The organism is Actinoplanes missouriensis 431 (genome assembly GCF_000284295.1).
Taxonomy (GTDB): domain Bacteria; phylum Actinomycetota; class Actinomycetes; order Mycobacteriales; family Micromonosporaceae; genus Actinoplanes; species Actinoplanes missouriensis.
Genome location: NC_017093.1, coordinates 6,935,327 through 7,050,669 on the forward strand (window position 1 = coordinate 6,935,327; position 115,343 = coordinate 7,050,669).

A 115,343-nucleotide genomic window follows, 5' to 3' on the forward strand; every position below is an offset into this window, starting at 1 on the left:
ACGCGATGGCGGCGGGCGTCGAGCCGGTCGACCACGCGGTGCTGGCGCGGGTCGTCCCGCTCCCCGAGGACCAGCTTCTCGAGGCGATCCGGGCGGCCGTGGCGCATCGCTTCGTCTCCAGCGACGGCGACGGCTACCGCCTGCGGCACCGCCTGGTCGCCGAGGTGCTGGAGCACGAGGTGCTGCCGGCCGAGGCCACCGCCCTGCACCGGCGGTACGCCGAGGCGCTGGAGCCGGAGACCGGCGAGCCCGACCACGCGCGCCTGGCACACCACTGGCAGCGTGCCGGCGTACCGGAACGGGCTCTTCCTCCGGTGGTCGCCGCCGCGCGGTCGGCGGAGGCCCTCTACGGCTTCGCCGAGGCGCATCGCTACTGGAGCATCGCGCTGCAGCTGGTCGCCGAGGACGACGCCGAGCGCACCGCGCTGCTCGGCAACGCGGCGGAGTCGGCGCACCAGTGCGGCGAGCACCTGCTCGCGCTCTCCCGGCTGGAGGAGCTGGCCGGCCGCAAGGACGCCCCCGGCCTGGGCGAACTCCACCTGCGCCGGGCCCGTTACCTGGCCGCGGCGGGCCGTTTCGCGCACGCCGAGAGTGAGTACGAACTGGCCCTCGGCGCCCCGGACTGCACCCCGCAGCTGCGCGCCTCGGCCGCCGCGTTCCTGGCCGAGCTGCTGGTCCAGCTCGCGCGCTACGCCGACGCTCACGAGCGCGCCCGGGAGGCCCTGGAGCTCGCCGCGGTCAACGGCACCACCGCCGATCTGGTACGCGCCAGCGCCGCGCTCGGCTTCAGCGCCGCGTTCCGGGAGGACCCGGACGCCGGGCTCGCGGTGATCCGGCACGCCGTGGAGATCGCCGAGCGCTCCGGCCACCCGGACGACCTGGGCGTGGCCTATCTGCACCTGGCCGAGCTGCTCACCGGCCCGCTGAACTCGATCGAGGAAGGCGTGCTGGTGGCCCGCCGCGGCGCCGAGCGGCTCTCCACGCTCGGCGGCGGCCGCACCCACCAGAGCCGGCTGCTCGCCATCGCCGCGAACGGCCTGTTCCGGATCGGTCAGTGGACCGAGGCGGACGCGGTCCTGGAGGCCGCCATGCGGCACCGGCCGTCCGGTGCCGAGGCGGTGGAACTGCTGCTGGCCCGCTGCCGGCTGCTGGTCGGCTTCGGCGACCTCGACGACGCGAGCCGCGACCTGGACGCGGCCGCCATCCTGCTGGCCGGCGGCGGCGCGCGGCACGTGCTGCCGATGCTGACTTTGCGGGCCGGCCTGGCGATGTGGCTCGGTGAGCACGCCGATGCCCGGACCGCGGTGCAGCGCGGCATCACCGAGACCCGCTCCGACGACCTGGTGCTGCTCGGCGTCCTGGTCTGGCACGGTCTGCGGGCCGAGGCCGAGGCACACGCCGCCGGCAAACCCGTCGACCACAGCGCGGTCCGCCGCCTGCTGATGGTGCGCGATCGGATGGCCTCCAACGCGGACAGCGCCGGACCGGCGGCTCGCGCGATCATCGACGCTTACCTGGACCTCTGCGCCGCCGAGCTGAGCCGGATCGAGGGGCGGCACGATCCCGCGCCGTGGGCCCGGGCGGCCGCCATCTGGGACCGGCGCCAGCAGCCGTACCCCGCGGCCTACGCCCGGCTGCGGCACGCCGAGGCCTCCCTGCAGCGCAAGGTCCGCCGGGCCGCCGCCATCTCCGGGCTCCGCGAGGCGTACGCCACGGCGACCGCGATGGGCGCCCGCCCGTTCGCCGCCGAGATCGTCGGGATCGCCCACCGGTTCCGGGTGACGCTCGCCGACGACATGCCGACCGTGCCGATGGCGCTGCCCGACCAGCCGGTCGACGAGCTCGCGACGCTGACCGGGCGGGAGCGGGAGGTGCTCGCCGCGGTGGCCGAGGGCCTCACCAACCGCGAGATCGGCGAGCGCCTCTTCATCAGCGAGCGCACCGTGGGCGTCCATCTGGGACACATCTTCGACAAACTGCAGGTGCGCACCCGAGTCCAGGCGAGTCGCGTCTATCTTACGGCGGCCTGACCAGGCTGCGAACCATTTTCAACGTGGCGACGCTGTTGGCCCGCGCCGGCTCAGCGGGCAGGGCCACATCGAAAAAAGTTCGATCGTTACCTCGCCGTGACATACGTACGCAGAATACGTCGTTCTACCGATCCCCCGCCTCCGGCCCGATGGAAAGCTGGGCGGCACGGGGGAGCACCACCCGGCGGCCGGTGCCGCCGGGTGGTGCTGGGGGCCCTCCGCAGTTCTGTTTCACCCGTGGAGGATCCGACATGACCCAAGCCATCTGGGGCCCCGTCCAGCAGCAGATGTCCGGCCTGCTCAAGGAGCACCCCGACGACGTGCCAGGAGTCGTCGACCAGCTGACAAAACTGCAGGACGTGCTCTGTCAGGTGCCGCCGCTGCTGCACAGCAATCCGCTGGCGGACTTCAACCAGCTTTACCTGACCATCACCGAGAACGTGCTGGAGCGGCTCTACGCCGGCAAGTTCAAGGACCCGGCGTTCCTGTCCCGGCTGGACGTGGAGTTCGCGGCGCGCTACTTCGACGCGTTGCGCTACTGGACCGACGGGAGCCCGGCATGCCCGGGCGTGTGGGCCGGACTGTTCGGCCGCATCCCCGGCCCGGACGCCCGCCCGCTGCCGTCCGCCGTCGCGGGGGTCAACGCGCACATCAACTTCGACCTGCCGTTCGCGCTCGTCACCACGTTCGACCACCTGGGCACCGACCCGATCGACGGCAGCGACCAGCACCACGACTACCTCCAGGTCAACGACATCTTCAACGACGAGATCCCGGGCCTGCGCCGGGGTTACCTCGATCGCTGGCAGCTGCTCATCGACACGATGAACGGCGATCTCGACGACTGGTGGCAGGGCGAGATGGTGGAGTACACCCGCAACGTCGCCTGGCGCAACGCGCAGAAGATCTGGTCGATCCGGCACGACATGATCGCGCTGGACAAGCACCGCCGCCGCCTGGACGACACCGCCACCGGGCTCGGCAAGTTGCTGCTCTCCCCGTTCGCGGGTTTCCTGCAGTAATCCCGCCGGTGGTCTGCACTGATCCCGTCGTTCGCTGAGCGGAGCCGGCTTCCGGGGGCGGCGCCGGCTTCGCTCAGCGGACGACGATCAGGCGGGCCGCGACCTTCGCACCGTCGCGTGCCCCGCCCACCGCGACCCGCACGCCCGGGCGCACCACATCGCGCTCCGCCTTCTCGTGGTTCTGCACCACCCGCAGCGGATCGCCGTAGGCCCAGGTCAGCGTGAACCCGTCGGCCGACTTCACGGTGAAACCGGCGTCGTCGGCAGCGGTCACATCGCCGCGCTGCACCACGATCGTCCGCACCCCGTCACGGCCCTGCACCACCACCTCACCGTGCAGCGTGTTCTGGCGCAGGAGTCTGCGGACCGCGCGCGGCCGGACCTTCTCCTCCCCGCCGTCACGGGCTTCGCCCTCCTCGGCGAATCCGGCGGCCTCCAGCGCTACCAGCTCGAAGTCCTCGCCGCCGGCGGCCGCCGACGCGACAGGGGATTCCGGCGGGGCCTCGGGCGCGGCGCCGGCCTGCCCGCATCCGGCCAGGGCGAGAACAGAGCAGAGGATCACAAGCTTTCCGGTACGAGTCATGACCCGATTCTGGGGAGCCACGGCTCGGTGGATGTCAGCCCGATGTTCGAGCCGGGTAAGGATCCGCCGAGCTCCACCGTGAACATCGCGCCGCCCTCCGGGGCGTGACCGGCGGTGATGCGCCCGCCCAGCCGGCCGACCAGCCGCGCTGCCAGGGACAGGCCGAGCCCGCTGCCCACGGCGCGCACACCGCGGTAACGCCGGTTCAGCTCCCCGCGCTGGAACGCCACCGCCAGATCGTCGTCGGTGAGCCCCGGACCGCCGTCGCGCACCTCGACCAGGCCGCCGCCGTCGCCGCGCGGCCGGACCGCCAGGACCAGCGGCGCGCCGGGCGGCAGCACCCGGATCGCGTTCTCGCAGAGCCCGTCGATCACCTGGCGGATCCGGCCCGGATCGGTGTCCACCACGACCGGCGCGTCCGGCAGCTCGACGACCAGCCGCGGGCCGCCGACGTGACCCGACCCCTCCACGCCGGCCGGCGCCGGCGGTGGTCCACCCGGCTGCGGACTCCCTCGCTCGGCCTGGTCGCGGCCGCCGCAGCGGGTCCGCCACGCCTGGCCGGCCTCGCGGACCAGCTCGGTGAGGTCCACCGCGGCGACGTCGAGCGGCAGGTCGGCCGCCTCCAGCCGGGCCAGCACCAGCAGGTCGGAGATCAGCCGGTCCAGCCGGTCCGCCTCGGCGAGCATCGTGCTGCCCGCCTCCGCCGCGTCGTCCGCCTCGATCACCCGGTCGGCGAGCGCCTCCGCGTACCCCCGGATCGTCGCCAGCGGGGTACGGAGCTCGTGCGAGACCGAGAGCAGGAACTCGCGCTCCCGCCCCTCACTGGTCCGCAACGCCTCGGCCAGCTGATTTATCGCGTCGGCGAGCCGGGCCGCCTCGGCCGGGCCGCGCCGGGAGATCCGGATCGTCCGGTCACCGGCCGCCAGGCGCCCCGCCGCTGACGCCGCCCGCTCGATCGGCCGGGTGACGAACCGGGCCAGCAGCGCACCGGCGATCACGCCGCCGAGCAGCCCGGCGAGCAGCGCCACCCAGACGCTGCCGAAGACCCGTGCGGCGGTGCCGGTCGACGCCCGCTGCACCAGAACCACCCCGGCGTCCCGGCCGGTGAGAGGGCGGCCCGCCACGAACGAGGGCCGGCCGTTCACCCGGGCGCGGACGTCCACCAGCGAACCCTCCGCCACCGCCGTCACCACCCGCGCGGGCAGCCCGGCGCGATCCGGGACACCCCGGCGGATCAGGTAGATGTCGATGTCGTCCTGCCGCAGCCGGTCGGCGATCCGTCCCCGTGCGGCCGGCCGCTCGTCGGCCAGCACCTCCTCGGCGAGCGTCGTCTTGGCCATCAGCTCGGCGCGGCTCTGCAGGTTCACCGAGCGGACCGCCACCGGGACCGCCACCAGCGACGTGACGATCACGGCGACCACCGCGGTGGCGGCGGTGACCAGCACGGCGCGGCCGGTGAGCGTACGGAAGAAAGCGGTGACGTCACGCATCGGCGGTGTATCCCACGCCGCGGACCGTCCGGATCAGATGCGCCGCGGCGCCCAGCTTGCCGCGCACCTGGGCCACGTGCACGTCCACGGTGCGGGTCCCGGCCGCGGAGGCGTAACCCCAGACGGCGGCGAGCAGTTCCTCCCGCGTGAAGACCCGGCCCGGGCGGCCCAGCAGGTGCGCGAGCAGGTCGAACTCGGTCGCCGTCAGGGTGAGCGGCTGTCCGTCCACGGCGACGGCCCGCCGGCCGGGGTCGAGGGTGAGCGGGCCGAGAACCCGTACCTGATCGGTCTCTGCGGAAACGGCCGCGCGCCGCAGCAGCGCCTTGACCCGGGTCACCAGCTCGCGGGGGCTGAAGGGCTTGGTCACGTAGTCGTCGCCGCCCAGCTCCAGGCCGAGGATCCGGTCGACCTCGTCGTCGCGCGCGGTGAGGAAGACGATCGGCGTCCAGTCGCCGCCGGCGCGCAGGCGGCGGCAGATCTCGGTGCCGTCCAGACCGGGCAGTGCGATGTCGAGGACACAGGCGACCGGCCGGAGCCGGCGGGCCGCGGCGAGCCCGGCCGTGCCGTCGTGCTCGACCTGCACGCCGAAGCCCTCCCTGCGGAGGTAGAGCCGGACCAGGTCGGCGATCGGCCGCTCGTCCTCGACGACGAGGACGAGGCCTTTGCTCGGCGGGCCGGTCACGGTGTTCATCATCGCGCCCCGTCGCGCCGGGGCGGTGCCCGCCGTGTACGAGGAAGGTAAAGGGTGTGCCTTGATCGAGGTAAATGCCGGGAGTGCCCGGATGCTGCCCTCGGCTGATCGTTGATGATCCGTCGGCGGTTTGTCGGGAACGCTCCCAGAATCCGGAAAGCGCTCTCCGAGGCATGCTATAAAGGCGGGCGGGTGCGCCGAAGGCCCATGCCGGACACGGTGTCCCGCGGAGTGTGGCCGGCGTGCGCTTCGATGGAAGCGGCGCTGAATTGTGAACGCGCACCGGGCTTGTCGCCCCTGAGCCGGGCGAGGCGTCGCACACGGGGGGATGCCTCGCCCACCCATCGTCGCCCCCGGCGATGCCGTTCCCCTCCCGCCGTCGCCTCCGCCTCGCGTTGCCGGTCGTCGGCCGGAGCGCAGAATCACCGTCGGGACGGGCGTTGGGCGTACCCCTGAGGGTTTGGGGAAATCGGGGTATGGATGGGGGATGGCCTATGTCAATCCGGCGGGGGAGTTCACCCGCGACCAGCGTTACATCGCCACCCGGATCACCGCGGACGCGCGCGACGGGTTCCCGGTCGAGCCGGGACGCTATCGGCTGGTGGTGAGCCGGGCGTGCCCGTGGGCGAACCGGGCGATCATCGTGCGGCGGCTGCTCGGGCTCGAGGACGTGCTCTCGATGGGCGTCGCCGGGCCGACGCACGACGAGCGGAGCTGGACGTTCGACCTCGATCCGGGCGGGCGGGACCCGGTGCTCGGCATCGAGCGGCTGCAGGAGGCGTTCCTGGCGCGGTACCCGGACTACGACAAGGGGATCACGGTCCCGGCGATCGTGGACGTGCCGACCGGCAAGGTGGTGACGAACGACTTCGCGCAGATCACCCTCGACCTGTCGCTGGAGTGGTCGGCGTATCACCGGCCGGGCGCGCCACAGCTCTACCCGGAGGCCCTGCGGGCGGAGATCGACGAGGTCAACGACGTGGTGTTCGCCGACGTGAACAACGGCGTCTACCGGGCCGGGTTCGCCGGGTCGCAGGAGGCCTACGAGAAGGCGTACCGCAGGCTCTTCGACCGGCTGGACTGGTTGTCGGAACGGCTCGCCGGTCAGCGGTACCTGGTCGGCGACACGATCACCGAGGCGGACGTCCGGCTGTTCACGACGCTGGCCCGGTTCGACGCGGTCTACCACGGGCACTTCAAGTGCAACCGGTCGAAGCTGTCCGAGATGCCGGTGCTCTGGGCGTACGCGCGGGACCTTTTCCAGACGCCGGGATTCGGGGACACGATCGACTTCGTACACATCAAGCGGCACTACTACGAGGTGCACCGCGACATCAATCCGACCGGGATCGTTCCGGCCGGACCGGATCTCGGCAACTGGCGGGAGCCGCACGGGCGGGAGGCGCTGGGCGGGAGGCCGTTCGGGGACGGCACTCCCCCGCCGCCGCCCCGCCAGGACGAGGTCGTCCCGGCCGGGCACACCGCCTGACCTCAGCTTGTCTGTCAACCGGGTCGGCGGGGCTTGGTGCCCGAAACCCCGCCGCACCGGGAGCCGGTTGCATGGTTGTGCAGGCTGAGGCGGGACGGAAGCCCGCACCAGACCCCGATATGGTTCGTGTTCCACGGTGCGACCTTGTGGATCCGCAGCGCCGAGAAGAACCGGAAAGTGCGCGGATCTGCCGCCTTCCGCGCACCGGCTCGATGTCCGTCGCAGCCGATGGTGGCCATGTCCGCTGGCGTCCTGCCATGCCGAATTCAGTGCATTTTCCGTGGAGGCCCGCGCTGGTCGTTTCGCCGATTTTCACATAGCCGAACAGGGCGACTTCGGGTGGTCATCGGGAAGGCGCAGGAACCCCATTTCCAGAGTCCTTTAGCCCGTGGTTCCGGTGGCCTGGAATGCGGGCCCTTCGCCTTTCGCCTTCCGTCCTGGGCAGAGTTTCGAGCTGCATCCTCCACACCCTCGGCCGCGGCAGGCGAAGGGCCCGGCACGAGCGCTTCACCTTTCCCCGCATCGCGCCGATCCGCCTCGGTCACGACTGCATCGTCCGGGGTGGCGCTGGGCTCACTCGCGCTGTCGAGTGGTGCTTCACCATCGGGTTGTGCGGCCCCGCACGAAGGCTGGGCGGGAACCGCGGCGCGCTCCTCGGCTTCTCGTAACTGGCGCAGGCGCCGGGCGTAGCGTTGAGCGAGACCCCACGAACGGTGCCGCTCATGCTCCCGCCGAAACTCCTCCGCAGCCGGAGAATAATTGCGGCGCAGCGTCCGATCCCGAAGATGCCGGGAGGGAAACAAGGAAAGCTGCGCCATCACCCAATAATCCGCGCCCCGCGGCCAATCAACGAACAGTCCCGCCCGAATTTCACATCGCAGAATGTTCGCCAATCAGCTTGATGATCCGCCGATAAAACATCCACGAAACCGCCGACATCCCCGTCGACAGGTCGGCGTAGCGTTTTCTTCTGCCGCCGACAGCGCCCGCCAGGCGGAGCGAGGCCACTATTCAGCGACCCGGGTCAAGCTCACGGCGCTGCGGCCGGCACTCGCTGCAGTCGTCGCTGACGACCCGGTGGGCCGCTCCGCCGTGGGCCGGTGTGGGTTGAAGGTCAACCGGCAGGCTCAGTGCATGTCCGCGTTCGTCACGACGCGGCGCGGGAAACCGGTCCGGGCGGCGCGCAGCATCGCCCGGCCGATCGCGTCGGTGGTGGTGATGTGGCCGGGGGCGAGCCTGCGGAGCATCGGCACGAGCGGGGCGGTCAGGGCGTACGCCGTGTTGTACCAGCCGGTCTTCGAACGGGCGCCGTGCGTGGGCTGGATGAAACCGGGACGGAACGCGTACCCGTTCGGGAAGATGCTCATGATCTCGTTCTCGGAGCGTCCCTTGACGCGGGCCCACATGATCCGGCTGTTCGCGTCGGTGCCGCTGCCGGAGACGTAGATGAAGGTCAACTGCGGATTCAACCCCGCGAGGGTACGGGCGGCGGCCACCGGATAGTCGTAAGAAACCCGGGTGTAGGCGGCCTCGTCCATGCCCAGTGACGACACGCCGAGACAGTAGAAGCAGGCGTCGTACCCGGACAGCTGCCCGGCGATCGGCGACAGATCGGCGAAATCGGCGAGCGTCACCTCGGACAGTTTCGGGTGGCTCACGCCGGTCGGCGTGCGGGTCACCGCCAGCACCCCGGTCACGTCCGGCGCGAGCAGCGACTCCCGCAGGACGCCCTGACCGACCATCCCGGTCGCCCCGAAAACAATCACCCGCATGCCTGCTCCTCCGGCCGGGAAAACGTCGTACCCCCGGCCTAGGGTCTCATCGTGGAAGTCGAACGTTGGTCAACCGCCCAGGTCGAGGCTCTCGCACCCGACCCCGGTTCGCTGCGGAACGCGCGCGGCGTCACCGGCCGGTTCACCACGTCCGGCCGGCTCGGCGACGTGCTGTGGGGGCTCTGCCGGGGCTATGAGGTGGCCGTCGATCTGTCCGGTCCGGCCTACCGATGCTCCTGCCCCAGCCGCAAGATCCCGTGCAAGCACGCGCTGGCACTGCTGCTGCGCTGGGCGGAGTCCGGCATCGCCGAGGGGGAGGCACCGGATTTCGCCCGCACGTGGCAGGCCGCGCGCTCCCGTCCGAAAGGGAACGGCACGCCCGACCCGGTTGCGGCGGCCCGGCGGGCGGCGGAGCGTGCCGAGCGGGTGGCCGGCGGCATGGCCGAGCTGCGCCGCTGGCTCGACGACCAGGTCGAGCAGGGTCTGTCCGGGTTCGCGCGGTCCGGCCGGCAGGCGGCCGAGTCGATGGCGGCCCGGCTGGTCGACGCTCAGGCGCCGGGCGCGGCGGGCATGCTGCGCCGTCTCTCCGGCGCCGCCGGTGCCGGGCCGCACTGGGCCGACCGGGTGCTCGGTGAGCTAGGACTGCTGCGACTGCTCGCCGACGGGCATGCCCGGCTCGGCGAGCTCGATCCGGCACTGGCCGCGACGGTCCGCTCCCGGATCGGTTTCCCCACCGCGACCGAGGAGGTGCTGGCCGGCCCGCGCGTCACCGACCGCTGGCAGGTCCTCGGCCGGGTCGAGGTCGACGACGGCGCGCTCACCACCCGCCGCACCTGGCTGCACGGTGCCGGCACCGACCGGTTCGCGCTGGTCCTGGCGTTCTCGGCGGCCGGTCAGCCACTCCCGGCCGACCTGCTCCCGGGCTCCGAGTTCCGCGGCGACCTCTGCTTCTACCCCGGCTCGGCGCCGCTGCGCGCGCTCGTCGCCGAGCGTCTCTCGGCCGCCGAGCCGTTCGGCTCGCCGCAGGGCGCCGGGTCCATCCGGGCGGCTCTCTCCCGCTGGTCGTCGCTGCTGTCCACAGAGCCATTCCGGTACGACGGACCGATGCTTCTCGCCGGCGTCCGGCCCGGTGACGGTTTCCTGGTCGACGAGGAGGGCTCGGCCCTGCCGCTCGCGCCGGGGCACCGCGAGCCGTGGTGGCTGCTCGCCGCGGCGGGCGGCCGACCCGCCACGGTCGCCGCGGAGTGGTCGCCGGCCGGATTGCGGCCGCTCGCCGCCTGGGCCGACGGTGAGTTCGTGCCGGCCGGGCCGCCGGTCCCCGATCCGAGCCTGCGCCGGGAGCCGGAGTTGCCGGCCGAGCTGCTGGCGGCGGCGCTGGTCGGGACGGCGCGGCGCCCGTGGGCGGGCGGCGCGGTGGCGGCGGGGTCGTCGAGCGTCACGATCGGGCCCCCGGGTTCTTCATCGGGTGCGCCGCCGGGCGCGGGCGCGCCGCCGGGCGCGGGCGCGCCGCCGGGCGCGGGCGCGCCGCCGGGCGCGGGCGCGCCGCCGGGCGCGGGCGCGTCCGCGGGCGCGCCGCCGGGGGTTTCGCCGGCTGACGTGTCGGAGGCGGCAGGCGCTTCGGCCGGTGCGGGAGGCGTGACCGGCGCGGGGGCGCTGCTGGAGGCGGTGGCTGTGGCGCTGGTGTGCCGGCGGGCCGGGGTCGAGCCGGAGCGTGGTCGTGTCCCGGCGCCGGCGGCGCCCGCGGAGGCCGCCTCGCCGTTGCCGGTCGCCGCCTCGGCCCGGCTGGCACGCATTCTCGCCGGTGGCGCCCCCGGTGGCGGCCACCTGCAGCAGGAGTTGCTGGCGCAGTGGCTGGCCGCGGCGGCGGCGCGGGGCGGGTTCGTGCGGCCGGCGCTGCTGCCCGCGCTGCTCGATGCCGGGCGGCGCGACACGACGGTCCGGCCGGCGCTGGCCCGGGTCGCGGGGGCGCGCGGCGCGTGGCTGGCCGGGCAGCGCACCGACTGGCGCTGGCTGCTGGACGAGGTGATCCCGAGCCGTGCCGACCTGGCCGCGCTGGGGATCTGGCCGGGAGATCCCGACGGCGTGCGGGCCGGGTCCGGAGGCGGCGGTCAGCGCGGATCCGGAAACGGGCGGGCCGGGTCTGATCAGGGGATTTGGGAGACCGGGTCCGGCAGCGTGCGACTCGGGCTGCTGGTGGCGCTGCGCCGGGCCGACCCCGACCGGGCGCGGGAGCTGGTCGTGAGCACCTGGGAGCAGGAGTCCTCGGAGGACCGCGCGCGGTTCCTGGGCGCCTTCGGCGCCGGGCTGTCGCTGCGGGACGAGCCACTGCTGGAGCGGGCGCTGGACGATCGGCGCAAGGAGGTCCGGGAGGCGGCGCTCGACCTGCTCCGGGTGCTTCCCGGCGCGGCGCTCGGGCGGCGGATGGCCGGGCGGGCGCATGCGGCGGTCCGGTTCGACGGGCGGCGGCTCTCCGTCGAGCCGCCCGCCGAGCTGGACCAGGGGCTGCGCCGCGACGGGGTGAGCGCGACCCAGGTCCGGGGCGTCGGCGCCGGCGCCTGGCTGCTGGAGGAGGTGGTGGCCGGCACGCCGCTCGCCACCTGGACCGGGCTCGACCCGGACGAGTGGGTGCGGGTGGCCCGCGGGCACGACTGGGCCACTCCCCTGCTGCACGGCTGGGCGAAAGCCGCGATCGTCCAGCACGACTCCGCCTGGGCTGTCGCGCTGCTCGGGGCGGCGGCCGGGGCGCTACGCGAGTCGGTGCGCTGGGACCTGCATCTGGTGCTGCCGCCGGACCATCTGGCCCGGCTCGCCGCCGAGGCGCTGCGCACCGACGACGGCGCCGCCCACCGGCTGCTCACGCTGCATCCGGGACCGTGGCCGGACCGTCTGGCGGTGGTCGTCCTGGAGACGGTGGCGGCGCGAGCGCGTACCGATCGGCACACCTGGCAGCTCGGCGAGCTGTGCCGGACCGCGGCGCTCGCCATGCCCCCGGGGTACGCGGATCTCGCCGGTCGCCTCGCCACCGAGCTGGACCAGTCCCTCGATCCGTCGCGGGTGCGGCCGGTGGCCGACCTGGCCCGCACCCTCAATTTCCGCAACGAGATGCTTCAGGAGCTTCAATGAACCATTTTCAACCTGACATCGGGCCGGAGCAGCCGGGCCGTCCTCCTGCGCCGGCACCTACGGCCCCTCGACACGTTGAAAAAAGTTCAGTGACTGCTCTGCGACCGCACGCCGAGGACCAGTACGCCGACGAACTGGCCCTGCTCGCCGGCACCGACGAGCGGCACCGGCCGCCGGGCTGGAGGCTCTCCCCGCACGCCGTGGTCACCTATCTGCTCGGGGACGGCGCGAAGATCACCCCGAAGTACGTCGGGCCCCGCCGCCTGATCGAGGTGGCCGTCGCGACGCTCGCCACCGACCGGGCGCTGCTGCTGCTCGGCGTGCCGGGTACCGCGAAGACCTGGGTCTCCGAGCATCTGGCGGCGGCGATCTCCGGCGATTCCACGCTGCTGGTGCAGGGCACGGCCGGCACGGCCGAGGAGTCCATCCGGTACGGGTGGAACTACGCCCGCCTGCTCGCCGACGGTCCCACCGACGCGGCGCTGGTGCCGAGCCCGATCATGCGGGCCATGCGGAGCGGCTCGATCGCCCGGCTGGAGGAGCTCACCCGGGTTCCGTCCGACGTGCAGGACGCGCTGATCACCATTCTGTCCGAGAAGACGCTGCCGGTCCCGGAGCTGAACACCGAGGTGCAGGCGGAGCGCGGCTTCAACCTGATCGCCACGGCGAACGACCGGGACCGGGGTGTCAACGAGCTCTCCAGCGCGCTGCGGCGGCGGTTCAACACGGTCGTGCTGCCGATGCCGGCCAGCGCCGACGACGAGGTGGAGATCGTCGCCCGGCGGGTGGCGCAGCTGGGTCGCTCGCTCGAGCTGCCCGAGGTGCCGGAGGCGCTGGAGGAGATCCGCCGGGTGGTCACCATCTTCCGCGAGTTGCGCAGCGGGACGACCGAGGACGGGCGCACCAGGCTGAAATCGCCGACCGGCACGCTCTCCACGGCGGAGGCGATCTCGGTGATCACGAGCGGGATGGCGCTCGCCGCCCACTTCGGCGACGGAACGCTGCACCCGTCCGACGTGGCGTCCGGCATCGTCGGCGCAGTGGTCAAGGACCCGGCCTCGGACGGCGTGGTCTGGCGGGAGTACCTGGAGACCGTGGTCCGCGAGCGCGACGGCTGGCGGGACTTCTACCGGGCCGCCCGCGATGCCTGAACGGCTCTACGGCATCCGCCATCACGGCCCGGGTTCGGCCCGTGCCGTGGTGCGCGAGCTCGACCGGCAGCCGCCGGACGTGTTGCTGATCGAGGGCCCGCCGGAGGCCGACGACCTGGTGCGCTGGGCCGCCGACGACGGTCTGCAGCCCCCGGTGGCCCTCCTCGGATACTCCGTGGACGACCCCGCCCGGGCGGCGTTCTGGCCGTTCGCGGTCTTCTCCCCGGAGTGGCAGGCGATCCGATGGGCGGTGCGGCGCGGCGTTCCGGTGCGTTTCTTCGACCTTCCGTACGCGTACACACCGGACCTCGATCGTGAGAAGCGTGCCCGGCGGCCGGTCGATCCGATCGGTGAGCTGGCGGCCGCCGCCGGTTACGACGATCCGGAACGCTGGTGGGAGGACGTGGTCGAGCATCGCGGCGTGCCGGTCTTCGCAGCGATCGAGGAGGCGATGACCGCGATCCGGGAGACCGCCGAGGACGACCCCTCGGATCTGCTCCGGGAGGCCCACATGCGGTCGGTGCTGCGGGCGGAGCGCCGCCGGCACGACGACATCGCCGTGGTGTGCGGCGCGTGGCACGTGCCGGCGCTGGCCCGCAAGGTCCCGGTCAAGGACGACACCGCGCTGCTCAAGGGCAGGCGTAAGGCGAAGGTGGCGTTCACCTGGGTGCCGTGGACCTACGGGCGGCTGGCCTCCTGGTCGGGGTACGGCGCCGGGGTGCGCTCGCCCGGCTGGTACCACCACCTGTTCGCCCACTCCTCCGACGTGGTGCCGCGCTGGCTCGTCGACGCCGCCGGGGTGCTGCGCGCCGAGGGGGTTCCGACGTCGTCGGCGCATGTCATCGAGGCGACCCGGCTCGCCGAGGCACTCGCCACCCTGCGCGGGCGGCCGCTCGCCGGTCTGGCCGAGGTCACCGAGGCGGCGGAGGCGGTGATGTGCGACGGCGAGCCGTTGCGCACCGAGCTGATCGCCCGCCGCCTGGTCGTCGGCGAGCGGCTCGGCGCGGTGCCGGACGCGATGCCTGCCGTCCCGCTCGCGCGGGACCTGGCCGCCGAGCAGAAATCGGTGCGCCTGCGGCCGGAGCCCACCGAGCGCGCCCTCGACCTGGACCTGCGGCGCGAGATCGACCTGCGGCGCAGCCGGCTGCTGCACCGGCTGCGGACCCTGGACCTGCCGTGGGGTGAGCGCACGCCGAACCGGCGGGGCACCGGCACGTTCCGCGAGGAGTGGCGGATCTGCTGGCAGCCCGAGTTCGCGGTCCGGCTCGTCGAGGGGAGCATGTGGGGCACCACTGTCGCCTCGGCGGCGACCGCACGGGTCACCCGGCGGGCCGATGCCGCCACCACACTGGCCGAGGTCACCGAGCTGGTGGAGATCTGCCTGCTGGCGGATCTCGGTGACGCGTACCCCCGGGTGCTCGCCGCCCTGGACACCCGGGCCGCGCTCGACGCCGACGTGCACCATCTGATGGCGGCGCTGCCGGCGCTGGCCCGCACCTCCCGGTACGGGGATGTCCGCCGTACCGACGTCTCCGGTCTGTCAGCCGTCACCGCGGGACTGCTCGGACGCATCTGCGCCGGGTTGCCGGCGGCCGCGGGCTCGCTCTCCGACGACGCGGCGGAGCAGCTGCGCGACGGCATGGACGGCGTGCACCAGGCGGTCGCGCTGCTCGGCGACGACGCGTTGCGGGAGCTGTGGCTCACCACGATCGCGGCGCTCGCGGCCCGGCCCGGTCTGCACGGCCTGCCGGCCGGACGGCTCACCCGGCTGCTGCTCGACGCCGGGCGGCTGGACGGCGCCGAGGTGCGGCGGCGGCTGCGGCTGCCGCTGACCGCGGGCGGGTCACCGGCGTCCGCGGCGGCCTGGGTGGAGGGCTTCCTGGCCGGCGGCGGGTTGCTGCTGGTGCACGACGAGGCACTGCTGTCGCTGGTGGACGAGTGGCTGGCGGACATCCCGGCGGAGTCGTTCGAGGACGTGCTGCCGTTGCTGCGGCGGACGTTCGGCGGGTTCGACGCCGGGGAGCGGCAGGCGATCGGCGAGCGGGTGGCGCGCGGCACCGGCGGTGGAGGTGGCGGCGGGCCGGCCGCCAAGACCGTCGCGGCGATCGACCGGGAGCGGGCAGCCATGGTGCTGCCGACACTGTCCGCGCTGCTGGGACGACAGTTGGAGGTGCGATGACTGACGAACGGCAGCGGCGGTGGCGGCTTGTGCTCGGCGGGGCGGCCGATGAGTCGCTCGGCGCGGCCGCCGCCGGCAGGGACGGCGCGATGGACGCGGCGATGGCGGCGCTCTACGACACCGCCGAAGCCGGCTCGTCCGGGCAGCAGCGCTCGGGCGGGCTGGGCAGCTCGGCGCCGAAAGTGGCGCGCTGGCTCGGCGACATCCGGGAGTACTTCCCGAGCACCGTCGTCCAGGTCATGCAGGCCGACGCGATCGAGCGGCTCGACCTGACCCGGCTGCTGCTGGAACCGGAGATGCTCGCCGCCGTCGAACCCGACGTGCACCTGGTCGGCACGCTGCTCTCGCTGAACCGGGTGATGCCGGACGCGACGAAGGAGGCGGCGCGACAGGTCGTGCGTACCGTGGTCGAGCAGTTGGAACGCCGGATCGCCCAGCGCACCCGGTCGGCGGTGTCCGGCGCGCTCAACCGGGCGGCCCGGATCGCCCGTCCCCGGCACGCCGACATCGACTGGGACCGGACCATCCGCGCCAATCTCAAGCACTACCAGCCCGATCACGGCACGCTGATCCCGGAGCGCCTGATCGGGTACGGGCGGCGGACCACCGCGGTGCAGCGGGACGTCGTGCTCTGCGTCGACCAGTCCGGCTCGATGGCGTCGTCGGTGGTGTTCGCCGGGGTGTTCGCGGCGGTGCTGGCGTCGATGCGGTCGCTGCGGACGTCGCTTGTCGTCTTCGACACCGCGGTGGTGGACCTGACCGAGCAGCTCAGTGACCCGGTGGAGGTGCTGTTCGGCACCCAGCTGGGCGGCGGGACGGACATCAACCGGGCCCTGGCGTACTCCCAGCAGCTGATCACCCGGCCGCGGGACAGCATCCTCGTGCTGATCAGCGACCTCTACGAGGGTGGCGTGCGGGAGGAGATGCTGCGCCGGGTCGCCGAGATGACGGCGGCGGGTGTTCAGGTCGTGGTGCTGCTCGCGCTCTCCGACGAGGGCGCGCCGTCCTACGACCACGAGAACGCGGCGGCCCTCGCCGCCCTGGGGGTGCCGGCGTTCGCGTGCACTCCCGACGTCTTCCCGGAACTGATGGCGGCCGCGATCGAACAGCGGGACCTGATGGCGTTCGCTGCCGCGAAGTAACTACCGTAGGGGGCATGACTGCTTACTTGAGCAACCCGTCGATCTGGCAGGAGAGCTGGGACCGGCAGCAGGAGGCGTTCCTGCCGGACCGCGAGCACCGATTCGAGGCCATGCTGGACGCCGTCGCCGCGGTCAGCGACGTCTCCGGGACCGGCGGCGCCGCCCCGCGGCTGCTCGACCTGGCCGGCGGGACCGGGTCGATCAGCCTGCGCGCCCTCGCCCGCTTCCCGCTCGCCCGGGTCACCGTGCTCGACCAGGATCCGGTGCTGCTCACCATCGCCGCATCGTCGCTGCGCGACCGGGCCACCATCGTGGACGCCGACCTGAGCGACCCGGAGTGGCGGTCGAAGCTGCCCCACGACGCCGTGCGCGACGGCTTCGACGCGGTGCTGACCGCGACCGCGCTGCACTGGCTGCCGGCCGAGCGGGTGGGCGCACTCTACGCGGAGATCCGCGAGGTGCTGCGGCCGGGCGGGGTCTTCGCGAACGCCGACCACATGCCCGAGGAGGGCCTGCCGGAGCTGTCGGTCAAGCTGCGCGATCACGCGCGGGCGCAGCGCGAGGCACGGTACGCGTCCGGAGCGTCCACCTCGTGGCCCGACTGGTGGGCCCGCGCCGCAGCCGACGAGCAGCTCGCGCCGAAGGCCGTCGAGCGGGAGCGGATCTACCCGGCCCGGGAGCACGGCGAGGAGTGGACGCCGCCCGCGTCGTGGCACGTCGAGGCGCTGCTGGCGGGCGGGTTCCGCGAGGCCGGCGTGATCTGGCGAGGCGGCACCGACGCGGCCGTGGCCGGCCTGCGGTAGCACCTGCCGAAAGTCGGCGCCCCGCCAAAGCCCGAAGCCGGCGTCCCACGAAAACGCGAGAGCCGGCGCCCCACCGAAGCGCGAAAGCCGGCGCCCCACCAAAGCCCGAAGCCGGTGCCCCACGAAAACGCGAAAGCCGGCGCCCCGCCGTCGGGCGCCGGCTCGCGGCGGGTCAGTCGGTCCAGCGGAGGAAGCGGTCGAACAACTCCGAGGCCGGGGACTGGGGCATGTCGCGGGCCGCCTCCTCGATGTAGTCCCACATCAGGACGGCGAGTTCGACGCGGCCGTTCTCGCGGGTCAGCCTGTCGCGGGCCGGCGGGCAGGGCCAGGGAAGGCCGCAGGACTCGCACTTCCAGGACGGCTGGGCGGGCGCATGCTCCGCCTCGCCCCCGGTCATGGACATGACCGGCCGCAAACCAGGTGATCAGGCAAGAGCCCCTCCTCCGGCAGACCCGGGCACGAGGGAGCGTCCAGGTCCGCCGCCATCGCACCCGTGGTTCACACACCTTGCGGGGCGAGCCGGTACGGGGTCAACCACCGTCGCCGCCACTCCCCCTTCAGGGGACCCCTCACCAGGGCCGGACCAGCCCGGGCTGACCACGATCCGACAGCCACCCCTCGGTCCTGGGGGATTCGTCAAACTTCGTACGTTATATGGCTGTATTTGGGAGCATGGGGGTTCGCTTATCAACGGGAGGTGGACGACATGGCCGGCGAGGACGAGAAGGAACCGGTGACCAGCGGTCTGTACGCCTCAGCGGTGGCCGACACCCCGGAACGCCGGAACCGCCGGCGCAAGCAGGCGATCGTGGGGATCGCCGGGGCGACCGCGGTACTGGCCGGCGCGGGTTTCCTGGTGCTCCAGCTGAACAGCTCGGAGCAGCCGAGCCTCCCCGAGCCCGCGGCACTGGCGCCGCTGACCGGCTCGGCCCAGGCCTCCGCTCCCACCGGGAACGAGGCCGGCGACGCCGAACCCGGCCGGACCGGCGAAGCGGAGCCGAGCGAGACCCGTACCCCGGCGAAATCCACCAAGCCGGCGGATGCCGTCGAGATCAGCCCCACGCCCTCCCCGTCGCCGAGCGCGGCGGAGGCGGACGCCTCCGCCGCGTCGGAAGACCGGCTCCGAGCGGCCACCGTGACCGCGGGACCGGTGTCCGAGCGCACCGAACTGCTGGAGAACGGCACGATCCGCATCGTCTCCGCGCCGCGCGACCTGACCGGCGAGCGGGATCTCCAGCTGGCCGCCGACCGGGGGAAGCCGGCGGGCCAGGGGGTCAAGTGCACGACCAAGGTACGGATCGCCGGCGGCGTCCCGGAGAGCGCGCGCCCGACCATGCTGCTGTGCTGGCGCACCTCCGAGGAGCGCAGCGTGGTCACGATGGCGGTCGTCCCGTCCGGTGAGCCGCCGACCCGGTCCAGCGTCAAGATCATCGGCAAGGAGTGGGCCAAGCTCGGCTGAGCGTCAGACCGTGACGGTCCCGCTCGTCGCGCCGAGGATGCCCTCGGTCTCCGGAACGACGACGCGGTACTTCTGCTTGACGGTCAGACCGGTGACCTGCGTCTTGGCGGCCTGGGCGACGAAGCTGCTCACGTCGGTCCAGACAGCGCCGACGAGCTGCTGCACCTGCACGTTCTGGCCGGCGAACCCGGTGATCGTCACGGTCATCGAGCCCTTCAGGCCGCGGACGGCGCTCACCGTGGCCTTGACCCGGTAACTCACCGTGGCCGAGGTGGCGGCCGTGTTCGTCGCCGACTCGGCCACCTTGAGCTGCAACTGGAACGCGGCGGTCGCCTTCTGGCTCACCGCGACCGTGCCGGAGGCCGTCGTCACGGTGTCGGTGCAGGCGAATCCGGCGCCGCCCTCGGCGACGCAGACCTGGACCGCCTTCTTCGCGAAGGCCTTGCCGCCGGCCTTCACCGTGAACGTGGTGACGGTGCTCGACCCGTAGCTGACGTCCTTGGAACTGACGTTCGCCGTGATCACCGGAGTGAGGACGACCGGCGCCGGAGTGGTCTTGGTCGGCGTCGGCGCCGGGGCCTTGGTGGTGGGAGCAGTGGTCGGCGCGGTGGTCGGGGCCTGTGTGGTCGGCGCGGTCGTCGGCGCGGTGGTGGTGGACGATCCGGCGGCGGCCAGCGCTGCCGCGGCGTCGATCCGGCCGTACCCGTAGTCGTTGTCGAACCCGGCGGCGCCGAGGTCCACCGCGGACTTCTCCAGCAGCGACTCGATCTGGTCCGGGGTCAGCGACGACCGGTAGCTCTTCAGCAGCGCGGCCGCCGCGGCGACGTGCGGTGACGCCATCGAGGTGCCGCCGAGGTTCGCGTACATGCCGAGCGCGGTCGGGTAGGTGCTGATGATGCCGCTGCCGGGGGCGGCGACGTCCACATAACTACCGGCGTTCGAGTACGACGCGTACCGGTCCCCCGCGTCGGTGGCCGCCACCCCGATCACGCCCTCGTCGGCGGCCGGGTAGGAGGTCGGGCTCCCGGAGGTACGGCTGTTGCCGGCCGCCGCGACGACGGTGACGCCCTTGCTCCGCGCGTACGCGACGGCGTTGCTCACCGCGGTGACCTTGGCGGTCGAGCCGAGCGACATGTTGATCACCTGGGCGCCGTGATCGGCGGCCCAGACGATGCCCTCGGCGGTGTCCGACATGTACCCGCTGCCGCTGGCGTCGAGCACCTTGACCGGCAAAATCTTGACGTCCGGCGCGACCGCCGAGACGCCCACGCCGTTGCCGGTGACCGCCGCGATCGTGCCCGCCACGTGCGTGCCGTGCCCGTTGCCGTCGGTGCTGACTCCCGCCTTGTCGGCGATCGCGTCGTAGCCGCTCAGCGTGTTGGCGGCCAGGTCCGGGTGGGCGGCGTCGACCCCGGAGTCGATCACGGCGACGGTGACGCCGGAACCGGTCGACCGCTGCCAGGCGTTCGCCACGTTCATCTTGGTGAAGTCCCACTGCTGCGACCGGTACGTGTCGCTGCCGCTGGGGATGCCGAGCGCGTGCACCGGCGCGTCCACCTCGACGCCGACCGCGTTCTCCGCCTCCTGCGCCTTCTTCACCAGCTTCACGGCGGCCTTCTTGCTGGTCGCCTCCGTGACGGTGACGACCGGGCGGCCGTCGGAGTCGATCGTCGTGCTGACGACCCGGGCGGGCCGCGTCGGGCTCACGGTGGCCGGCACGATCTGCTCCGGCGCCTCGGTGAGGCCGTAGGTGACCGGCACGAAGTCGCTCGTTCCGGCCGGCAGGGCGACCACGCCCACGGCCGCGAGCGCACCTGCGGCGACGGCTCCGGCGGCGTACCGGCGCAGCTCAACCTTCATACAGTCCTACCTCCCGTGATGGCGACGAGTTCCACCATCGGCGATCAGGAGTTCGAAGGAGTGATCATGAAGGTGCGAGCTGGTTGCGGGCGGCCACGGTGGACCGGAAACTGTCCGGCCCGGCTTGCTGGATTCAGCCCGGTTTGTCCGGTGATTTGAAAGCCTGGAAGTTCGAGATTCGCCCGTCGACGGCGAACTGTACAGCCGAGCTACGAGGGACTTCGAGATGAGCACAGATCACGACCGGCAACCGGACGGACCCCCGACGACCCTGGCCCGATCCCGCTGGAGCCGCCACCGGCTCGCCGTCGGCACCGCGGGGGTAGCGGCGATTCTCGGTGCCGGTGCGTACCTGGTGACCGACCGGATCGTCAATGACGCGGACCGGACCGCCGCGCGGGAGGTACCCGTCACCGTTCTCCCCGGCGGGCCTGCCGAGACACCCGGCACACCGTCGGCCGATCCGGCCACGGCGAGCCCGGAACCGACCGTCAGCGCCACCGAGACCTCCGCGGCGCCGATCCCGTCGGCGGTTGCCGAGGAGATCAAAGAGGCCCGGCGAAAGATGGCTGAGGACGGCGTCGCGGTCCAGCGTCCGATCGTTCCCAAGGTGGTGAAACCCGCCGAGGACGTCAAAGTCACCGAGAAGGGCTCCCTCAAGAAGGGCGGGATCCTCCGAGTGGTGACGGCCCGCGGGGATCTGACCGACCAGCGAGAGCTGCGCTACGTCGCGGGCGGGGTGACCGAGCATCGGGACATCCCGTGCTCACAGACCTTCCGGTTCAGCACCAACCCCACCCCGAAGAAGCGGGACAACCTGCTGATGTGCTGGCGGACCACCGCGGAGAAGAGCGTGCTCGCCATCGTCGTCGACCCCGGCGGCCATCCCTCCCCCGACAAGGCGGTCGACGCCCTGCAGAAGGCATGGCGCCAGATGAGGTGACCGCCGCGGGCCTGCCGTGCGACGGAACACATACGCAAGCGAAGGCATGTAACAAGGCGGCGGCCCGAAGTATGAACTTCGGGCCGCCGCCGTTTGTCGCGGCTACCGGAATCAGAACGGAGCAACGGTGAAGGTGGAGCCGCTGGACACGACCGAGTAGTTGTTCTCGTCGGCGTCCAGAGCGTTGGCGCTGTTGACGACGGTGACCGTGTAGACACCCGGCGGCACCTCGGTCGTAGCACCGATCGTCGGGACGTTGCTGGCACTGACCGCAGTGATCGATTCGTCCAGCTGGAGGGTGCAGATGATCTCCTCGTCGCTGATCGGAAGAACGCTGTTGCAGTAGCTCACCGGAGCGACCGGGTCGCTCGTGGTGTCGGGCAGCGCCTTCGCGTTGCCGGAGACGGCGTCGCCGTCCCAGTCGATCTCGTTCCACGCGTTGGTGGTCAGGAGAACGTAGGCCTTGTCATCGGTCAGTGCACTGGACCCGACATCCTCGAAGTCCAGCGCGGAGAAACCGGCGCCCAGAATGTCGATCATCTGCTCGACATCAGTGGGCGACGAGTTGGGCGTGACGTTGATGCCGTAGTTGAAGGTGTACGGCTTGGTGCTTGTCGTCTGGGTACCGGCGGCCGTGGTCACGCTCAGGTTCACCGCACCCGGCGCGTTCGCGTTGGTGGTGCCGGTGATCGACGTGGAGGTGTGGTCCGTGATGGTGATCTCGGAGGTGCCCAGCTTGGCGCTGAGGGGAGCGCCCTCGGCCGTGGGAATGCCGACCAGTCCGGTGATCGTGATGGAGGAGCCGCCCCGGGCCGGACCGGAGCCGGTGCCGGATGCCGCGGCGCCATTGACCGAGAACTGAGCGCCCGAGACCGTCAGCGCGGGTGCGACCGTGTAGACGGCCGGCGCCGCGATCAGGTTGGCGTCGGTGGCGTTGCTCGCATAGGCACAGAGGTTCCACGGCGTGGTGGCCTCGCCGTTCATGATCGTCACGTTCGCCGGAACCGAGACGACGAGTTTGCTGTTGGTGACCTTCTGAGGCACGATCGCCCACGGCTCGAACCGGGTCGTACCGCCGAGAGCAGCGTTCGCGGGGCGCTTGCCGGGGCAGCCGTTCCGGGTGGCGAGGATGTTCGGGGTCCCGGTGAAGACAGCCTTGTCGGTGGGCACGCTCATCGTGATCGACGTGGCCACTCCGGAGCTGCCGCTGCTTCCCACCAGCGTCGGCGCGGGCAGGTTCGCCTTGTCGTAGGCCGCGAAGAGCTGGTTGCCACGGGCCGCGAGAAGGCTGGTGTTGGCCGTGCTGCCCGCGTAGACGCACACGGCGTACTGGGTTCCGGCCGTCAACGCCGGCACCGTGATGGTCAGCACCGTGGTGGCGGTCGATCCCGTGGTCTTGGCCGTGGTGGCCGTGACGATGCCGTTGGCCACCGTCTGGTACTTGTCAGCACACGTGGTGGCCGGCACGAATTCCGTGTTGTACGCCGCAGCCGTGAAGATGCCGGTGGGCGCAGTGAGCGTGATCTTGTCGGTGGCCACACCCGAGGACGAGCTCAGCGGCCCCATGTTCACCGCGGTGACGGTGCCGGCGAACGTGTCGGTCGTGTACAAGAGGCCGCTTGTGGCATTCGCGTAGATGCAGACCTTGTAACTGCCTGCGGGCAGAGCCGGCGTGGTGACCGTCGCCGCAGCGCCACCACTGCCGGAGACCATGGTGATCAGGCCACCCTCCACGGTGCCCGCCAGCACGGTGTCGTACTGAGCCGGGCAGCTTCCCGCCGCGGGGGCGAAACGGATGCCCTGCGTGCTCGCCAGACCCGTACCGCCGGCGATGGTCAGCGTGGCGCCTCCGGAGATCGGCAACTGCGTCTGGCTGACCGTGAGGGCGGCGGCGTACGCCGGCGACGCGGTCAGCACTGCGGCGGCGGTCACCGCAGTAGCGGCCACGGCAGTGAGCGGCCGTGAGCCGAATCGTGCTAGGGACTTGCGCATGCGAGGTCCTCCTACGGTCGCGATGGACCGCGTCTAGGGATGGGTAGGGCCCGTGCGGCCTGCGCGGCACAGGGCCATCTCGCAAGGCAGCCTAACGCCGGAAATAAGGGATAATCGCTAAAGTGAGGAATATGAGTAGAGCAAGGGTTAAGCCCCTTTTGCCCTCACCGCAGCGCCTCCCCGGCCCGAAGACCAACGGCACTCGTTGACATCCGGCATCTCCGCGCGCTAAGTTGCTCTCAGTTCGAGTAATACTCAGGTTGAGAAATACTTTGCGGAGGCGACGATGGAGGATCAGGAGAGCTTCCTGGCCGGCTACGACCCGCGGAAATACCCGTCGGTCGCGGTCACCGTGGACGTTGTCGCCCTGACGATCCGCACGGGCACGCTCTGCGTGCTGCTCGTCGAGCGCGGCGCTCAGCCGTTCGCCGGGCAGCGGGCGCTCCCCGGCGGTTTCGTCAAGTCCGAGACGCTCGACGACGCGGCGCTGCGGGAGTTCGCCGAGGAGACCGGGCTGACGCCGGGGCGGGGCGAGCTCGACCGGGTGCACCTGGAGCAGCTCAAGACATACGGGAACCCCGGCCGCGACCCCCGGATGCGGGTCGTGTCCGTCGCCTACCTGGCGTTCGCGCCGAGCCTGCCCGAGCCTACGGCGGGCAGCGACGCCGCGCGGGCATACTGGGTGCCGGTCGACGAGGCGAAGGATCTGGCGTTCGACCACGACGACGTGCTCGCCGACGGCCTGGAGCGGGCCCGGTCGAAACTGGAGTACACGCCGCTCGCCACCGCGTTCGTCGCCGAGGAGTTCACCGTCGGCGAGCTGCGCCAGGTCTACGGCTGTGTCTGGGGCGAGGAGCTGCACGCCGGCAACTTCCACCGCAAGGTGCTGTCGGTGCCGGGGTTCGTGGAGAGCACCGGCCGGACCACCTCGCGGGGCGGCGAGCGCGGCGGGCCGAAAGCGAAGCTCTACCGGGCCGGTGACGCGACGCTGCTGCACCCGGCGCTGCTCCGGCCGACCCGCGAGGACCGGGTCCGATGAGCACCCTGGTGGGAGCGGAGAGACGGCGCCGGCAGGCGGAGCACATGGGTCAGCCCAGCTTCGACGACGCGGTCGCCCGGATCATGGCCGCCACGAGCATCGGCGAGCTGGCGCGCGGCGGTCACTCGTACCGTCAATTGGCCAAGATCGTGCACCCGGACGCCGCCGGCGCGCAGCGGCGCGCAACCGCGACGGAGGCCTTCGCCCGGCTCTCGGCGCTCCGGGCACGCGGAGCCGGCAACGGCGGCGCGACGCTCAGGACGAAAACCGCGACATATCGGGTCGGTCCGGTCTTCGCGAGCGGCGACATCGCGGAGATCTACGCGGACGGCGCGCTCCTGCTGAAGATTCCGCGCGACCCGGCGGACAACGATCTGATGGAGGCCGAGGCCGCGGCTCTCCACGATCTTCAGACCCGGGGCGACAAGCGGTTCCGCGCCTACGCACCGGTCCTCACCGACAGTTTCGTCCACGAGGACCAGGCAAAACGCCGCAGGCGGATCAACGTGGTGGAACGGCAGCGCGGCATGCTCCGGCTCGACCAGGCGGGACGGATCACGATCCCGGACGCGATCTGGATCTGGCGGCGGCTGCTGATCGCGATCGGCTGGGCGCATCGGGCCGGGGTGGTGCACGGCGCCGTGCTGGAGAGTCACGTCCTGATCCATCCGGAGCGACGCGGCCTGGTCCTTCTCGACTGGTGCTATGCCGGGCATCGACCGAGAGCGATAGTGAAGGCAAGCGAGGCGGCCTACCCGCCGGAGGTGCTTCACGACAGGACCGCGAGCCCGGCCACCGACATCTACATGGCGACCGGCTTGATGACACGGATCATCGGCCCGGCCAGGATGCCCGAACCGCTGCGGCGGTTCGCCGCAGGCTGCTGCTACGACGCGCCGCGGATGCGGCCCCAGGACGCCTGGGCGCTGCTGGGCGAATTCGACGAGCTGATCCCCGAGCGGTACCGGAACTGAAGGAGTTTGTGATGGGAAGCGGACACTGGTCCACCGACGTTTACACCGCAGCCTCGACCTACCGCGCCGCGACCGGCAAGAGCGCCTTCGACTACAGCGACAGCGGCGCCCGCCGGGTCCACCCGGATCTGGACCCGGACGGCGTCTTCATGCGGGAGTCGCGGGACTCGGAGGAGCACCCGTTCAGCACGCCGATCGCCGTCCTCTTCGACGTGACCGGCTCGATGGGCAACGTGCCACGGGTGCTGCAGACCAAGCTTCCGCAGCTGCTCGGGCTGCTGACCAGGAAAAGTTACGCGATCGACCCGCAAATCATGTTCGGGGCGATCGGCGACGCGACGTGTGACCGGGCGCCGCTGCAGGTCGGACAGTTCGAGTCGGACAACCGGATGGACGAGGACCTCTCCAAGATCTACCTGGAGGGTGGCGGCGGCGGGCAGAAGCACGAGTCCTACGAGCTCGCGCTCTACTTCATGGCCCGGCACACGATCATCGACTCGATGGTCAATCGCGGACGCCGGGGATACCTCTTCATCATCGGCGACGAGATGCCCTACCCGCGGGTCAAGCCGCGTGAGGTGCAGGCCGTGATCGGCGACCGGATCAAGCAGCCGATTGGAATCGAGGAGATCATCGCCGAGCTGCGCCGCCGCTACGAGGTCTACTACATCCTGCCGACCGCGGCCGGCTGGGGTGGCGACTCCGAGGTGCTGACCCGCTGGCGCGAGCTGCTCGGGCAGAACGTGCTGGAGCTCGACGACCTGGACGCGGTCTGCGAGACGATCGCCCTGACCGTGGGTCTCGGCGAGGACGCGATCGACCTGGACGAGGGCATCGCCGACCTCGAGGACGTCGGCTCGGGTGCCGGTGACTCGGTGGGCCGCGCGCTGGCGCCGCTGCAACGCACCGCGGTGGTCCGCAGCGAGCCGTTCGAGATCACCGCCGGTCAGGGCGGGAACCAGCGGCTGTGACCGAGCACATCGCCGTCGTCGATCTCGGTTACGGCGATGCGGGCAAGGGCACCGTCGTCGATGCGCTCTGCGCCGCGTCGCCGCGCCGGGCGGTGCTCCGCTTCAACGGCGGGGCGCAGGCCGCGCACAACGTGATCACCGAGAACGGCCGGCACCACACGTTCGCCCAGTTCGGGTCGGGCACCCTGCGCGGCGTCCCGACCCACCTGACCCGCTTCATGATCGTCGACCCGCTCGCGCTGGCCGGTGAGGCGAAGGCGCTCGGCAACCCGTTCCACCTGCTCACGGTGGATGGCGACGCGCTGCTCGCCACTCCGTGGCATCGCGCCGCGAACCGGCGGCGGGAGGTTGCGCGCGGCGACGCACGGCACGGTTCGTGCGGCATGGGCGTGGGCGAGACGATGGGGTACGCGTTGGCGCACACCGATGCCCCACGGGTCGCCGACGTGCTCTCCCCGGCACGCCTGCGTCGCCGGCTCGCCGCCGTTCAGGACGCGCTCCCCTGCCCGGACATCGCGCTGGACGACGTGATCGACGCCTTCACCGCGTTCGGCGAAGCCGTCCGGATCGTCGGCGGCGACCACACCGCCCGCCTGCTCGACGAGGGCCCGTGCGTCTTCGAGGGGGCCCAGGGCGTCCTTCTCGACGAGTGGCGCGGCTGGCATCCGTACACGACGTGGTCGACGACGACGTTCGACAACGTGGCCGAGCTGTGCGGCTCGTTCCGGCGGCTCGGCGTGGTGCGCGCCTACACCACCCGGCACGGCGCCGGCCCGTTCGTCACCGAGACGCCCGGGCTCGACCTGCCGGAGGCGCACAACGGCGCGGACGCCTGGCAGGGGGCGTTCCGGACCGGCCATTTCGACGCGGTGGCGCACCGGTACGCGGTGGAGGTGGCCGGCGGGGCCGACGCGCTCGCGATCACCCACCTGGACGCGCCGGAGCGCTGCCCGGAGCTCGGCATCTGCACGGCGTACCGGGAGGGCGGCACGATCTGGGACCGGATCGAGCCCGGCCCGCACCGGGACCTGGCCTACCAGGAACGGCTCACCGAGCGCCTCGGCCGCGCCACGCCGGCCGCCACGCACCGGCCGGATAATTGGGTGCGGGAGATATCCGAATTGCTCGGCGCGCCTATTGCCATCGCCTCGCACGGACCCCGTTCCAGCGACAAAAGAATGAGCGTCGCGGTGTGACAGAATCCGTTACCGTGGAGGCGCGGGAGGGAAACATGCGCTGCTCAGAGGCGTAGGCAAGGCTAACCTAAATTGTTTGAGGCATGCCTTACCTAATGTAATGGATCTTTCTGGAAACATCATTGGATAAGTGGAATAGAATCCGTGATCGGGGTTATGGTTCGGTGAGGCCATTGACGATCAGGGGAGTCGAAACCATGACCCAGATGATGAACATGCCGCGCGTGCAGACCTGCACGGTCGCCGAATGCGGCTACAACCATGACGGCTGTACCGCCTTCGCGATCACCATCGGCAGCATGCAGACCGCCGAGTGCGACACCTTCATCGGCTCCGGCGAGAAGGGCGGCATGGGCGTCGCCACCGCCCAGGTCGGCGCCTGCAAGCGTGCCGACTGCACCTACAACGAGAACCTCGAGTGCCGCGCACCGGCGATCACCGTCGGCGCCTCCGCCGACAAGGCCGACTGCCTCACCTACTCGCGCGCCTGAGCTTCCGCCCGGCCCGCCAGGCCCGCCCCCGTCCCGGGAGGCGGGCCTGTTTCGCCGGGCCGGCGCCGTTCCCGTGCCGGCGCCGGCCCTACGGTCAGCGCTGCCAGATGCGCCGGCCCTACGGTCAGCACTGCCAGATGCGCGGGGCCTGCGGCTCGGCCGGGATGACCCCGCCGGCCTCCCTCAGCTTCTGCTCCTCGACCGGGTCGCGCCGGGTCACCGCGGTGCCCACCACGAGGCCGGTGTCCGCGACGTCCTGGGCCAGCGACTCCTGATCATCGCCGGTCGCCGGCAGCTCGGCGTCCTCGCCTGCGCGCACCAGCCGCCCGGTGGACGTGACCATCCAGCCGGAGGCGTTCACCGCGATACCGGGGTCACTGTCGCCCTCGATCTCGGTGAGCTTCCCGGTCCGCAGGTTCCACAGCGCCGCCGAGCCGGACGGCCAGATCCCCCCGGTCACCCAGTCGCCGCTGATCGCGTAACCCTGTCCCGTGCGTCCGGACGGGACGGTCAGCCTGGTGCCCTTGCCGTTGGGGTTCCAGACCCATGCGGTGTCGGCCCCGCCGTCCTTGTAGATCCCGCCGACCAGCGTGCCGTCGTCGCGGATCTCCTGCACGTGGCCGCCCTCCGGCAGCGGCAGCCGCACCGAGGTGGCCGATCCGGCCCGCCACAGCAGCGCGATCGCACCCTTGCCGCCGGTGTTCCCCCGCGGCTCCGCGTTGATCACCACGTCGCCGGCCGCGTTGATCGCCGGTTCCGGGTACGGATGCCACTGCCCCGCCGGCAGCTTCAGCTCGGTGTACCGACCGTTCTCGTACCGGAACACGGTGTCCCGGTTCTTCCTGGTGAGGAGTCCGACGACCACGCCGGACGGGTTCACCGCGGTCGCCTGCACCGAGTCGGCGATCACCGGCAGGGCCTTCGGCACGCCGTCGGACCAGAGCACCGGCCGGAAGTCCTGGCCCTCGGTGCCGTTGCCCACGATGTAGCGGCCGGTCGGGTCGACCGCGTCCGCGGTGATGTTCGTCAGCCCCTTCGGCGCCGCGAGCTCGCCGACCCGGCACGCCGCCGGTGACGCCGGTGCGGGCACGCTGCTGGGCCGCTGCAGCGCCGGCGCCGGCGGCGTCTTCGCCGCGGTCGGCCGCAGCAGGACCGAGGGGACCCCCACCAGCACGCCGACGGCCAGAGCCGCGCCCACCGCCGTCCGGGCGGCGGTGCGGCGCAAGGCCCGCTGACGGGCGATCGGCAGGACCGTCTCGATCCGGACCCGGCTGGGCGGCACGGCGATCGACTCCAGGCCGTCGCGCAGTCGCTGCTCGTCGCTCACGCCGGGTACCTCGCTCCCTCGATGGTCTCCCCGAGAATCGCGCGCAGCGCGGTCAGCCCGCGGGAACATTGACTCTTCACATTGCCGGTGGAGCAGCCGAGGGCCTCCGCGGTCGCCTCCACCGTCAGGTCGCCGAAATACCGCAGGACGATCACGGCCCGCTGGCCCTTCGGCAGGTTCCGGAGCGCGGCCATCAGCGAGTCGCGCTCCTCGAAGCCCGCGCCGGCCACGGCCGGCGCCTCCGGGACCTGACCGCCGAGGAGCACGCGTGACCACGGCCGGCGGCGCTCGTCGAGGAAACGGCGGATCAGGATGCGATGGACGTACCCGTCGAGGTTGTCCGCGCGGACGGCCCGCCGCCAGCCCAGATAGAGCGAGGTGAGGGTGGCCTGGACGATGTCGTCCGCCTGGAACTCGTTCGCACAGAGGAGGTACGCCGTGCGATGCAGGCGGGGCAACTGCCCGCTCACATACTCGACGTATTCCCTTTCCCAATCGGCGCGCATCCCGCTCCCCGCCTCGGCGTCGTCTCCTGTCGCTCTACTGTCGCGCCGGGACCACCGCGGGGTTGCACCACTGTCAGAGATACATGCCGATCCGGGTGGACTGCTGGGGCACCGTGACCGGGCGGGCGCCGGTCTTCAGGGCGTAGAGCTCGGCGAGTGTGGCGCCGTCCGGGGAGATCCCGGTGGACGAGCCCAGCCAGGCGACGGCCTCCGGGTACGGCAACCGGCCCACCTCGATGCTGGCGAGGCACCGCCCCGGCCGGATCACCGCGGGGTGCAGGGTCGCCAGGTCCTCGTTCGTGGTGATCCCGATCAGCGCGTTGCGGCCCTGGCCGAGCATCCCGTCGGTGAGGTTGAGCAGCCGTGACAACGCCTGCCCGGCGCTCGCCTTGGCCTCGCCGCGGATCAGCTCGTCGCAGTCCTCGAGCATCAGCAGCCGCCATTTCGGCTCGTCGTCCTCGCCGCTGCCCAGGGCCACGCTCATCAGGTACGCCGGGTCGGCGAAGAGCCGTTCCGGGTCCAGCACACAGTCCACCTGGCACCAGGACCGCCACTGCTGGGCGAGCGCCCGCAACGCGGTGGTCTTGCCGGTGCCCGGCTCGCCGTGCAGCAGCAGGATCCGGCCGGTGATCGACGAGTGGTCGAGGTCCATCAGCCGTTCCAGGGTCTGCGCGACCGGGCCGGCGTAGTTGCGGCGGATCTGCGTCCACGGCTCGGCGTCGATCTGGCGCTCGCTGCGTCGCGGGCCGTGCGGCCCGAAGTGCCAGAATCCGATCGGGACGGTCCCCGCGTCCGGCGGCGGCTCCTCGACCGCGTTCGCCACGGCCTCGCCGAGCAGTTTCTCGGCGAGCTCGGCGCTCGTCGCGGTGATGGTGACCCGGGCGCGGCGGCTCTGCTTCCAGCGCATCACGTGCAGCGTCCAGCCCTCGCCGACGCTGATCCGGTTGTGGCCGTCCTCCTCGACCGCGTCCCGGAGGACCGTCGCTTCGGGGAGGGCCAAAGCCGCCTCGGGGCGGACGTTGTCCAGGTGAGTGGTCCGGCCGTAGGGCTCACGGCCGGACACGAAGCGATCCAGGGCGATCAGGTCGACGATGTCCACCAGCCGGTCGCCGTCGTCGACCTGCCCGCTCACCGGAAGCTGATGGGGGGAGTCCATCAACCCATGATCCACGCTTCGTCACTCACCGGGAATCCAATTTCTAGGCCGCGGTGAGGACGAAAACGGGGATCAGCCGATCCGTCTTCGTCTGGTACTCGGCGTACGGCGGGTAGGCGGCGACCGCCCGCTCCCACCAGATCTCGCGCTCCTGGCCCTCCAGCTCGCGGGCCGTGTAGTCGCGTTTCACCTCGCCGTCCTGGAGCTCGACGTGCGGGTTCTTGCGGATGTTGTAGACCCAGACCGGGTTCTTCGGGGCGCCGCCGAGCGAGCCGACGACCGCGTACTCACCGTCGTGCTCGACCCGCATCAGCGCGGTCTTGCGCAGTGCTCCGGTCTTCGCGCCGATCGAGCTCAGCACGATGATCGGCATTCCCTGGATGTCATTGGCCTGTTCGCCATTGGTCTCTTCGTACTTCTCGGCCTGCTTGCGCGCCCAGTCGGACGTGCTGGGGAGGTATTCACCAGTCAACGGCATGATCCCGAGTCTATGAAGCGCACCCGAACCGCACCAGCGCGCTGACCGGAGCGCACTCGGCGCCCCGGACCGTGGTGATAGCCCGGCCAAAGGTCGGACCTACTAGCGAAGGCGGGTTCACGTGCGGCTTCTCACCGGCACCCTGGCCATCTCCCTGGCCACCGGCCTCGGCGCGGTCGCATTGCCCGGCATCTCCTACGCGGGCGTGCCGGCGACGGTGAGCGCGGCGCATCCGGCACGGGTCGTGGGCACCAGCGTGGACGCCTTCGGCCGCCCGGTCGTGGCCGTCCACGAGGCCACCGACCGCCGGGAGACCGCCGAACTGCTGGCCGAACTGCCGAACGCGCAGCTCGACGTCCCGGTGCGGGTGGCCGGCTCGGACCCGTACCGGTCCCAGCAGTGGGCGCTGCCGAAGATCAAGGCGACCACCGCATGGACGACGTCGACGGGCGCCGGCGTCACCGTCGCGGTGATCGACACCGGGGTGGACGCGAACCACCCCGACCTCACCGGCAAGGTGCTCCCCGGCTACGACATGATCAACAAGGTGGCCGGCGGGACCACCGACGGCAACGGGCACGGCACCCACGTCGCCGGCATCATCGGCGCGGCCACCGGCAACGGCATCGGGATCTCCGGAGTCGCCCCGGACGCCGCGATCCTGCCGGTGCGGGTCTTCGACGCCAAGGGCGCGGGGTACATGTCCGACGTCGCGGAGAGCATCGTCTGGGCCGCCGACCACGGCGCCGACGTGATCAACATGTCCCTCGGCTCCACCGGGAAGCTCGACGCGCTGGCCGACGCGGTCACCTACGCCCGGGGCAAGGGCGTCACGGTGGTCGCCGCCGCCGGCAACGAGCGGCAGAAGGGCAGCCCGGTCAGCTACCCGGCCGCCTACCCCGGAGTGATCGCGGTCGCCGCGACCACCGCCGCCGACACCTACGCGTCGTTCTCCAACGCCGGCGGCTACGTCGACGTCGCCGCCCCCGGCGACGCCATCGTCAGCACGTACCCCACCGCCCTGGCCGGCGGCGAGTACGTCGCGATGAGCGGCACCTCGATGGCGTCCCCGCACGTCGCCGCGGTGGCCGCCCAGCTGAAGGCGTACCAGCCGGCGCTCGGCCCGGACCAGGTCGAGAAGATCCTCGAGGCCACCGCGGTCGACCTGGGCGCCACCGGGTTCGACACCACCTACGGCAACGGCCGGATCGACGCGGCCGCCGCGCTCGACGCCGCCGGCCAGTTCGTCACCGCGAACGTCAGCACCCGGACCGTCACCTACGGCGCCCGGACCAGCACCACGTTCACCGCCACGTCGGCCGGCCGGCCGCTCGCCGGCACGACCGTCTCGGCGTGCCTCTCAATCGCCGGGGCGGCCTGGTCCTGCACGCCGGTGACCACGAACGCGGCGGGCGCCTACACCCTCACCCGGGCCGCGGACGCCACCTACAAGGCCCGCCTCCTCGTACCCTCGACGACGGACTTCGCCGCGGCCTCGGCCACCGCGAGCTACACGGCGAAGGCCAAGGTCACCGCGGTGCGCAGCACGAAGGGCGCGATCACGGTCAAGGTGACCGGCGCGTCCGGGCAGACCATGACGGTGCAGCGGTACGTCAGCAGGAAGTGGAAGACCGTACGCACGTTCCGCTCGACCGCGACCCGGAAGGTGACCGGCCTGGTCGGCGGCGGAACCTACCGCGTGGTCGTCGCCGGGACCAAACGAGTCGCGGGCGTGACCAGCGGCACGGTGAAAGCATGACCCTTTCCCCTACGTGAATACGGTTTACTTCAGGCCATGGGCATCATCTCCCGCGGCTTCGGCGGGCGGCGGCGTGAGTCGCTGCCCGGCCTGCCGCCCGGCCAGTACCTGACTCACGACTTCCCGGTGCTCTCCGCCGGGCCGACACCGCGCATCCCGCTCGACAGGTGGAAGTTCACGATCACCACCGAGACCGGTGAGAAGCACTCCTGGGACTGGAAGGAGTTCACCGCGCTGCCGGCCGAGGAGTTCACGGTCGACATCCACTGCGTCACCAAGTGGTCCAAGCTCGGCACCACGTGGAAAGGCGTCGCGCTGGACACCCTCTTCGAGGACGTGGAGTCGGCCGCCGACTACACGATGGCGCACAGCTACGGCGGCTACACCACGAACGTGCCGCTCGACGACCTGCTCGAGGGAAAGGCGTGGCTCGTCTACGAGTTCGACGGCGAGCCCCTGCACCCCGAGCACGGCGGGCCGGTCCGCCTGCTCGTGCCGCACCTCTACTTCTGGAAGTCCGCGATATGGGTCAACGGACTCCAGATGATCAATGAGGACGAGCCCGGCTTCTGGGAGGCCGGCGGCTATCACATGTACGGCGACCCGTGGCGTGAGCAGCGCTACCAGGGAGACTGACCGCTGTCATGAAGAACCGGATCAGCTGGCGGGTCGCCACCGTCTCGTCGGCACGCTGGGAGACCGCCTCGGCCCGTACCCTCGTGCTCGACGTGCCGGACTGGCCGGGCCACCTGCCCGGCCAGCACATCGACGTCCGGCTCACCGCCGAGGACGGGTACACCGCGCAACGCAGCTACTCGATCGCCTCCGCCTGGACGCCGGCGCCTTCCGCGACCGGGGCCGGCTCTGCCGGGGCGCCGGGGACCGTCGAGCTGACGATCCAGCGGCTCGACGACGGTGAGGTGTCGCCGTACCTGACCGACGTGGTCGAGCCCGGCGACCAGATCGAGCTGCGCGGCCCGGTGGGCGGCTGGTTCGTCTGGCGCGAGAAGCAGACCGCGCCGGTGCTGCTGATCGCCGGCGGCTCCGGCATCGTGCCGCTGATGGCGATGATCCGGGCCCGCGGCGAGGCACGCGGCCGCCAGCCGTTCCGGCTGATCTATTCGGTGCGCACGCCGGAGGACGCCGCCTACGCCGACGAGCTGCGCTTGCGGGTACGCGAGAATCCCGGCCTGGACGTGCATTTCGTCTACACCCGGAAGGCTCCGGACGGCTGGCCCACCCCGCCGAAACGGATCGACGTCGCGGCGATCAACTCGCACGGCTGGCCACCGGACTTCCAGCCGGACTGCTACGTCTGCGGCCCGACCAGCTTCGTCGAGACCGCCGCCGACATCCTGGTGGCGCTGGGCCACGACCCGAAGCGCATCCGCACCGAGCGCTTCGGAGGCGCCTGATGGAGATCGACGGGAACGCGCTCGCCGGTGACCTGTCCGAGGTCTTCGCCACGGACGCGACGGTCGCCGTCTTCACCTGCGCCGGCTGCGGCCACGCCGGCGCGGTGGCGACCCTGCGGGTGTGGGGGCCGGCGCCGGGAGCGGTCGGCCGCTGCCCCAGCTGCACCGACGTGATCCTGAGGCTGGTCCGCACCCCGTCCCGGCTGATCCTCACTCTGACCGGCGCCACCCGCCTCGAGCTGCCCCTCGACGCCTGAGCGGAAGCCGCGCGGTCCAGGGTTCCGGCCGGGGGCGACGAGGTCCGGGCGGGTGGGTGCTCCCGGCGCACCAGCGCTGAAGTCGGCCGACAGCAGCGGACGGGCGCACCAGCGCTGATGTCAGCTGACTTCCAGTAGGAGGGCTTGCTCCGGAGCAAGCAGCGGACACGGCAAACCGGCCTCGGCCAGCACCCGTCCCGGGAGCGTCACCTCACCCGCTGCCAGCCACGCCGGTGGGGTGTCCTGGACCGTCTTCGGTGGGGGGCCGATCGGGCGGACCGTGTAGAGCCGGTTCGGATCCAGGCCGGGGAAACGGATCGGCGGGGGCAGCGCGGTGCTCGGCGAACCGACCGCGACCAGGGCGTACACCGCCTCGGAGCGGTCCCGGGCCACCACCCCGTGTAGGCGGAACGCCGGGTCGGCGGCGTCGGCGCGGACCACCGTGCCGGTGTGCAGCAGCGGGCGCAGGCGCTTGTGCTCGGCGATCCAGGCGGCGATCAGGGCGCGCTCCGGCGGTGACGCGGTGGTCAGGTTCCACTCGATGCCGGCGCTGCCGAACAGGGCCGTGGCCAGGCGGAAGCCGAGCGCCGAGTGCCGGCCGGTGACATGCGCGGTGGCGTCGCCCAGGTGGCCGCCGAGGTATTCCGGCGGGATCAGGACGCTGGTCCAGCGCTGGATCCGCTGCCGGTCGAGCGGGTCGTTGGTGTCCGAGGTCCAGAACCGGTCGACCAGGTCGAGGATGCCGAGGTCGATCCGGGCGCCGCCGGAGGCGCAGCTCTCGATCTCCACGTGCGGGAACTCGGCGCGCAGCGAGGCGAGGAGCCGGTACAGCGCCCGGGTCTGCCGGTGTGCGGCGCCGGGCGTCAGCAGGTCGCGGTTGTGGTCCCACTTCAGGAACGCGATCGGGTACTCGGTGAGCAGCGCGGCGAGCCGTTCCCGCAGGTGGGCGTAGGCGTCCGGGTTGCCCAGGTCGAGCACGCGCTGCCAGCGCCAGGTCGGCCCGGAAGCGCCGCCGAGGATCCAGGACGGGTGTTCCCGGGCCAGCACGGAGTCCGGGCTGATCATCTCGGGTTCGACCCAGAGGCCGAAGTCCATGCCGGCGGCGTGCACGCGGGAGATCAGAGGGTGCAGGCCATCCGGCCAGACGGCCGGGTCCACGTACCAGTCGCCGAGGGCGCGCTTGTCGTCGCGGCGGCCGGTGAACCAGCCGTCGTCGAGCACGAACCGCTCGACCCCGGCATCGGCTGCCGCGTCGACCAGACGGGAGAGGACCGGCAGGTCGTGGTCGAAGTAGACCGCCTCCCAGGTGTTCAGCACGACCGGCCGGGGCAGGCGCAGCGCGGAACGGGAGCGGATCCACGGGTGCAGCCGGTCGGAGAGCCCGTCGATGCCGGTCTCCGAGTGGACCGCGACGAGCCACGGGGTCTCGTAGGACTCCCCCGGCGCGAGCCGGATCTCGCCGGGGGCGAGCAGTTCGCCGCCCCCGAGGGTGCCGGGGCCGAGCGCCGAGCGTTCCGCGACGAGCCGCTTGTCACCGCTCCACGCCAGGTGGACGGCCCAGAGGCGGCCGCGCCGGAAGCCGAAGCCGGGCTCGCCGGCCATCAGCAGGAACGCGTCGTCGTGTCCGGGACGGCCGTGCCGGCTCTCCCGGCTCCAGACGCCGTGCCGCAGCGGGGCGCGCTGCGGCTGCCGCTCGTGCGCCCACAGCCCGGTGAAGTCGAGCAGCTCGGCGGCGTCGGCGGGGATGGGGAGCGCGATGTCGAGCCCGGCGAGATCGAATGCGGTCGCGCCGCGGTTGACCAGCACGTGCCGCACGCGCAGGACGCCTTCCGCGGACAACTCCAGCTCGGTCGTCAGTTCGAGCGAACCGTCGGCGCTCTCCCCCCGTACCCACGCAATCGGGTCTTGATCGTGGAGCTCGACCAGGCGGAAAGCCGGCGCCGGAACGCCCTGCCGGTGGCCCTCCACGGTCTGCCGGCCACTCCATCCGTCGGCGAGCGACGACCACAGGGACAACCGCAGGGGTACGTCGATCGAGCTGGGCGGGATCGCCGGAACCGACGCGTCGGCGAGCGCGGCGAGTGCCGTCTCGTCGAGGTCGCCCAGGTCCGAACCCCAATGAATGATCGCTGGAACGCCACCGCGGGCGTCCAGCACAAGGCTGGCGCCCGCGGCGCGGAGGTGGAGCACGGTCACTCGGCGACCGGAATCGACTGCGACTTGAGGGTCTCGACGGTCGAGGTCTGCGCCTTCTTCAGCGCGTCGAGCAGGGTGCCGCTGCCGGACACGGCGGCCTTGAAGCCGTCCGAGGTGGTGGTGTAGGTCGAGGTCATCGTCGGTCCCCAGACGAAGTCGGACGCGACCTGGGTGGAGGCCTGCGCGAAGACATCGTAGATCGGCTGGCCGCCGTAGAACTCGACTCCCTGCTTCAGGGCGGGCAGCGACGCCCCGGCCTTGGTCGCCGGGTAGAGCTGCGCCTCCTTGTTGAGCAGGGTCAGCGCCTCCTCGCTGGTGTTCAGCCAGAGAGCGAACTTGGCCGCCTCGTACGGGTGCTTCGAGCCCTTGAAGACCGCGGTGGCCGAGCCGCCCCAGTTACCGGCGACGTTGCCACCGGCGGTCCACTGCGGCATCGGGGCGACCGCCCACTTGCCCGAGGTGTCCGGCGCGCCCGACATGATCGAGTTGGCGCCCCACACCGCGGAGACCCAGGTCCACGCCTTGCTGGTGTTGTACGCGTTGTCCCACTCGGTGGTCCACGGCGGAACCGTCGAGACGAGCTTCTTGTCGAGCAGGCCCTGCCAGTAGTTCGCGACCTTGGTGGTGTTCTCGTCGGCCAGGTTCACGGTCCACTTGGAGCCGTCGTTGCTGAACCAGCGGCCACCCGCCTGCCAGGAGAGGCCGGCGAACTGGTTGATGTCGCTCTGCGAGAAGTTGGTGATGTACCCACCGGCGGCCTTCACCTTCTCGGCCGCCGCGGCGTACTCGTCCCAGGTGGTCGGCACCGGGATGTTGTTCTTCTCGAACAGGTCCTTGCGGTAGAAGAGCGCCATGGGGCCCGCGTCCTGCGGGACGCCGTAGACCGAGTTCTCCTCGCCGAAGGTGACCTGTCCCCAGGTCCAGTCGACGAACTTGTCCTTCGCGGCGGTCACCTCGTCGCAGGCGGCCAGGTTCTCCAGGCCGTCCTGGACGCGGAAGCTGGGCAGCGCGTCGTACTCGATGTGGCCGAGGTCGGGCGCGTTGCCGGCCTTCAGCTGGTTGAAGAAGTTCTGGTAGGTGCCGCCGTTGCCGTTCGGGCCGGTCTGCACCTTGACCTGGATGTTCGGGTTCGCGGCGTTCCAGACCTTCACCACGTTCTCGATACCGGGGATCCAGGTGGTGTAGTTCAGCGTGACCGGGCCGGAGGAGGGAGCGCAGCTCGCCGCGCCGGCCGCACCCGTCGTCTCCTCGTCACCGCCGGAGGAGCAGGCGGTCAGGGCGAGTGCTGAGGTCAGCACGACGCCGAGGGAGCGCATGGGAAAACGCATCATTTTCCTCTTTCTGCGGGGTTTTTTCTTCGGGTGAGAGGGGGGTGTTACTTGATGGCGCCCGAGCCGAGGCCGTTGCGCCAGAACCGCTGGAGGAGCAGGAACGCGATCACCAGCGGGATGATCGAGACGAACGCGCCGGACAGCACCAGCATCCGCAGCTCGGGGATCTGGTTGACCTGCGTGTTCCAGCTGTAGAGGCCGAGGGTGACCGGGAAGAGCCGCTCGTTGCCGAGCATGATCAGCGGCAGCAGGAAGTTGTTCCAGACCGCGACGAAGTGGAACAGGAAGATCGTCACGAGGGCCGGGAACATCAGCTTGGTGGAGACCGTGAAGAACGTCCGCACCTCGCCGGAGCCGTCCAGCCGGGCAGCTTCGAGAAGCTCGTCCGGCACGCTCGCGGTGGCGTAGATCCGGGCCAGATAGACGCCGAACGGGTTCACCAGGCTGGGCAGGAAGACCGACCAGAAGGTGTTCGTCGCGTTGAGCTGGCTGAAGATCAGGAAGAGCGGCAGGGCGAGCGCGGTGAACGGCACCAGAACACCGCTCAGCACCACGTTGAAGATCGCCTCCCGGCCCGGGAAGCGGTACTTCGCGAGGGCGTACCCGCACATCGCGGCGAGGACCGTGCCGAGCAGGGCCGCGCCACCGGTGTAGAGGACGCTGTTCAGCATCCAGCGCAGGAACACGCCGTCGCCGTACGCGAAGAGCTCCTTGAGGTTGTCGACCAGGGCGAAGTCGGCGAACCAGAGCGCGTCGGTGCTGCTGAACTGGGCCCGGCTCTTGGTGGCGGCGACCAGCAGCCACCAGATCGGGATCAGGAAGTAGAGGGTGCAGGCGCCCATCACGATCATGGGTGCGATGCGGTTCGCGTTTTTCACTTCTCGCCTCCGCGCTGGGTCACCTTCAGGAAGGCGAAGGACAGCAGGCACGTGGCGAGCGCCAGCACGACCGAGAACGCCGCCGCCAGGTTGAAGTTCGGGATGGAGGAGGTGGAGTAGACGGTCAGGTTCGGCGTGTACGTGCTGGACACCGCCGAGCTGAACGTCCGGAAGACCGCGGGCTCGGCGAGCAGCTGCAGCGTTCCGATGATCGAGAAGACGGTGGTCAGCACGATCGCCGGCATCACCAGCGGGATCTTGATGGACCACGCGGTACGGAACGCCCCGGCGCCGTCGAGCTTGGCCGCCTCGTACACCTCCTGCGGGATCGCCAGCAGCGAGGAGTAGATGATCAGCATGTTGTAGCCGACGTAGACCCAGGTCACGACGTTCGCCATGGACCAGAGCACGAGGTCCGCGCTCAGCAGGTCGACGGCGCTCGTGACGCTCTGGAACGGCGACAGGTTCGGCGAGTAGAGGAAGCCCCACATGATCGCCGCGACCACGCCCGGCACGGCGTACGGGACGAAGAACGCGAGCCGGAAGAACCGGCGCCCGCGCACCAGACCGGAGTCGAGCAGCAGCGCCAGCACCAGGGCCAGCCCGAGCATGACCGGGACCTGGACGACGCCGAACAGCAGCACCCGGCCGATCGACTCCCAGAACGGGCCGTCGGAGAACACCCGCTGGTACTGATCCAGTCCGCCGAAGACCTCGCGGGCCGGACCGAACGTGCCGGTGCGCTCGACCTTGTAGAGGGACTGCTTGATCGCGTACAGGATCGGCGCGAGGTAGAAGGCCGCGAAGAGCAGGCCGAACGGGAGGATGAAGAAAAGCAGGGCGCCCAGGGGCTTCTTCCTGGTCATGCCGTCACCTCCCGGATAACCGCCGTCTGTCCTGCTCCGACGTTGCTGATCTCGGTGTCGGTCACGAGGTCGTGACCGGTTTCGATCGCCACGGGCTGCGTGCCGTGGTTGATCACGAAGAGATAGGAGCGGCCGTCGCCGGAGCGCCGGACCACCTCGACGTCGCCGTTCGATTCCGGGCCGGCCGCCGTGACGCCGGCGGCGGTCACCGCGTCCCGGACCAGCTCGCGCAGGCCACGCGGGTCGAGCTCGGTCGCGACGTACCAGGCGTTGCCGTTGCGGGTGATCGCCGGGACGCCGGGCATCGGCCCGTCGGTGTAGGTGGCGACGGTCTCCGCCGTGGTGGTGCGCAGGCGCTCGGTCCACGTCGTCCCGGTCGCGCCGTTGGAGAGCCTGACCTGGTGGCCCGGCAGCAGCGGGGCGAACTCCTCGCCGTGAACGCCGAGCACGTCCTTGAACGCCCCCGGATAGCCGCCGAGGCGGATCCGGTCCCGCTCGTCGACGATCCCGGAGAAGAACGTGACGAGGAGGCTCCCGCCGTTCTCGACGTACGCCGCCATCCGCTCCGCGGCCTCGTCGCTCACCATGTAGAGGCACGGCACCACGACCAGCTTGTACTTCTCGAGGTCCGCGCCGGGGGCGACCACGTCGGTGGTGACGCCGAGCTCACGCAGCGCCCGGTGCGCGCGGTGGACCTGGTCGAGATAGGTGACCGCCTGCGACGGGCGGGCCTCGCCCTCCGCCGACCACCAGGACTCCCAGCTGAAGACCAGCGCGACGTCCGACTCGACCTCGGTGCCGGCCACCTCGCCGATCCGGTCCAGGGTCTCGGAGAGCCGCAGCACCTCCCGCCAGGCGACGGTGTCGGTGCCGGCGTGCGGCAGCAGCGCGGAGTGGAACTTCTCGGCGCCCTGCGCGGAGGCCCGCCACTGGAAGAAGCAGAGGGAGTCGGCGCCCCGGGCCACGTGGGTCAGCGAGTTACGGATCATCTCGCCCGGCGCCTTGGTCAGGTTGTGCGGCTGCCAGTTCACCGCGCCGGCCGCCTGCTCCATGAGCATCCACGGCTTGCCGCCGGCCAGGCCACGGGTCAGGTCGGCGGCGAAGGAGAGCTCCGCGACCGGGTCGCCGAGGCGGTGGTCGAGGTAGTGGTCGTTCGCGACGACGTCCATCTCCGGCGCCCAGGACCAGTAGTCGAGGTTGCGGATGTGTGCGGTGACCATGAAGTTCGTGGTCACCTTGATGTCCGAGTGACGGCGCAGGATCTCCGCCTCGGCGCGGTAGTAGCCGAGCAGCTCGTCGGAGCTGAACCGGTGGAAGTCGACGATCTGGGCCGGGTTGCGCAGCGAGAGCGCCAGCCGCGGCGGCTGGATCTCCGACCAGTCGCCGTACCGCTGGCTCCAGAACGACGTGCCCCAGGCCTCGTTCAGCGTCTCGATCTTGCGGTAGCGCTCGCGCAGCCAGCCCCGGAAGGCCTCGGCGCTCGCGTCGCAGTAGCAGAGCGCGTTGTGGCAGCCCAGCTCGTTCGAGACGTGCCAGAGCGCGACGGCGGGGTGGCTGCCGTACCGCTGGGCGACCTGCTCGACCAGGGCGAGCGCCTTCTCCCGGAAGACCGGCGAACTCGGGCACCAGGCCTGGCGGCCGCCGGGGAACCGGATCGTCCCGTCGGCCGCGGCCGGCAGGATCTCCGGGTACAGGGTGCTGAGCCACGGCGGCGGGCTGCTCGTTCCCGTACCCAGATTGACCTGGATCCCGTTCTCGTGCAGCAGGCCGATGACCTCGTCGAGGTCGTCGAAGTGGTACCGGCCGGGGCTCGGCTCCACGTTCGACCAGCCGAAGATGTTGACGGCCACCAGGTCGACGCCGGCCTGACGCATGAGCGCGACATCCTCGCGCCACACGTCGGGCGACCATTGTTCCGGGTTGTAGTCACAGCCGAGGCTGATCCCGGTCTTCCGCTTAAACATAAAACTCCTGGTCACAGGTGTGTGCACGTGCACACATTTCCGGGGACCTAAGTGTCCGTTACGGATGTGTGAACGTGCACACAGTAGGAGTGGCCTGGCACTCAGTCAATAGGCCCGGCGCTACATTGATCGCATGTCCAGGCCTCAGAAGCGCGCCACGGTCCACGACATCGCCGCCGCGGCCGGTGTCTCCCGCGGCACCGTGAGCCGCGTGCTGAACGGCGGATACGTCTCCGCCGAGGCCCGCGCCGCGATCGAGGCGGCCATCCTCGAAGTCGGTTACGTGCCGAACAACGCGGCCCGGACGCTGAAGATGCGCCGCTCGCAGGCCGTCGGCTTCGTCGCTCTGGAGCCGCATTCACTCTTCCTCGACGACCCGAACATCGGCTCGATCATGCTCGGCGCGAACGCCGCGCTCTCCCTCGCCGACCACCAGATGGTCAGCCTGGTGGTGGAGTCCCAGCGCGACACCGAGCGGGTCGCGCGGTACCTCAGCGGAGGTTTCGTCGACGGCGCCATCGTCGTGTCGGCCCGGACCCGGGACCCGATCATCAAGGTAATCGCCGACCTGGGCCTTCCGGCGGCATTCGTCGGTCATCCACCCGAGTTGAGCGACAACATCCCGTTCGTCGGGATAGACAACGTGGGCTCGGCCCAGGCGATCACAGCCCGCCTCGCCGCCAGCGGCCGCCGCCGCATCGGCATGATCGCCGCCGCGCTCGACCGGGACTCCGGCATCGACCGATTGACAGGCTTCAAAACCGCATTGGGTACGGGGTACGACCCCGCCCTGGTCGCCGACGTCCCGCACTACGACTACGGGTCCGGCGCCAAGGGGATGCGCCTGCTGCTCGAACGTGAACCGTCGATCGACGGCGTCTTCGCCGCGTCGGACGCCATCGCGGCCGGGGCCCTGGAAACGCTGCGGGAAGCCGGACGCAGCGTGCCCGGGGACGTCGGGGTCGTCGGGTTCGACGACAGCACGTGGGCGGTGCGGTGCCAGCCGCAGCTGTCCACGGTGCATCAGCCGGCGAAGGAGCTGGGGTCGTACGCGGCGCAGCTGGTGCTGCGGCAGTTGCGGGGGGAGACGCTGGAGCCGGGCGGGCAGATGCTGCCGACGCCGATCGTGTGGCGGGACTCGGCGTGAGGGGTGGCGGGCGCGCGATCCGGCGGGCGCAGGCCCGCCCTCCCTGGGGGCTCCCCCATTGGCCAGTGTGACGCGGACTGACGATCTTCGCGGGCCGGCCTGTGCACAACCCGCACCTGTGGACAGCACGCGGAATCGCCCGCAGGCTGCTAGCCCCGGAAGCTGGACCGCAGCCGGTCGGCAAGTTTCGTCGGGGGCGGAGGCGGCAGCGGGCGCTGCACGGCGGGCCGCTCCGACCGGCCGATCGGACGATCGTAATCGGTCGCCGCGATCGTCTCGATGATCTGCTCCTCGGTGAAGTGCTCGGAGCCGGGAATCGTCTCGACGAAGCCGACGAGCACACCATTGCGCATGACCTGTGCCTGCAAGCCGGCGGCGCCGACCTCCCACTCCGCCTCGCGCCCGTCGGCGAGCACGACCCGGATGCCATAACCGGTGCCACCGGCACGCGGGAGCCGCACATGGGCGAAAACGTTGCGGTCCCGCAAGATCTGGACCAAGCGGCGGGCCCGGTTCTCTTCCATGAACACGACCGTAGCCCGCGGATCTGAAGACACGCTGAAGATCGGCATGATGCCGGTAACGGAATGAACATGTAACATCACCAGCGGCCATAGCCCCAGGTCACATCGATGCATGTTACTACTCTGTAACAGGAATGTCACCGGATTCCTTTTCTCACCTCGGTGACTTACTGTGCGGTAACCGAAGCGCTTCGGGCCCTGAAGTCCCCACGTGGATATCGGAGGCCATCGATGAGAGCGGCTACCGTCCTCGCCAGTCTCGTCACGTCCGCACTGAGCCTCGTCCTGCTCGCCGCGCCCGCCCAGGCAGCGAGCACCGTCGATTACGTCGCCCTCGGCGACTCCTACTCCTCCGGCGTCGGCGCACCCGGTCAATCCGGCACCTGCCTGCGCAGCAACAACAGCTACGCGGCACAGTGGGCCGCCCGGAACTCGCCCGCGTCGTTCCAGTTCCTGGCGTGCGGCGGCGCCGTCACCGACGACATCGTGAACACCCAGGCGCCGGCCATGCGCAGCGGCGCCGACCTGGTCAGCATCACGATCGGCGGCAACGACGCGGGCTTCGCGCCGACCGTCATCACGTGCCTCACGTCGAGCGACTCGACCTGTGCCGCCAAGGTCGAGTCAGGCAAGGCGTACGTGCGGAACACCCTCCCCGGCAAACTCGACGCGGCGTACCGGGCGATCCGGGCGAAGGCTCCGGATGCGCGGGTGGTGGTCCTGTCGTACCCGCTGATCTTCGACACCTCGTCGCTGTTCTGCGAGATGAGCGTCGCGAAACGGCGGTCGCTGAACAGTGGTGCGCAGGCCCTCGACGACATGATCCGGAGCCGGGCCGAGGCGATCGGGTTCGTCTACTCCGAGGTGCGTGACGAGTTCAGCGGTCACGGAGTGTGCTCGTCACGGCCGTACCTCAACGGGCTCACCGTGATCCCGCCGCAGAATTCCTACCACCCCAACACCAACGGCTACACGTACGGCTACCTGCCCGCTCTCACCTCCTCCGCCTCCTGACACCGTCGCCGATCTTGGCGATCCGCCCCAGGTCCGGGTCGTCAAGATCGGCTACTCAGTGGCAACGCGAGGGGAACCCGAGGTGCTGCCGGGCGCCGTCAGCATCTATTGCCATGGCCCGACTGAACATACTGCTCTTCCTCGTCATCGTCGCGCTCAGCGTGGTCGCTCTGATCGACTGCCTGATCACCGACCGGGCGCGGCTGCGGTCGTTCCCGCGCGGCGCCTGGGTCGTGCTGATCCTGCTCTGCCCGGTCGCGGGGGCGATCGCCTGGTTCCACGCGGGCCGGGCAACGTCGCCGCGCGACGAGCACCTGCCCCGGACCGGCGCGGGCAGCGAGGCGGGCGCGTTCGGGCCCGAGGACGACCCGGAGTTCGTCGAGCAGTTGGCCGAGGCCCTCCGCAAGCAGTGACGTTCCCGACCCGCCAGTCCAGTCCCGCAGTCCAGCCGTAGCCCAGCCCTGTGATCATGCCCCGATGACCGGCCTGAACTACGGCTCGCACCAGCCAGCCGTAGCCAGGGCATGTGATCACGACCCGATGACCGGCCTGAACTACGGCTCGCACCAACCAGCCGTAGCGGGCCGCCGGTGGGCTGCGTCTCCCGGTCCCCGGTGCAGCAGACCTTGGAAACGCCGCCGCCGGCTGGCGTTCAGCGCGGACAAAACGGACGCCCGGCAGCACTGTTAACCAGCTGGGCGAGTCGAGCTGGCTCCCAGTGCTCTCTCCAGCCACCCGGACAGCACTGACGACCAGCCGGACCAGCCGGCCCTAGCGCTCCCGGCAAGCGCCGCCCGAACAGCACTGAAAACCAGCCGGACCAGCCGGCTCCTAGTGCTCCCAGCAGCGCCCCAGCCCGCCCCCGGGTTCACCAGCGGAACGGGCGCCCCCGGGATGTGCTCGTGGCGGCCCGCCCGTGACGGGTGTAGCGGTAGGTCATCACCACCGCGTACTGACGCCCCCGCCGCGGCTCGGCCACCAGCGGTCCGCACTCGCGGGTGATCGAGCGGCGGGTGAAGGAGAGGCCGTCGCACGTGCGGGGACCGGCCACGGTGCGGCCGGTCCGGGTGTCCTGCAGGGTCACCTCGATGCGCCCCCGTCCGCCCGCCGGGGCGGTGAGCGCGGCTTGGACCTGGACGTCCCGGCCGAGCTGGTGACAGGGGCGCGGGCTCAGCGGCGCACGGGTCCGCAGGTCGAAGATCAGGTCGGGCGCGCACTGCCACCGTCCCTGGGCTGTTGCTCTGCCTTCGGGCAGGGGCGGCCGCCGGTCGTTCCTGGTCGAGGCGGGACGCGTAGCCCGTACCCGGGAGGGCGTGACCTTGCGGGCAGGCGCGGGCCGGACGGTCTTCGGGTGGGTCGGCGGCGGCGCCGCCGCGACGACCGAGGCGGCCGCGCCGGCCGAGGAGGTCGGGGATGTCGAAGAGGCCGGGGAGGCCGGGGAGGTCGGCGGGCTCAGCCGGGGTGCGGTGATCACGGTGGGCGCCTCAGCGGGGATGCTGCCGGAGCGGCCGGCATGCCAGGCGAGGCCCGAGGCGAGCATGGCGCCGGCGATCACCACGGCGGTCGCGCCGGAACGTGACCAGCGGTGCGAGCGGATGGCGTCCCCCCGGGTCCGGATGGGGAGGGGCAGGCGCGGTCGCAGACGCCCGGGCAGGCCCGAGAGCGCGGAGCGGCGCGGCACCGGCAGCCGGGCCGCGGAGTCGAAGACGATCGACTCGCTCGGGGGCGCGCCGGGCCGGGACAGCGCCGGCGTGTCCGCCAGGTTGCGGGCCAGGAACCCCAGGTCGGTGACGAGGTCGGCGGCGCTCGGGCGCTGGCGTGGCTTGGCCGCCAGGCACATCATGATGATCCGCCAGAGCGGGTCGGGGATGCCGGGACGCCGTTCGGGCCGGCCCTCCGCGTGCAGGCGCATGAGCTCGGGGATGGAGTCGCTGCGGAACGGCGGCTGACCGCTGACCAGCTCGTAGAGGAGCACCCCGAGCGAGTAGACGTCGGTGGCCGGGCTCGGGGTGACGCCGTGGAACGCCTCCGGCGCCATGTAGTGCGGGGTGCCGACGACCGCGTTCGGCGTGGTCATGCTCGGCAGGGTGAGTATCCGGGCGATGCCGAAGTCGGTGAGCCGGGCCTCGGAGGACTCGCTGAGCAGGATGTTGTCCGGCTTCAGGTCGCGGTGGATGATGCCGAGATCGTGCGCCTCGGCGAGGGCGGACGCGACCTGCCCGGCGAGCCGGACCGCCTCGGCGGGTGGCACGGTGCCGCGCTTGTGCAGCAGGTCGCGCAGGTTGCCGCCGGCCACCAGGTCCATCACCAGGCCGAGGGTCTCCCCCACGCTGAACAGGTCACGAACCCGCACCACGTGGCGGTGCCGCAGCATCTGCAGGATGGTGCGCTCCTGAACGAACCGGGTGACCAGCCGCGGCTGCCGCAGCAGGCTCTCGTGCAGCAGTTTGATCGCGACGGGTTCGCCGGTGGCGCGGTCCTCGCCCCGCCAGACGGTGCCGGTGGCGCCCTGCCCGATGGGGCGGACCATGATGTACGAGTTCCCGACACACCGCCCGGCAAGGGGCGTGTCCGAGTCGTCGGGGTCGTTTGTCATTCCGGGCCCTTCCGACGACGACGGCAGTAATGCCCCGGAATGATGCTTTTTGTCCCACCAATCTTGCAACCCGAACGCGGAGATTCGCCCCGAAAGGCCGGTTTAGCGTTACTGCTGCGGAGGCACCTCGTTCTGACGGATGGGCTGGGGACCACACAGTGACCGGATGGCGCCGAGCAGCGTCGAGCGGGTGAACGGCTTCTCCAGCAGCATGCTGTTGTCGTCCAGGTGCAGCTGCGGCCCGAGCGACGCCGCCGAGTACCCGGACATGTAGAGCACCGGCAGATCCGGCTGGTGCGTGCGCAGCGCGCCGGCCAGCTCCGGGCCGGTCATCGTCGGCATCACCACGTCGGTGATCAGCAGGTCCGGGCGTGCTCCCGAGGCGACCTGCGTGACCGCTGTCAGGGCGTCCGTGGCGACCGCGATCTCGTACCCGGCGGGCGCGATCAGCCGCTGCACCAGCTGCGCGACGTCCGGCTGGTCCTCCACGATCAGGACCCGGCCGATCACCGCCTGCTTGGTCCGGCCCTCGCCCGCGGTGGCCGGGCGCTCCTCGGCGGCCGGCAGGTAGATGTGCACGGTGGTGCCCATCCGCGGCTGCGACTCCAGCTCGATGTGCCCGCCCAGGTTGCTCACGATGCCGGCGGTGGTGGCCAGCCCCAGGCCGGCCGCGGTCGGACGGGTGGTGAAGAACGGCTCCAGGGCCCGCTTGCGGACCTCCTCCTCCATGCCGGTGCCGGTGTCCGTGACGACCAGATGCACCAGCTTGCCGGCCGGGGCGCCCTCGGCGGCGAACTGGCCGGGCTCGACCACCTCGTTGGTGGCGGTCACCCGGACCATGCCGCCGTGCAGCATCGCGTCCCGGGCGTTCGCCGCCAGGTTGACCAGCGCCTGCTCCAGCGGGCCGCGCTCGGCCTTCACCGGCCACACGTCCGGGCCGAACGTCAGGTCCAGGCCGATCCGCTCGCCGAGCGTACGGCTGAACAGCGACTGCACGTCGGTGAGCAGGTCCGGGATCGGGATCACCTCGGGCCGGTTGCCCTCGCTGCGGCCGAACGCGAGCAGCTGATGGGTCAGTGTCCGGCCGGTGGCCACCGCGTCCAGGATGTCCTTGGCCAGCTGGTGCGCGGGCGCGTCCTCCTCGGTGCCGGTCAGGATCATGTCGGCGGAGCCGGCCACCACCGTCATCAGGTTGTTGAAGTCGTGCGACAGGCCGCCGATCAGCTGGCCCAGGCTGTCCAGCCGGCGCAGATGGTCGAGCTGCCGCTTGAGGCCACGGGCGTCGATGTGGTCGGTCGTGTCGGTGATCATGCAGAGCACGCCGGCGAACTCGCCGTGGTCGTCGCGGATCGGCATCATGCTGATCCGCACGCTGCGCCGTGAGCCGTCGGCCCGCATCAGCCGGGTGGCGCCGACCGTGGAGCGGCCGGTCTTGCACTCGGCGATCCGGCGGTCCAGCTCCTTCTGCCCGACGTTGTCCAGGAAGCCGCGCAGCGAGACCCCGATCAGCTCGGCGCGGGGCATGCCGAGCACCACGCCGATCGGCTCGTTCGCATAGGTGGCCACGCCGTCCGGGTCGAGCTGCAGCACACCCTCCGGGATCGTCTCGAGGACCCGGTGGTACCGCTCCTCGGCGGCCTTCAGCCGTTCCTGGGCCCGCGCCGCCGAGACGGCGAGACAGAGCTCCCCGGCGATGTCCCGGGCCAGTTCCACCTCGGGTGTGGAGTAGAAGGCGTCCGGGGTGTGCCGGGTCAGGATCAAAAAGCCCGCGTACGTGTTGTCCACGATCACCGGGCACAGCACGGCGGCCGTGATGCTCAGCTCGGGAGCGGCCAGCTCGGCCGCCGAGTCACCGGCGAGCACGATCGGGCGGCGGCTCGCGGCCAGGGTGGTGGAGTACTTGTCGTCGGGCGTCTCCCCGGCCCGGTTCAGGGCACGGGCCAGCGGACCGGACCGCTCGTTGTCGAGGTGGTGGTAGGAGATCTCCTCGTATCGGCCGTCGTCGCGAAGCAGTTGCACGCCCGCGCCGTCACCGATCATGTCGGCGGCGGCGCGGGCGGCCGTGGAACGCACCTCGGCCGGATTGGCCCCGGCTCGGCTGAGAGCCAGGGCGAGGTCGGCGAGCGCGTACCGGAGGGGGTAAGCCATGACACCCATGTGGGTCATGATTCGCGTTTGGCCAGCGTCGCGCGGCCGAAACCACCAAATCTCAGCCGAACAACGCACTCACCGATTCGCCGTTGTGGATGCGCCGCATCGCTTCGGCGAGCGCCGGCGCCACCGACAGGATCGTCAGCTTGTCGGTGCGGTTGTGCATCGGGATCGGCACCGTGTTGGTGCAGACGATCTCCTCGATCTCCTTCTCCGCGGAGAGCCGCTGCACCGCGTCGGCCGCGAAGAGCCCGTGCGTGCAGGCCACCCGCACGCTGCGGACGTTGCGCTCGCGGAGCCTGGCCAGCAGCTCGAAGACCGTGCTGCCCTTGGCGATCTCGTCGTCCAGCACGATCACGTCCCGGTCGGCGACCTCACCGATCACCGAGCTGATCACCACCTTGTCGTCGGCGTACCGCTGCTTCGCGCCGGCCGCCACCTCGATGCCGAGCATCCGGGCGAACGCGGCGGCCTCCTTGGCGTTGCCGAGGTCCGGGGAGACCACCACGGCGTTGTCCAGGTTGTAGCGACGGAAGTGGTCGGCCAGCTCGCGCAGCGCGTGCAGGTGGTCCACCGGGATGTTGAAGAAGCCGTGCACCTGCGGTGAGTGCAGGGTCATCGCGAGGACCCGGTCGGCGCCGGCGGTGGTGAGCAGGTCGGCGACGAGGCGGCCGCCTATCGAGATGCGCGGGGCGTCCTTCTTGTCGCTGCGGGCGTACGCGTAGTGCGGCAGGACCACGGTGATCCGGCCGGCCGACGCGCCCCGGGCGGCGTTGAGCATGAAGAGCAGCTCGGCGAGATGCTCCTGGGTGGGCGGGGAGAGCGGCTGGATCAGGAACACGTCCTTCTCCCGGCAGTTGCCCTGCAGCTGAACCTCGATGCAGTCGTTGGCGAACCGGGAGATCCGGGTCGGCAGCAGCGGCACGTCCAGCTGCTCGCAGATCTCGGCAGCCAGTTCGGGATGGGCGGATCCGGTGAAAACGGCGATGTCACGCACGGGGACACCCTATTCATAACGACGCGCGTTGATTAGTTTGGGCGTCATGAACGGACTGGCCGTAGCCTGCCGCCGAGTGGTGCACATCTACCGCGCCGAAGCCGGCGACGTGGTCGCGCTGGCCGGCGTCGACCTCTCCATCGCGCCGGGCGAGACGCTCGCCCTCGTCGGGCCGTCCGGCTCCGGCAAGTCCACGCTGATCGCGCTGCTGGCCGGGCTGATGCGGCCGTCCGCCGGGCGGATCAACGTGGGCACCTACGACATGGGCAAGCTCTCCGACGGCGAGATCTCCCGGCTGCGGGGAACCGAGATCGGTGTGGTCCTGCAGGGCGCGGCGCGCAACCTCCTGCCGTACGCGTCGCTGCACCGCAACATCTGGCTGGCCCAGCGCCGCGCCGCGCACACCCGCGGCATCCAGCTCGACGACCCGGACCGCATCCTCGATCTGGTCGGTCTGCCCGGACAGGGCCGCCGGCGGCTCGCCGACCTCACCCCGGGCGGGCGTCAGCGGGCCGCGCTCGCGGTCGGCATCGCGGCCGGGCCGGGGTTGCTGCTGGTGGACGAGCCGACCAGCCGCCTCGACACGGCCGGTCGCGACGAGGTGCTGGACGCGCTGGAGACGGTGAACCGGGAGCGGCACACCACGATCGTGGTGGTCACCCACGACAACGAGGTGGGCGCCCGGCTCGGGCGGGCCGTGACGATCCGCGACGGCCGGGTCGGCGCCGAGGGCCGCGACGGCCAGGACTTCGCGGTGGTCGCCGGCGACGGGACCGTTCAGCTGCCGCCGGACGTGCTCGGCTCCTACCCGCCCGGCACGCTCTTCACGGTGCAGAACGTGGACGGTGAGGTCACGCTGATCCCGGGTTCCTGACCCAGGTCGCCGTCCCGTCCGCCAGGTGCAGCTCCCGGTCGCAGGCCGCCGCCGTGTCCGGGTCGTGGGTGGCCAGCACGACCGCCGCGCCCCGGTCCGCCTCGGCGCGCAGCAGGTCGAGCACCTTCTGCCGGTTCGCCGCGTCCAGCTCGCTCGTCACCTCGTCGGCGAGCAGCACCTCGGCCCGCAGCGCCAGGCCCCGGGCGATCGCGGTGCGCTGCTGCTGACCGCCGGAGAGCTCGTCGATCAGCTGCCCGGCCTGGCCGGAGAGCCCGAGCGCCTCCAGCGACTCGGCGGTGCGCCGCCGCGCGTCGGCCGGGGTGCCGCCGGTGGCGATCACCGCGACCGCGATGTTCTCGGCGGCGGTGAGGATCGCGGCGAGCCCGTTCTCCTGCGGGATCAGCACGACACCGCGCGCGACGGCCCGGTCCCGGTCACCGAGCGGCGCGCCGTCCACGCCCACCGTCCCGGTGCGCGGCGCGAGCAGTCCGGCCATCGCGCTGAGCAGGGTGGTCTTGCCCGCGCCGGAGGTCCCGGTGACCGCCAGCAGCTCGCCGGCCCGGGCGGTCACCGTCACCCCCCGCAGCACGGGTTCGCCCCCGCCATAGGCGAACTCCGCCGTCTCCACCGTCAACGTCGTCACGGCAAACCCCTTTCCGGTACGCCCTACTCGGGTCCCTTTTCTGTGCGTTTACGCAGGTCACGCCCGCCTGCCAGGGCGACCGCCACGAACAGCGCGAGCACCGCGGCCGCCACCGCGAGCAGGATCGCCGGCCGGGGCGTGCCCGGGGCCGGCAGATCCGGCGGCGTCAGCCCGGCCAGCGGCAGCGACCAGCCGGTCAGCCACCAGGTCGCCGCCCCGACCAGCAGGCCCACCAGCACCGCGAACCCGACCAGCACCGGATAGGTCCAGAGCGTCGCCCGCCGGACCACCCGGCCCGGCAGACCCTGCGCCCGCAGCGCGGCCAGGTCACCGGCGCGCCGCCCGCGGTCCACCGCGATGGTCAGCACCAGCGCGCCGGCCCCGAGCAGCGCGGCGAGGATTCCGGCGAGCACGTGGAAGGTGAGGGCGAGCGCGGGTCCCTGCCGGTCGAGCCGCTCGCGGACCTGCGCGGCGCTGGTGTCACCGGACGCCACGAGGCCCTCGTCGGCGAGCCGCTGGAGGACGTCCGCGGGCGCATCCGGGCCGAGCCACACCTGCGGCGCCTGCGCCGGCTGCGCATCGACCGCCAGGCGGTCCGCAAGATCAAGATCCATCAGTACGGCGTTCCGCCCCGCCATCGGCACGACCGGCAACCGCGCGATCGCGGCCGCCGGGATCGCGTCGCCGCCGAGGCTGGTGAGCACCCCGGCCGGCGGCCCGGCCCCGGCCACGGCCAGCGGCAGCGGATCGGCGGTGGCCGGCGGCCGGATCCACGCGGTGCCGGACGGCGCGGCCCGGACATTGGCCTTGACGGTCAGGGTGGGACTGTTCGTGACCTGAGCGTTCTGTGCCGCCCACCAGCCACCGAAGCTGATCCCGTTGAGGCCGCGGACCTCGATCGTCCCGGTCGTCTCGGTCGCCCGGCCCAGACCGGAGATGCCGATCCCGTTGACCCAGCAGCCCTTCGCGCAGAACGAGAGGGGTTGCCGGTACCGCGCCGGGCCGTTGCGCAGCACGCCGATCTCCACGACCGTCTCGCCCAGCCCGATCTTGGAGGAGAGCGCGATCGCGAGCCGCAGCCGCCGGTCGGAGGCGACCTCGGTGGTGGTCACCTCCGCCACGATCTCGTCACCGGTGAAGGACGGCCGTTCCGGCGCCGACGGGTGCAGCCGCGCGGCCACCTCGGCGGCGCTCGGCCCGGAATCGGTCCAGTAGGCCACCGCGGGCAGCCGGGCGGAGTCGACCGCCAGTCCGGGGACGCCGGCACTGCCGCCGGTGGGCAGCTCGGCGACGGCCATCGCGAACCGTCCCTCCGGGTCGGCCCGGCGGACCGCGTCGAGCAGCTGGCGGCGCGGCATCCGCTCGAGCGTGATCACCCGGTGCGCCCCGGTGCCGAGCCGCGCCTCCACGTCCCGGACCTGCGCCGCGGTGTCGACCGCGCAGGTCGCGTACCCGGCCACCGCGGCGGACGCGGCGAGCAGCGCGAAGAGCCGGCCGGCCCCGGGACGGCGGGACAGCTGGAGGCCGGCCAGCCCGGCGCCGAGCCGGCCGCGCTGCAGGGCACGCCCGGCGTACCGGCTGACCAGCGGCAGCACGGCCCGCGCGGTGAGCAGGGCCAGGGCCAGCATGAGCAGGGCCGGCGCGAACGAGCCGAGGCCGTCGAGCGAGCCGTCGGCGAGGTAGAGCTGGGCGGCGGCGACCACGGCCAGGACGACCACGACCGCCTCGATCACCGGGATCGGCCGGCGGCCGCCTGTGGTCCGCTGCAGCAGGGCCGAGACCGGGCTGAACAGCGGCCGGCGCTGGGCCAGCAGGGCGGCGGCCAGGGCGGTCCCGGTGGCCGCCGGCGCGTACCGCAGCGAGGAGAGCGCCGGATCGGCGCCGGCGCCCTGGAAGATGCTCGCCGCCACCAGGTTCACCAGCAGCTGGCCCGCCACGCAGCCGGCCAGCGCACCGGCCAGCACCGCGGTGAGGCTCTCCCCGGTCGCCAGCCACCAGCGGGTCCACCAGCGGGCGCCGCGCAGCGCCACCACGGCGATCTCGTCCCGCCGGCCCTCCGCGCCGTGCCCCACGGTCAGATAGATGCTGAAGCAGGCGAGCAGCACGAGCGGAACGGCGAGCACCGGGACCAGCAGCCGCGCCTCGGCCCGGCCGCTCTCGATCCGCTCGAACAGCTGCGGGATGCCGGTGTCCAGGTTGAGGCCGGGCACCGCGTCGGTGACGCTCTCCAGCTCGGCGAGCTCGGCACGGACCGCGTCGAGCCGGTCGATGTGCAGGGTGCCGGGTGCGGCGATCCCGTCGATCGCCTCCAGCGAGGTGGATCGCACGATCGAGTTCAGGCTGGTGTCGGTGGTGAACAGCGGCTCGCCCGGTCCGATGAAGGGACCGCTGATGAAGTAGCCGTGCGTGCCCCAGTAGATCTCCGAGGGATCCGGCACCCGGTACGTTCCGGCCACCGTGAACGTCTTCGGGTCGCCCTCGGGCTGCCAGAACGGCGGCTGGCTCCGGCCGTCCACCCGGGCGGTCCGCAGCACGAACGTGTCACCGGCCCCCACCTTCAGCCGTTTCGCGCTCTGCTCGCCGAGCAGGACGTCGCCCTCGCCGGAGACGCACCGCCCGGTGAGGATCACCAGGTGGTCGCAGACGTCCTGCCGGAAGACCAGCCGGGACGCGTAGGAGTTCGTCGACTCGAGCCCCAGCGTGGGCATCTCCTCGGAGTAGACGAACGAGAAGCCGGTCATCCGGTCCAGCGCGTTGCCCGCGGCGGTGATCCGGACGACCTCGCCGGACTGCGCGGCGACCTGGTAGTCGTTCGCGGCACGGATCACCAGGCGCAGCTCGTCGAGCTCGGCCGTCTCGATCTGGCCCTGGGCGACGGCCCGCTCGACGGCGAGCAGGTAGGCCGGGGCGGCGACCGCGGAGGCGACCGCTATCAGCGCCAGGACGGCGAGGGTGACGGCCTGGCCGCGCCGGGACCAGATCATCGCGAGCAGGACGGAGATCATCGTTTCCTCAGCGTTCTGACCAGCGGCAGCACCGCGAAGAGCCCGGAGAGGCCGAGGACGAGCAGGGCCAGGACTGCGGCGACCACGAGCGCGGCCGAGGTGAGTGGCTCGGGCGGTGGCAGGACCTGCCAGCCGTCGGCGAACGGGGGCAGGGAGCTACCGGCGTACCGGACCGCGAGGACCGCGGCGAGCGCCCCGGTGGCGAGGCCGGCCAGCAGCACGGCGGCGGTGCCGGCGTACCCGGTGGAGACGGCTGTGCGCACCGGCAGGCCCTGCGTCCGCAGCGCCCGCAGCTGCACGCCCAGCGATCGGTTGTCGACGGTGGCCGCCACCGCGACCACGGTGGCCGCCAGCAGCAACGCCGCGAAGCCGCTGAGCAGCGCGAACCGCACCACCGCGGCCGGGCCCTGAGCGCCCAGCCAGGCGGCGCGGCCGGTCACCGTCTGGTCGCCGGCGATCGACACACCGGCCGCGGTCAGGGCGGGGATCAGCCCGGGCGGGGCCGAGGCGGTGAGCCACACCTGGAACTCGCCGCCGGCGTCGGCGTCGGCCGCGAGGCGGCGCACCGCGTCCAGGTCGGTGAGCGCGCCGGACCGGCCCAGCATCGGCAGGCCGGGCGGGGCGCCGGCGATCCGCACCGGCGCGGCCGGGCCGTAGGACTCGAGCATCCGGTCGTCGTAGCGCCAGCCGTCCGGGGCGGCGCCGGCCAGCACGACCGGCAGCGGCATCGGGGTGTCCGCCGCGTACGCCGACGTGCCGATCAGCTTCAGCTCCGTCGCGTTCTCGTCGGGTGTCATCCGCAGGCCGCCGCCGTCCGCCGCGAGGTTCAGGTTCGCGCCGTTCGTGCCGGGCCGCCAGCGCGCGATGTCGCCGAGGATCCCGGCGTCCAGCCCGGACAGCGTGCGCAGGGTGACCGCGGAGCCCTTCGGCGGCGGTTTCGTGCGGCCGGTCCGATCCGGCGGCGTGGTCACTTCCCAGCGCACGATCCGGCAGCCGGCAGCGGTCGCGCAGCCGTCCACCGGCGCGGTCACCGTCTGCTCCCCCGCCCGCAGCGTGCCGAAGCCGACGGTCACCGGCACGCCCGTCACCTCGTCCTGCAGGTGAAGCGTGAGCTGGACCGGCGCGGTCCCGTCCCGGCGGACCCCGGCGCTGAGCCGGTCGCCGGTGATGACCGGCGGCGCCGGGCGGGCCGAGGTGCCGACGGCCTCGCGCAGCGCGGTGACCGGGCCGTACTCCGGGCGCCAGAGGGCCACCGCGGCGAGCCGGTCGCTGTCCACCTCGAGGATCTCGAGGTTGTCGTCGTTGCGGTTGCGCACGACGGCCATCGCCGCCCTTCCCTCCGGGTCGGCGGTGCGGACCGCGTGCAGCAGCGCGGTCCGGTTCGGCGCCTCCACGGTGAGCACCCGGGACGCGCCGAGCTCGGCGGCGCTGCGCTCGGCCCGGGCCACCCGGTCCGCCCGCCACGCCCCGCCCGCCGTGACGAAGAGCGCCACCGCGACCACCACCAGCGCGAACACACGGTCCGCGCCGGGCGAGCGGGAGAACTGCAGCGCGGCCAGACCGAACCGCAGGCGGCCGCCGCGCAGCGCCGCGGCGCCGGACCGGCCGGCCACCCGGCGCAGCAGCCGGGCCAGCAGCAGGCCGAGCGCGAGGGCGATCAGCGCCGGCGCGACCACCGCCAGCCCGTCGGCGGGCCCGCCGCTGCGGGCCTGGTACAGCGCCGCCCCGGCGATCACGATCAGCAGCAGGTCGGCGAGCGCGGACCGCCAGTCGCCGCGGGCCGGCGCGGTCCGGCTGAGCAGCGCCGTGACGGGCCGGCTGAGCATCACGGCCTCGACCGCCGCCAGCACGGCCAGGCTGCCGAGCAGCACGGCGGCCACGGTGATCGCCGACTGGGTGAGCGCGGCCTGCCGGTCCGGCGCGACCTCCACGTCGCCGGCGAGCCAGCGCGCCAACAGGTATCCGGCCGGGATCCCGATCGCCGCGCCGATCAGCAGCGGCACCAGATGCTGGCCCCAGGCCAGCCGCAGGATCCGGAACCGGCCGGCGCCGCGGAGCTTGAGCAGCGCGGTGTCGGCCCGGCGGTCGCGCAGCGTGTACCAGCCGGCCAGGCCGATCGCGAACCAGGTGAGCACCAGCGTCTGCAGGCCCGCCGAGCGCACTCCGCGCAGGATCGTGGCGCGGTCCCGGGCCACCATCTCCAGCAGCGGTTTCGCGTTGGTCTGCAGGCGGAACCGGGTCAGCGTGATCCGGGTGTCCGCGGCGGCCAGCGCGCCGGCCAGGTCGTACCCGCCGTCGCCGCGGATCAGCGAGACGGGGAGCACCGCGTCGTACACCATGGTGGTGTTCCAGAGCTGCCGCGTGGCGAACGTCTCCAGCACCGTGAAGGCCGGGTCGATCTGGGTCTGGGTGCGGAAGATCTCGCCGGCCCAGTACGGCCCGGAGATGTCGGCCAGGGCGTAGAGCGCGACGACCCGCAGCGGCAGCGGCTTGTTCGTGACCGAGCTGGTCAGCGAGATCTGGTCGCCGGTCCGGACGCCGAGCCGCTGCGCCGCCTCGTGGCTGATCGCGACCTCGCCCGCGCGGCTCGGGCACGGGCCCTCGAGGCGCACGTTGGCGCAGAACTCGTCCCGGTACGCCACGGACATGCCCACCGGGGCGGCGGCGATCTTCGCGCTCAGGCTGACCGTGAGGCCGGTGATCGGGTCGCCGAACTCCGGCGGCAGCTGACGCCGGACGTCGCCGGCGAAGCGGGTGAGCGCCTCCTCGGCGAGCCCCTGCGTGTCGGCGCCGGTGCGCACCGAGACGATGCGCTCGACCGCCCGGGACGCGCTGAGGTCGGCCTCGGCCGCCCTGCCCGCGGCGGCGAAGCCGTACCACGGGCCGGCCACGGCGACGGCCGACGCCACGGCGGCCAGCAGCAGAATCGTCAGCACCTGCGCCGTCCGGGCCCGGACGGCGCTGACGACGAGCATGAGCATTGATGCACCCCCGCTTTTCCGGGGGACGTTACACAGCTCACAAACCTACAGCCACCCGCGTTTTCTCAGGAAGACGTAGAGGCCGGCGGCGGAGACCACGATGAGGACGGTGCTGATCACGAAGCCCCACGGCTGCTCGTATCCGGGGTAGGGCAGGTTCTGTCCGAAGTACCCGGTGAGCGCGGTCGGCACCGCGATGATCGCGGCCCAGGCGGCGAGCTTGCGGGTGACCTCGTTGAGCACGTTGCTCTGCTCGGCCAGGTCGGCGTCGAGCAGTTCGTTGATCCGGGTCAGCGAGTGCTCGATCAGCTCGAACGTCTGCTGGGCGTGGTCCTCGACGTCCCGGTAGTACGGCCGGAGCCGCTCCCCGTCAGCCGGGTCGCCGGCTCGCGCGCTCTCCTCGGCCCCGTGCCCGATGTCCGCCTGGACGGCTCGCCGGACCACGTCGGGCATCGGGGCGACCGCGCGGCGCAGCGCGGACAGGGCCTTGCGCAGCGCGAACCCGTAGAGCCGGACCGACCGCGGCGCGCCGCCCTCCTCCAGCAGCGCGTCCTCGGCCTGGTCCATCGCCTCGTCGAGCGTGCGGGCGACCTTCTGCTGGCTGTCCACGACGGTGTCGAGCAGGCCGTACACCAGGAAGTTGACCCCACCGGACGCGCCCAGCTCGATGTCCGCGTCCCACCGGCGCACCAGCACGTCGACGTCACCGGGCGCCTTGTGCACGGTGATCAGCGCCCGTTCCGTGACGAACGCGCTGATCTCCACCTTGTGCGCCGTCCGGTCCTCCAGCCGGACCGCGTAGACGTTCATGAACAGGTGCTTGTCGTACCGCTCCAGCTTGGGACGCTCGTGCTGCTGCAGCGCGTCCTCGACGGCGAGCGGGTGCAGGTGGAACGCGTCGGCGACGGTCTGGAGGGCGGCCTGATCCGGGTTGAGCAGGTCGATCCAGGCGACCGCGTCCGGCGCGGCGCGCAGCCGCTCGCCGGTCTCGGCGACCGGGAAGTCCTCGGCGACGACGTGACCGTGCGCATAGAGCCGAGTTCGGAAGGGGGTTTCGCTCACCGCACCACAGTATGGTGAGCCGTGACCTGGATCGATCAGCTGCTGAGCAGCTTCTACCACGCCAAGTGGCAGGTGACCGCCGATCAGGCCATCTACTGGCGGGAGATCGTCGGCAACGCGTTCGGCCTCGGCTCGGCGCTGTTCGGCCTGCGCCGCAGTTACTGGGCCTGGCCGGTCGGGATCGTCGGCAACCTGCTGCTCTTCACCGTCTTCCTGGGCCAGGCACTCGGCAACGACCAGGGCACCCCGCTGTACGGCCAGGCCGCACGGCAGGTGTTCTTCCTCGCCACCAGCGTGTACGGCTGGTGGGCCTGGCAGCGCAACCGGCGGCGCGACCACGGCACGGCGGTGATCCCGCGCTGGGCCGGGCACCGGCAACGGATGGTTCTCATCCCGGTGGCGCTGGCCGCGGTGGGCGTCTGTTTCGTGGTGTTCCGGGAGATCGGCGCCGGATTCCCGGTGCCGTGGTGGTACTACCTGGCCGACTCGTGGATCTTCGTGGGATCGATCCTGGCCACCTACGCGATGGCCCGCGGCTGGGTGGAGTTCTGGCTCTGCTGGATCGCCGTGGACCTGGTCGGCGTCCCCGAGCTGATCCACTTCGGGTACTACCCGTCGGCGATCCTCTACGCGGTCTACGCGCTCTTCGTGATCTGGGGCTTCGTCGTCTGGCTGCGGATCTCGCGGACCGTGGCGGCGCCGCAGCCGGACGTGCAGCCGGCTGCGGCGCGCCGCTGACCCTCAGACCGTCTCCAGGACCTTCGGCTCCGCGGCGGGCGCGCCGGTCCGGCCGCGGCGCAGCATCCAGAGGCTGACCGGCACCCCGGCCGCGACCAGCACCGCGGCCACCACCAGCGAGAACTGGTAGCCCTCCAGGAACCGGTGCAGCTCGGCGCCCTCGGCCGCGTTCGACCGGTTGGTCAGGATTGCGCCGAGCACCGTCACGCCGAGCAGGCCGAACACCTCACGGGAGACGTTGAGCATGCCGGAGGCGATCCCGGCGCGGCCGGGCGGCAGCGCGTCGACGACCACGGTGCTGAGCGGAATCAGCAGGCCACCGCCGACGCCGTAGAGCGCGAACCAGGGCAGCAGGTCGGCGTAGGAGGTGCCCTCGCCGTACTGCGCGATGCCGGCGATCGCCGCGGCCATCACCGCCAGACCGAAAGCGGTTACCCGGGCGACGCCGAAGCGGGCTTCCAGACGGGGCGCGAGGACCGCTCCGGCAGCCGTGATGATCGCCATCGGGACGAAGGCCGCCCCCGCACCGGTGGGCGAGAAGCCGAGCACGTTCTGCAGGTAGATCGCCATGAAGAAGTAGATGCCGAACACGCCGAACGCCCACAGGCCCATCGCGAGCAGCCCGCCGGTGAACATCCGCGAACGGAAGAAGGACAGCTCCACCATCGAATCGGCGTTGCGGTTCTGCACGATCAGGAACGCCACCGCGGCCGCCGCGGCGACACCGAACGATCCCAGGATCAGCGGTGAGGTCCAGCCCTCGGCGTCACCCTCGATCAACGCGTACGTGAGGGCGAAGAGGGAGAGAGACGATGTGGCCAGCCCCGCCGGGTCCAGGCGCCGCAAGGCGCGGGTGACGTTCGCCTGCCGGTGCCCGGCGGGCACGCTGAGCAGGGTGAGGCCCAGCGTCACCAGGCCGATCGGCAGGTTGATCAGGAAGATCCAGCCCCACGACACGTGCTCGCTGAGCACACCGCCGGTGAACGGCCCGACCGCGAGGGCGAGCGCGCCCACCCCGCCCCAGACGCCGATCGCGGTGCCGCGCTCCTTCGGGTCCGGGAAGAGCTCCTGCAGCAGCGCGAGCGAGGCCGGCGCGAGCAGCGCCGCGCCGACGCCTTGCACGGCACGCGCACCGATGAGCAGGCCCTGACTGTCGGCCAGGCCGGCCGCGACCGAGGCGACTGTGAAGATCACCAGCCCGCCGAGGAACGCGAGCCGGGTGCCGAGCACGTCGGCGATCCGGCCGCCGGCCAGCAGCAGGCCGGCGAAGACCAGGATGTACGAGCTGGTGATCCATTCCAGTCCGGCGATGCTCAGTCCGAGATCGCGCTGAATGCTCGGCAGGGCGACGTTCACGACGTTGTTGTCGAGATACGTCATGAACGTCCCGAGCGCCACCGCTACGAGCGCCCACCATCTTTTCTGCATGTGCCCACTCCCCCTTTGCCACCGTTCATGTACACCGTCCATGTACAACGTACATGTACGTCGTACATGAGACCTGTACGTTGTATGGTTGTCAAGTGACGGGTGATCGACTGACCAAGGCGACGGTGGCCGAGTGCGCCCTGCGCCTGGCCGACGCGGAGGGCGTGGAGGCGGTCACCATCCGCCGGCTCGCCAAGGAGCAGGGCGTCACCCCGATGGCGCTGTACTGGCATTTCAAGAACAAGGACGAGCTGCTGCTCGGGATCGTCGATCACGCGCTCGCCACCGTCCGCGCGGACCCGGCGGCGGGCGACCCGTGGCAGAAACGGCTGCGGACCGTGTTCGAGGCGGTGGTCGCCGTGATGCGCGAGCACCCGTCGCTGCCGACCCTGCTGCACGCGGTCGACAAGACCCAGACCGAGAGCTTCAGCCGGGCCACCAACGACACCCTCGCCCTGTTGTCGGACGCCGGGTTCACCGTCGAAGAGGGCTACTGGATCGCCACCCACCTGCTCAACGCCGCGATGGGCCTGGTCGCCGGCGAGCCGGGCTGGTGCCCGCCGGGCATGGCGTCCGAGGACGCCGCCGAGTGGCGGCGGCAGAAACGGCTCCGGATGTCGCTGCTGCCGGCCGACCGCTTCCCGATGATGATCGAGTACGCCGCCTCGGTCGGCGACGTGCCCGACGTGGACCGGTACTACGCGTTCTGCGTCGATCTGATCATCGCCGGCGTCGAGGCGATGGCCGCCTCACGCTGACCGCTCCCCCTCACCCGGCGGCCGTCCATGGACGGCCGCCTTTTTCGTTCATCTATCTGCATCATCTTCCAAGCGATGAGCAATCTCTTCCAAGATGTGCAAGAACTTGCTAGCTTCCGTTCCAATGTGAACGCGGGATTACGCCCGCCGCTCTCCTGAAACAGCGCCGTCCCCCCGACGTTGGAGGCTCTGCCGTGTCCGAGAATCCCCATCCCCGGTATCGCCGACGATTGCTGGCGGCACTGGCCGCCGTACCCCTGCTGCTGGTGCTCTTCCCGCCCCTGGCGGCACTCGCGGCGAACTCGGTGACCGTCTACTACCAGCCGGCGACCTCGTGGACCGCCGTGAACGTGCACTACGCGCCGGCCGGTAGCTCGTGGACCACGGCGCCCGGTGTCGCGATGACCGCCGACGGCTGCGCCGGGTGGTTCCGCAAGGAGATCAGCCTCGGTGACGCGACCGGGGTGCGGCTGACCTTCAACAACGGGTCCGGGACCTGGGACAACAACGCCGGGAACAACTACCTCGCGGGCACCGGCGTGGTCACCGTCGCGGGTGGCACCGTCGGCTCCGCGGTCCCCTGCGGCACCACCAACACCGCCAAGATCTATTACCGGACCGGATGGGGTACGACGTACCTGCACTGGGCGCCGGCCGGTGGCTCGTGGACGACGGGGCCGGGTGTCGTCATGAACGAGACGGCGTGCACCGGGTGGGCGCTGAAGACCGTCAGCCTGGGCAGTGCGAGTGCCTTGCAAGCTACTTTCACGAACGGTTCGGGGGCCTGGGACAACAACAGCGGGCAGAACTACCGGGTGGGTGCCGGTGTCACCGCGGTCAGCGGAGGTGTGGTGACCGGGAACGCCGCGTCACCGTGCGCGGCGTCGCCCAGCCCTTCGGCCTCTGCTTCGGTTTCGCCCTCTGCTTCCCCCAGCGCGTCGGTTTCGCCGTCGACGTCGGCGTCCCCCAGCCCCACCACTCCCGCGACGATGCTCGGTGGCGATCCCCGCAAGGACAGCATCTACTTCGTGCTGACCGCGCGGTTCTACGACGGCGACGGCAGCAACAACCGCGGTGGCAGCCAGCACACCAAGTCCGGGAACGCGGCCAACAACGACCCGATGTTCCGCGGTGACTTCAAGGGACTCGTCGACAAGCTCGACTACATCAAGGCGCTCGGGTTCTCGGCCGTCTGGATCACGCCCGTGGTGCTGAACCGGTCCGATTATGACTACCACGGCTACCACGGGTGGGACTTCTACGAGGTCGACCCGCGACTGGAGTCGGACGGCGCGTCGTACCAGGATCTGATCGACACGGCGCACGCCAAGGGCCTCAAGATCTATCAGGACGTGGTGTTCAACCACAGCTCCCGGTGGGGCGCGAAGGGCCTGTTCACGCCGACCGTCTACGGGGTCCGGGACAGCCAGTGGAGCTGGTACTACAGCGAGAAGGTGGCCGGCAAGGAGTACAACCCGCTGGAGGAGAACGCCACCGGCAACACGTACAACGGCGACCTGTGGAGCAGCACCGCGCCGGCCGGCAGCACGTGCCCGAACTTCGGCCTGCCGACCGGGGCGAAGAGCAGCGAGGGGTACGCGCTCTACAACTGTCAATGGCCGTCACCGACCGCCAAGATGTTCCCGTCCGATCTCTATCACCAGTGCTGGATCGGTAACTGGGAGGGCGAGGACGCCCGATCGTGCTGGCTGCACGAGGACCTCGCCGACTTCAACACCGAGAACGCGACGGTGCAGAACTACCTGATCGGCGCGTACACGAAGTACATCGACATGGGCGTGGACGGCTTCCGCGTCGACACCGCCGTGCACATCCCGCGGGTCACCTGGAACCGCACGTTCCTGCCGGCCCTGCAAGCACACCTCACCGCGAAGTACGGAGCCGCCAAGGCCAAGGACTTCTACATCTTCGGCGAGGTCGCCGCCTTCGTGAACGACAAGTGGAACCGCGGCTCGGTCAACCATTCCGCGCAGTTCTACACCTGGAAGGAACGCAAGGAGTACGCCACCGACGACGTGACAGCCGCGATCGAGCAATTCAACTACGAGAACAATCTGGGTACGGGTGGACAGCCCACCAGCACGAACGCGTTCCTGTCCGGCAACACGTATCACGCGCCGGACCACAGCCGGTTCTCCGGCATGAACATCATCGACATGCGGATGCACATGAACTTCGGTGATGCGCCGAACGCGTTCTCCAACGGCAAGGATTCCGACGACTCGGTGAACGACGCGACGTACAACACGGTCTACGTTGATTCGCACGACTACGGACCGAACAAGTCGTCAACCCGGTACGCCGGTGGCACGGACGCGTGGGCCGAGAACATGACGCTGATGTGGACGTTCCGCGGCATCCCGACGCTGTACTACGGCTCGGAGATCGAGTTCAAGGCGGGTCAGAAGATCGACTGCGGCCCGTCGTGTCCCCTGGAGACGACCGGTCGCGCCTACTACGGCACACATTTGGCCGGCACCGTCACGGCGAGCGACTTCGGGGTGGTCGGATCGGCGAGTGGAGCAGTCGCCACGACGCTGTCCCAGCCGCTGGTCAAGCATCTGCAGCGGCTCAACCAGATCCGGCGCGCGGTGCCGGCGTTGCAGATGGGTCAGTACTCGACCGAGGGTGTCAGCGGTGGCATGGCGTACAAGCGCCGGTACACGTCGGGAAGCGTGGACAGCTTCGCGTTGATCACGGTGTCCGGCGGGGCGACGTTCAGCGGCATCCCGAACGGCACCTATGTCGACGCGGTCACCGGCGACACGAAGACCGTGACGAACGGATCACTGACGATCAACCTGAATCAGAAGGGGAATCTGCGGGTCTATGTGCTCTCGCAGTCAGGCAACCCGGCGCCGGGCAAGGTAGGCGCCGACACGACGTATCTCCAGTGACGCTCGCATCACGGTGACTCGCGTTGAGTTGACTTGCACCAAGTCAACTCAACGCGAGCGCATCAACAGGCAGCGCATCAACAGGCAGCGCATCAACAGGCAGCGCATCAACAGGCAGCGCATCAACAGGCAGCGCATCAACAGGCAGCGCATCAACAGGCAGCGCATCAACAGGCAATATGTACGCGTCAACACGCAAGCTGAGTTCGTCAACACGTCGGCACCCAGAGCCTCAGCTTCCCGCCACGCTGATCCTCGAAGACACCGCCGTTCGCCTCGATCACCTTGCGCGACGCGACGTTTGTGACGTCGCACATCACCAGCGCCGACGTGATGCCCAGCCCTCGCGCCACGGGCAGCGCCGCCCCCAGCATCGCCGTCGCATGACCACGGCGCCGCGCCGACGACCGCACGTCGTACGAGATGTGGCCGCCCACCTCCAGCAGAACCTCGGTCAGCCGATGCCGGATCGCCACCCGCCCCAGATACTCGTCGTCCCGGATCCACCACAGCGTCGTCGACGGCACGTGACCGGCGGGCCGGGGCGACTCCTCCAGCGACTGCGCACGCAACCACCGGACGTACTCCGCGAAACCCTCCGCCGTCCCCCAGCGCTCCCCGAACTCCCGCAACTCGTCGCCGATCACGGTGCGATCGGCGGGCTCACCTCGTCCTTCGTCGCGGAACTCGGCCATCGCGGCCATAAACGATCGATGCACACGCCCGGTGGGACGACTCAGCTGCGGCACATACCAGGTGTACCGCACCCGACGGGATCACGGCGCGGCGCTGCGTTCGCGCAGCGCCTCCTCGACGGCCTCGCGCACGCGCTCGTCCTCGCGGTCCTTGCGCGTGGCGCGCCGCCGCCGGCCGGTCACGACACCGGCGACGATCAGGGCGACGAGTACGACGAGGAGCGCCGTCAACGTCCACGGCAGCGCCCAGACGTGAGCCGTGGCGGTCACCGGGTCCAGCGACGTCGTCGAGCCGGACGCGTCGGTGAGCAGCGGTGTCAGTTCCGCGGTGGCGGTGAGGACGACGGCCGGCGAGACGTCGCGCAGGGGCACCGTGACGTTCCAGGATTCGCCGGGCAGCAGCTCCGGCGGGGAGTCGACGGTGCCGGCGCCGGTGCGCAGCCAGCCGAACGGACCGGCGATCGAGACCTGCTGGCGGGCGGACTCGACGGCGTTGCCCGTGTTGCGGATCGTGTACGAGACGGTGGCGTCGCCCGTGCCGAACGGGTTCGCCGAACCGGCGTAGTCGATCGTGAAGTCCTCGACGGCCAGGCCGGGCACGAGATCGCCGCCGACCCGGAGCTTGATCTTGATGCCGAGGCGGCGCTCGACGTTGATGGTCTGGTCGGAGGCCTGCGACAGCGAGGTCACGATGCCGCCCACGTAGTCGCCGGGTGTCGCGTTCGCGGGCACGTCCACGCTGAACGGGATCGACGCCTCTTTACCCGCCGGGACCGTGACCGTCGAGGAGCCGGCATGCACCCAGGCGCCGATGGCGACCGACTTCTTGTCGGCGGTGAGCAGGTCGAGCTGCCCTTCGCCGGTGGTGTACCCGTCGGCGGCGTAGACCGCGAGCGTGAGCGGCGCCTTCCCGTGGTTCGCCACCACCAGGGCGTCCGTGGCCGCGGCGCCCGCGTTGACCGCGTAGCTGTAGCTCGACCGGTCGGCGCCGTAGCTGTTGGAGCCGGTCCGGACCGTCCAGGTGACATCCCCCTCGGCGGCGCGGGCAACCGCCGGGGAAACCGCGGCCGCGGCGCCGGCAGGTGCCGGCACGGGACTGAGCACGGCGACGAGAGCGGCGGTGACGGACAGGGCGGCAAGACGCATCGGAGAATCCTTAAAACGAGACGAGCCCCGGCAGGGCGGGCGAACCGCCCTGCCGGGGGACGAATCAGCTGCTCAGCGCAGTGATCGTGAGGGTGGTGCGGTAGTTGCCCTTGGCGACGTCGGCCGGGACCTTCAAGTCCAGGTCGGCGCTGAGCAGGGCGGTGCCACGGGCGTGACCCTGCTCCGCGTAACCGAGGCCCCGCGACTCGGCGAGACCCTTGCCGTCGGTGCCGAAACCGGATTCGACGGCGTTGCCCGCCTTCGCGCCCGCGCCGGCCGCGGCGACGTACGGGGTCCAGCCCAGGTAGGAGCCGGAGAACGTCTTGCCGGCGTCCTTGAAGTCGCCGACGCTTGCCGACAGCGACCACGGGGAGAGCGAGCGCCGGCTGTCCGACACCTTGATCGGGTTGATCGAGCCGGCGGCGGCGAAGTAGTCGCCGTCCTTCTCGACCGCGGTGCCGAGGTCGACCAGGCCGTTGTATCCGTCGATCGTCCAGCCGAACTCACCCGGCTTGGCGTTCGGGACGTTGACCTGGATGTCCTGGTTGTCACCGTGGTACGGGTGGACCGTCACCTTGTCGACGACCGAGCCGACGCCCTTGGTGTCCGCCGAGTTACTGCACGAGTTGCCCAGCTCGACCGAGGCGTTCGGGGCGGCGCAGGTGCCGCTGCGGACGTTCTCCACGACCAGCTTGTCGCTGCGGACCCCGACCTTGATGTACGACCGGACGTGCTCCTGGTTCTGCACGGAGTCGTACCAGTACTCGTTCGGCTTCAGCGGGTCGGGCCCGTTGGTGCCGCTCGCGTCCGGCTTGGTGATGTCGTAGTACTTCGAGCCGGAGGCGGAGTTCGCCGTCACGTAGAGGACGCCGCCGGGACCGGCGAACACGTCCTCGGCGCCGGGCTTCTCGTCCGGGTTCGCCTTCGCGCCGTTCTTGATCAGGTAGCTGCGGGCGTAGACGTGGTCGTGGCCCTGCAGCACCAGGTCCACGCCGAGGTCGGAGAAGGTCTTCGGGAAGTCGTTCCGGCGGACCTTCGCGTCCGAGTCCTTGGCGTGCGCGGCGGCCGTGTAGATCGAGTGGTGGAAGACCAGAACCGTCCACTTGGCGTCGCCGCCGTGCTGCTTCACGACGTCGGTCACGTACTGGACGTGGGCCGCGTCGCCGCCGCCACCCTGCGAGGTGGCGTAGCTGTTGCTGTTCAGGTCGATGAACAGCGTGTCCTTGTAGATGTACCAGTAGTCGCCACCGGAGGTGTTCGACGCCGGGTTGCCGTTGGAGTAGTAGGCGCCGGAGCGGTCCGTGTTCGGGGTGAACAGGTGCTGCTCGTACGCCTTGCCGCCGACGTCGTGGTTGCCGATGGTGGCGGCCCACGGGTACTGGCGCAGCTTGTCGGAGGCCAGGAACGCGTTCCACTGGGCCTCGGTGTTGGCGGTCTCGACCTGGTCGCCGCCGGAGACCAGAATCTCCGCGTTCGGGTTGGCGGCGAGCGACACGTCGAGGGTGTCGGTCCAGCCGGCCTGGTCCTTGGCGAGGTTGCCGGACGCGCCGATCTGCGGGTCGCCGTAGAACAGGAAGTCGTAGTCGCCTTCGAAGTCCTGCGTCTTGAAGGCGTACGCCGCCGACCAGCCGTCCGCCGAGCCCACCCGGTACGAGTACGCGGTGTTCTCCTTGAGCCCGGTGACCGTGGCGTGCCGGTTGTAGCCGCCGCTCGTGGCGATGTTGGCGGCGCCGACGCCGGCGAAGGTCACGGCGGTCGCCGGGAACTCGCCGTTGACGATGTCGGCGGTGGGCGCCAGCTGGACCGACTGGGCGGTGTCGGCCGAGGAGTACCAGCTCACGATGCGCTGGGCCTCGTTGGCGCCGACGCCGAGGACGATGCTGCTCAGTGTGACGGGGTCGGCGGCGAGGGCCGGGGAGGCCAGTCCGCTGCCGAGGGCGACCGCCACGCCGAGGACCGCGGCCGTGGCGCCAGCGGCGGCACGGCGACGGCGGGACAGGTGGGTTCTCATCGGTTTCCGTTTCCTACTTGATGAGAGTGAACGCTTCCCAATGGGAAAGATGGGAGGCGCGGATCAAGCTCGTCCTGCACCGTGAACCACCGGTGAACAAGATCAAGATCGTCGGTGCTCAGGAGCCGAAGATCCGCTGGAAGAACCAGATGAGCCCCATCACAGCCACCCCGGCGCAGATCACATCGGTCACCCATCGCCCGGTTCGCGGCGCCCGCCGGCGCAGTATCGCCAGCACCGGGAAGACCAGCAGGATCAGCCCGATCTGCACGGTCTCGATGCCGACGTTGAAGACCAGCAGCGACCAGAGCAGCGTCCATGACCACGCCTCGTCGATGCCGAGCGCGCCGGCGAACCCCAGGCCGTGCACCAGACCGAAAAGGAACACCACGGCAAGCCTCGTCCACCCCGCGCGGTCGAGACCCAGAGGACCGGCTTGCGCTTCGGTCAATTGCCGAGGGGTACGGGCGAGATGCCATCCCGCCACGACGGCGATGGACAGCGCGATGACCGGTTCCACCACCCGGGCCGGCGCCTCGACCAGCCCGAGGGCCGCGAGCACGAACGTCACCGAGTGCGCCACCGTGAACGCGGTCGCCGCCAGCACGATCTCCCGCAGCCGCCGCGACCCGGCGATCAGCGCGAGCAGGAAGAGGATGTGGTCGATACCGAAGAGCAGGTGCTCGGCGCCGAGCACGAAGAACTCCCCGAACCGCTGCCGCCAGTTCTGCGCCGTGGAGAAGACCGGGTGGCCGGCGTCGAGCGCGGCGCTGCCGTCCCGGCCGTCGATCTCGTACGTGACGATGGTCTTGGTGTCCCGCACGTAGGTCTCCGCGTCCGGGAAGAGCCCGCTGCGGATCTCGTGCTCCCCGGTGTCCTCCCCGCAGGCCCAGTCGAGGTCCAGCGTCGCGTAGGGGACCCCCTCCCGCGTACCCATGCGAAAGGGCCCGGCGGCCGACGGCGCGCACGCCTTCCCGCCCGCCGTGACCGAGAAGCGCTCGGTGACGTAACCCACCGCGGCGGCGGTGTGCGCGTTGAGCGCGGCCCCCTGAGCAGCGGTGTCACCGGCCTCGAAGGCGGCGTTGCCCTCCTGGAAGAGCTGGTCGTCGTCGCGGTAGTCGGCGGCGGAGACGACGAGCAGGTCGTACTCGAGTTCCAGCGCGGTCCGGACGTGACCGCCGTCACCGGCACGGACGTCCGCGTAGACGGTCGAGGAGAACCCGTGGGCGAGCGCGGGGCTCGCGATCGAGAGGGCGGCGCCGCTCAGGAGCAGAACGGCGAGGGTACGGCGTAGTCGCAGTGGCACGGCGGGACACGCTGCACCCGCCGGGTTAACAAGATCAAGATGTGGGGCGAACCGCTGGCGACAACATGATCGCGCCCTTGGCGGTCCGGCGTCCCGCCCGTGTAGGAAAGGACCCGTGTTCCGCCTGCTCGCTGTCTCCCTCACCGCCGCCGCCCTGCTCACCGGCTGTTCCGCTGCCGACGACTGGTCCGAGTCCCGGCCGGTTGCGGCCCCGATCGGCGCCCTCGGGGCGGGTTTCGCCGACCCCGCGTCGCCGCCCGCCCCCGAGGCGACCATCACACCGAGCCCCGGCTCCTGGGACGGCGTCCACCCGCCCGAGGACTACCGCGTCGTGCTGCTGACGCTCGGCGCCGACGCGCCGGCCCGGGCCGTGGCCGACGCGGTGCGCTCGTGGGCCGCCGAGGAGAAGGTGTCGCTGCGCACCGTCGAGGCCGACCCGGCACACCCGGTCGACGGCATCGTGGCGGCCGTCACGATGAAACCGGACCTGGTGATCAGCGCCGGGAACGACCTGGTCGACGCGTTGGCCCTGGTCACGCCGAGCCACCTGGACCAGCAGTTCCTGATCGTCGGGGCGGAGGTCGCCGAGCCGACCGGCAACGTCACCGCGGCCGACTGGACCGGCGCCGGCTTCCGCGGCGAGGGCCTCGGATCCCCGTCCGCGTACGACCCGGCGTCGTTCACCTCCGCGCGGTGCGCCTCGGCGGTCCGCGCTGGAGTGGCCGCCGTGCTGCACCGGCTCACCGGGATCGTGCTCTGGATCAGTTGACCTTCGAGTTGGCGACCGGCGGGTGCTCCGCTTAGCCTCGGATCAGCGGAACAGGAGCACCCACATGACCATGCGATCGGCACTCGAGCCGTTACGGCTGCGACGGGTCTTCGGGTCCTTCCCGACCGGTGTGACAGTCGTCGCCGCGATGGTCGACGGGTCACCCGCCGGTCTCGCGGCGAACTCGTTCGTCTCGGTGTCGCTCGACCCGCCGATGGTGTCGGTCTGCGTGGCGCACACCTCCACCACCTGGCCGGTGCTGCGGCGCGCCCCGCGGCTGGGCGTCAGCGTGCTCGGCGCCCACCAGGAGAACGCCGGACGTCAGCTCAGCGCCCGTGACACCGACCGGTTCGCCGAGCTGGACTGGCACGCCAGTCCCGACGGCGCCATCCTGCTCGACGGCTCCAGCGCCTGGCTGGACTGCAGCGTCGAGCGGGAGATCCCGGCCGGCGACCACGACATCGTGCTGCTGCGCGTGCACGACCTGGACGCCGACGCCGACGTCCCCCCGCTGGTGTTCCACGGAAGCCGGTACCGCCGACTAGATTGATCGCCGTGAGATTCTCTCCGCGATCCACCGCGGGCTGGACGATCGCGGTGTTCGGCGCCCTCGCCGCCGTGCTGGGCGCGGTGGGCCTGATCGCCCCGGAACTGGTCCTGGCCGGGACCGGGTTCCCCGCCGATCCGCCGGACTCCACCCGCGTCTTCGCCACGGCCTCGTCGATGGCGTCGCTCAACATGGGCGTCTACTACCTGGTCGCCGCGGCCACCGAGTGGCGGCCGTTCTTCCGGTTCACCGTCCCGTTCCGGCTGCTCACCCTCACCGTCTTCAGCACGCTGGTGGTGACCGGGGTGGCACCCGGCGCGTTCCTGGGCGTGGCCCTGTGGGAGGGCGCCGGCGCGGCGGCCACCGCCGTGGCCCTCGCCCACGACCGCCGCCGCCCCTGACCCACGACCGCACCCGGCCCGCACCCGGCCCGCACCCGGCGCGCACCCGCACCGGCCCGCACTCGGCCCGCACCCGCACCCGGCCCCGCACCCGGCCCGGGCCTCGGCCGCACAGACAGCGCGGGAGGCCCTCCCACGAACAGCCGAACAAAGCCCCGATAAGTCGGAAATGCGGCGTGGCGGTCGGCGGACGCGGAAGCCGATCGCGTGCGCTGGCCGCCGCGCTGGTGCGGTCGGCGGACGCGAGCCGTCACCACGTGCGCTGACCGCCCTCCGCTGGGCGCACCGGCGCTGCGTGTGACCTCGTCCCTGCGGCACCGGCGCTGCGTGTGACCTCATCCACGCCGCCACCGCTGGCGCCCGGGACGTCTCGGGCCGGGCCCCGCGACCGCGGCGCGGCCGGTCGATGCGACGGTCCACGACGGTCCGCGGCGCTCCACCCAGGCAAGCGAAGCAACACGCCATCGGAACGATCAACCTGAGCTAAGTGACATCGACCGAGGGACAAGCAATCGACGCCCGGCCTTCGACGAAGCCAGACGCGGAACCACCACCGTGATCCTTGAGCGACGCCAAGCCTCACACACCCAAGACGACGCCGCACACCCTGAAAACGGAGGATCGTGGAGCAACACCGGCATGATGAGGGCCGGGCATCCACGGGGGAGAATGCCCGGCCTTCATAGATCAAAGCACATGGCGACGCGGACCGCCACGCGGGACGCCGAGCGGCTTTACCGGTGGGACGGTGACATGGAGAATCGGTCCCCGCCGCTCACGCCGACCGCCCAGGGACAGTCATGCCGTTCGATGGTTTCATCTCCTACAGCCATGCCGCCGACGGACGGCTCGCGCCCGCTGTCCAGCGCGGCCTGCACCGGCTGGCGAAACCCTGGCACCGGCGCCGTGCGCTGTGGATATTCCGGGACCAGACCGGGCTGGCGGTGACGCCCAAGCTGTGGACCTCGATCCAGGAGGCGATCGACGGTTCGAAGCACTTCGTGCTGCTCGCCTCCCCGGAGGCGGCGGGCTCGCCGTGGGTGAACCGGGAGATCGAGCACTGGCTGGCGACCAAGTCAGCGGACCGGATCCTGCCGGTGGTCACCGACGGCGTGTGGGACTGGGACCCGGCGGCCCGGGACTTCACCGCCGGGTCGACGGCGGTGCCGGACGCCCTGCGTGGCGTGTTCGCCGAGGAGCCGCTCTACCTGGACCTGCGGTGGGCTCGTGACGACCTGCACCTGAGCCTGCAGCACATCCGGTTCCGGGACGCGATCGCGCAGCTCGCGGCCCCGATGCACGGGGTGAGCAAGGACGAGCTGGAGGGCGAGGACGTCCGGCAGCACCGGCGGGCCCGGCGGCTGTCGGCGGCCGCCGCGGCCGCCCTGGTGGCGCTGACCCTCGTCACGTCGCTGACCGGGCTGGTCGCGGTGCGCAACGCGGACCGGGCCAGCGCCGCGGCGACCGAGGCTCGCACGCAGCAGCGGGAGGCGTCCGAGCAGCGTGACACCGCCGCGCGCGCCACCGAGGAGTCGCAGCGGCAGCAGCGGAACGCCCGGGCGCAGGAGCAGCGGGCGCAGGCGGCGACCACCGAGACCCGGCGGCAGGAGGCGCTCGCGAGCCGGCAGCAGACCCTGGCCGCCACCGCCGCCGCGGAGGCCGAGCGGCAGCAGGCGCTGGCCGAGGACGCCTCCGCCGAGGTGCGGCTGCAGCAGGCCCTGGCCGAGGAGGCCGCCGCGGAGGCGAAGCGGGAGCAGGCCGACGCCGCGCGGTACCGGCGGGCCGCCGCGCAGGAGAAGGCCGGCGCGGAACGGGAGAGGGCCAACGCCGCACGGCAGCAGAACCTGGCGGAGGACGCCGCTGCCGAGGCCGAGCGGCAGAAGGCCGACGCCGAGCGGCAGGCCGCGAACGCCCGGCGGCAGCGGGAGCTCGCGAACCAGGCGACGGCCCGGGCCCAGGAGCAGGAACGGGTCGCCGAGCACCACCGCGAGCTGGCCCGGCAGGCCGAGGCGGAACGCAAGGAGCAGGAGAAACTGGCACGCGAGGCGGCCGAGGAGGCCCGCCGGCAGCGCGCGGCGGCGGAGGCGCAGCAGCGCCTCATGATCAATCAGCGGCTGCTGGACCGGGCCCGCGCGATGATCGGGGACGACCCGAAGAAGGCCCTCATGCTGGGGGTGGCCGCGCTCCGCCTGAAGGACGACGAGCAGACCCGCGAGCAGCTCGGCCACCTCACGATGGCGACCAACTACGCCGGCGCGATCAGCGACGTGGCCGACGTCGCGGTGATCGGCACGCGGCTGGCCGCCACCTCGGGCGCCGACCGGACGATCTCCCTGTGGGACACCCGTGACCCCGCCAAACCGGTCCGGCTCACCCGGCTGCCGGCGCCGTCCACCGGTGCGGAGATCTCCCTGGAGGCCGGTCCGGGGCAGACCCTCGCGGTTTTCGACGGAGGCCCCGAGGCGACGCTGTGGGACCTTTCCCAACCCTCCGATCCGGTACGGGCGGAGAAGCTCACCGACCCGGCCGGCATCACGGCCGTCACGTTCAGCCCGGACGGTCACACCGTCGCCACCAGCAGCGCGGACCGCAGCACCGTCCTGTGGGACGTCACGGGCGCCGAACCGGCCCGGCTCGCGACGCTTCCGAAGGCGTACCCCCTGGTGTTCGGCCCGGACGGGCGGACGGCCTTGACCAGCGGCGACGCGGTCACCGTCTGGGACCTGACCGACCCGGCCGCCCCCGCGCAGCGCGCCACGATCAGCGTCGGCTGGGGTGACCCGGTGGCCGACGCGAAGATCGCGTTCCACCCGAAGCTCCCGATCGTCGCCGTCCAGGGGCCGTCCGGTTACGTCTACCTCTGGGACCTGATCGATCCGGCGAAGCCGCGGCAGGGCGCCTCCGAGCGCGCGGTGCGCGGCGACACCGACCTGACCACGCTCGGCTTCAGCCCGGACGGGAACATGCTGGCCTTCGGCGACTCCGACGGGCGTACCGCGGTCTGGAGTTTCGACTACGACAACGAGTGGCCGACGATGCTCGCGCAGGTCGCCGACCTGACCGCCCGTGGCGGCCCGGTCCGGGCGATGACCTTCAGCCCGGACTCCCGGACCCTGACCACCGCCGGCGACCGCCGGACGGCCACGATCTGGTACCTCAAGGGCCGGTACGCCCCGGAGCCGATCACCACGATCCCCGGGCCGTTCCCGGCGCGGGTCATGGGACTCGCGTTCGGCCCGGACAACCGCACGCTCGTCGCCGCGAACCGGGACGGGACCGGGACGACCTGGGACCTGACCGATCCGGCCGCCCCGGTCTCGCACGCGGTGACCCTGCGCACCGGCAAGGTAGAGGGGATGACCCTCAGCGAGGACGGCCGCACCCTGGTCGTGGTCGGCGCGGACAACGTGGTGACGGTGCTGGACACCACCCGGCCGGCCGAGCCCGTGCCGCTGTCCGAGTTCGCCGACCCCGGCGCGAGCCCGGCCGACCTCGTCTGGGCGATGGCGCTCAGCGCGGACGGCCGTACCCTTGCCGTCGGTCACGGCAAGGGCAAGATGACCCTGTGGGACCTGACCGACCGGAAACAGCCCGCCAAGCTCACCGAGCTGCCGCTGCGCGACATGCTGTCCTCGATCGCGTTCACGCCGGACGGACGCGCGATGGCCGTCGGTGAGGGGTCCAACGTGTCGATGTGGGACGTCACCGATCGCGCCGCCCCGGTGCGGCTCACCTCGATACCGCTCGCCGACTACATCGGTTACCACGCCAACTCGCTGGAGTTCAGCGCCGACGGGCGCACCATGGCGGCGGCCACCACGGACACCGGGACCGTCGTGCTGTGGGACGTCGCCGACCTCTCCCAGCCGCGCCGGATCGCCACGCTGACCGGCCACGTCGGGTACGCCCTGTCGGCGTCGCTCAGCCCGGACGGACGCACCCTGACCACGGCGGGCATGGACAACTCGGTGATGCTGTGGGACATCAGCGATCCCAGCACCCCGGTCCGGTACGCGATGATCAAGGGCCCGCAGACGCAGACCTTCTACACCGCGCTCAGCCCGGACGGACGAACCGTGGCGGCGGCCGGCCACTACGCGCTGCCGACCAAGAACGTCACGCTCTGGGACGTCACCGTGCCGCGGGAGCTCGCCGCCGACCCGGCCCGCAGCGCCTGCGCCCTCGGCGGCCGCGGCCTCAACGCCGACGAGTGGGCCCGCTACGTGCCGGAACTCCCCTACCGGGCCACCTGTTGAGCAGATCGGGGGCCGATGTGCGTTTCGGTGTCACCGGCCACCGGACGCTCCCGCCGGTCGTCGCCGGCCACGCGGCGGACCACTGGCGCCGGATGCTGCCCTCGGGTGCCGGGCTGCACGGGGTGTCGAGCCTCGCCGACGGCGCCGACCAGCTCTTCGCCGCCTGCGTGCTGGCGGCCGGCGGCACCCTCGAGGCGGTCCTGCCGTGTGCCGACTACGCCTGCTCGCTGCCCGAGGACGGCAGCCGGGCGCGCTTCCACGACCTGCTGCGCGCCTCGGCGACCGTGCTGACGATGCCCTACGCCGAGCCGTCCGACCAGGCATTCCTCGCCGCAGGGCAGGCGCTGGTGGACCGCTGCGACCACCTGTTCGCGGTCTGGGACGGTCTGCCCGCCCGCGGACTGGGCGGGACGGCGGACGTGGTCGCCTACGCCCGGGCCCGCGGGCGGCCGGTGACCGTGCTCTGGATCGACGGCGTGATCCGGGACTGAGGCCGCCCGGCCTTTCTAGCCGACGCTGACCACCGGGGCGGCCGGCACCTCCAGTTCAGCGAAGATCCGCCGGGCCTGGTCGAGGTGCGTCCCGGCGTCCCCGGTGTCGCGCAGCGCCGCCGCCATCCCGTCGTGGGCGCGTGCCTGCTCGTACCGGTCACCGATCTCCTCGGCCAGCGCCAGCGCCTGATCGTGCTGCGCCCGCGCCTCGGCCGCCTCCCCGGCGGCGAGCAGCACCTGCCCGAGGTCGTTGAGCGCCTCCGCCTCGCTGGCCCGGTCCCCGATCCGCCGGAGCAGGACGAGCGCGCGGCGCAGGTGACCGGCGGCCTCGGCGAGGCGACCCCGGCGAGCGTCGATCCCGGCAAGATCGGTGAGCGCGTACGCCTCAGCGGTGCGGTCACCGGCACTCCGGACCGCGGCCAGGCTCTGCTCGAGGCGGCCCGCTGCCCGGTCCGGCGGCGCCGCGCGCTGTGGCAGCCGGGCGAGCAGCGACAGCACGTAGGCCTCGCTGAACCGGTCACCGAGCGTCACGTACAGATCCAGCGCCGACGCGAACCGCTGCGCCGCCTGGGTCTGGTCGCCCAGCCGCGCGTCGACCAGCCCGAGCCGGACCAGCGCGTCGGCCTGGCCGGCGTCGTCACCGAGCCGCTCGTAGACCGTCCAGGCCCGCCGGTAGTGCTCCGCGGCCCGCCGGTAGTCACCCAGCCGCCAGTCGACGCTGCCCAGGTTGCGCAGCACCAGCCCCTCGGCGGCCGGTTCGCCCAGGTCGGTGTAGAGGGCCAGCGCCTGCCGGTAGGTGGCGGCGGCCTCGTGCAGCCGGCCCTGCCGCCGGTGCAGCCGGCCCAGGTTGGAGAGCGCCCGTGCCTGCGCGTCACGGTCACCGAGGGCGCGGGCCGCGGACACCGCGGAGGTGGTGACGGCCGCTGCCTCGGCGACCGGGCCACCGGCGTCGAGGTAGCGGAACAGGGTTTCGGCGAGCGCGACGGTGTGCCGGTAGAAGCCGTGCGCCGCGCCGTACGCGCAGACCGCCGCGAGGTTGGGCCGTTCCACCTCGATCCAGGCGCGGGCCGCGTCCGGGTCGCCGGCCACCGGGACACCGTCCGGGTACAGCGTGGCCATGGCGGCGCTCGCCCCGGAGAGGTAGTGGTCGAACAGCCGGGTGAGGGCGGCGCGCCGGTCCGGTTCGGCGTCGTGCCGGGTGGCGAGTTCGGCGGCGTACGCGCGGAGCAGGTCGTGCATCCCGTACCGGCCGCCCGGCCCGGCCTGGACGAGGCTGGCCCGGGTCAGCACGCCGAGCAGCCGCCGTGCCTCGCCGGTGCGGCCGCCCGTGTCGATCAGCGCGGCCACCGCGTCGACGTGCGCGGTCTCCCCCGGATCCAGGCCGAGCAGCCGGAACGCGCGGGCCGCGTCGGCGGACAGGTTCTGGTAGGACCAGGAGAACACCGCGCGGACCTCGGCGCGCGGATCACCGCCGGCGTCCAGCAGGTCGAGGCGTACCTGATGGTCGCCGAGCTCGGCGACGAGGTCGGCGAGCGGCACGTCGGCCCGCTCGGCGGCCAGCTCGGCCGCGATCCGCAGGGCCAGCGGCAGCCGGGCGCACGCCGCGGCCAGGTCGGCGGCGGCCTGCGGCTCGGTGTCCACCCGGACGCCGATCAGCTTGCGCAGCAGCCCGACCGCGTCCGGCAGCGGGAGCAGGTCCAGGTTGACCCGCTCGGCGCCGTGAACGGCCACCATGCCGGGCAGCGAGTCCCGGCTGGTGATCAGCACCAGGCACGACCCGGTGCCGGGCAGCAGCGGCCGGACCTGCTCCACCGAAGACGCGTTGTCCAGCAGCACCAGCATCCGGCGGCCGGTGATCTCGGACCGGTACCGGCCGGCGCGCTCGTCGGTGCCCGGCGGGATCTCCGGCCCGCGCACGCCGAGCGCGGTGAGGAATCCGGCCAGGGCGTCCGCGACCGTCACCGGCTGCTCCGCGTCGTAGCCGCGCAGGTTCACGTAGAGCTGCCCGTCCGGGAACGCGTGCCGGACGTGGTGCGCCCATCGGACGGCCAGCGCGGACTTGCCGACTCCCGCCGTACCGGAAAGAAGGGCGACGGTCAGCGGCGGCTCGCCGCCGCCGGGTGGCGCGAGCAGGCGGTCCAGCGCGGCCATCTCCCCGGTACGGCCAGTGAACGCCCGCACGTCCGCCGGCAGCTGTGTCGGGACCGTCGTGGCGGCTTGCGGGGTCTCCCCCGCCGCCCGATTCTCCGTCGCCCGATTCTCCGCCGCCCGGCTCTCCCCCGACGGCACTGTGATCGGCTCGTCTCCGGCCGGCGCGAACAGCTCGGGATCGGCGACCAGGATCCGCTCGTGCAACCGGCGCAGCGCGGGGCCAGGATCGCTGCCCAGCTCGTCGGCGAGCCGATGGCGGATCCGGCGGTACTGCTCGTCCGCGTCGGCCTGACGCCCGCACCGGTACAGCGCGAGCATCGCCTGCCCGGCCAGCCGCTCATCCAGCGGATGCTCGGCGACCGCGGCGGTCAGCCCCGGCAGCAGCTCACCGTGCCGGCCCAGCCGCAGCAGCACGTCGGTGCCGTCCAGCTCGGCCGCGAACCGCTCGCCGAGCAGCGTGCGCCGCATGGCGTCCAGCCACGGCGTCTCCAGACCGGCGAACGGATCACCGCGCCACAGGCCCAGGGCCTGCCCGATCAGGTCGGCGGCCACCCGGTCCGGCCGGGTCGCCCGGGCCTCGGTCATCAGCCTGCGGAACCGGTGCAGGTCCACGGACTGCGGATCCGCGGTGAGCAGGTAGCCACCCGGCTCCCGCCGGATCTCCACACCGCCCGCACCCGCGACGGCCCGCCGCAGCCGGGACAGATAGCTGTAGAGCGCGCCGGCGGCCCGCTGCGGCGCACGATCGCCCCACACCCGGTCCATCAGCTGGTCCACCGTCACCGGACGGCCCGCCTCCACCAGCAGCACGCTCAGCACACACCGCTGCCGGGCATGCCCCAGGTCGACCGGCTCCCCGCCGATCCGGGCCTCCACCACGCCGAGCACACCGAACTCCGCCGCCAACTGACCTCCGCACGCCATCGCCTCAACCAGGGGATTCAAGAAGTCCACAAGGACCTGTACGAGTCTCCCACGTTTCACACAAGGTCCAGCAGCGAGCATTGACACCGTTGCAGGGGGCACAGGTCGCTCTCGCCCGGTTACGCACCGCGTTACGGGGGAATCGGGACGCCACAGCCACCACGGCGCGGGCGACCTGCCCTGCGACAAAAAACCACCATTCGCCGGATACGCCGGATATTGTGGCCATGGCAGGGCCTTGAGGCCGCCTCCCGCGAACGGATGGTTCGGTGGGCAGGATCCTGGTGGTGGACGACGAACCGGATCTGCGCTTCCTGCTGCACCGGTTCTTCGAGCGGGCCGGCCACGAGGTCACCGAGGCGGGTGACGGCGCCGATGCGCTGGCCTCGGTGCGGCAGTCGTACCCGGACCTGGTCGTCACCGACATGATGATGCCCGTGATGAGCGGTGTCGAACTCATCCACCATCTGCGGGCGGATCCGGCCACCGCGAAGATCCCGGTCATGGCGGTCAGCGCGGACTGCCACCTGGCGGTCGGCGCCGATGTCGCGCTGGGCAAGCCGTACCAGCGCGCCGCGCTGCTCGAAGCGGCGGAACGCCTGCTCCGGGAAGGACGTGGCACGACATGAAGCGACTGTCCACCGGACTGCCCGACCTGGACCTCGTCCTCGGTGGCGGGCTGTCACCCGGCTCGATGATCGTCGTGGCCGGGCCGCCCGGCGCGGGCAAGACGATCCTGGCGCAGCAGATCTGCTTCGCCAACGCCACGCCGGAGCACCGGGCCGTCTACTACACGACCCTCTCCGAGCCGCACTCCAAGCTCGTCGAGCATCTCAGCGGCTTCCCGTTCTTCGACGCCGCCGCGCTGGGGGCGAGGATCGAGTACGTGCACCTCGGCGACATGCTGCGCGGCGCCGACGAGAACGACCTGCGCCCGTTGGTCGACGAGGTGGTCCGCAAGGCCCTCGACGACGAGCCGGCCGTCGTGGTGATCGACGGGACGAAGATGCTGCGGGACTTCGTCACCGACCATGCGCTGCGGATGGCGATGTACGACCTGACCAGCCGGATCACGCACAGCCGGACGGTGCTGATGCTGCTCGGCGAGTACACCGCCGAGGAGATGCTGACCGGGGTGGAGTTCACCCTCGCCGACGGCATCGTGCACCTGTCGTACCAGTCCCGTGAGCCGGTCGACCGGCGCGGCCTGCGGGTGGTCAAGATGCGCGGCACCGGCCACCTCTCCGGCGCGCACACCGTGCAGATCAGCGGCGAGGGCTTCCGGGTGTTCCCCCGGGTCGAGTCGTTCCTGACCGGCGACGTGCCCGCGGAGGGCGGCCGGGTCCCCTCCGGCGTGCCCGGCCTCGACCCGCTGCTGGACGGCGGGCTGCCGCACGCCGACGCCAGTCTCGTCCTCGGACCCGCCGGCGTGGGCAAGACCATCAGCTGCCTCAACTTCCTCGCCGAGGGCCTGGCCCGGGGCGAGTGCTGCCTCTACATCACCTTCGAGGACACCGAGGACCAACTGGTCGAGATGGCGGCCGGGTTCGGCTGGGACTTCTCGGCCGCGTGCCGCAGCCAGAAACTGATGATCTCCCATGTCCCGGTCGGCGACCTCGACCTCGACGTCCTGGCCGCGGTGATCCGCCACCGCCTCGCCGACTGCTCGACCCGCCGCGTCGTGATCGACAGCCTGGCCGAGATGGCCCACACCGCCCGCGAGACCGAACGGTTCCCCGCCTACCTGCGTAGCCTCGTCGGCGTCGTCCGCAACGCCGGCGCCGCCCTCTGGGTGACCAGCGAGACCCGGACGTTCGGCCCCGTCGACGATCCCCTGGCCGGCCTCATGTACCTGTTCCACAACGTGATCCAGATCCGCTACATCGAGCACCGAGCGGAGATCGGCCGAGCCCTCAACGTCCTGAAGATGCGCAACAGCCGCCATGACAACGCCCTGCACGAATGCCGCATAACGGCTGACGGCGTAACGGTGGGCGACAGATTCACCGAGGTAAGCGGAATGCTCGGCTGGAGCGCCCTCCGAACACGCCCCGAGCCAGAGCCCAACGGCCCGGCCGCCCGCTGAACGAGACGAAACCGCTCGGATCAGAAGCCCTGGCGGTGCTTGCCGGAGGTCATCTCAACTCTGATCCGGACTGTGCGACACGCGCCTGTCAGCCCTGTGCATCCGCCCGCGAGCATGAGGTACAGGCGCCCTGTCCGCGCACTCCGCACACCTGGCGCACCGTCCTAGCGCCGGGAGATCTGCTCACCCTCCGCCACTGCCTCGCGTAACTGCCCGACCAGCTGGCGCAGGCTCTCGTCCAGCTCGACTTGGTCCGCGGTCTGCGCGACGATCTCGGCGCGCACCTCGTCAACGTACGGCTGCCAGGTGTCCCGGGCCCGCCGGGTGAAGTCGGCGACCACCTGCTGCCGCTTCTCGGCCGCTGCCCGGTCCTGGTTGCGCCGTCCGCGATCGGTCCACCAGTCGCCGGCCAGCCCGGTCAAGTAGACGGCCAGCGGCAGCGCCGCCTCTACCGTGCCGACGTGCCGGCCGAGCTTCTGCGCCGCCTTTCCGGACAGCTTCTCGGCGGCCTTCTTCGTCGCCTTCGCGTCTTTCTCGGCGGCGCTGGTGAAGGCTTTCAGCACACCGACCGCCATGCCGCCGATCGTCTCGACATGGCCGGCGAGGCCCGATTCACGAGCCGGGGCCTGCTCCGAATCCAGCGTGGCGACCAGCGACGCGAAGCCGGCCCAGGACGGCTGCGCGCGCTCACGCTCCTTGCTCTTACGGATCGACTGCAGTAGCCGTTGCAGGCGTACGTCGTGCTTGGCGAACCACTCGGCGAGCGCCCGCTCGATCTCGGCCTGCACCGCGTCAGTCCCGGCGCCGGGCTCGAACGAACGCCGCAGCACCTCGTCGACCAACCCTTCGAGGCCGGCTTGGGCGGCACGGTCGAGCGCGTCGAGTTCGCCCTCCCACGCGTCGCGTTTCTCCACGCCACGGGCCGCCACCTGGGCCTGCGTGGCGTACTCGGACAGCTGTTCGCGAAGCTCGGCCAGAGTTTCGTCGAGCGCCCGGATCCAGTACCGATGACCGGCAGCGGCACGCCACTGCGGCAGCGCCGACAGCGACACGGTGGCAAAGGCCTCGGCGAGCGCGTCCATGCCGTCCCAGGGCCGGAACTCGTCCCATGTCTCCGGGCCCAGATCGGTGTCCGGCCCGCCGGTCTGGAACGGGTCCGGCGCCACCACGAAGATTCGCGCCTGCTCGTCGAGGGCGAACATAGCCCGCAGCTCGCCGACCTTGCGCTCGCTCAGCTCGCGGTACTCGGCAAGGTCGTACTCCGGGTTGACCCCCGCCTCGTCGAAGCGGGAGATGACGAACCACATCGTTGCGGCCGGCCAGCCCTGGGTGAAAACCTCCTTCAGCACGTGGTGCTCCGCCGTGGCCAGCTGCGAGGTCATCACCACGACCGCGATGTCGGTGAGCCCGACCGCCGCCAGCGCCCGGCGGGTGTTGTTGCGCGCCCGCAGGTCGGTGGCGCCGGCAGTGAACCCGGGCGTGTCCCGAACCAGGCATCCGCCGATCTCGGCGTCGTTCACCTCGAAGGTCTCGTGCCGGGCGCTGATCGTCAGCCAGCCGGGAACTTCCTGGCCGGCGTCGACGAGCAGCCGGCGCAGCAGCGAACTCTTGCCGGTGTCGTAGGAGCCGAACAGGGTCACCACCGGCCGGTCCAGTCCCGCGAACGCGTCCCAGTCACCGGCGTAGCGCTCGGCCAGGGAGCCGCCGGGCAGCCGACCCAGCCAGTCCCGCACTGCTGCGATGTCGACCTCTGTCACTCGTTTCCCCCTTGTGTGCCGGTCAGGTCGTCCGCCGCCGCGATCAAGGTCGCGACGGTCTCGGCCTGGACGGTCGTCGCGTCGATCCGGTCCTTGGCCGCCGTAGCGCGGTCGAGCTGTTCGTCGAGCATGGTCGCCAGCTGCGCGGTCCACTCCTCGAGATGTCCGGCCGGCCCCTGGCTGAGGATCTGGCCGACCAGCCCGGCGGCTGCCTCGTCGATGTCCCGCAGCGCCGACTCCTGCCGGCGCTGGTGCTCCCCGGCCTTGCGGCTGTCGTTCGCCATCGCCGCGGTGTCCATCACGATGCCCACCGCCCCCAGCACGTATCCGGCCTTGGCGACCTTGAGGCTGCCGTTCACCGCGCCCCACGGTTTGAACTTGACGTCGAAGAACTTGCCGATGGTGTAGACCGCGTCTCGGTTCGCCAGGGCCTTGGTCAGCGTGGCGGCCGCGCCGGTGACCTTGCCGGCGCCAGCGGCCACGCCGTCGTGCCAGGCCTCGGCCGGTCCCTCGAACTCGGTCGCGAGCTCGGGCGACACCGAGAGCCGGGCGGCGGTCATCTCGCGTCCGATCGCCGACACGTGATCGCTGCGCCACTCGTCGAGCTTGACTCCCGCGTCGTCGAGGAACCGCTGCAGGTCGGCCTCCACCGCCGGTGCCTTCCACCAGGACTCGACCAGCTCGGTCAGCGTCCGGCCGGCCTTGTGGTCAAGCCGGGCGACAGCGGACTTCGTCGCGACCACGTGCCGGTTGACCACCCGACGGGCGTCCTCGCGCAGCGAGTTGTCCAGGACCACGGCGTCCTTCATCGCGGCTTGCAACGCGGCGATCACCGGCTCGGACCGGCTCAACTCGTCCACTTCCTCGGCCCGCGTACGCTGCAATTCCCGCTGATGCCGCCGCAGGCCGGTGACCGCGGCATCGAAGGCGGCCGCGGCCGCCGCGGCCGACAGCTGTTCGTCGGAGAGGTCAGCCAGGACACCTGTCAACGCGGCCACGCCGTCCCACAGCCGGTGCTCGTCGAAGTCTGCGGCCGTAGCCTCCGGTTCGTCCCCGGCCAGGCCGAACGGGTCCCCGGACAGGCAGTGCACCCGGTCGGCGCCGACGTCGACGCCACCGGCGGCGAACGCGGCCCGTAGTTCTGCCCGTTTGCGGTCCTGCAGGTTGACGTAGTCGGTCGGCACGGTCAGTGGATCCACCCCCAGCTCGTCGCAGCGATTGACCAGGAACACCGTCCGCTCGCCCTTCGCGGCGACCAGCTGCCGCACGAGCGAGGTATCGCCGACCAGCACGTTGATATGGACCACGACGAACACCAGGGCAGCCTCGACGACCGCCTCGCCCGCGGCGGTGTCGTGCGCGTCGTTACCGCTCTGCAGACCCGGTGTGTCCACCAGGTCGAATCGACCCATCGGATAGCGGGTCGCCGCGGTAGTCGCCGGCACCGCCCGGATGTCGAACACCGCTCGCCCCGGGCCACCGCTGTCCACCACGATCCGGCGCAGGAGCGACGACTTACCGGAGTTGTAGTCGCCGAGCACCGCGAAAGCCGGCCGCTGCGCGGCGACGCGCCACATCGTTCGTACGACGTCGAAAAGCGCCGAGTCGGACCGGGCCGCCGTCTCCAGATCAGCGCGCCAGGCCTCGATGCCCGCCGCAGGCGGGGTGGTGAACGCCGCGACAACGGCTCGCGCCAGTCGGCCACGATCCTGCTCGGCGCGCTCGGCGTACATCTTCGTCGCGTCAGGGTCGATCGGCGCCGCACGCACCTCGACCCCGGACGAGAGCCAGTCCTCGCCGAGCAGCACGCGGGCCACCTCAGTCGGGGTCTCCCCGATCCGGTGCTGCGCCCGCACCAGGACGCCGGTCACCGCTGGCGCCGGATCGATCGCCTCGGCGCAGGCCCGCACGCTGTCGATCAGCCGCTCGGCCCGATCGTGCGCCGCACGTAGCTTGATCGCGGCGCGCAGCGTGTCGCCGACCGTGCTGCCCAGCAGCATCCACGCCGCGGTGCGGCTGTCGCGGACCAGGGTGTCCTCGTAGCCGGTGAAGGTCCGGTCCACCGCGTCGTGGCAGTCGGCAATGGCCTGAGCCACCGCCCTGCGGCCCTCCTCCACCTTCTTGTCGGTCATCCTCTTGCCGAAATGCTGCTGGATCTGCCCGGCGATGCCGACTCCGGCCGCGGTCAGGCCGACCACCCAGCCGATCGGGTTGGAAAAGATGGCCAGCGCCGCCACCGGCACCGCGAGAGCGCCCGCGCCGAGCGCGATACCGGTGCCGCGGACCACCTCACCGGCCACCCCGCTGCCCTCGCTGCCACGGATCCGCGCGGCATGCTGCTGTGCCGTCTCGCCGTCGAGCGGCGCCAGATCAACCTCGACGCCCAGCTGACGCCGCAGGAACGCCTCGCAGTCCGCCCAGACAGCACCCAGCGCGGCGGAGATCTCCTCCTGGTTGTAGGCCGTCTCGGTGAACTTCGCCTCGTCGATCACGATCCGGTCGGCGGACGCCCGGTTGATCAGCTCGTCCACGCTGGTCTTCGCCTGCCGGTGGCACTTCGCCAGGTGCGAGGCGGCCAGGTGCCGGGCGTAACGCTCCAGCGCACCGAGGGCCGGCGAGGTGTACGGCACCCCACGCGCGTGCTCGGAGACTCCGACCAGTTCCGTGCCGAGCACCGGGTCGTACAGCCAGGCGGCACGTTCGGCCTCGTCGGGATAGCCCAGCACGGCGAAGAACGACTCGATCTCCGTTTCGCAGGCACGCGCCTGCTGCTCGACCTCGGCCGCAAGGGCGGTCAGTTCGCCGATCGCTCGCCGGCACCGGGACCGGATGTCCTCGCGCACAGCGGCCAGCCGCAGATCGGCGGCGCCCTCGGCGATCGCGGTCACGATCAGACGCTCCAGCGTGCCGAAGTTCGACCAGCGTTCGAGGTAGTCCGTGCCGAACCGTTCACGTTCGGTACGGAACCCGGCCGGGCTCAGCCCGCGGAACGGTTCGGCGGCCCGGGCGATCAGGGCCCGCCGGCTCTGGATCGCGACGACGGGGGTGCCGGGCAGCCCGATCTGGGCAAGCTGGGTGCGGATGTTGTCGGCGTGCTGGCGTACCTGCTCGGACAGGTTGCGGCGGGCCCGCTCCGGCACCAGAGCCGGATGCCGCCAGTGATCGTTGCGGACGTTGAGCACCGCCACCACCGGCTTGCCGTGATCGCGGATCCAGGCGGCGATCTTCTCGAACTCCAGCGCCTGCTGGTTCTGGGTGTCGAAGCAGAGCAGCACGATGTCGGCGATCGCAACAGCCTTGCGAGCCTTCGCCTCGAGGCTCTCCCGGCTCTCGGTGCGACCCCAGCCGTTGATCCCGGGTACGTCGTACAGCCGGCAGTCGCGCCAGTCGATGAAGTTCACGTCGGTGGTCCAGTCGCTAGCCGCCCACCGGGAGACATGTCCCCCATCTAGGCGGCCGAACGCCGACAGCAGGGTGCTCTTGCCGACACCGCTGCGCCCGAAGAACACGATGTTGAACGCCCCGAGGGATTCGCGCTCCCGATCCAGGTGCGCGCGCAGGCTACCCGGGAACCAGTGAGTGAAGCCGTCGAGTCGGTTGACCGGGTCGGGCCCGGCCTCGGTGCCCGGCCGCCCGTCCGCGAACGCCTCGGTCAGTTTGCCGGTCAGGTCGTCCAGCCGGGTCAGTTCCTCATGTCCCTGCTCGACGGCCGCTCGCACGGCCTCCTCCAGGGACAGCCCCTCTGTCGTCAACCGCATGCTCCCCCGCCCAGGCCACCCACAGTGCTCGTTCATACGCGACGGTCCAAGCCCGGACAAGCCACCGGACGGCCAAGATCGACCCCGACTGCGCCCCGCCGATCATCGGTCCGGGAGCCACGCCGCACAGCCCAGCCAGAAACGCCAAATTCATCGTCATGCCGAAGAAATCGGAAGGCTGGCTCCCCGAGAACACCGGCAAGACGCCCCATCGGGAGCAAGTTGTTTCTTGGCACTCTTCTCCGCATCGGGAAGGTCGCTCAACTCCGCGAGCCTCACTATTCGAGGCAGGGATAATCTTGCCTTGACCGGTGGGTTGCGCCATGCCCCTGGAGCAAGGGGGGAGAAGTATGGATCGGCAGCAACTGGCTGGATTCGTACGGGCGCGGCGCGAGGCGCTGCGGCCGGAAGATGTCGGGCTCCCGCGGGGGCCACGGCGCCGTGCCGGCGGATTGCGGCGCGAGGAGGTGGCGGCGTTGGCGGGCATGTCGGTCGATTACTACAGCAGGATCGAGCAGCCGCGCGGGCCGATGCCGTCCGAGCAGATGCTTTCCGCGCTCGCGCGCGCACTACGCCTGAGCCGGTTCGAGCGAGACCACCTCTTCCAGCTCGGCGGCTTTGCGACGCCGCCACGGGACCACGACAGCGGTGTCAGCCCCACCCTGCGGCGCGTCTTCGAAGGACTCTCGGATGTGCCCGCACTGGTCATGACCAACCTCGGCGAAGTGCTTGTTCAAAACCCGCTGGCGATGGCGCTGATCGGCGATTACACACGGTTCACCGGTCTATCCCGTTACCTTGTCTACCGCTGGTTCACTGACCCGTCCGCCCGCGAGCTGTTCCCGGTCGAGGACCATCCCAAGCGGGGCCGGGTATTCACCGCGGATCTGCGTGTGGAGTATGCCGCCAATCCGGTCGGCACGGCCGGCGAAATCGTTGCGGCATTGCTGGAAGCGAGTTCCGAGTTCGCAGCGATCTGGCGATTGCACGAGGTGGACGTGACTCACTACCTCGAACTCAAGCGTTACCGGCATGCCACGTTGGGCGAGCTGGAAATGTATGCTCATCCGCTACTGGATGTTGATCATGCGCAGTACATGATGGTCTATGCTGCCGTCCCCGGTTCCCCGACTGACGAGAAGCTCAAGCAGTTGGCCGCCACAGTCGAATAGCGACAGAGGGTGAAAGGTTGAGGTCCGGGGAATACCTCCGGGCGGCGATCCTTTCTCGCCTCCGCACGCTGGCGTCGCTGAAGCTGCCGCGATTGCGAGTGCGATGCGGTCTGGTGCCGCGCCACCAGTGTCTCGCCGGCGTGTGCCCGAAACCCAGCCGACCCGGCGCCCTGCTCTCGGAAACCGGCATGCCGCTCCCCGGCACGACGTGGAGCCGAAACGGCTGATCCATGTTCTGCCAGACCATGGATAACGAGAACATTCATCCGCCTCCAGGTTCCCGCCATGCTCGAGCGGTCGAACCGAAGCGGTGGTGAGCGGCATGGATCGGGTCAGTCCGGCTCCGCAGCTCATCTTTGAAAGGAGTCCCGCCATGAAGGCGATGCGTTTCCATGAGTACGGTGCACCTGAGGTCCTGCGCTATGAGGAGGTCGACCAGCCCGTACCCGGTGTCGGTGAGGTCCGGATCCGGGTGGTGGCGACGTCGTTCAACCCGGTCGAGGGCAACATCCGGGCCGGTTTCATGCGAGGGCCGATCCCGGTGGCTCTGCCGCACACCCCCGGCGTCGACATCGCGGGCACGGTCGATGCGCTCGGCGCGGACGTGACCGGCTTCGCGATCGGCGACCCGGTGATCGGTGCCTTGCCCCTGATCAGCCCTGGCGCGGCCGCCGAGTACGTCATCGCCCCGGCGCCCATCCTGACGGCGGCACCCACCAGCGTCCCTCTGGAGGACGTCGCCGGGCTGCCGCTGGTCGGACTCACCGCCTGGCAGGCACTCTTCGATCACGCGAAGCTGACCGCCGGGCAGCGGGTACTGATCAACGGCGCGGGTGGCGTCGTCGGCGGTTACGCGGTCCAGCTGGCCAAGAACGCCGGGGCGTACGTGATCGCCACCGCCGGAGCGCGTAGCGGCGAGCAGGCCGAGGCAGCCGGCGCCGACGAGGTGTACGGCCCCGGCCTGCCCGAGCTGACCGAACCGGTCGACGTCGTCCTCAACTTCGCGCCGGTCGACCCGGAGCAGCTGGCCGCCACGGCGGACCTGGTCCGTGACGGGGGCGTGGTGGTGAACACGACGGTGTGGATGCCGGCGCCGTCCGACGAGGCCCGCGGCGTACGCGGAATCAATCTCTTCTTCCGGCCCGACGGTTCGCAGCTCGCCCGACTGGTGGCGCTGCTCGACTCCGGCGAGCTCCGCCTGGCCCCCGCTCGGCGCGTGCCGCTGGCCGACCTGGCGCATGTCCACACCGAGGTCGCCGCCGCCCCGATCAACGGCAAGATCGTCGTCCTCGCCCCTGCCGCAGCTGTCTGAGGAGGCGAACCCCGATGACCGGCGATGTCGTGCTCCCCGTCCGATCGCCGATTTCGCTCTCACTGTCCCAGCCGGTGAGCGGACATCGTTTCGGACTCGGTCTCCCTATGTAGACGCGCCGGCTACTTAGACTCGCGAGCATGACCCGCGCACCGGCCGAGCACGACGGCCTCGGGCCGGCGACCCGGACCGGATTGTCGCCGGCCCGGCTGGCCACCGGCCTCGGTCTCGGCCTGGTCACACTGATCGGCACCGTGATCGTCCAGATGGGTCAGGTCGGCGGGCGTTACGGCGTCCGGCAACTGGACCTGTGGGGCGCCCTGTTGGTAGTCGTCGCGGTCGTGCTGATCGTCACGCGGCGTGGCAGTGCGCCGCTGCCCTCGCTGGTCGCGGTCCTGCTGCTGGTCAACGGCTATCTACTGCTTCAGTACCCGTACGGTCCGGTGCAGCTCTGCATCGTCGTCGCGATGTACGAGGTGGCCCGCCGCCGCCGGTTCGGCCCGTCGCTGCTGGTTTGCGGCGCGGCAGTGGTGGTGACCTCGGGCACGATCTATGTCCGACTCCTCGGCGATGTGACTCTTCCGTGGTTGCTGGCGCTCGCCTGGGCGGGCTGGCTGGTCGTCCCGTGGCTGCTCGGCGCTCTCGTGCAGACCATCGCGGCCGGGCGGGAACGCACGCGCCGGCTCCTGATCACCCAGGGCGCCATGGAGGAGCGGGCCAAGCTCGCGGCCGATGTGCACGACGTGGCCGGACATGGTTTCGCCTTGATCGCGATGCAGGCCGGTGTCGCGCTGCTCGATTTCGACAGCAAGCCCGCCCAGGCCCGCCGGTCACTCGAGGCGATCCAGGCGACCAGCGGGAAGTCGCTGAGCGAGCTGCGCGGCATGCTGGACACGTTGCAGGACGAGTTCTCCTCGGCTCCGGCGGGTGAGCCGGTGCCGCCGTCCGAGGCGGAGAGGGCCGGGCTCTGCGGGCTGGTCGACCTGGTCACCCAGGTCCGGGCGGGCGGACTGCCCGTACGGCTGAATGTGCGCGGCCTGGACCGGGAGCTGGACGCCGAGACCGACTCGGTGTTGTACCGGGTCGTGCAGGAGTCGCTGACCAATGTGCTCCGGCACGCCGGGCCGACGACCGCCGAGGTGACCGTCGAGCAGGACGAGGAGACTCTGGTGGTCCGGGTGTCCGACCACGGGCGAGGTGGGCCGGTCGAACCGGACGGCTCTGCCCGGGGTCTGGCCGGTATGCGCCGCCGCGTCGCGGCTGTCGGCGGAACCTTGGCTGCCGGCCCGTGTGAGGGCGGTGGGTTCCGGGTGGAGGCCCGGCTGCCGATGGGGAAGGGTGCCGCATGATCAGGGTTGCGCTGGCCGACGACCACGAGCTGGTCCGGATGGGTCTGCGGGCCCTGATCGACCGCGAGGACGACATGACGGTCGTCGGCGAGGCGAGCGGCGGGTTGGAGGCGATCCAGCTGCTCAGACGCGAGGGTGTGGACGTCCTGCTGCTCGACGTCCGGATGCCCGGGATCGACGGGATAGAGACGCTGCGCCGCATCCAGGCCGATCCTGCGATCGCCGGCACCCCGGTCATCGTGGTGACCACGTTCGAGATGGACCGTTACGTGTTCCTCGCCCTTCAGGCGGGTGCGGCCGGGTTCATCCTCAAGGACGCGGTGCCGCACGAGTTGGCGCGCGCCATCCGGGTGGTCTCGGCCGGGGAGGCGATGCTGTCGCCCTCGGTGACCCGTCGGGTGATCTCGCTCTTCGCCCAGCAGACCGCGGTTGACCCCGCGCTGGATCCGAGCCTGGACGAGCTGACGGAGCGCGAGCGGGAGATGGTCGCCTGGGTTGCCACGGGGTTCTCGAACGAGGAGATCGGGGCCGCGCTCTTCGTCAGCCCGGCGACGGTGCGCACCCATGTGAGCCGGGCGATGCTCAAGCTCGGCGCCCGCTCCCGGGCTCAACTCGTCGTGATCGCCGTCCGGGTCGGCTTGACCGTGCCCCGCTGAGCGGGCTCGCCGCAACGGGGCACGGGCGGATCAGGCTGCGCCGCCTGCTCCAGTGGCGTCAAAGAGCGCTCCTCATCAGGTCAGCGACAGCGCGAGGGCGCCGAGCGATGTGACCAGATAGACGGCGCAAGCCACCCTCACCGCTCGGCAGCGCCTCGGCTCCGGCCAGCCCAGCCACCGCGCCGTCTCGGCCACCATCGGCAGTACCAGCACCCCGTGCAGCGTGACGCCGTGCAGCGGCTCCAGGAAGCCGGCGGCCTCGTAGGCCTGCCGGGGGTCGCCCTGTCGCACCAGGACGGTGCCTTTGGCGATCATGACGACTCCGGTTCCCAGCGCGGCGATCAGCAGCGCGAAGCCCACGCGCATAGCGAGCACCAGGTCGCGGCCACCGCGAACCCGGCCCCGCAGCGCCACGAAGGCGAGGACGCCCAGCGTGATGGCGAGAAGCGCGCCCCCGATGGCGAGGCTCATCGCGATCCGCGTGTCGAACGGCGTCTCGGTGTTGAAGTGCGACGGCACCCGCCGCCACGCTTGGATCGAGATGCCGGTGACCTCCACGGCGCAGACGGCGGCGAAGATGCCGAGCACCCAGGCGCGCGTCCGCGGATTCATGATCAGCTTCGAGGAGACCCACGCGACGGTGATCAGGGTGAGGCCGAAGGAGAGCCCGAACGTGGTCGGCTTGCGCCACGAGACCGGACCCTCCCACGGCGAGTCGTCGACCAGGAACACGACGAAGTGTGCGACGCCGGACAGCATGAGAAAACCGCCGAGCGCGTACGCGACCGCCTCCACCCGTGGTCGTCTGCGGCGGACCGGTCCGGCGAGCGACATGGTGTTACGTGTCGTTGGCGTCAAGATTCCCCCCGGGGCTCGGAAGCTTCTCAGCGCGGAAGCGGCGCCTTGCGGTGATCGCGGGTGAGCGCCATGACCGCGCTGACCAGGGCGACGGCCTGACCTGCCCACTGCATGAAGACGCCGATCCAGACGTCGAACCTGCCCGGCTCGCCGAGCCGGCCCCAGACCGAGCCCTCGATCAGGCCGCCGACGGTGACGAACAGCGCCGCGATCAGGCCGGCGACAATCACCCAGCGGTAGCGCGGCAGGGCGAGGACGAGGATGCCGGCCACACCCAGGATGATCGGCCCCGGTGGGATGTCGGGGAATCCAGGAACGCCGACCGAATATTGGATCAGAACGCCGAGACCGGCCACGAGCAGGCTGATACCGAGGGCCGTGCGCAGCGTTGTCGAGGTGCCATTGCGGGCCATGTCGGGGTTCCTTTCGGGGATCGTTCAACCTCCCCCAGCCTGATCGCCACTGGCCCTCATGGCGTCCGCGTGGTGCGGCAACCCGCGTACGTCAATTTGCGTAGCACCGGTTCCGCGACACACCGAAGATCGACGATCTCGGCCTTGAGCTCGAGCGGTGAACGCCCTCCTCCGCCGCCGCGATTAGCCGATGGGACACTCCGATGTCGCCGTCAGTGGGCGCTGGGCCCCGCCATCCACGGGCCGTCGAACATCGCCGGTGTCACCGCGATCCCGGTGATCGCGGTCATCGCGGCGACGGCCCGCTTCGACGGGGGCAGGACGAGGATGCCGGTGCTGCCTCCCTCACCGTCGGGGCCGGGAAAGCCGGCCGCGCTCAGGGCGTCGTCGAAACGGTCCGGCACCCTGCCCCAGCGGCGGAACGTGGCCGGGTCCAGACCGGTGATCAGGGCGGCGCCGGACGCGTACAACAACTCCTCGCGGTGGGGGTTCTTGTAGATGGAGCACGCCATGCCGCCCGCGGCGGACAGGAGGGCCAGCACGTCGAGGTCGGCACCGACCCAGCCCGTCGAGCCGTCGAACTCCAGCACGAGAGTCAGGCCCTCGCCGATCTCGCGGGCGACGAGCAACACCCCGAAGGTGTCCCAGGTCAACCCGGCGGCTTCCGCCAGCGTCGACGCCGACCGGCAGTCCGCCGGATCGACCTCCATGCCGGACAGGGCCTCGAAGACGTCGCCGCGTGTGAGCGTCACACACCAGCCCTCACCGAACATGCCGACAAGGTCGATCGGATCCTTCATCAACAACTCCCCCGCCTTTCGGCTCCGGTGCAGGCACTCAACCCTTCAGCGGCCCGCTGATTTCCCTCGATGCGTCAAGTTCGACGAATGCCAGGGGTATCACCTGTCGGGTGAGCCCCTTTTCGACCTGGTAGCGGTCAGACAGGGAGCATCCAGGAGTGGTCACCCCGAGCCATGACAAAAAGTCCGCCGCTTTAGATCATCGCGGTCGACCTTTTCGCAGGCCCAGGCGTTCTCCGACAGCCCGGACGGCAGCCTGCTCGATCGGTGCGTTGAACTCGATATAACGACGTTGGGGTTGCAGAGCGAGAGAGAGGACGATGCCCGGTTCACCACACATCAGGAAACGGGGGGATCAGGTCCGGGCGTGCGTCGTCGTTGTACCAGATGAGGAAGACGATTACCGCCACAGCGATGAACATGATTACGAAGAACATGAGGCAACCGCCACACGTGGCCCCAAGTCCACCTTCGTTACGTGATGGTTCGGGAAGGCCGTGTTCCTCCCAGTAGCCTGGCATCCGTATCCCCTCAGCCCTCGCGTCGAAGTCCTTCGATTTTCTGTCGTGACTCGACGAAATCCCATCGGAAGCGTTTGCCGAATCGGTAGGCCGGACGAACTTGCCCTCCACACGTCGCTGCGGATGCACCACTCGGCAGCTGCGAAAGGCCCTGATGTGCATCCGGGCGTCGAGCGGCTCAAGCTGTAGCGACGAGCGGAAGCTGAGCACCCTGTGCGGCTTTAGCCAACGGCCCCGCCGTCGTCGCGACGCTACGTAGCACGGCAATCGGCTGGCACCGCCTCAACGGCGCCACCAACATCGCCCGCGCCACACGCCAAGCCAACCGCCGCTCACACGACCTGATCACCGCCGTGACCAGCAGCTGCCCGACAACGCAATGCCCCGGGGGAAAGGCCCCGCCTCCCGCGGGAGACGGGGCCGGGCCGGTCAATCGCTTATACGGATCACCCCGATCACAGGGCTCTTCGTGCCCGAGCGCTGGTTGTCATAGATGACCTTGCCGGACTTCGAGGTGACGACCAGCCGCAGCGAGTCGGTCCGGTCCAGCGGGCGGCCCGAGTCGGTGGCGGTCGCCTCGAAGGTGACCTCGGCGCCGTTCGCCTTGGCCGTTCCGCGCAGCAGAGCCTTGCCGTCGGCCGCGGCGAGGACCGTCAGTGAGCTGCTGCGCAGCTCGAAGCCGGCCGCGGTGTAGCGCAGCTCGCCGGCCGGGGTGCCGGCCTTCTTCGGGTACGCCGCGTGCAGAGCGAACCCGGCGGCCGAGCCGGTGCCGCAGATGCCGCCCAGTATGCAGGAGCCCGCCGGGGATGCCGTCACGCCCGCGCCCACGATGGATGTCGCCGGGTCGTAGACCATGATCTCGATCTCCTGACTGGTGGTCGTGCCGCCGTCGTCGTCGTCCTTGACGGTGAGCGTGACCGAGTAACGGCCCGCCTTGGTGAAGAGGTGCGGCAGGGTCGTGGCACCCTTGCCGTTCGCCTCGGCGACCGCGCCCTCGTACGCCTTGCCGCCGATCTTCCAGGAGGCGGTGTGGGTGTCCGCGGCGCCGGCGTCGGTGAACGAGGCCTCGAAGGTGAGCAGCGCGCCCGTGGCCACCATCTGGCCCGGAGTACGGAGAGTGATCACGGGTGCGGCGTTGGCGACCTTCACGACTTGGGTGGCGGTGGCGCTGCCGCCCTTGTCGTCGGTCACCCGCACCGCCACCGTGCGGCTGCCGTCATCGGTGAAGAGGTGGCTCAGGTCGAACGACTTGCCGTTGAGCTCGACCGGCTGCGGGCCGTCACCGAAGTCGGCCGTCGCCGTCCAGGTGTCGGCGTCCGGGTCGGTGATGGTGCCCCGGCCGGTCCAGGTCCCGCCCTCGGTCAGCGACGCGGCGCCGGTGAACTCGACCTTGGGAGCAGTGTTCGGGGTCTGCGCCGCGGTCACCGTGGCCGTGAAGCGGGCCGTCGTCGACAGGCCGCCGTCGTCGGTCACCGTGACGCTCACCGGGTAGCTCCCGGCCTTGGCCCAGGTGTGGTCCAACGCCAGCCCGTGGTCGCTGACCGGCACCTCGTGCCGCTCGCCGTCACCGTAGTCGGCAGTCGCCGTCCACGACGTGGACGTCGGGTCGGTGAAGGTGACCGTACGCTGGAAGCGCTCGCCGGTTGTCAGCGCGACGTCCGGACCCGCGGTGATCGACGGGGCGGTGTTCGCGTCCGGCCGGGTCACCGCGTACCAGACGTACCCGTAGGCGGTTTCCTTCTTGGAGTCGGTGACGGTGAGCACGACGACCCCCTCGCTCGGTTCGGTGAACGTCCGGCTGATGCGCACCGTGCCGCCGCCGCGCCGCGGCACGACCTCGGCGTCGGCCTCCGGCTCGTCGCCCCACATGACGCGGGCGGTGTGCGTGTCGTCGAGGTCGGCGTCGGTGAAGGGAATCTCCAGGACGAGCGGCTTGCCGGTCACGCCCTTGTGCACCTCTTCCGACTCCTCGATCACCGGGGCGTTGTCGGCCTCGATGCCCGTGCCGGTCAGCGCGACCGTGAACGCCGGGGCGGCACCCTGCTCGGTGGTGAACCGGAGCTCACCGCGGGCCGCGCCCACCTCGGTCGGCGTGAAGGTGAACTCGACCGTGCACTGCGCGCCCGGGGCCAGTTCGACCGGACAGGTGTCGGTGTGCTGGAACGGGCCGGTGGTGTCGATCGTGTACAGCTTCATCGCGTCGGGCTGGCGGTTGGTGAGCGTCACCGAACCGGGCCAGCTGGTCCGGCCGACCCGCACCGGATCCGCGAAGTTGAACGCCGTCCGGCTCAGCGCCGGCATCACCGTCGACGTCGTCGACGCCGTGTTGTCGGCCGTGGCCGGGTCGGGCACCGCGAGGCTGCCCACCTGGGCCCGGGCCACCAGCGCCGTGTTCTCCGCGGTGTCCGCGGCTATCTTCCCGGTGACCGTGACGGTGGCCGTCGCACCCACCGGCAACGCGGAGATCGTCGTCCGGACCGCGTTACCGACAACCTTGCACGCGCCCCGCGTCGTCTCGCAGCCCTGCGGGGTCACCCCGGCCGGCAGGGTGACATCGGCGCGCACGCCGGTGGCCGCGTCCGGACCGGAGTTGGCCACCGTCGACGTCCACGTCACGGTCTGTCCGGGCGCCGGTGTCAGGTGTGACACCGCCTGGTCGATCCGCAGGTCGGCGTTCGCCTCCGTCGGGGTGAGCAGGAACGAGCGCGCCTCCGTGGAGTTGCGTCCGTCCGCGCGCAGCTCCCGGGTCGTGCCCCGGGCCAGCACCTGTCCCGAGGAGTTCACGTCGAGCAGCGAGGTCAGGTTCAGGCAGGGGTCGGCCGTCGTCGGCGTGCAGGTCGGCATCGCCAGCAGGTCGGACAGCATGTACTGGGTGCCGTCCAGCCACAGCGCCGGCTTGCGGTCGGTCCCCACCCCGGCGAAGCCCGCGATCAGTCCGGCGTCGTTGATCGCGGTGGCGTGACCGTCGCCCAGGTCGATCGGCTTCCCGTCCTTCCAGAGGAGGGCTGAATACCGCATGTCGTCCTGGTGACGGCAGAAGTAGGACCCGACGATGTCGCCGCGATGGTTGATGTCGTTGGCGCTGCCGCTGGTGGTGGAGCTCGATTCGTCCCCGCACTCGGGCACCGGGAGCTTGGTGACCTCCCCGTTCGTGTACGTCGCGGGCAGCCCCTCGTACGGGCCCATCCAGTTCGAGGCGGTGACGTAGCTGCCGGTCACGGTTCCCTTGTCGTTGATGGCCGTGGGACTCCAGAACTGCGGATACTCGGGCAGCCGCTTGAGAGACCCCTTGGACCACATGATCGGGCTGTCGTAACGGGCGTTGTACGGCCGGTAGTTGCCGAACACCTGACCGTTGTCGTTGAGGACCCAGGCCGCGCTCTGCCGGCCCTGCAACGCGTCGTTGTCGTGCAGGTCCTTGGCGGTGCCGTTGGACCAGACCACGGCGTGGCTCCCGTTGCTGTAGCCCGGCTCACTGCTTTCCAGGACCGAGGAGGAACCCGACACATCGCCGGCCTCGTTGATGCCGGAGCCGTACGAGTTGCAGGCGCCCTTGGCCTCGTCGCACGGCGGCATCGGCAGTTCGGTGAGCTTGCCGTCCTCCCACCGGACCGCGCGGCTGCGCTGACCGTCGACGTGCCCGTCGCCGACCCCGGTGATCGCCGTCGCGGCGATCTGGCCCTTGTCGTTCAGGCGGCCGGCCGCGGTGTTGCGCGCCCAGCCGCCCGGTAGCGCGCCGAGCTCGGTGATCGAGTACCGGCCGAACTTCGCCACGACGTCGTGGTCGCGATCCATGGTGACGGTCAGCGTCCCGGCCGGCTTGGCCACGCCGTCGACCGTCCAGCCGATGGGCATGCGGCCCGCGTCGGCCTTGGCCGTGATCGTCACCCGGGTGCCGACCTTGTACTTGTCCTGCTGCGGGCTCGCGGTCGCCGTGCCGCCGGGCTGCGGCGTCAGGTTCAGCTCGAACTCGCGGGTGTCGGGCCGCTGCACCTGCACCGAGGTGTGCGTGATGCGCTTGTCGGTGCCTTTCTCGGCCTGCACCGTGACGGCGTACGCGCCGTCGGGCAGGGCGTCGGTGACCACGCCGTAGGCGCCGTCGCCACGGTCGGCGAGGGTCACCTCCCGGCGCTCGCCCTTCTCATCGGTCAGCACCCCGGCCACCGTCGCACCGGCGAACGCCCGGGCGGTGAGCGTCACCTTGCCCGCGTCGTCCGCCGTGGCGTCGGTGGTGATCGTCAAGTCGTTCCCGTCCACCCAGGCGGACAGGACGACGTCGGTGGCCTCGGTGCCGGCGTTGGTGACCTCGATGGTCCACCGGTCGGCCCAGGGATACTCGGCCGCCAGCGTCTGGATCGGCTGCCGGGCCTGGTCGCTGTTCGGGGCGTACCTGGCGGCGACGGTGCCGTTGGACCGTTTGAGCGTGATGCCGATGGTCGGCGGCAGCGCACCGGTGACGCCGAACACCGTGGCCTCCGGCACGTCGACGGTCAGTGTCTCGGTGGCGCCGGCGGCTACCGTGGCGGCGGGCGTGTCGAACGTCGTACCGGAAGCGATCTCGGGCTCGGCCGCCGCCGGCGCCTTGGCCTTGGCCTTGGGCTGGTTGCGGCCGGCCGACAGCGAGGCCAGGCGCGGCTTGACGTAGGTCTCGAAGTCGTCGGCGGACTCGGTCATGTCCAGGTGGTTGACGCCGGTCCAGGGAATGTCCTGGTAGATGTACTGCGCGCTCTTGACGGGCACCACGATGTCGCCGTCCGGGTAGGGCTTGCAGGGCACCCGGTTGCCGGTGCCGACCAGGTTGGAGACCGGGACACCGTTGAGGTTGGTGACCCCCTGGTTGAAGACCTCGGTGATGTACTTCGGCGTCAGCTGGAGCGTGGCCGGCATGAACGGGACGAGGCGCGGGATGCGGACGCCCCCGATGGAGGTCTGGTCCATCAGGAAGTCGGCGCACGGCGAACCCATGTTCGGAGTGCCCAGCTGGATCAGCCGGTTGACGACCGGTTTGCCGTCGGAAGCGGTCGGCATGTCGTCCTGGATGTACTTGCGGGAGATGAGGCCGCCCATCGAGTGGGCGACGATGTCGACGTGGGTGGCGCCGGTGGCCTTGCGGATGCCGTCGATGTAGGTCGCCTGCTCCATCGCGTTCCCGGCCAGTGTGTTGGTCGGGGCGGCCGGCTTCCACTGGTTGCCGGTGTTCAGCACGCCCGGTGCCTGGCCGTCACCGACGGCGTAGCCCTTGAGCAGCGGGTGTCCCTTGGTGAGGATCGGGGCGTACTTGCCCCAGGACGCCTCGGCGTTGCTCTTGTAGCCGTGGGTGAGGATGACCGGTTTGGGGCGGATCACGATCGGCGCCGTGCGGCCGTCGCGCGTCACCCCGCCGGTGACCAGCTTCGCGGCGATCACGCGGTCCGAGACGGGTTTTGCCCCGTCGGTCCAGGCGAAACCGGCGGTGTCCCACTCGATCTCCTCGGTCACCGTCTCCTTCGGGGACAGGATCTCGTCGCGCGTGCCGCCCGGCAGGTCCTTGCCGGAGACGGTCTCGCCGATCCGCAGCTGCGTGAACGCGAAGAACTCGCTGCGGTTGACCAGTTTCGCGGTGATCCGGACCCGGTTGCCGTCGACCGTGCCGGCCGCCTCGACCTGCTTCCACTCGGTCGAGGGATAAGTCTGGGTCTCCAGCGTCAGCGACTCGATGACCGGGCCCTGCTTGGTCAGATCGAGCAGGAATGCGTGGTCTACGTCCGCGCCCTCGGGCCGCCCCACGCCGGCGATCTGCCCGAGGTCGTTGATCGCGTTCGCCTCGGTCAGCGTCCAGCCCGAGTCCGGCGGCAGCAGGGTGTTGAGGTCGGTCGTGCCGCCGTTCTGATAGAGCGCCGCGCGCGGAGCGCCATCGGCGATCCGCATCATGCCCACCGCGGTGCCGGCGTTGTTGATCGCGTTCGCGGTGCCGCCGCGTGGCGCCCGGGGCGACGTCGGTGTGCCGTCCGCACCCCAGATGACCGGCACGTATCCGCCGCTGCTGTCGGTGGCATAGCCCGCGACCTGACCCCTGTCGTTGACGTCTTTGGCCAGCGTCCGGCCGCCGAGATACTCCAGGGTGTCCTTGCCGGGATTGATCGGCATCCCGGGGCGGGTACGGAACGCGCGGGGGGTGTCGAGGCCGCCGCCCGGGGTCATGTCGGCCACGCCGGCCACCACGCCGGACTCGTTGATCGCAGTGACCTCGATGTACTGGTCCTTGAAGGCCGACAGCTGGGTCACCTCTCCGTCCGGGTCGCGGACCCACGCGTCGCCGGCGATCTGGCCCTTCTCGTTGACCGCCCGGGCCAGTGGGGGGTCGATCACCTGGGCCCGCCCGGCCTTCCAGGTAAAGGACTGGAACTCCTTGCCGATGCCGGAGACCCGCCCGGCCACCAGGCCGGTGTCGGTGATGCCGACGGCCTCGCTGCTGTCCGCGCCGGACGGCAGGGCGGCCTGCAGGTCGGTGCGCGCGCCGAACTCGAGGATCGAGGCGCGGGGGCCCCGGTCGGCCCATACGGTGGCGGCCACCTGGCCCTTGCTGTTGATCTCGGCGACGCGGCCGGTGCCGCGGCCGGCGATGCCGAGCGAGCCCAGATCGACCAGGGTGGGACCGCCGGTCGAGGGTGATGGCGGTGGGTCGTTCTCGGCGCGGGCCGGTGACGGAGGAAACGCGACGATCGCGGTGGCGCCCAGTGCGAGAAGCAGCGGGAACCGCGCGTGTTTCGCAAACAAGAGGATCTCCGAGGAGTGACGGGCCGCCGCACAGTGCGGCGGATCATCAACAGCATCGCTGTGCCGCCTTGTCACGGCCTTGCCCCCGCAACGGCAAGGTGGCCCGCCGCGCGGCAAGGAAACGACAAGGTCGGGCCGGCAGACTCGGCACATGATCAACCCCGAACCGCAGCCGGATCCCCAGGAGACGGACGGCTGCCTGGAGGACCTATTCGCGCCCCCGGAGGAAGAGTCCGGCCGACTGCTCACGGGCGATTCCGGCGGCCCGCTCCCGGTCGTGCGCCCCGTCCCCGGTCAGCTCGGCCCGCTGTAGGTACAGCCCGGCCAAGAAGAACCGCTCGCCGATCCGCTCGCCCTCGGCGATCCCCGCCTCGGTGGTCTCGAGTGCCTCCTCGGTGCGACCGGCCACGCGCAGCGCGTCCGCCAGGGCATACGCCATGATGGGCCCGAACATGTGCCCGGTGGGCTGGGACGAGAAGATGGCGATGGCCCGCTCGATGTCGGTCGCGCCTTCGGCGGTCCGGCCGTGGCGGGCGCGGCCCCAGCCCCGGGGCACCAGGCTGAACGCCACCAGCTGGGCGAAGCCGTGTTCCTCGGCGACGGCGTAGCCGTGCTCGCCGTGCCGTAGCGCGTCCTCGGGCCGGTCCAGGAACACGGCCCGCCAGCCTTCCAGGATGTCGATGTAGGTGGCCGTGTACGGGTCACCGACCGCCCGGTTACGCACCTCGGCCATGCGCGCGGCCTCGTCCGAGGCCGCGGTGTCGCCCATCAGGGCCAGAACCTTGGCCAGCCAGCTGCGGGCGGCGACGGCCGGGTGCTGCAGGAAGATCTCCAGGCGAACGGCCTTCGCGTGCCGGTCGGCCAGCTCAGCCGCGCGTTCCAGGTGGCCCTTGGCCTCGAGCAGCCGGCCCTGGTGATACCGGATCTGCCCGCGGGCGTGGTGGTAGGCCAACTCCATGAGCGGGTCGTTGGCGCAGGCGGCCGCCATCTCGTCCGCAACCGCGTCGGCCGCCGGGAAGTCGCCGGAGACCAGCGCGATCCCCCACGTGCCCCACAGGGCCGACAAGAGGTGCTCGGTCGAGCCGGTCTCGGTGGCCAGCCGCAGCGCGCGCCGCCGCTGCACGCTCACTTCCTCGGCGTTGTAGCCGTACAGGAGGGTGAGCAGCGAGCCGAGCTGGACGCGGGCCCGCAACTCCAGCTCGGCCGCCGCGGCGCCGGGCACCGACGAAACGAGGTCGAGAGCGCGTTCCAGGTGCCGCCGTCCCTCGCCGAAGGCGAGCCGTTCCTGCGCGGCCTCGGCGGCGAGCAGGCTGAAGCTGACCGCCCGGGCGGGGTCGCCCATCAGGCCGGCCGCCGCGTGGTGGTGCGCCAGGGACGCGGCCACCGCGGCGAGGTCGCCGTCGTGGCGCCGCTCGAGGGTCTCGGCCACCTGGGCGTGCAGGGCGGCCCGGCGCATCGGTCCGGTCACCGTGGCCAGCGTGTCCTGCACCAGGGCGTGCGCGAAGGACCACCGGCCGGGGCTTTCCGGATCGGGCACGAGGATGCCCGCGGTCGCGGCCGGGTCCAGGCCCGCGGCCACCTCGGCGGGGGTACGGCCGGCGACGTCGCCGAGCACTCGCAGGTCGAAGCCGCGCCCGAGGACGGCGGCGGTCGCGAGCAGCTCGCGCGTCGCCGGGTCCAGGTGGCGCAACCGGCGTTCGATGACGGCGCGCACGGTCGTCGGGACCGTACCCAGAGCCCGCCCGGAGATCTGCCGTTCCTCGCCGAGCAACCGCACCAACTCGGCGATGTAGAACGGGTTACCGTCGGTGCGGCGACGCAACCGTTCGGCCGCCTCGCCGTCGACGTCGGTGCCGAGGCGGCCGGCGGCGAACCGTCGTACGTCCGCGGTGTCCAGGCCGTGCAGCGCGACCCGCTCGGTGCCGGGTCGCCGGGCCAGCGCGGCCAGCAGGGTCTCGCCCTGGGCCCCGCCGTCCTCGGCCGGGGTGCGCACGGTCATCAGCAGCGCCAGGCCTCCGGCGCGGGCGGTCGCGGCGACGTACTCGGTCAGCTCGGCCGACTCGGGATCCGCCCAGTGCAGGTCCTCCAGGACCACGGTGACCGGTCGCTCGGCCGCCATGGCCTCCAGGAAGGCGGTCACCGCGTCGTACAGCCGGGCCCGGGCCACCTCAGGCGCGCCCGCGACCGGAGCCGGGCGCGCGCCCGGGACGGCGTGTGGCGGCAGCAGCAGGGCGGCCTCGGCTCCCCGGCCGGTCAGCGCGCGCGTCACCAGCCCGCTTCCGCGCAGCTCGGCGAGGGTGGCCAGCACCTGAGCCCACGGGCCGAACGCCGGGCTGCCCGCGTGGTCGAAGCAGCGGCCCCAGGCCACGTCGCCGCGGTCCCGCGTCACCTCCTCGACCAGGCGCGTCTTGCCGATGCCGGCCTCGCCGTAGACCACGACCACGGCGGGCGCGCCGTCCCGGGCCCGGTGCAGAGCCGCCCGGCATCGGCCGAGCTCCTGGTCGCGGCCGACCATGTCGTCGCGGGCCGGTTGTGGCGTCGCTGCCTCGGCCGTACGCGGTGTGGCGCGCGGCCGCGGCGTCTCGGGCGCGGCGTCGAGGCTGGGGTCCTGCCGCAGCACCAGTGTGTGCAACCGCTGCAGCGCCGGACCGGGGTCGACCCCCAGCTCGTCGCTGAGCAGGCGCTGCGCCTCGTCGTACAGGCGAAGCGCCTCGGCCTGGCGGCCCAGACGATAGAGCGCGGTCATCAAAGTGCCCCGCATGCCCTCGCGCAGCGGGTGCGCGGCCACCGTGTCGGGCAACCAGGTGACCAGGTCGGCCTCGCGCCCGAGGGTCAGGTCGAGCTCGGCCGCCAGCTCGGTCGCGGCCAGCACCTGGTCCTCCAGGCGGCTCACCTCGTGCGCCGCGAAATCGGACCGGATTCCGCCGTACGGGGTGCCCCGATGCAGCGCCAGGGCCTCGGTGACGTGCGCGCGGGCGTCCTCGGGCCGGCCGGCGGCGATGGCCCGCCGGGCGGCCGAGACCAGCTCGGAGAACCGGACGGCGTCGATGTCGCGGCCGGCGACGTCCAGCCGGTACCCGGGCGCCTGGGTGACGATGATCGGCCCCAGCCGCTTGCGCAGCCGCGAGATGCAGGCATACAGCGAGGCGGTCCCACCCGCACCGGGCTGCTCGCCCCAGACCCGGCCGAGCAGTACCTCGGCCGGCACGACGCGCCCCGCGTCGATCAGCAGCGCCGCCAGGACGGCCCGGTGCTGCGGGCGACCGATGTCGACCACCCGCTCGCCGTCCCGAACCTGAAAGGGGCCGAGCACCTCGAACCGCACGTTGTCCCATCCCGCCCTGCGACCATGATCGTCGCGGACCATACCGGCCACTCCCGGCGACGTCCTCCGCATTTCGGCCGAAGGGGACGGCCAACTCGGACAGAGCCGCGTCGCGCGCATGATGCGCACCGAAGTGAGCCCGGGCCATTCGGCAGACCCGCTGTCCGCACGCGTGTGCATCCAGGCCAGGTCAGGTCGGCGTCGTTGTCACCGACAGCACCTATCCCAGCCGAGACGAGGCCATCGCCGAAGCAGCACTACACGGCATAAATAGGCCCGAACAGGCCAGGTCTTCGGACCTTCGAGCGGCCAGCCGTAACGACCACGGAGCGTTTCTCGGTTACCAAGGGAGCAAAAAGGCTCCCACCAAAAGGTGGGAGCCTATGAGCAAGGTCAGCGATCAAATCGCTGACCTGCCAATACTCGTGGGCGATACTGGGATCGAACCAGTGACCTCTCCGGTGTGAACGGAGCGCTCTCCCGCTGAGCTAATCGCCCTCAACGAGATGGAACTCTACTAGACGGGTTCCATCCCGCGCGAACCAGGGGTCAGCGTGCCTTCAGCCAGTCCAGCGCGACCTGCACCAGGTCGACGCCGAAGCTGATCCGGACGCTGGCCCAGACCACCGCCCAGATGAAGATCAGGCCGACCAGACCGACCAGGGCGCGGATCGGCAGGGACTGCCGGCCGATCCAGTGGGTCCAGTTCTGCACGTGGCGTTTGGTGAATTCGAGGACGCCGCGCGCCCAGTGGAACTCGATGGCCAGGATCGCCAGACCGAGGATCACGATCGCCCAGCCGGGGCCGGGGAACGGGATCAGCACGATGCCGACGGCCACGACCAGGCCGCCGACGACACCTACACCGATCTTGAGAGCGAGCCGCCCGGTTGAGTTGGACCGGATACGGTCGAGCACACGCACGTCTGAAGCTCCGTCGTCCGTTTTTGGACCCATTTCATCCCCCAGTGTCCCGGAGCCCCGTCACCACCCGGGAGAAATGGACGTTACCGGAGTAAGTCAACTGCTGGACCACCCGACGCCGGGCGGAACCGAGTACCTGGGCAGAACAGGACAAGATATCGCTTTGCGTCCTGCGCGGTGGCGTTTTCGGAACCGTCTTCCCACTACTGGGTGAGATCAGCGTATGGCGGAGCGTAACGACAGGGATCACCTGAGTATGGGAAACGCGGGGTTCACCAGCCTCGCAGCGGTGCCGGGGGGAGTTCGTCCATGAGTACCATTCGTCCAACGACCGTCGAGGTCGAAACCTCGCTGCGGCTCGTAGCGCCTGACGCGACGGCACTGCCCGTGCGCGCCAGTCTGCGGTACGACCCAGCCGACCCGTACGCGGTCCATGTGTTGTTCCACGCAGAATCAGCCGGTGGGGAAGCCGTGAGCTGGTCTTTCGCGCGGGAACTGCTTGTCACCGGGCTCGATGAGCCCGCGGGGATCGGCGACGTCCGGGTGTGGCCGTGGGCCACGCCGCGGGGCGATTTCGTCGCCCTGGCCTTGTCGTCGCCGGACGGCAACGCGCTGTTCGAGGTGCCGCGCAGCGTCCTGGTCCGGTTCCTGCGGCGCACCTACGTGGTGGTGCCGCGGGGGCGCGAGTCGGATCACCTGGATGTCGACGCGGCCGTCAACAGGCTGCTGGCGGGTCGATAGCGGAGCATCAGCACAGCGATCAAAGGGCGACCCGCTCGGACACTGCCGGTCCGTGGCGGGTCTCCCTTTATCTATGTAAAAAGTCTTATTTCCGAAAAGAAATCGGAATCGAACATATAGCTAATACCGAGCTGGAAAACGGACAAATACCGCACTCGGATCACTAGAGAGTGCGTAGACGGTCATTGACAGTTACCGTCGGCGCGATGCCCGCAATGACTTCCGCCGATACGGCGCACGCGTACACCCTGCCCGACTGGGCGGGGATCAGCGGCTGCGCCCTTCCGGTGACCGCAGGCGCCGTCACCGGACTCCTCGCACACCACGCTCTCCTGCTGACCGTTACCGGTCCGCTCGTCGCCGAGGTGGACTTCACGGTCCACCGCTGCGAGCCCGGAACGCTGCTCTGGATCCGTCCGGGTCAGGCGCTCCGGGTCGAACCGGGTAAGCACGAGAGCACGACGATCGTCTTCCGGCCCGGCCTGTTCGGCCCGGACGATCTTCCCGGCCTGGCGCCCGACGATCCCGGAGGACCGGCGCGCCATCCGATCCCGCTGACCGGCAGCGCCGAGTTCGACAGCCTGGTCCGTGACGCGGCCGGCCCGCCCGGCACGACGGCGGCCGCCCTGCTCCGGCACGAGCTCGCGGCGCTGCTGTTGCGGCTGAGCCTCCTCGACCCGGCACCGGAGTCGCCGGGACACGTGGAGAGCCGGACCTTCGAGCGGTTCCGCCGCCGGCTGGAAGCGGGCTATCCGCAGACCCGCCGGGTGGAGGACTACGCGGCCGAGCTGGGCTGCTCCGTGCGTACCCTGACGCGCGCCAGCCTCGCGATCACCGGCCGGACCGCCAAGCAGGTGGTGGACGACCGCGTCGCGCTCCAGGCGCGGCGGCTCCTCGCCGCGACCTCGCTGTCGGTCGCCGAGGTGGGCCGCAACCTCGGGTTCGGGGAGCCGACCAACTTCGGCCGGTTCTTCCACCGGGAGACCGGCCTCAGCCCCGGCCAGTTCCGCGGACGATACGTGGACGAGCCGTCCGGCGGCGGGATACCCGCTCAGCGACGCCCTTCTGACTGACGGTGTTCATCAGTCCGTAATTCCCATAAACCCCTGGGGTATATGCGGCCGGGGGTGCATGGGCGGGGCATGATAGTCAGGTGCAGATCTCCGCGCGCGGTGACTACGCGGTCCGGGCCGCCCTCAGTTTGGCGCAGGCCTATCCCGCTCTGATGTCCGCTCAGGCCATTGCCCAAGAACAAGAGATGCCTCGGAAGTTCCTCGAGGCCGTGCTCGCCGACCTTCGCCGCGCCGGCGTGGTGCGGGCACAGCGTGGCGCCGAAGGTGGTTACACGCTGTCGCACCCGCCACGCGACGTCGCGGTCGGGCAGATCATCCGGGCCGTCGACGGGCCGCTCGCCGGCGTGCGCGGCCTGCGTCCCGAGGAGACTCAGTACACGGGCGCCGCGGAGAACCTGCCGAGCCTCTGGGTGGCCGTCCGGGCGGCGGTCCGGGAGGTGCTCGACGAGGTGAGCCTCGCCGAGCTCCTCAGCGGGAAGATGCCGGCGCACGTCCGGAAACTCACGACCCGCCCCGACGCCTGGCAGCCACGGTAAGAGCAGCGGCGGTAAAAGCACCGGCGGTAAGAGCACCGGCGGTAAGAGCAGCCACGGTACGAGGAGCAGGCTGACGTTTGTGAATCCGGCCCGGCGGGAATCGTCCGCCCATCCGCACACCGAGATGGGAGACAGATCCGATGGGACTCGTGTTCCGCAGCCGCAAGAAGTTCGGCCCCCTGATTCTGAACTTCACCGAGAACGGCTACTCGTCGTGGAGCCTGAAGATCGGCCGCTGGTCCTGGAACTCCCGGACCCGCGCGCACCGCGTGGACCTGCCCGGCCCGATGTCGTGGAAGCAGGACAAGTCACGCAGCCGGTGACGGCAGCGAGATCTCGACGTCGCCACCCAGGCGGCCGTGTTCCGGCCGCCGGGTGACCGTCCCGGCGTCGACGAGCGTGTGCAGGACCCGGGTCGCGTCGGCGGCCCGGTAGACCGTCTCGGTCATCGTGAACGTGCGCAGATCGGTCACCGTCGCGGCGCCCACGCCGGACAGATGTGCCAGCAGCTCGCGGCGCAGCGGGCCGGGGTGGGGGGTGAGCGAGATGTCGATCAGGTGCCGCTCCGGGTCGCCGGGGTCCCGCAGCCGCACTCCGGCGAATTCATCGACCGCCCAGAGCGCCTCCTTGAAGCTCTCCAGGCTCTTCCCCGACGTGGTCGCGAAGACCAGCACCTCTCCGGGCTCCTCGCCGGTGGCCAGCTCGGCCGCGGTGACCAGCGGAAACCCGATCCGGCGATAGGGCTCGACCGCGACGCCCGGCGCGAGCGCCAGCAGGACCTCGGCAGGTTTGCCGGCGGCCACGGCCGCGACGGTGGCCGCGGCGGGCGGTTCGCCCGCGCTCGCCGCATCGAGAAAAGCAAGCAGGGGTACGTGTGACGCCCCGGCCGCCTTCAACGCGACGGCCAGCCGGGCGTCCGTGCCACCGCCCACCGGCAGCACCGCGAGCCCGGACGCCGTGCCCGCCTCCCGCTGCGCCGCCACGAGCCGCTCACCCACCCCGGTGACGTCGTCGCCGAGCGCCACCATGGACAGTTCCCGGCCACGGGCCAGGTCGGGCAGATCGGCGAGGACCCGTACCGCGGTCTCGGCCGCGGCGCCGCCGTCCGCGTCGGCGTAGCCGTGCACATAGGTCGCGCGCCGGGCCCGGTGCAGCGCACCGGCCGCCCAGGCTTGCAGGTGGCGGACGAGGAGTTCGCGTTTCACAGTGCCGATCGGGGACATACCGCGTTTCTACCCTGTCCACTTCGCAGCTCGAAACTTGTACCTACGGTATTCAACCGAGCACTATGAGATACATGGCCCCTCCGCTCGCTGAACTCACCGCCCAGGCGCAGACGCTCTCGTCCGCCGGTGACCTCGCGGGCGCCCGGGCATTGCTGGACCGGGTGCTGCGCGACGCCAACGCCGATCCCCGCCGCGCCACCGCCGACCTCGCCATCGCCGCCGCCCTGCACGCCCGGGTGCTGATCGCGCTCGGCGACCCGCAGGCCGCCCGGCTCTGGGCCGCGTTCGCGCACGCCGCCGAGGAGCGGCTGCACGGTGCCCGCGACGAGCGCACGATCGCGGCGGCCGCGACGCACGCGGCGGTGCTCCAGCGGATCGGCCAGCACGGGCGGGCCGCGCTGGTCTACAACGACCTGGTCGGCGAGCTCGCCCGGCTGGACGGCCCGCAGGCGCCCCGGGTGCTCGCCGCCGAGGCGGACCTGGCGATCGCCGAGCACGCGGCCGGCCACTGCGGCCCGGCCCGCGCCCGGCTCGCCCGGGCCTGGCGGCTGCACCGGGAGGCGCACGGCGACGCCGCCCCGGCCGGCATCAAGATGCTGGCCCGGCTCGGCGCCATGGAACGTGAGTGCGGCCGCGACGCCGAGGCCGCCGAGCATCTCGCGCTCGCCCAGGAGCTGAGCTCGCGGTACCTGCCGTCCGACCACCCGCTGGCCCGGCAGGCCGCGCGGCTGTCCAGCGCCAAGCCGTCCGGCCGGCACGCCTGCGGCGCGACCGAGCAGCCCGGCGGGCAGACCGGCGGCACACCGTTCCGGCCGTTCCCCCGCCGGCCGACGGTCAGCGACCCAGGCCCGGTGACGCCGCCGCCCTACCCGGCCGAGGCGCCCGGCATGCCCCCGCCGGACGACCGGCCCACCGACCCGCGGGGCACGGTCTACCCCATCGAGGGCGACGAGATGCCGCCGCCGGACAACCGGCCCACCGACCCCAACGGAACCGTCTACCAGCAGCCGCTCTATCTCAGCGACGTGCACCGGCTGCCCGGCGACCTGACCGGGCGGCACGCCCGCGCCGACACCCCGCCACCCCTGCCCGGGCATCGCGCCCCGGACTACGACGAGGAGGGGAAACCGGCGCCGGTGGGGACGGCTCTGCCCGTACCCACCGAGGAACCGCGACGGAACCGCCCGGCGCACCCCCTGCTGCTCGCGGCGGCCCTGGCCGGCGGCGTCGCCGCCGCGGCCGCCGTGGTGATCCTGACCCTGCCGGACGCGGACGGCGCCACCGGGCAGCAGGCCGCTCCCCCCGCCTCCGCGCCACTCGCCTCCGCGCCGGCGGCATCCGCCCCGGTCGAGAAGACGACCGCCGCCGGCGAGCCCGGAGCGCCGCAGAACCTGCGGCTGCGTGACAACGGGGACAGCGTCTCGCTGGAGTGGGTGTACCCGAAGGGTGCCGGCGGGCCGGTGCACGTGGCCGCCGGCAAGGACGGCGCCGAGCCGAGGAAGTTCCAGGAGCTGCCGGCCGGGGCCGCCGACTACATGGTCTACAGCCTCAGCAGCACGGCGAACTACTGCTTTCGGGTCGCGGTCGAGTACAGCGCCGACCGGATCGCCGACTCCGCGCCGGTCTGCACGAACCGGTGAGTCGCAACCGATTCGCAACCCGCCGAAACCCGTCCTGCCACCGAGCCGCCGCAGTGTTGGACGTCACGGTGATCGAGGAAAGTAGGGCCAGTGACGACCGAGACGGCGAACTGTGCCCCCGCCCTCGACGCGCTGGAACGCGCCGTCGAGGAGCTCGAGGGCCGTCCCATGTCACAGTTCCGCGCCGTTCGGGCCCCGGCCGAGGAGGTCGAACGGCAGGCCCGTGAGCTCGGCGCCGACGAGCTGGCGCAGCGTGCCCTGCTGCTGCGCGCCGCGGTCCTGCTCCGCGACGGCCGCACCGGCGAGGGCGGACAGCTCGCCCACCAGGTGCGCGCCTGGGCGGAACAGAACAACGTGCCGTACGTGCTGGCCCGGGCGCACCGGGAGCTCTCCATCTTCTACCGGGCCGTCGGCGACTTCTCCGAGGGCCTGACCCACGCCGTGCAGAGCGTCGCCATGCTGCCCGAGGACGTGCCGGGCAACGTGCGGGCGCGGCACCTGCTGTCGCTCTCCGTCGCGCTGGAGGAGGGCGGCTCGCCGATGGACGGCGAACGCCGGGCCCGGGAGGCCCTCGCCCTGGCGGCGGCCGCCGGTGACACCGAGCTGACCGTGCTGGTGCTGAACAACCTGGCGTACAGCGCGTTCGAGCTGGACGACGAGCCGTCCGCGCGGATGCTGGTCGGCCAGATGCAGGAGATCCAGCAGCGGACCGGGCACCGGTTCGGCGCCAACGAGATCGACACGATGGCCCGGGTCGAGCTGATGGGCGACAGGTTCGACGCCGTCGAGGAGCTGCTGCTGCCGGTCCTCGCCGACCAGGTCGCCGCGAACGAGGGCGACGCCGTCGCCGAATGCCTGCTCACGCTCGCACTGACCCGCCGCCGCAGCGGACGGTTCGACGCCGCGCAGGAGGCGCTCGACGCGGCCCGGGTGCTCTGCGCCGAACGGGAGCTCGCCGCGGTCAGCGCCCGGGTCCGCGAGGAGCAGGCCGCGCTGTACGCCGCGACCGGTCGCTTCGCCGAGGCCTACGAGGAGCACCGCGCCTTCCACGCCGAGTCCAGCGCGCTGCACTCGGCGCAGCGGGACGCCCGGGCCCGCGCGCTGCAGGCCGTCTTCGAGGCGAACGAGGCCCGCCGGGTCAGCGAGCACTTCCGCGAGATGGCCCACCGGGACGCGCTGACCGGCCTCTACAACCGCCGTTACATCAACGAGCGGGTGCCGGCCCTGCTCCTGGAGGCCGCCGCCCGCCGTCGCCCGCTCTCCCTCGCCATCGTCGACCTGGACCACTTCAAACGGATCAACGACACGTTCTCGCACACCACCGGCGACACCGTCCTGCAGCACATCGCGGAGCTGCTGGTGGAGGCCGCCGGCACGTCCGGCACGGCGGCCCGGATGGGCGGCGAGGAGTTCCTGCTGATCTATCCGGGCGTCGAGGCCGACGAGGCGGCGGAGCGCTGCGAGCGGCTCCGGCTGCGGATCCGCGCGCACGGCTGGGAGCCGATCACCGGCGCCGTCCCGGTGACCACGAGCGTGGGGGTGACGACTACGCCGGACGGCCGGGGCACCTTCTCGGCGCTGCTCTCCCAGGCGGACCGCAACCTCTATGCCGCGAAGCGCACCGGCCGCGACCGGGTGACGACCGACGCCTGCGGGTAACAGACCACAGGTGCCGATCTTCCACAGCCGCTGGACCACCGTTGCCGGACTCCGCACCCATGACCGGTTCTGCACAGCGTCGCCGGGCCTGCCGGTGGTCTTCGTGCACGGGCTCGCGGTTTCGCACCGCTATCTCCTGCCGACCGCCCGCGCCCTGGCCGGCCGGCATCCGGTGCTGGTCCCGGACCTGCCCGGCTTCGGCCGCAGCGACAAGCCGCCGGCAGCCTGGGACGTCACCCGGCACGGGGACCACCTGGGCGCCTGGCTGGACACGCTCGGTCTCGGCCCGGTCTGCCTGGCCGGGCACTCGTTCGGCGCCGAGGTGGTCGCGCGTCTCGCCGCCGACCGGCCCGCGCTGGTGGCCGGGCTCGTGCTGGCCGGCCCGACCGCCGATCCGGTGGCCCGATCGCGGTCCGGCCTGATCCGCCGGTTCCTGGTGGACATGCTGGTGGAAGCACCCGCCCAGGCACCGATGATCGCCCGGGACGCGCTGCAGGCCGGGCTGTGGCGTGTGCTCGCGACAGTGGATCACTCGGTCCGCAACCGGATCGAAGACGACCTGGCCCGGCTCCCGGTGCGCCCCCTGATCCTCGGCGGCGAGCTCGATCCGATCGCCCCGCTGCGCTGGCGGGCGAGCGTCACGAGCGCTACCGGCGGGGTGGCGATCACGATTCCCCGGGCGGCCCACAACGTGATGACGACGTCGGGCCGGCGCAGCGCGGATGCCATCGCGGGCTTTCTTTCGATGGGTACGCGCAGAGCAGTCCCCGACCGCAGCGTGATCAGTCCCGTCGTTCCCCGCCCCTGACGGGCGCGGGCCGGCGCGACCCGCCGCCGGCCCCGGCGCGGGGCCGGGCTGGGGGGCGGGGCGGGCCGGGCCGGGCTGGGGGGCGGGGCGGGGCGGGCCGGGCTGGGGGGCGGGGCGGGCCGGGCCGGGCTGGGGACGGGCGGCGCGGGCGGCGCAGGCGCGGGGGCGCCGCCGGGCGGCACGGCCGAGGGCCAGACTCGGCTTGAGGCTCCGGCATTGCCCTGGGAGCGCTCCCATGTGACGATATTCATCGATCCTTAACATTGGCTGGGGAAGAGGGGCGTCGCGTGCGGAGAACAGGACGAATGCGGCGGGCAGCAGGCACCGCCATGGCACTGTTGCTCAGAATCACGGTGGCCGGCCTCGCCGGGACGTCCGGCGCAGCCACCGCCGCCGGGGTAGCGAACGCGGCCGGCGCCGCCAGCGCAGCCAAGACGGCCAGCGCAGCCAAGACGGCCAGCGCAGCCAAGACGGCCAGCGCAGCCAAGACGGCCAGCGCGGCCGGAGTTGCGAACGCTGCCGCCCCGATCCGGGCCCACCTGGCCTCGGGCTACGCGCACACCTGCGCCATCCGCGCCGACGGCGGGCTCTGGTGCTGGGGAAGCAACAGCAGCGGCCAGCTCGGTGACGGCACGACCACGACCCGGGCCACCCCGGCGCGGGTCGGTGACGCGACCTGGGTGGCCGTCGACGCCGGCACCGGGTTCACCTGCGGCATCCGTGCCGATGCCAGCCTGTGGTGCTGGGGAAGCAACACCCGGGGCCAGCTCGGCGACGGCACGACCACCCGGCGTACCACCCCCGTCCAGGTCGGCGCCGGGACGGACTGGGCCACGGTCAGCACCGGCGACAGCCACACGTGCGCGGTCCGCACCGACGGGACACTGTGGTGCTGGGGCTTCAACCGCCTCGGGCAGCTCGGTGACGGCGCCGTCGTCTACACCGCCACCGCACCGCAGCGCGTGGACACGGCCACCACCTGGGCGAACGTGGCCACCGGCTACGCGCACACCTGCGCCACCCGCACCGACGGCACCCTGTGGTGCTGGGGCGACAGTTCGGCCGGGCAGCTCGGTCTCGGCCTGCTCAGCTACCGGACCACCCCGGGCCAGGTCGGCACCCTGACCAGCTGGGACACCCTGACGGCCGGGTTCTTCTCCACCTGCGCGACCCGCACCGACGGCACGCTGTGGTGCTGGGGTGAGAACGGTTACGGCCAGCTCGGTGTCACCGGCATCTACCGGACCACGCCGGTGCAGGTCGGCACGGCCACCGACTGGGCGGGCGTCCGCGCCGGCCTGGACACCGCCTGCGGGACGCGCATCGACGGCTCGCTCTGGTGCTGGGGCAACAACACCTCAGGCCAGCTCGGCGACGGCACCACGACCCACCGGTACGCCCCGGTGCGCATCGGCGCCGCCTCGGATTGGACCGCCGACGTGGCGGCCGGTTTCCACAACTGCGCCGTCCGGGCGAGCGGCACCCTGTGGTGCTGGGGCGACAACGCCTCCGGGCAGCTCGGGGACGGCACCACGGCCACCCGCCCGGACCCGCGCCAGGTGACCTTCGCCTGACCGCTCGGCCCACCCGAACAGCGCGGCCCACCCGAACAGCGCGGTCCCGCCGGCGTCACTCGCCGGTGGGGCCGCCCGTCAGTTCGGCGACGATGTCGATGTGGCCGGTGTGCCGGGCGTACTCCTGGAGCAGGTGGAAGAGGATCCGCTCCAGGGAGGCCGGGTCGGCGCCGTCCCAGCGGGGACCCGGCCGGCCGATCGCGTCCAGGGCGGTCCCGCGGGCGACGGCCGTGGTGTGCTCGCCCTGGGCGCGCAGCTCGGCGGTCAGCTGCTCCAGGGACTCCGCGGGGCCGACGTGCCAGCGGTCGTCACGGCGGTCGGCCCACGGGTCGT

Annotated in this window: 86 protein-coding genes and 1 tRNA gene (2 of these 87 running past the window's edge); 45 read left to right on the forward strand and 42 right to left on the reverse strand. The window is 71.5% G+C overall.

Annotated elements, in window-relative coordinates; genetic code table 11:
- A protein-coding gene (locus AMIS_RS31775) for an ATP-binding protein (protein WP_014446558.1) crosses the window boundary here: on the forward strand, window positions 1–2,030 show its 3' portion. Its footprint begins 784 nt before the window's first position; only the last 2,030 of its 2,814 coding nucleotides appear in the window; the start codon falls outside the window, past its left edge; its stop codon occupies window positions 2,028–2,030.
- A 251-nt stretch (window positions 2,031–2,281) separates the two neighbouring features.
- A complete protein-coding gene (locus tag AMIS_RS31780; RefSeq protein WP_014446559.1) occupies window positions 2,282–3,052 on the forward strand; it encodes a DUF5995 family protein in 771 nt (256 codons plus the stop codon).
- Between the two features lie 73 nt (window positions 3,053–3,125).
- Here AMIS_RS31780 and AMIS_RS31785 read toward each other — a convergent pair whose 3' ends face one another.
- The 3 genes from AMIS_RS31785 to AMIS_RS31795 are packed head-to-tail and all read right to left on the reverse strand — an operon-like array spanning window position 3,126 to window position 5,816.
- The gene (locus AMIS_RS31785; RefSeq protein ID WP_014446560.1) at window positions 3,126–3,635 is read right to left on the reverse strand and encodes a hypothetical protein; all 510 of its coding nucleotides are present in this window, start codon (window positions 3,633–3,635) and stop codon (window positions 3,126–3,128) included.
- Complete coding sequence (locus tag AMIS_RS31790; protein WP_014446561.1) at window positions 3,632–5,125, reverse strand: HAMP domain-containing sensor histidine kinase; 1,494 nt, start codon at window positions 5,123–5,125, stop codon at window positions 3,632–3,634. The genes AMIS_RS31785 and AMIS_RS31790 overlap by 4 nt, the downstream gene beginning before the upstream one ends.
- On the reverse strand, window positions 5,118–5,816 hold the full coding sequence (locus AMIS_RS31795) for a response regulator transcription factor (RefSeq protein ID WP_157435496.1): 699 nt from the start codon (window positions 5,814–5,816) through the stop codon (window positions 5,118–5,120). The genes AMIS_RS31790 and AMIS_RS31795 overlap by 8 nt, the downstream gene beginning before the upstream one ends.
- A 487-nt stretch (window positions 5,817–6,303) precedes the next feature.
- On the opposite strand from AMIS_RS31795, the gene AMIS_RS31800 reads away from it, so the two are divergent.
- The gene (locus AMIS_RS31800; RefSeq protein WP_014446563.1) at window positions 6,304–7,305 is read left to right on the forward strand and encodes a glutathione S-transferase family protein; all 1,002 of its coding nucleotides are present in this window, start codon (window positions 6,304–6,306) and stop codon (window positions 7,303–7,305) included.
- A gap of 1,127 nt (window positions 7,306–8,432) precedes the next feature.
- Here AMIS_RS31800 and AMIS_RS31810 read toward each other — a convergent pair.
- The gene (locus tag AMIS_RS31810) at window positions 8,433–9,077 is read right to left on the reverse strand and encodes a Rossmann-fold NAD(P)-binding domain-containing protein (protein ID WP_014446564.1); all 645 of its coding nucleotides are present in this window, start codon (window positions 9,075–9,077) and stop codon (window positions 8,433–8,435) included.
- A 51-nt stretch (window positions 9,078–9,128) separates the two neighbouring features.
- Between AMIS_RS31810 and AMIS_RS31815 the strand changes: the two genes are divergently transcribed.
- The 5 genes from AMIS_RS31815 to AMIS_RS31835 all read left to right on the forward strand — a co-directional run bounded on the left by AMIS_RS31815 (window position 9,129) and on the right by AMIS_RS31835 (window position 17,475).
- Window positions 9,129–12,200 carry an SWIM zinc finger family protein gene (locus AMIS_RS31815; RefSeq protein WP_014446565.1) on the forward strand — a complete coding sequence of 1,024 codons (3,072 nt, stop codon included), beginning with the start codon at window positions 9,129–9,131 and terminating at the stop codon, window positions 12,198–12,200.
- 89 nt (window positions 12,201–12,289) lie between these two features.
- Entirely contained in the window at window positions 12,290–13,351 is a 1,062-nt protein-coding gene (locus AMIS_RS31820) for an ATP-binding protein (RefSeq protein WP_014446566.1), read from the forward strand.
- The gene (locus tag AMIS_RS31825; RefSeq protein ID WP_014446567.1) at window positions 13,344–15,530 is read left to right on the forward strand and encodes a DUF5682 family protein; all 2,187 of its coding nucleotides are present in this window, start codon (window positions 13,344–13,346) and stop codon (window positions 15,528–15,530) included. The genes AMIS_RS31820 and AMIS_RS31825 overlap by 8 nt, the downstream gene beginning before the upstream one ends.
- Complete coding sequence (locus AMIS_RS31830; protein WP_014446568.1) at window positions 15,527–16,672, forward strand: VWA domain-containing protein; 1,146 nt, start codon at window positions 15,527–15,529, stop codon at window positions 16,670–16,672. The genes AMIS_RS31825 and AMIS_RS31830 overlap by 4 nt, the downstream gene beginning before the upstream one ends.
- A gap of 14 nt (window positions 16,673–16,686) precedes the next feature.
- Entirely contained in the window at window positions 16,687–17,475 is a 789-nt protein-coding gene (locus tag AMIS_RS31835; RefSeq protein WP_014446569.1) for a class I SAM-dependent methyltransferase, read from the forward strand.
- Between the two features lie 172 nt (window positions 17,476–17,647).
- On the opposite strand, the gene AMIS_RS31840 is transcribed toward AMIS_RS31835, so the two are convergent.
- Window positions 17,648–17,878: a hypothetical protein gene (locus AMIS_RS31840; RefSeq protein ID WP_014446570.1), complete on the reverse strand. Its 231-nt coding sequence runs from the start codon at window positions 17,876–17,878 to the stop codon at window positions 17,648–17,650.
- A 294-nt stretch (window positions 17,879–18,172) separates the two neighbouring features.
- On the opposite strand from AMIS_RS31840, the gene AMIS_RS31845 reads away from it, so the two are divergent.
- A complete protein-coding gene (locus AMIS_RS31845) occupies window positions 18,173–18,934 on the forward strand; it encodes a hypothetical protein (protein WP_041830187.1) in 762 nt (253 codons plus the stop codon).
- Window positions 18,935–18,937: 3 nt separating this feature from the next.
- Here AMIS_RS31845 and AMIS_RS31850 read toward each other — a convergent pair whose 3' ends face one another.
- The gene (locus AMIS_RS31850) at window positions 18,938–20,794 is read right to left on the reverse strand and encodes a S8 family peptidase (RefSeq protein WP_014446572.1); all 1,857 of its coding nucleotides are present in this window, start codon (window positions 20,792–20,794) and stop codon (window positions 18,938–18,940) included.
- Between the two features lie 226 nt (window positions 20,795–21,020).
- Here AMIS_RS31850 and AMIS_RS31855 point away from each other — a divergent pair, with 226 nt between their 5' ends.
- Window positions 21,021–21,737 (forward strand): hypothetical protein, encoded by a 717-nt coding sequence (locus AMIS_RS31855; RefSeq protein ID WP_014446573.1) that lies wholly within the window; start codon window positions 21,021–21,023, stop codon window positions 21,735–21,737.
- Window positions 21,738–21,848: 111 nt separating this feature from the next.
- Here the strand turns inward: AMIS_RS31855 and AMIS_RS31860 are convergent, their stop codons facing one another.
- The gene (locus AMIS_RS31860; RefSeq protein ID WP_014446574.1) at window positions 21,849–23,729 is read right to left on the reverse strand and encodes a hypothetical protein; all 1,881 of its coding nucleotides are present in this window, start codon (window positions 23,727–23,729) and stop codon (window positions 21,849–21,851) included.
- A gap of 286 nt (window positions 23,730–24,015) precedes the next feature.
- Here AMIS_RS31860 and AMIS_RS31865 point away from each other — a divergent pair, with 286 nt between their 5' ends.
- The 5 genes from AMIS_RS31865 (at window position 24,016) to AMIS_RS31885 (ending at window position 28,400) form a co-directional block, all read left to right on the forward strand.
- Window positions 24,016–24,768 carry an NUDIX hydrolase gene (locus AMIS_RS31865; RefSeq protein WP_014446575.1) on the forward strand — a complete coding sequence of 251 codons (753 nt, stop codon included), beginning with the start codon at window positions 24,016–24,018 and terminating at the stop codon, window positions 24,766–24,768.
- A complete protein-coding gene (locus AMIS_RS31870) occupies window positions 24,765–25,742 on the forward strand; it encodes a protein kinase family protein (RefSeq protein WP_014446576.1) in 978 nt (325 codons plus the stop codon). The genes AMIS_RS31865 and AMIS_RS31870 overlap by 4 nt, the downstream gene beginning before the upstream one ends.
- Window positions 25,743–25,753: 11 nt before the next feature.
- Window positions 25,754–26,713, forward strand: a complete 960-nt coding sequence (locus tag AMIS_RS31875; RefSeq protein WP_014446577.1) for a hypothetical protein — start codon at window positions 25,754–25,756, stop codon at window positions 26,711–26,713.
- Window positions 26,710–27,909: an adenylosuccinate synthetase gene (locus AMIS_RS31880; RefSeq protein WP_014446578.1), complete on the forward strand. Its 1,200-nt coding sequence runs from the start codon at window positions 26,710–26,712 to the stop codon at window positions 27,907–27,909. The genes AMIS_RS31875 and AMIS_RS31880 overlap by 4 nt, the downstream gene beginning before the upstream one ends.
- 197 nt (window positions 27,910–28,106) lie before the next feature.
- Window positions 28,107–28,400: a DUF1540 domain-containing protein gene (locus AMIS_RS31885; protein ID WP_014446579.1), complete on the forward strand. Its 294-nt coding sequence runs from the start codon at window positions 28,107–28,109 to the stop codon at window positions 28,398–28,400.
- 124 nt (window positions 28,401–28,524) lie between these two features.
- Here the strand turns inward: AMIS_RS31885 and AMIS_RS31890 are convergent, their stop codons facing one another.
- From AMIS_RS31890 to AMIS_RS31905, 4 genes are all read right to left on the reverse strand, one after another.
- Window positions 28,525–29,727, reverse strand: coding sequence for a hypothetical protein (locus AMIS_RS31890; RefSeq protein WP_014446580.1), 1,203 nt, complete (start codon window positions 29,725–29,727; stop codon window positions 28,525–28,527).
- A complete protein-coding gene (locus AMIS_RS31895) occupies window positions 29,724–30,233 on the reverse strand; it encodes a SigE family RNA polymerase sigma factor (protein WP_014446581.1) in 510 nt (169 codons plus the stop codon). Before AMIS_RS31895 ends, AMIS_RS31890 begins: the two co-directional genes overlap by 4 nt.
- Window positions 30,234–30,306: 73 nt before the next feature.
- Window positions 30,307–31,389 carry a DUF5925 domain-containing protein gene (locus tag AMIS_RS31900; protein WP_014446582.1) on the reverse strand — a complete coding sequence of 361 codons (1,083 nt, stop codon included), beginning with the start codon at window positions 31,387–31,389 and terminating at the stop codon, window positions 30,307–30,309.
- 43 nt (window positions 31,390–31,432) lie between these two features.
- The gene (locus AMIS_RS31905; RefSeq protein ID WP_014446583.1) at window positions 31,433–31,867 is read right to left on the reverse strand and encodes a nitroreductase family deazaflavin-dependent oxidoreductase; all 435 of its coding nucleotides are present in this window, start codon (window positions 31,865–31,867) and stop codon (window positions 31,433–31,435) included.
- Window positions 31,868–31,988: 121 nt separating this feature from the next.
- Here AMIS_RS31905 and AMIS_RS31910 point away from each other — a divergent pair, with 121 nt between their 5' ends.
- From AMIS_RS31910 to AMIS_RS31925, 4 genes are read left to right on the forward strand one after another with little or no spacing between them, the layout of a single operon-like run.
- Window positions 31,989–33,626 carry a S8 family peptidase gene (locus AMIS_RS31910; protein WP_014446584.1) on the forward strand — a complete coding sequence of 546 codons (1,638 nt, stop codon included), beginning with the start codon at window positions 31,989–31,991 and terminating at the stop codon, window positions 33,624–33,626.
- 36 nt (window positions 33,627–33,662) lie between these two features.
- Window positions 33,663–34,262, forward strand: coding sequence for a sulfite oxidase-like oxidoreductase (locus AMIS_RS31915; RefSeq protein ID WP_014446585.1), 600 nt, complete (start codon window positions 33,663–33,665; stop codon window positions 34,260–34,262).
- An 8-nt stretch (window positions 34,263–34,270) separates the two neighbouring features.
- On the forward strand, window positions 34,271–35,041 hold the full coding sequence (locus AMIS_RS31920; protein WP_014446586.1) for a ferredoxin reductase: 771 nt from the start codon (window positions 34,271–34,273) through the stop codon (window positions 35,039–35,041).
- Complete coding sequence (locus AMIS_RS31925) at window positions 35,041–35,298, forward strand: DUF6510 family protein (RefSeq protein ID WP_014446587.1); 258 nt, start codon at window positions 35,041–35,043, stop codon at window positions 35,296–35,298. Before AMIS_RS31920 ends, AMIS_RS31925 begins: the two co-directional genes overlap by 1 nt.
- Before the next feature lie 120 nt (window positions 35,299–35,418).
- Here the strand turns inward: AMIS_RS31925 and AMIS_RS31930 are convergent, their stop codons facing one another.
- Genes AMIS_RS31930 through AMIS_RS31950 form a run of 5 tightly spaced genes read right to left on the reverse strand, consistent with a single transcriptional unit; the run spans window position 35,419 to window position 42,533 of the window.
- The gene (locus AMIS_RS31930; RefSeq protein WP_014446588.1) at window positions 35,419–37,494 is read right to left on the reverse strand and encodes an alpha-galactosidase; all 2,076 of its coding nucleotides are present in this window, start codon (window positions 37,492–37,494) and stop codon (window positions 35,419–35,421) included.
- The gene (locus tag AMIS_RS31935) at window positions 37,491–38,825 is read right to left on the reverse strand and encodes an ABC transporter substrate-binding protein (protein ID WP_014446589.1); all 1,335 of its coding nucleotides are present in this window, start codon (window positions 38,823–38,825) and stop codon (window positions 37,491–37,493) included. Before AMIS_RS31935 ends, AMIS_RS31930 begins: the two co-directional genes overlap by 4 nt.
- A gap of 44 nt (window positions 38,826–38,869) precedes the next feature.
- The gene (locus AMIS_RS31940; protein ID WP_231859133.1) at window positions 38,870–39,703 is read right to left on the reverse strand and encodes a carbohydrate ABC transporter permease; all 834 of its coding nucleotides are present in this window, start codon (window positions 39,701–39,703) and stop codon (window positions 38,870–38,872) included.
- Window positions 39,700–40,569, reverse strand: a complete 870-nt coding sequence (locus tag AMIS_RS31945) for a carbohydrate ABC transporter permease (RefSeq protein WP_014446591.1) — start codon at window positions 40,567–40,569, stop codon at window positions 39,700–39,702. Before AMIS_RS31945 ends, AMIS_RS31940 begins: the two co-directional genes overlap by 4 nt.
- Complete coding sequence (locus tag AMIS_RS31950) at window positions 40,566–42,533, reverse strand: beta-galactosidase (protein WP_014446592.1); 1,968 nt, start codon at window positions 42,531–42,533, stop codon at window positions 40,566–40,568. The genes AMIS_RS31945 and AMIS_RS31950 overlap by 4 nt, the downstream gene beginning before the upstream one ends.
- Window positions 42,534–42,666: 133 nt before the next feature.
- On the opposite strand from AMIS_RS31950, the gene AMIS_RS31955 reads away from it, so the two are divergent.
- The gene (locus tag AMIS_RS31955; RefSeq protein WP_014446593.1) at window positions 42,667–43,680 is read left to right on the forward strand and encodes a LacI family DNA-binding transcriptional regulator; all 1,014 of its coding nucleotides are present in this window, start codon (window positions 42,667–42,669) and stop codon (window positions 43,678–43,680) included.
- A 149-nt stretch (window positions 43,681–43,829) separates the two neighbouring features.
- Here AMIS_RS31955 and AMIS_RS31960 read toward each other — a convergent pair whose 3' ends face one another.
- Entirely contained in the window at window positions 43,830–44,318 is a 489-nt protein-coding gene (locus AMIS_RS31960; protein ID WP_014446594.1) for a hypothetical protein, read from the reverse strand.
- 117 nt (window positions 44,319–44,435) lie between these two features.
- On the opposite strand from AMIS_RS31960, the gene AMIS_RS31965 reads away from it, so the two are divergent.
- Window positions 44,436–45,218 (forward strand): SGNH/GDSL hydrolase family protein, encoded by a 783-nt coding sequence (locus tag AMIS_RS31965; RefSeq protein WP_014446595.1) that lies wholly within the window; start codon window positions 44,436–44,438, stop codon window positions 45,216–45,218.
- A 113-nt stretch (window positions 45,219–45,331) separates the two neighbouring features.
- Entirely contained in the window at window positions 45,332–45,631 is a 300-nt protein-coding gene (locus AMIS_RS31970; RefSeq protein WP_014446596.1) for a PLD nuclease N-terminal domain-containing protein, read from the forward strand.
- Between the two features lie 455 nt (window positions 45,632–46,086).
- Here AMIS_RS31970 and AMIS_RS40980 read toward each other — a convergent pair whose 3' ends face one another.
- From AMIS_RS40980 to AMIS_RS31985, 3 genes are all read right to left on the reverse strand, one after another.
- Complete coding sequence (locus AMIS_RS40980; protein ID WP_014446597.1) at window positions 46,087–47,814, reverse strand: serine/threonine-protein kinase; 1,728 nt, start codon at window positions 47,812–47,814, stop codon at window positions 46,087–46,089.
- A 108-nt stretch (window positions 47,815–47,922) separates the two neighbouring features.
- Window positions 47,923–49,962 (reverse strand): hybrid sensor histidine kinase/response regulator, encoded by a 2,040-nt coding sequence (locus AMIS_RS31980; protein ID WP_231859134.1) that lies wholly within the window; start codon window positions 49,960–49,962, stop codon window positions 47,923–47,925.
- A 61-nt stretch (window positions 49,963–50,023) separates the two neighbouring features.
- Window positions 50,024–50,962, reverse strand: a complete 939-nt coding sequence (locus AMIS_RS31985; RefSeq protein WP_014446599.1) for a ribose-phosphate diphosphokinase — start codon at window positions 50,960–50,962, stop codon at window positions 50,024–50,026.
- Between the two features lie 46 nt (window positions 50,963–51,008).
- On the opposite strand from AMIS_RS31985, the gene AMIS_RS31990 reads away from it, so the two are divergent.
- Window positions 51,009–51,836, forward strand: coding sequence for an ABC transporter ATP-binding protein (locus AMIS_RS31990; RefSeq protein WP_014446600.1), 828 nt, complete (start codon window positions 51,009–51,011; stop codon window positions 51,834–51,836).
- On the opposite strand, the gene AMIS_RS31995 is transcribed toward AMIS_RS31990, so the two are convergent.
- Genes AMIS_RS31995 through AMIS_RS32010 form a run of 4 tightly spaced genes read right to left on the reverse strand, consistent with a single transcriptional unit; the run spans window position 51,814 to window position 59,527 of the window.
- Window positions 51,814–52,479 (reverse strand): ABC transporter ATP-binding protein, encoded by a 666-nt coding sequence (locus AMIS_RS31995; RefSeq protein WP_014446601.1) that lies wholly within the window; start codon window positions 52,477–52,479, stop codon window positions 51,814–51,816. The genes AMIS_RS31990 and AMIS_RS31995 overlap by 23 nt on opposite strands.
- Window positions 52,480–52,502: 23 nt before the next feature.
- Window positions 52,503–55,484, reverse strand: coding sequence for an FtsX-like permease family protein (locus tag AMIS_RS32000; RefSeq protein WP_014446602.1), 2,982 nt, complete (start codon window positions 55,482–55,484; stop codon window positions 52,503–52,505).
- A complete protein-coding gene (locus tag AMIS_RS32005; protein ID WP_014446603.1) occupies window positions 55,481–58,465 on the reverse strand; it encodes an FtsX-like permease family protein in 2,985 nt (994 codons plus the stop codon). The genes AMIS_RS32000 and AMIS_RS32005 overlap by 4 nt, the downstream gene beginning before the upstream one ends.
- A gap of 45 nt (window positions 58,466–58,510) precedes the next feature.
- Window positions 58,511–59,527: a magnesium transporter CorA family protein gene (locus AMIS_RS32010; protein ID WP_014446604.1), complete on the reverse strand. Its 1,017-nt coding sequence runs from the start codon at window positions 59,525–59,527 to the stop codon at window positions 58,511–58,513.
- A 21-nt stretch (window positions 59,528–59,548) separates the two neighbouring features.
- Here AMIS_RS32010 and pnuC point away from each other — a divergent pair, with 21 nt between their 5' ends.
- Window positions 59,549–60,265 (forward strand): nicotinamide riboside transporter PnuC, encoded by a 717-nt coding sequence (gene pnuC / locus AMIS_RS32015; RefSeq protein ID WP_014446605.1) that lies wholly within the window; start codon window positions 59,549–59,551, stop codon window positions 60,263–60,265.
- Between the two features lie 3 nt (window positions 60,266–60,268).
- Here pnuC and AMIS_RS32020 read toward each other — a convergent pair whose 3' ends face one another.
- Window positions 60,269–61,693 (reverse strand): MFS transporter, encoded by a 1,425-nt coding sequence (locus AMIS_RS32020; protein WP_014446606.1) that lies wholly within the window; start codon window positions 61,691–61,693, stop codon window positions 60,269–60,271.
- A 95-nt stretch (window positions 61,694–61,788) separates the two neighbouring features.
- Between AMIS_RS32020 and AMIS_RS32025 the strand changes: the two genes are divergently transcribed.
- Window positions 61,789–62,451, forward strand: a complete 663-nt coding sequence (locus tag AMIS_RS32025; RefSeq protein WP_231859135.1) for a TetR/AcrR family transcriptional regulator — start codon at window positions 61,789–61,791, stop codon at window positions 62,449–62,451.
- A gap of 194 nt (window positions 62,452–62,645) precedes the next feature.
- On the forward strand, window positions 62,646–65,369 hold the full coding sequence (locus AMIS_RS32030; RefSeq protein ID WP_014446608.1) for a carbohydrate binding domain-containing protein: 2,724 nt from the start codon (window positions 62,646–62,648) through the stop codon (window positions 65,367–65,369).
- 43 nt (window positions 65,370–65,412) lie between these two features.
- On the opposite strand, the gene AMIS_RS43040 is transcribed toward AMIS_RS32030, so the two are convergent.
- From AMIS_RS43040 to AMIS_RS32050, 5 genes are all read right to left on the reverse strand, one after another.
- Window positions 65,413–65,568 (reverse strand): hypothetical protein, encoded by a 156-nt coding sequence (locus AMIS_RS43040; protein ID WP_157435145.1) that lies wholly within the window; start codon window positions 65,566–65,568, stop codon window positions 65,413–65,415.
- Between the two features lie 10 nt (window positions 65,569–65,578).
- Window positions 65,579–66,118 (reverse strand): GNAT family N-acetyltransferase, encoded by a 540-nt coding sequence (locus AMIS_RS32035; RefSeq protein ID WP_041831500.1) that lies wholly within the window; start codon window positions 66,116–66,118, stop codon window positions 65,579–65,581.
- A 27-nt stretch (window positions 66,119–66,145) separates the two neighbouring features.
- A complete protein-coding gene (locus AMIS_RS32040; protein ID WP_014446611.1) occupies window positions 66,146–67,210 on the reverse strand; it encodes a WxL protein peptidoglycan domain-containing protein in 1,065 nt (354 codons plus the stop codon).
- Between the two features lie 64 nt (window positions 67,211–67,274).
- Window positions 67,275–69,221, reverse strand: coding sequence for a purple acid phosphatase family protein (locus AMIS_RS32045; protein ID WP_014446612.1), 1,947 nt, complete (start codon window positions 69,219–69,221; stop codon window positions 67,275–67,277).
- A 118-nt stretch (window positions 69,222–69,339) separates the two neighbouring features.
- Complete coding sequence (locus AMIS_RS32050) at window positions 69,340–70,527, reverse strand: HupE/UreJ family protein (RefSeq protein WP_014446613.1); 1,188 nt, start codon at window positions 70,525–70,527, stop codon at window positions 69,340–69,342.
- Between the two features lie 115 nt (window positions 70,528–70,642).
- On the opposite strand from AMIS_RS32050, the gene AMIS_RS32055 reads away from it, so the two are divergent.
- The 5 genes from AMIS_RS32055 (at window position 70,643) to AMIS_RS32075 (ending at window position 76,991) form a co-directional block, all read left to right on the forward strand.
- On the forward strand, window positions 70,643–71,296 hold the full coding sequence (locus AMIS_RS32055) for a type 1 periplasmic-binding domain-containing protein (protein ID WP_014446614.1): 654 nt from the start codon (window positions 70,643–70,645) through the stop codon (window positions 71,294–71,296).
- Between the two features lie 64 nt (window positions 71,297–71,360).
- The gene (locus AMIS_RS32060) at window positions 71,361–71,846 is read left to right on the forward strand and encodes a flavin reductase family protein (protein ID WP_014446615.1); all 486 of its coding nucleotides are present in this window, start codon (window positions 71,361–71,363) and stop codon (window positions 71,844–71,846) included.
- Window positions 71,847–71,851: 5 nt separating this feature from the next.
- A complete protein-coding gene (locus tag AMIS_RS32065) occupies window positions 71,852–72,244 on the forward strand; it encodes a hypothetical protein (protein ID WP_014446616.1) in 393 nt (130 codons plus the stop codon).
- An 800-nt stretch (window positions 72,245–73,044) separates the two neighbouring features.
- Complete coding sequence (locus tag AMIS_RS32070) at window positions 73,045–76,500, forward strand: TIR domain-containing protein (RefSeq protein WP_014446617.1); 3,456 nt, start codon at window positions 73,045–73,047, stop codon at window positions 76,498–76,500.
- A 17-nt stretch (window positions 76,501–76,517) separates the two neighbouring features.
- Window positions 76,518–76,991 (forward strand): hypothetical protein, encoded by a 474-nt coding sequence (locus AMIS_RS32075; protein ID WP_014446618.1) that lies wholly within the window; start codon window positions 76,518–76,520, stop codon window positions 76,989–76,991.
- Between the two features lie 15 nt (window positions 76,992–77,006).
- Here AMIS_RS32075 and AMIS_RS32080 read toward each other — a convergent pair whose 3' ends face one another.
- Window positions 77,007–80,048, reverse strand: a complete 3,042-nt coding sequence (locus AMIS_RS32080; protein WP_231859136.1) for an AfsR/SARP family transcriptional regulator — start codon at window positions 80,046–80,048, stop codon at window positions 77,007–77,009.
- A gap of 287 nt (window positions 80,049–80,335) precedes the next feature.
- Here AMIS_RS32080 and AMIS_RS32085 point away from each other — a divergent pair, with 287 nt between their 5' ends.
- Both AMIS_RS32085 and AMIS_RS32090 read left to right on the forward strand, forming a co-directional pair.
- The gene (locus tag AMIS_RS32085; protein ID WP_014446620.1) at window positions 80,336–80,695 is read left to right on the forward strand and encodes a response regulator; all 360 of its coding nucleotides are present in this window, start codon (window positions 80,336–80,338) and stop codon (window positions 80,693–80,695) included.
- Complete coding sequence (locus AMIS_RS32090) at window positions 80,692–82,152, forward strand: ATPase domain-containing protein (RefSeq protein ID WP_014446621.1); 1,461 nt, start codon at window positions 80,692–80,694, stop codon at window positions 82,150–82,152. Before AMIS_RS32085 ends, AMIS_RS32090 begins: the two co-directional genes overlap by 4 nt.
- A gap of 164 nt (window positions 82,153–82,316) precedes the next feature.
- Here AMIS_RS32090 and AMIS_RS32095 read toward each other — a convergent pair whose 3' ends face one another.
- Window positions 82,317–83,909, reverse strand: a complete 1,593-nt coding sequence (locus AMIS_RS32095) for a GTPase (protein ID WP_014446622.1) — start codon at window positions 83,907–83,909, stop codon at window positions 82,317–82,319.
- Entirely contained in the window at window positions 83,906–87,661 is a 3,756-nt protein-coding gene (locus tag AMIS_RS32100) for a GTPase (protein ID WP_041831502.1), read from the reverse strand. The genes AMIS_RS32095 and AMIS_RS32100 overlap by 4 nt, the downstream gene beginning before the upstream one ends.
- 356 nt (window positions 87,662–88,017) lie before the next feature.
- On the opposite strand from AMIS_RS32100, the gene AMIS_RS32105 reads away from it, so the two are divergent.
- The 4 genes from AMIS_RS32105 (at window position 88,018) to AMIS_RS32120 (ending at window position 92,156) form a co-directional block, all read left to right on the forward strand.
- Window positions 88,018–88,839, forward strand: a complete 822-nt coding sequence (locus AMIS_RS32105; protein ID WP_014446624.1) for a helix-turn-helix transcriptional regulator — start codon at window positions 88,018–88,020, stop codon at window positions 88,837–88,839.
- Window positions 88,840–89,212: 373 nt separating this feature from the next.
- Window positions 89,213–90,151, forward strand: a complete 939-nt coding sequence (locus AMIS_RS32110) for an NADP-dependent oxidoreductase (RefSeq protein ID WP_014446625.1) — start codon at window positions 89,213–89,215, stop codon at window positions 90,149–90,151.
- Window positions 90,152–90,291: 140 nt separating this feature from the next.
- The gene (locus tag AMIS_RS32115) at window positions 90,292–91,500 is read left to right on the forward strand and encodes a sensor histidine kinase (protein WP_014446626.1); all 1,209 of its coding nucleotides are present in this window, start codon (window positions 90,292–90,294) and stop codon (window positions 91,498–91,500) included.
- A complete protein-coding gene (locus tag AMIS_RS32120; protein WP_014446627.1) occupies window positions 91,497–92,156 on the forward strand; it encodes a response regulator transcription factor in 660 nt (219 codons plus the stop codon). Before AMIS_RS32115 ends, AMIS_RS32120 begins: the two co-directional genes overlap by 4 nt.
- A 75-nt stretch (window positions 92,157–92,231) precedes the next feature.
- Here the strand turns inward: AMIS_RS32120 and AMIS_RS32125 are convergent, their stop codons facing one another.
- From AMIS_RS32125 to AMIS_RS32155, 7 genes are all read right to left on the reverse strand, one after another.
- Window positions 92,232–92,990: a hypothetical protein gene (locus AMIS_RS32125; protein WP_014446628.1), complete on the reverse strand. Its 759-nt coding sequence runs from the start codon at window positions 92,988–92,990 to the stop codon at window positions 92,232–92,234.
- 50 nt (window positions 92,991–93,040) lie between these two features.
- The gene (locus AMIS_RS32130; RefSeq protein ID WP_014446629.1) at window positions 93,041–93,427 is read right to left on the reverse strand and encodes a hypothetical protein; all 387 of its coding nucleotides are present in this window, start codon (window positions 93,425–93,427) and stop codon (window positions 93,041–93,043) included.
- 212 nt (window positions 93,428–93,639) lie between these two features.
- Window positions 93,640–94,227 (reverse strand): DUF6461 domain-containing protein, encoded by a 588-nt coding sequence (locus AMIS_RS32135; RefSeq protein WP_014446630.1) that lies wholly within the window; start codon window positions 94,225–94,227, stop codon window positions 93,640–93,642.
- Between the two features lie 950 nt (window positions 94,228–95,177).
- Window positions 95,178–101,504, reverse strand: coding sequence for a PKD domain-containing protein (locus AMIS_RS32140; RefSeq protein ID WP_041830191.1), 6,327 nt, complete (start codon window positions 101,502–101,504; stop codon window positions 95,178–95,180).
- Between the two features lie 208 nt (window positions 101,505–101,712).
- Window positions 101,713–104,871 carry an AfsR/SARP family transcriptional regulator gene (locus tag AMIS_RS32145; RefSeq protein WP_014446633.1) on the reverse strand — a complete coding sequence of 1,053 codons (3,159 nt, stop codon included), beginning with the start codon at window positions 104,869–104,871 and terminating at the stop codon, window positions 101,713–101,715.
- 384 nt (window positions 104,872–105,255) lie between these two features.
- Window positions 105,256–105,327, reverse strand: a tRNA-Val gene (locus tag AMIS_RS32150).
- Window positions 105,328–105,378: 51 nt separating this feature from the next.
- Window positions 105,379–105,753, reverse strand: a complete 375-nt coding sequence (locus AMIS_RS32155) for a TIGR02611 family protein (RefSeq protein ID WP_014446634.1) — start codon at window positions 105,751–105,753, stop codon at window positions 105,379–105,381.
- Window positions 105,754–106,062: 309 nt separating this feature from the next.
- Between AMIS_RS32155 and AMIS_RS32160 the strand changes: the two genes are divergently transcribed.
- The 4 genes from AMIS_RS32160 (at window position 106,063) to AMIS_RS32175 (ending at window position 108,426) form a co-directional block, all read left to right on the forward strand.
- Window positions 106,063–106,494, forward strand: coding sequence for an SsgA family sporulation/cell division regulator (locus AMIS_RS32160; RefSeq protein ID WP_014446635.1), 432 nt, complete (start codon window positions 106,063–106,065; stop codon window positions 106,492–106,494).
- A gap of 206 nt (window positions 106,495–106,700) precedes the next feature.
- On the forward strand, window positions 106,701–107,567 hold the full coding sequence (locus AMIS_RS32165; protein WP_014446636.1) for a helix-turn-helix transcriptional regulator: 867 nt from the start codon (window positions 106,701–106,703) through the stop codon (window positions 107,565–107,567).
- Window positions 107,568–107,647: 80 nt separating this feature from the next.
- Window positions 107,648–108,103 (forward strand): RrF2 family transcriptional regulator, encoded by a 456-nt coding sequence (locus AMIS_RS32170; RefSeq protein WP_014446637.1) that lies wholly within the window; start codon window positions 107,648–107,650, stop codon window positions 108,101–108,103.
- Between the two features lie 140 nt (window positions 108,104–108,243).
- Window positions 108,244–108,426 carry a DUF4236 domain-containing protein gene (locus tag AMIS_RS32175; protein WP_014446638.1) on the forward strand — a complete coding sequence of 61 codons (183 nt, stop codon included), beginning with the start codon at window positions 108,244–108,246 and terminating at the stop codon, window positions 108,424–108,426.
- Here the strand turns inward: AMIS_RS32175 and AMIS_RS32180 are convergent.
- Window positions 108,412–109,308, reverse strand: coding sequence for a hypothetical protein (locus AMIS_RS32180; RefSeq protein ID WP_231859137.1), 897 nt, complete (start codon window positions 109,306–109,308; stop codon window positions 108,412–108,414). The genes AMIS_RS32175 and AMIS_RS32180 overlap by 15 nt on opposite strands.
- 92 nt (window positions 109,309–109,400) lie before the next feature.
- Here AMIS_RS32180 and AMIS_RS32185 point away from each other — a divergent pair, with 92 nt between their 5' ends.
- The 4 genes from AMIS_RS32185 (at window position 109,401) to AMIS_RS32200 (ending at window position 115,010) form a co-directional block, all read left to right on the forward strand.
- Entirely contained in the window at window positions 109,401–110,969 is a 1,569-nt protein-coding gene (locus AMIS_RS32185; protein WP_041830194.1) for a fibronectin type III domain-containing protein, read from the forward strand.
- Window positions 110,970–111,059: 90 nt separating this feature from the next.
- Window positions 111,060–112,628, forward strand: a complete 1,569-nt coding sequence (locus AMIS_RS32190) for a GGDEF domain-containing protein (RefSeq protein WP_014446641.1) — start codon at window positions 111,060–111,062, stop codon at window positions 112,626–112,628.
- Window positions 112,629–112,638: 10 nt separating this feature from the next.
- Entirely contained in the window at window positions 112,639–113,436 is a 798-nt protein-coding gene (locus AMIS_RS32195; RefSeq protein WP_014446642.1) for an alpha/beta fold hydrolase, read from the forward strand.
- A gap of 329 nt (window positions 113,437–113,765) precedes the next feature.
- Window positions 113,766–115,010: an RCC1 domain-containing protein gene (locus AMIS_RS32200; protein ID WP_157435146.1), complete on the forward strand. Its 1,245-nt coding sequence runs from the start codon at window positions 113,766–113,768 to the stop codon at window positions 115,008–115,010.
- 55 nt (window positions 115,011–115,065) lie between these two features.
- Here the strand turns inward: AMIS_RS32200 and AMIS_RS32205 are convergent, their stop codons facing one another.
- Window positions 115,066–115,343, reverse strand: partial view of a DinB family protein gene (locus AMIS_RS32205; RefSeq protein WP_014446644.1) — the 3' portion only. Its footprint extends 232 nt past the window's final position; only the last 278 of its 510 coding nucleotides appear in the window; its start codon lies beyond the right edge, outside the window — the gene reads right to left on this strand; the stop codon is at window positions 115,066–115,068.

What these genes read in the sequence shown, in the direction of transcription:
- AMIS_RS31990 (WP_014446600.1), top strand. Translation starts at nt 51,009, where the DNA reads ATGAACGGACTGGCCGTAGCCTGCCGCCGAGTGGTGCACATCTACCGC.
- AMIS_RS31885 (WP_014446579.1), top strand. Translation starts at nt 28,107, where the DNA reads ATGACCCAGATGATGAACATGCCGCGCGTGCAGACCTGCACGGTCGCC.
- AMIS_RS31850 (WP_014446572.1), bottom strand. Translation starts at nt 20,794, where the DNA reads ATGAAGGTTGAGCTGCGCCGGTACGCCGCCGGAGCCGTCGCCGCAGGT.
- AMIS_RS32130 (WP_014446629.1), bottom strand. Translation starts at nt 93,427, where the DNA reads ATGGCCCGCAATGGCACCTCGACAACGCTGCGCACGGCCCTCGGTATC.
- AMIS_RS31960 (WP_014446594.1), bottom strand. Translation starts at nt 44,318, where the DNA reads ATGCATCGATGTGACCTGGGGCTATGGCCGCTGGTGATGTTACATGTT.
- AMIS_RS31800 (WP_014446563.1), top strand. Translation starts at nt 6,304, where the DNA reads ATGGCCTATGTCAATCCGGCGGGGGAGTTCACCCGCGACCAGCGTTAC.
- AMIS_RS31835 (WP_014446569.1), top strand. Translation starts at nt 16,687, where the DNA reads ATGACTGCTTACTTGAGCAACCCGTCGATCTGGCAGGAGAGCTGGGAC.
- AMIS_RS31790 (WP_014446561.1), bottom strand. Translation starts at nt 5,125, where the DNA reads ATGCGTGACGTCACCGCTTTCTTCCGTACGCTCACCGGCCGCGCCGTG.
- AMIS_RS31920 (WP_014446586.1), top strand. Translation starts at nt 34,271, where the DNA reads ATGAAGAACCGGATCAGCTGGCGGGTCGCCACCGTCTCGTCGGCACGC.
- AMIS_RS32040 (WP_014446611.1), bottom strand. Translation starts at nt 67,210, where the DNA reads ATGCGTCTTGCCGCCCTGTCCGTCACCGCCGCTCTCGTCGCCGTGCTC.
- AMIS_RS31970 (WP_014446596.1), top strand. Translation starts at nt 45,332, where the DNA reads ATGGCCCGACTGAACATACTGCTCTTCCTCGTCATCGTCGCGCTCAGC.
- AMIS_RS31875 (WP_014446577.1), top strand. Translation starts at nt 25,754, where the DNA reads ATGGGAAGCGGACACTGGTCCACCGACGTTTACACCGCAGCCTCGACC.
- AMIS_RS32105 (WP_014446624.1), top strand. Translation starts at nt 88,018, where the DNA reads ATGGATCGGCAGCAACTGGCTGGATTCGTACGGGCGCGGCGCGAGGCG.
- AMIS_RS32115 (WP_014446626.1), top strand. Translation starts at nt 90,292, where the DNA reads ATGACCCGCGCACCGGCCGAGCACGACGGCCTCGGGCCGGCGACCCGG.
- AMIS_RS31840 (WP_014446570.1), bottom strand. Translation starts at nt 17,878, where the DNA reads ATGTCCATGACCGGGGGCGAGGCGGAGCATGCGCCCGCCCAGCCGTCC.
- AMIS_RS31810 (WP_014446564.1), bottom strand. Translation starts at nt 9,077, where the DNA reads ATGCGGGTGATTGTTTTCGGGGCGACCGGGATGGTCGGTCAGGGCGTC.
- AMIS_RS32090 (WP_014446621.1), top strand. Translation starts at nt 80,692, where the DNA reads ATGAAGCGACTGTCCACCGGACTGCCCGACCTGGACCTCGTCCTCGGT.
- AMIS_RS31865 (WP_014446575.1), top strand. Translation starts at nt 24,016, where the DNA reads ATGGAGGATCAGGAGAGCTTCCTGGCCGGCTACGACCCGCGGAAATAC.
- AMIS_RS31915 (WP_014446585.1), top strand. Translation starts at nt 33,663, where the DNA reads ATGGGCATCATCTCCCGCGGCTTCGGCGGGCGGCGGCGTGAGTCGCTG.
- AMIS_RS32160 (WP_014446635.1), top strand. Translation starts at nt 106,063, where the DNA reads ATGAGTACCATTCGTCCAACGACCGTCGAGGTCGAAACCTCGCTGCGG.
- AMIS_RS32020 (WP_014446606.1), bottom strand. Translation starts at nt 61,693, where the DNA reads ATGCAGAAAAGATGGTGGGCGCTCGTAGCGGTGGCGCTCGGGACGTTC.
- AMIS_RS31860 (WP_014446574.1), bottom strand. Translation starts at nt 23,729, where the DNA reads ATGCGCAAGTCCCTAGCACGATTCGGCTCACGGCCGCTCACTGCCGTG.
- AMIS_RS32120 (WP_014446627.1), top strand. Translation starts at nt 91,497, where the DNA reads ATGATCAGGGTTGCGCTGGCCGACGACCACGAGCTGGTCCGGATGGGT.
- AMIS_RS32045 (WP_014446612.1), bottom strand. Translation starts at nt 69,221, where the DNA reads ATGAGAACCCACCTGTCCCGCCGTCGCCGTGCCGCCGCTGGCGCCACG.
- AMIS_RS31785 (WP_014446560.1), bottom strand. Translation starts at nt 3,635, where the DNA reads ATGACTCGTACCGGAAAGCTTGTGATCCTCTGCTCTGTTCTCGCCCTG.
- AMIS_RS32125 (WP_014446628.1), bottom strand. Translation starts at nt 92,990, where the DNA reads ATGTCGCTCGCCGGACCGGTCCGCCGCAGACGACCACGGGTGGAGGCG.
- AMIS_RS31955 (WP_014446593.1), top strand. Translation starts at nt 42,667, where the DNA reads ATGTCCAGGCCTCAGAAGCGCGCCACGGTCCACGACATCGCCGCCGCG.
- AMIS_RS31900 (WP_014446582.1), bottom strand. Translation starts at nt 31,389, where the DNA reads ATGGACTCCCCCCATCAGCTTCCGGTGAGCGGGCAGGTCGACGACGGC.
- AMIS_RS32145 (WP_014446633.1), bottom strand. Translation starts at nt 104,871, where the DNA reads ATGGTCCGCGACGATCATGGTCGCAGGGCGGGATGGGACAACGTGCGG.
- AMIS_RS32135 (WP_014446630.1), bottom strand. Translation starts at nt 94,227, where the DNA reads ATGAAGGATCCGATCGACCTTGTCGGCATGTTCGGTGAGGGCTGGTGT.
- AMIS_RS31895 (WP_014446581.1), bottom strand. Translation starts at nt 30,233, where the DNA reads ATGCGCGCCGATTGGGAAAGGGAATACGTCGAGTATGTGAGCGGGCAG.
- AMIS_RS31825 (WP_014446567.1), top strand. Translation starts at nt 13,344, where the DNA reads ATGCCTGAACGGCTCTACGGCATCCGCCATCACGGCCCGGGTTCGGCC.
- AMIS_RS31870 (WP_014446576.1), top strand. Translation starts at nt 24,765, where the DNA reads ATGAGCACCCTGGTGGGAGCGGAGAGACGGCGCCGGCAGGCGGAGCAC.
- AMIS_RS31925 (WP_014446587.1), top strand. Translation starts at nt 35,041, where the DNA reads ATGGAGATCGACGGGAACGCGCTCGCCGGTGACCTGTCCGAGGTCTTC.
- AMIS_RS31935 (WP_014446589.1), bottom strand. Translation starts at nt 38,825, where the DNA reads ATGATGCGTTTTCCCATGCGCTCCCTCGGCGTCGTGCTGACCTCAGCA.
- AMIS_RS31945 (WP_014446591.1), bottom strand. Translation starts at nt 40,569, where the DNA reads ATGACCAGGAAGAAGCCCCTGGGCGCCCTGCTTTTCTTCATCCTCCCG.
- AMIS_RS31830 (WP_014446568.1), top strand. Translation starts at nt 15,527, where the DNA reads ATGACTGACGAACGGCAGCGGCGGTGGCGGCTTGTGCTCGGCGGGGCG.
- AMIS_RS32005 (WP_014446603.1), bottom strand. Translation starts at nt 58,465, where the DNA reads ATGCTCATGCTCGTCGTCAGCGCCGTCCGGGCCCGGACGGCGCAGGTG.
- AMIS_RS31905 (WP_014446583.1), bottom strand. Translation starts at nt 31,867, where the DNA reads ATGCCGTTGACTGGTGAATACCTCCCCAGCACGTCCGACTGGGCGCGC.
- AMIS_RS32185 (WP_041830194.1), top strand. Translation starts at nt 109,401, where the DNA reads ATGGCCCCTCCGCTCGCTGAACTCACCGCCCAGGCGCAGACGCTCTCG.
- AMIS_RS31780 (WP_014446559.1), top strand. Translation starts at nt 2,282, where the DNA reads ATGACCCAAGCCATCTGGGGCCCCGTCCAGCAGCAGATGTCCGGCCTG.
- AMIS_RS32060 (WP_014446615.1), top strand. Translation starts at nt 71,361, where the DNA reads ATGACCATGCGATCGGCACTCGAGCCGTTACGGCTGCGACGGGTCTTC.
- AMIS_RS32070 (WP_014446617.1), top strand. Translation starts at nt 73,045, where the DNA reads ATGCCGTTCGATGGTTTCATCTCCTACAGCCATGCCGCCGACGGACGG.
- AMIS_RS32000 (WP_014446602.1), bottom strand. Translation starts at nt 55,484, where the DNA reads ATGATCTCCGTCCTGCTCGCGATGATCTGGTCCCGGCGCGGCCAGGCC.
- AMIS_RS31980 (WP_231859134.1), bottom strand. Translation starts at nt 49,962, where the DNA reads ATGGCTTACCCCCTCCGGTACGCGCTCGCCGACCTCGCCCTGGCTCTC.
- AMIS_RS31795 (WP_157435496.1), bottom strand. Translation starts at nt 5,816, where the DNA reads ATGAACACCGTGACCGGCCCGCCGAGCAAAGGCCTCGTCCTCGTCGTC.
- AMIS_RS31950 (WP_014446592.1), bottom strand. Translation starts at nt 42,533, where the DNA reads ATGTTTAAGCGGAAGACCGGGATCAGCCTCGGCTGTGACTACAACCCG.
- AMIS_RS32165 (WP_014446636.1), top strand. Translation starts at nt 106,701, where the DNA reads ATGCCCGCAATGACTTCCGCCGATACGGCGCACGCGTACACCCTGCCC.
- AMIS_RS31965 (WP_014446595.1), top strand. Translation starts at nt 44,436, where the DNA reads ATGAGAGCGGCTACCGTCCTCGCCAGTCTCGTCACGTCCGCACTGAGC.
- AMIS_RS32200 (WP_157435146.1), top strand. Translation starts at nt 113,766, where the DNA reads ATGGCACTGTTGCTCAGAATCACGGTGGCCGGCCTCGCCGGGACGTCC.
- AMIS_RS32175 (WP_014446638.1), top strand. Translation starts at nt 108,244, where the DNA reads ATGGGACTCGTGTTCCGCAGCCGCAAGAAGTTCGGCCCCCTGATTCTG.
- AMIS_RS31855 (WP_014446573.1), top strand. Translation starts at nt 21,021, where the DNA reads ATGAGCACAGATCACGACCGGCAACCGGACGGACCCCCGACGACCCTG.
- AMIS_RS32110 (WP_014446625.1), top strand. Translation starts at nt 89,213, where the DNA reads ATGAAGGCGATGCGTTTCCATGAGTACGGTGCACCTGAGGTCCTGCGC.
- AMIS_RS40980 (WP_014446597.1), bottom strand. Translation starts at nt 47,814, where the DNA reads ATGACAAACGACCCCGACGACTCGGACACGCCCCTTGCCGGGCGGTGT.